Genomic DNA, 115343 nt, shown 5'->3' with positions numbered 1-115343 from the left:
GAATTGGTATAGATGAGATTTTGGAGTCGATCGTCGAATTGGTGCCGCCGCCGCAGGATACTGTTGATAAACCGCTCAGGGCGCTAATTTTTGACAGTTATTACGACCCTTATCGGGGGGTAATTGTGTATTTCCGGGTGATGGACGGAAGTGTCAAAAAGGGCGATCGAGTTTTGTTGATGGTTTCGGGTAAGGAATATGTCATCGATGAATTGGGCATCCTTTCACCGACTCAAGTTCAAGTAGACGAACTGCACGCGGGGGAAGTGGGTTATCTGGGCGCGGCAATTAAAGCAGTAGCTGATGCTCGCGTCGGCGATACGATTACTTTGGTCAAAAAGCCGGCACCGGAGCCTTGGCCGGGTTATACAGAAGCAAAACCGATGGTTTTTTGCGGCTTGTTCCCGATCGATGCTGACCAATTTCCAGATTTGCGGGAAGCTTTAGAAAAACTCGAACTCAACGATGCGGCGCTTTCTTACGAACCGGAAACTTCGAGTGCGATGGGATTTGGTTTCCGCTGCGGTTTCTTGGGTTTGCTGCACATGGAAATTGTGCAAGAAAGACTGGAGAGAGAATACAATTTGGATTTGATTGTTACGGCTCCTTCTGTGGTTTATCAAATCACAACAATTAAAGGAGAAGTGTTAACAATTGACAATCCCAGCCACTTGCCCGATCCTCAGTATCGCGAGAAAATTGAGGAACCTTATGTGCGGGTAGAAATGCTGTCGCCGGAAACTTATGTGGGCGCGCTGATGGAACTGTCTCAAAGTCGGCGGGGCATTTTTATGGATATGAAGTATCTGAGTCAAGGCCGAACTACGCTGGTTTACGAGTTGCCTTTGGCGGAGGTGGTGACGGACTTTTTCGACCAGATGAAATCGCGATCGCGCGGTTATGCGAGCATGGAGTATCACATAATTGGCTACCGCGAAAATCCGTTAGTGAAAATGGACATTTTAATTAATGGCGATCCGGTTGACGCTTTGGCGATGATCGTACACCGGGATAAGGCTTATAATGTGGGTCGCGGGTTGACGGAAAAACTCAAGGAGTTGATTCCTCGCCATCAATTTAAGGTGCCGATTCAAGCGACAATTGGCGCGAAGGTGATTGCTTCGGAGCACATTCCGGCTTTGCGGAAGGATGTGTTGGCGAAGTGTTACGGCGGTGATATTTCGCGGAAGAAGAAGTTGCTGCAAAAGCAGGCGAAGGGTAAGAAGCGGATGAAGTCTGTGGGTACTGTGGATGTGCCGCAGGAGGCTTTTATGGCTGTGCTGAAGCTCGATCGGGATTCGTAATCTGTGTGGCATTTTGTCAGGAACAGGCAAGATGCCTGTTCCACAATGAGTCATTTTTATTGTAGTTATTTGCGATTACCTAGAACAGGCAAGATGCCTGTTCCACAAAGAGTCTGTTTTCTTGTAGGATGGGCATCTTGCCCGTCCCTGTGGAAGCCCAGAATATGGCTGCAGCGTCAGTGGCGATCGCCCGCTCGTATCACAGCTTACTACAACTTAAACAAGAATGCTTTGTTGAAACTCGCGCCGAATTTCATCTACAACTTTGCGATCGCTCAAATCGCGATGCCACCAGTGGCTACAGCCATCTTGACAATATTTGCAGTACCTGCGCGCATCGGCAATTGCCAATAAACTCATTAACAGGAAAAAGGTTTTGATAGATTCTGAGGGCGGCAGTTTCAAAAGCTTTGCCATTTGTTCTTTTAATCGCCCTCTACTCAGTAACACACAAGGGGTGTAAGTTGGGCGAAGTTTTGATTTGGCAATTGCTAGGGAAACATCTTCTTCTCGCGCCCCTGCTTGGAGGGTCATGTAGGATAGCCGCTGCAATATTTCCTGCTGGTATTCGGTTGGGAACCTTAAAAACCACTTTTTTGCATCTTCTTGGCTAATTAATTCTTGTTGAATTTGATTGAGTGTAATTTCATCCGCTAGATTCATTTGCCTCTCCTAAGTCTGGCTCAAATATAACGTGAGGTTCTCCTGAGAGGAGGGAGCCAGTAAAAATATCGATTCCCGTTTCTCGACCTGAACTATTAATTTCGCCGCCACTTGTACCCCGAGGGACGGAACTGCGAGCGGAATGCCGCTGGCGAGAGTTACCTAACATTATATAGTCCCAGTCAGAAGTTGGCGTACTTGTCCCGTTTGCTCGACTGCCCACAACTATGATGGTTTGTTTTGTGCGATCGGCTGCATTCTGAATTCTCCTGGCATCTTCTGGAGATATGCCTGCTTCTTGCCATGTTTTTACACCTCTCATTTAATGAATATTAGCATTGCAGTAGGCGAGTTTTTTCGCACTTCTCGATTTAAAAATTAAGCACGATAAATCAAGTTTTAGTTTCAGTCATCTGTTGATTTGAGCTTGCCGGATGCTTTTGCTTGGTCGATCGCATCTTGAATCAGAAGGTAGACAAAGTTGGAGATCGATCGCTTTTCGATATCGCACAACTTTTCGAGATCCTTTTTAGCCTGTGTTGGCAAAACCACTGAAATCCGCTCGCTGTCGCTCATACCCTGCAATCTGTTGGAAGTTTCCCCTATTGTGCCACCTCGGCAGTCCAGCTTGCAATGGGCGATCGTCGATCGCTATCGCAGCCGATCGGATGCGGAGGGACATCTTCAGTTGTTTCGGGAACGAGTGCCCAACATCAGATTTGAAGTGGTGTTTGATTTACCCTCTCGCCGAGGATAACTTTTTTGAGGGACTGTTTTTGATAAGTTAACTGTCAAATTATCGAGGGCGATCGCACTTTTGGACATTAAGGGCGATCGCCCTTTTGCAAATAAACTATCAGAGATTACTCATCATCATCATCATCATTATCTTGAACTACCTTACTACTTAAAAGTCCGAAAATCGCACCCACACCCATATTCCAAGTGCTATTGCAAGTCTCAAAAATGCGCTCTCGTTGGGGAGATGGCCGATCTTCCGTACTAATCCAGAAAGAGACTCCTCCAGAAAACAAGGTAATACAGACAACAGTGACGAAGACGTACTGGAAAGGAGAGGGAGATTGAGGAGGAGTGTTTTTACGAGTCATTTTAGTAGATTTGGGTTTAGCAGGTGTCATATTTGGTTTAGCTTTCATGATTGCTACTTTCTTATTGGATATGTCTTAATCTTAAAGAGGAAAAGCTTGAAAGTCAGCCTGTGTATAGGTTTCGCTTAGTATGAGTTTGGTATGCGTTTAGGATGCGTTTGGTTGGCGATCGCTGGCTATAATACTTAAAAGGTTTGTAATTTGCCTATGCCACAACCAACGCTCAAAGCATCTGACGCAGGAATCGAAAAAGGAGAAATAGCTCTCACAGACAAAGGCTGGAGTCGCCAAGACTTAGCCGATCGTGTTGTGATAGGGGAGGGCAAAAAGTCAAAGACAGGCATCGATATTCAAGCAATTCATAAGTTTTTCACCCAGAAGTCTTTGAGTCGCCAGTATTTTGTGGCAATTTGCAAGGCTTTAGGATTGGATTGGCAAGAAATTCGAGAACCCAATGGAACGCCATCGCCCCAAAAATCATTACCAAATGACAATCCAATAGCAGAATTAGAACAGCTAAATATCAACCACAATAATCCCTTTATTCCCCAGCATGGCAAGATAGACGATCCGCGATTTTTCTTTGGCAGAGAAAGGGAAATTCGGCGGGTATTCGAGACGCTAAATAGTGGCAGTAGCGTAGCAATCATTGGCGAAAGAGCGATCGGCAAAAGTTCTCTGCTGCAAGCTATTTACCGAGAAGCACCACATCGACTGCGTTATGTACGCCAACCCATTTACATCGATTTGCAAATTGTTTGCGATGAAGATGACTTTTATGGCGATTTATGCCATAAAGCAGGTATCGAGAAAGCGAAAGGAGGTAATCTGTCACGGGCTTTAGAATCGAACCCGCTGCTGTTACTTTTAGATGAAGTTGAGAATATGAGATGGGATGGGTTTACTAATCCAACACGCAGCTTATTGCGGGGTTTGACTGAGGGATATAACCCACCTTTGCGTCTAGTTATCGCCGCCCGCACCTCTCTAGATATCCTATTTCCTGGAACAAATATGACATCTCCTTTCAAAGGACATGAGGAAAATCTGAAGCAATGGGATGAAAAAAATTGCCGCGAATTTATTGTTAGTCGCCTCCAGGCTTCCTGGTTAACACCTGTTGCTCAGCCCGTGAATTTTACTGAGGCAGAAATTGCGGGGTTAATTGCTGAAAGTGGCGGCTATCCTCAGAAATTAATGCAGTTGTGCTATCAAACTTATGCTCGTTATATCAACTAGGACTTACACATGGGGGCCCAGAAACCGGGTTTTTTACGAAAATATTTCGTTAGAGAATCGCAGATTCGGTAAAAAACCCGGTTTCTCACCACCCGTGCGTAAGTCCTGTTTATTCATCCCCACCTATTTATGAGTCAAAACGATCGCCCTGTTCCTCGGTTAGATTTAGCTCCCAAACTGAAGCGTTCTCTTTCTTTGTGGAATCCTTTAGATTACCTGCGATTGTTATATTGGGTGTTTTTCTTTCCTCAAGCTGTGCGGTGGTATGAGTCTACCTTTGGGGGTAAACCTAATTTACAAGACGCCAAAACCAGGCGAGAAAAGTGGGAGTGGTGGCGTCAAAATTCCGTCCAGTATCAGTTAATTCTACAAGCCTTGATCTTAATCATTGTTATCCCCGTAGGCTTGAGTAGAATTTTCGAGGAAATAGGCGTTTCTAGAGATTTGTTACCCGTGGCGTTGGGCCCGGCGTTGGGCGCGGCGTTGGGCGTGGCGTTGGGCGCGGCGTTGGGCGTGGGGTCCGGCGTGGCGCGGGGCGTGGCGTGGGGCGTGGCGTGGGGCATAGGGTCGGGCGTGGCGTCGGGCATAGGGTCGGGCGTGCCCTTGGGCGTGGGGGTGGGCATAGCGTCGGGCATAGCGTCGGGCATAGCGTCGGGCGTGGCGTGGGGCGTGGCGTCGGGCGTGTCCAACGGCGTGGCGTCGGGCGTGGCGTCGGGCGTGGCGTCGGGCGTGGCGTCGGGCATAGGGTCGGGCGTGGCGTTCGGCGTGGCGTTCGGCGTGATGTGCGTCGTGCTCTTCGGCGTGGCGTTCGGCTTGGCGTCGGTCGAGGCGTTGGGCGCGGCGCCCGGCGCGGCGTCCGCCTTGGCGTCCGCCTTGGCGTTTTTCGTGCCGTTTTTCGTGGCGTTGGGCGTGGCGTTGGGCGTGGCGATCGCACGTCCTGAAAATTGGCTTTTGGCTTTACTGTTTACCCTACTCCAGCGTCAACAGCAAAATAGACAATTTGCTCACATTACCCCACTTCCCCTTCCCTACCTGTCTTCTCAAATAGCTAATTGGCTGAGGCGGGATTGGGAAACAGGATTGCACAACATTAACCAACTACTAGGATTTACCCTTCAGTTTATCCCTGTTGTTAAAGCTGTAAATCGTGTACTGGCAGAAACACCAAAAGAACAACTTATCTATCGCGTCGCTCAATTATCAAAAAATCCTTATGATTGGGATTTGGTGCATTTTGCCTCAGCTTCTCTAAGTCAAGTAATGAAGTCACAAGCAGTAGAAGCTTTTTTCATCATCGCACCTTGGCGACAACAAATTCAAGCTCGTTTTCAAACAGAAATTCGTTTAAATACTCCTGCCCGTGCCTCGGCCGCTGGTTTCTGGTATCTCCACGAGCAAAAACCAGACAAAGCCACAGAAGCTTTCGCTGTAGTGCGAGATCTGCTTTATGGAGACGAGATGTTTACCTTAGCGCAGATTCTCACAGATTTTCACCAAACAGCAGAACTAGCCGAAATTGCTTCCCTGAAGCTGCCTGCTTCCCCAAATCCACCTCTGCTGCGTGAGACTACTTGGAAAGCAATTGCCTCTCTAGGGCGGGTAATTGCCGATGTTCAAGTCGTCCAGAATAGCGTATCTCGTTCTGCCCGTTCCCTTGCCCTCAACCGAGCATTAGGTGAGCTTGAAACTATCCTCCATAGCCCATATATTATACCACAATCTGAACGAAATTTAATTATTCAAACTGCCAAAAAATGGCAAGAAATATTACTGCAAGTGACCGGGAAAATCGGAGATATTTCGATTACTCAACCTGTTACTATCCCCTATATAATTGGCGATCCAGTCCAAGGCAATCTATTTGTCGGCCGGGAAGACATCATCAGACAGCTAGAGGAGTTGTGGTTAAAAGGCCATCCGCTTCAATCTGTGGCTCTCTACGGTCATCGGCGGATGGGAAAAACTTCGATTTTGTTGAATGCTAGCAATTGCTTAGGCTCAAAAGTACAGGTAGCTTATGTCAATTTGCTGCGGGTAGGAGATTGCTCTCAAGGAGTCGGCGAACTGCTAATATTCATCACCGATGCCATTGCCAAAACAGTCAAGATTGCACCTCCTGCCGATCGCGATTTACTCGATTTACCCTATCTCACTTTTGGACGCTACCTCGAACAAGTAATAGCAAATCTAGAAAGTGGATTAATCGTTGCTTTAGACGAGTTTGAAAAAATTGAAGAATTGATAGACGCTGGGAACATCAATCAAGATTTTATCGGTTTTTTGCGAGGAATGGTGCAAATGAGTTCTAAAGTAGCCTTTGCTTTTGCCGGATTGCACACCTTGGATGAAATGACCCAGGATTATTTCAATCCTTTTTTTGCTAGCATTATCCCCATCCGAGTAGGTTTCCTGAGTCTTGGTGCAACTCGCCAAGTTTTAGCCAATCCCGATGATGATTTTCTCCTCGACTACAAACCAGAAGCACTCGATCGCATTTACGAACTAACTCACGGCCAACCCTACCTCACGCAATTGGTAGGATTTCTGTTAGTCCGCCTCTACAACGACCAAGTATTTGAAATCGGACGCCCCCGCGATCCAATGTTTACACTAGAAGACGTAGCAACTGTCATCAATGACCCGGAATTCTTCAGCAGAGGTCGCTACTATTTTACAGGAGTTTGGGGTCAAGCAACGCAAGGCGCATCGGGACAACAGGAGATTTTAAAAGCCTTAGCACCTCACTTAGAAGGAATGAATCTCGACAGGCTGAGTCAAGAAACAGGGATGGATGAGACAAGTTTACTGGAAGCACTAAAAACTCTCGAACGCCACGATGTGGTTCGAGAAATTGATGGTTGCTACTGTATTACTGTCGAACTATTCCGCCGCTGGGTTCAGATGTCATTGGGAGGGAAGGGATAGTTAGTTATCCCTTTGAGTATTCGGCTGTTGAAACCAATCCTACACAAACTCTCGTCTCAGCCGAGGGGGACTAAGAGACAAGCGATTAAATTAATATTACTCTTATGCCAAATATTTACATGGTTGGCGGCCCTAACGGTTCAAGTAAAACTACAGTTTTCCTGAAATTATTACCTAATTTTTTATAGGGACATAATTTCTCTCATATTGCTTTTGAGATAAATCGACCCGGGTTTTTTCAAATAAGCCCGTGAAGCGCAGCTATCCCCTAGCGCATCGCCCAACCTCAGACCGAAGTCATCAAATAACCAATAACCAATAACAAATAACAGAACTAATGTCAAGAGGGTTTTTTCGGAAATATTAAAGCTTAAATAAAAATAGCTACCGACATTTGCGAATTATAGCACTTTGTTCCAAGTATATGAAAATGCTAAGTTAATTAAAGATTTTATAAAAGTGACGCATAAGTCTTTACATTGTCGATCGCAATTTTGTTATTCTATTAGTAAGTTTCATTCACTCAACTGAATTTTTGTACCCCAGTCCTACCCCTAAACAGAACGGCAGTTTCCACAATGAGAATTTTAGTCACAGGCGGTGCGGGTTTCCTCGGTTCCCACCTAATCGATCGCTTAATGGCCCAAGGACATGAGGTAGTCTGCCTGGATAATTTTTACACCGGGACTAAACGCAATATCCTTAAGTGGCTGGACAACCCGTATTTTGAGCTAATCCGCCACGACATCACGGAACCGATTCGGTTAGAGGTAGATCAGATTTACCATCTGGCCTGTCCCGCTTCCCCGATACACTATCAGTACAACCCTGTCAAGACAATTAAAACCAACGTCATCGGCACGATGAATATGTTGGGATTGGCAAAACGGGTAAAAGCAAGATTCTTTCTGGCTTCCACTTCCGAAGTGTACGGAGATCCTGATGTCCACCCGCAAACAGAAGATTATCGCGGCAACGTTAATTGTATCGGAATTCGCAGTTGCTATGACGAAGGGAAGCGAGTAGCTGAAACCTTATCTTTTGATTACCACCGCCAAAATGGGGTAGACATTCGAGTTGTGCGAATTTTTAATACCTACGGCCCCCGGATGTTGGAAAATGACGGCAGAGTAGTCAGCAATTTTATTGCTCAAGCTTTGCGGAATCAACCGCTGACTGTATACGGCGACGGTTCCCAAACGCGGAGCTTTTGCTACGTTTCTGATTTGGTGGAAGGATTTATTCGCTTGATGAATAGCGACCAAATCGGGCCGATGAATTTGGGGAATCCCGGCGAATACACTATTTTGGAACTGGCAGAAAAAATTCAAAATATGATTAATCCAGGGGCAGAAATTATCTTTAAACCGCTGCCGGAAGACGATCCAAAACAGCGACAACCGGATATTACTCGTGCTAAAACTTGGTTGGGGTGGGAGCCAACTGTGCCGCTGGATCAAGGTTTAGAGTTGACTGTGAAAGATTTTCGCGATCGCATTGAGGGAAACAAAGAGTAGAGATGACCGATTTGTAGGGGCAAACCCCCCGTGGTTGCCCTCTAGGGGTAGGCACGGGGGCGCTACCCCTACAAGATATTTTTCCTTCTTCCTTCTTCCTTATTCCTTCGTTTTCATCTGATTTATTTACTAGCTTTGAGGAGATTTCTATGCAAGTTTGCGTCATCGGTACAGGATATGTTGGCTTAGTCACCGGCACTTGTTTGGCCCACATCGGCCACCACGTGATTTGCGTAGACAACAACGAAGAAAAAGTTAAATTAATGAAGTCGGGACAGTCGCCTATTTTTGAACCCGGACTGTCTGAATTAATGTCTTCTGCATCTGCGTCGGGCAATTTAGAATTTACTTCGGATTTAGCAGCAGGAGTGGCTCACGGGGACATTTTGTTTATTGCCGTGGGGACGCCTCCTTTGCCTACTGGGGAAAGCGATACTCGCTACGTGGAAGCGGTTGCTCGTGGAATAGGAGCTCACCTCGAGGGCGATTACAAAGTCATTGTCAATAAATCTACGGTGCCCATCGGTTCCGGGGACTGGGTGCGGAGGATTGTCCTCGACGGTTTGGCGGAACGTCAAAAAGCTCACACCAATGATGTGGCTACGGGTGAGGAAGTAGCCGCAAAAAAAGGTGTGGTATTTGATGTGGTTAGCAACCCGGAGTTTTTGCGGGAGGGCTGTGCTGTTTTCGATACTTTTAATCCCGATCGCATAGTTCTCGGCAGCAACTCTCGGCGGGCTATGGATATGATGCTACAGTTATACCGGCCGATTGTCGATCGCAAGTTTGCAGAAAATCCGTCTTTGCCAGAGGTTCCTGTGGTGATGACTGATATCAGTTCAGCGGAGATGATTAAGTACGCAGCTAATGCTTTTTTGGCTACGAAGATTAGCTTTATTAATGAAGTTGCTAATATTTGCGATCGCGTCGGTGCAGATATTACCCAAATATCGAAAGGAATCGGTTTAGATTCGCGGATTGGTAGCAAGTTTCTGCAAGCTGGCATTGGTTGGGGCGGTTCTTGTTTCCCGAAAGATGTCTCAGCTTTAGTTCATACTGCCGAGGATTACGGTTACGAGGCGCATTTGCTGAAAGCGGCAGTGGAAGTAAACGAACGCCAGCGGTTGATTGCTATTGAAAAGTTGCAGCAAGTTTTGAAGATTCTCAAAGGAAAAACTGTCGGACTTTTGGGTTTGACTTTCAAGCCGGATACTGACGATTTGCGGGATGCTCCAGCGCTGAATTTAATCGACAATTTGAATCGGTTGGGAGCGAAAGTTAAAGCTTACGATCCGATTGTTTCTCAAACTGGGATGCGTCACGGTTTGTCGGGAGTTTTGGTAGAAACCGACCCGGAAAGGTTGGCCGACGGTTGCGATGCTTTGGTGTTGGTGACTGACTGGGAACAGTTTCGTAATTTAGATTACGATAAAATGGCCAAGTTGATGAATCATCCGGTGATGATTGATGGCCGCAATTTCTTAGACAAGAAGGCTTTAGAAGCGGCTGGTTTCCAATATCTGGGTATTGGAAGGTAAAGGATGAGCATGAAGTTGCGATCGCGATTATATCTTGAGGATAGCGATCGCAACTTATCAGTTAGAGGGAATAAGTGCGATCGACTGCACCCATTACCTATAATTATACTCGCTTAGCTTTGTCTTTTTGCTGCTTTAGATAAGAGTTAGCCCAAGCATACCGTCGGGAATCTTTCTTCAGCAGATAGTTTATAACTTCCCGCCGTTTATTTTCATCCTTGGCATTTTTGACAACCCGTTTCATTTCCGCATCCTGATCTTTGGGAGAAGCACCGCGTTTAATTGCCTCATTAAACCAACGCTCACCCTCTAACAATTCGCCCCGCTCAAAACCAATAGCTCCCATTAAAGTGTAAGGATGATGACTCTGAGGCTGATACTCAATCGCTTTTAGAGCGCACTCTTCAGCATCATCTAGTTGATCGATATCTCGGAAAGCACCGCCCCTAGTTGTTAGTAATGCTGACTTGAGTTTATTTTCTTTTATTTGGTTGAAGTCGAAATTTTCTGTCAGCTTCAATGCTCTTCTAGGTTTATCCGCCTTGCGCCAATGACTGCTGGCATTAGGCAAGTTCCATTTATTTCCAGTGCGCTGGTACTCCTGTTCGTAGAAAGTTGCTTCGTTTTTGTGGTAAGCAGTCCAAATCTTGCCAGAGAAAAGTTTCTGCCCTTGATATCGTCGCTCTTCCTGCCACCCATAATGGCTATAGCTAGGTTGAGATGCTTCAAGTTTATTCTCCTCCAGCCAAGCTACATCTATCTCCTCAAGTCGCTCTCCTTTATCCAGCTTTTGCAGAATTGCGTACAACGGACTCGACGGTGATTTATCTTTATAGTTAGAGACATCATATTTCGACTTCAGAGCAGCAAATTCATTTTCTTGGGGAAAAGTAATGATATCCTCACGTCCATTCTGTTTCGCCCAATCAATATCAGCCTCACTCAACTGCTCTCCCGATTTGATTTTGGACTTCAGACTAGCAGCATATTTGTCAATAGCGAGCGCCATCGTCTCAGTCAGTTTACGCTTTTTCAGAAAGTTAATATCTGGCTCACCTAGCTGACTTGCTGAATCAATTTTCTTAAGAACTTTATACAGATGGCTAGAGAGGGATGAATCCTCATATTGGGTAGCTTTATACTTAATCTTCAGTTCAGCAAAGTGCCGATTATTTTCAATTTCTACAACAATGCCAAGCGTTTCGCTCAGTTGATGCTCTTCTAGCCAATTAATATCTAATAAGCTCACCTGCTTATCCGCATCCAGCTTTTTCAGAATTTGATAGAGCGGACTAGATAGAGATGAATCCTGGTGTTTGGTTGCTTGATACTTATTCTTTAGTTGAGAAAATACTGTTTGTTTTAAGGTTTCTTGTTCCTCAAAAATAGCAAGTGTTTCTGATAGTTTTTCCTGTTTTAACTATTGAATATCTTTAGTGCTCAGTGGCTGCTTTTCGTCAATTCGTTTCAGGATTTTATAGAGATTGCTTGAGGGTGATGAATCCTGATTTTTAGTAGCTTTGTACATAAACTTCAGTCCAGCAAAGTGCTGCATTTTGCGAGAAATTTCTATCGGTTCATAAAACCGATTCAATTTCATCCATTCCATCTCCATACTACTCAGTTGATTTCCTCTGTCAATTTGGCAAAGAAGGTCATACAGACGATTAGAGATAGATGAATACGAGCTACTGACTCGGTATTTTATCGCTAGTTCAGCCAAGTGCCTCTCTTTATTTATTTTTTCTTCTTGCTCTCGTTCCCTTTGTTGTTGCTCTCGTTCCTGCTCTCGTTTCCAAATAAGCTTTACTTCTTGTTGCGCTTTTTCCAAAGCCAAACTTCCTTCTTTCAAAGCCAAACTTTCTTCTTTACTCAGTTTCTGACCTGAGTCAACCTTCTTAAGAATTTTATAAAGAGGATTGGAGGGAGAAAGCTTCATTATCCATCCCCATTCTTTTATAAAAAGATGTTCGTCTGAAGTCAGGTTTACTCCTTCAGTACGCATATTCAGAAGTCCTCTCAACGTCCAACATATACTAGAAAGAGGGACGCCCCGATATTTATTGGCTTTATTAGTTGCTTGATACTTAACCAGGAGAAATGCAAATTCTTCAAAAAAACTTTCATCCTTCATAACAGGTCTCACATCAATATTTTTACTCAAAAGTTACAAAAATTAACACCTAAAGCCTTCCCTGATTCCATCAAATCATCCGCAGCCAATTCACCCGGATAAAAACGATCGCTCAAAATCTCTTTTTTTTAACCAGTGATTATGAATAAATCTTGTTTATTGTCGATCGCCAACGTCTACAATGAGACAAATCCGTCGTTAGCGCAGCCCTCGAAGAGGATCGCATTCCTGGGCGTAAGGTGCTCCGTGCTCACCTTACGCTTGAAAACTGTTTAAAAATTCTCCATCAATGCTTTTTCTTGAGCGTAAACATCTCGTAGCTGTTGCAGCGCTGAGGCAGAAATTACCGATTTAACTGTAGCTACTAATTTACCCCACTCAAGCAAGCTGTCAACTGAAACAGCCGTTTTGAAGTTGTATGTATAGAATTTAGTCCAAAAATCTGGTGCTTGTGTCCGTTTCCAGCGTTTGTACCATCCGAGAAAATCTCCAGCACAGGGCTGTTTTACTTCTAAGATTGGGGGGAAATCGGCGTAGCTGACAAACCTGCTGATTCCTTGGGCGTGAACGTATACCATGCAGTGGCAGCATTCGATCCGGTATATCTGTTCTGGTGATATGTTGAATAGGAGTGCCACTGTTTCTTCGGTGACAAATCTCGATCGCGGATTGACGATCGACGATTTGTGAATAATTTTTGATGCGCCGATCTCTGACGATCTTAGCTGATTTTCTGATATCATTGTAGTTGCATCTGGTGGTGGTAGCTAAATCTATCTCTGCTAAGTGCGATCGACAGAAATAATCTGTCGGGATTAATTTTAACTGGCGATCGTCTTTAGTTTGCCGACCGGGGGCGATCGCTTTTTGATATATTATACTAAATCCAAAATTTTGTAAATAGTGAATATGAGCAAAGGCTTAGTCAGATTGCGGGTTCGAGAGTTGGCTGCCGAGAAGGGATGGACGCTCAAGGAAGTTGCGGAGCGATCGGGCGTGGGCTACAGTACCATTAGCAATTATGCCCGTTCTCAGGGGATGGCAATGGTTGACTTTGCAGCAGTCCACAAGCTGGCTCGAACTTTTGATGTGATGATTGAGGATTTCGTGGTAATCCTGGAAAAATAGTTGAAAGTTTTGCCTCTATTCAATGTTTGAGCGATCGACTAAAAGCAGATGCGAACAAATAGTTTAACCTGCGATACTAATTCACAGATGCGATCAACCGAGCCTCCCAAAGACTCCCTCAAACCATGCCCAAGCCAAAAAAGACCCCCGCCAAAACCTACACTGAAATCAACCTCAGCGATCCTCAATATTACTTCAACCGAGAACAAAGCTGGCTAGAATTCAACAACCGCGTGCTCCACGAAGCCCTCGACCCCCGCACGCCCCTCCTAGAAAGACTTAAATTTCTCGCTATTTTTAGCTCCAACCTAGACGAATATTTTATGGTGCGCGTGGGCGCCCTCAAACAGCAAGTACACGCAAAAGTCAGCAAATTGACCTCCGACGGCAGCACGCCTCAACAACAGCTAGATGCCATTAACAAGCGGCTTTTGCCGATGGTTACTCAGCAGCACTCGTATTTTGAGCAAACCCTGCGGCCGAAACTAGCAGCAAGCGAAATCTACATTCTCGACTACATTGACCTCAATCAAGAACAGCGCAATTACTTGCACCGCTACTTCAAAGAACAAGTATTTCCCGTACTCACTCCCCTAGCAGTTGACCCCAGCCACCCATTCCCCTACCTTTCCAATCTCAGCCTCAATTTAGCAGTAGTAGTCAGAGACCCCGACACGCGCGAAGAATTATTTGCCCGCGTTAAAGTACCGCAGGTTTTGCCGAGGTTTTTGCCACTACCGGGGGATTTGCAGTGGCAGCAGAGGGGCAAATCTCCTGTTTGGACTGGCGTGCCCCTAGAACAGGTGATTGCCCACAATTTAGAAGCTTTGTTTCCGGGGATGGACGTTGAGGAATATCACCCGTTCCGCATTACTCGCAATTCCGATTTGACGGTGGAGGAAGATGAGGCAGAGGATTTGCTGCTGGCAATAGAACAGGAGCTCCGCAAGCGCCGGTTTGGAGGTTCTGCGGTGCGGATGGAAATTCAAGCGATTATGCCGCCTGCGCTGCGAGATATGCTGATGGAGGAGCTGGATCTCGGTGAGCAAGATGTTTACGTCGTAGAGGGGCTGCTAGGCCTCAAGGATTTGATGTCTTTTGTGGGGTTGCCGGTGCCGGAACTGAAAGACCCGCCTTGGACTCCGGTTGTGCCGCCGCGCTTGCGGAACTCGGAATCGGCAAGGATTTTAGACAAATCGAGGTTGGATGCTGAAGATGGTGAGGATATTTTCACGACCATCCGGCAGGGGGATTTGATGTTGCACCATCCCTATCACTCGTTTGCGGCGACGGTACAGCGGTTTATTACTGAGGCGGCGAACGATCGCTCCGTGTTAGCGATTAAGATGACTTTATACCGCACTTCTGGAGATTCGCCGATCGTCAGCGCCTTAATTCAAGCAGCGGAAAACGGCAAGCAGGTAGCCGTTTTAGTAGAGCTCAAAGCTAGGTTTGACGAAGAAAATAATATTAATTGGGCTCGCAAGTTAGAACAAGCTGGAGTCCACGTAGTTTACGGTTTGGTGGGACTCAAAACCCACACCAAGATTGTGATGGTAGTGCGTCGCGAGGACAGCTACATCCGCCGCTACGTCCACATCGGCACCGGCAATTACAATCCCAAAACAGCCGGACTGTATACCGATGTGGGTTTGTTGAGTTGTCGCGAGGATTTGGGATCGGATTTGGCGGATTTGTTTAATTATTTGACTGGTTATTCGCGGCAGGTATCTTATCGCAAATTATTGGTCGCACCTGTCAATATGCGCGATCGATTTTTAGCTTTAATCCGCCGCGAGGCAGAATTCTGCCGCTTGCAGGCCGAAGGCGGCATCGGTAGCTGCGGCCGCATTGTCGCTAAAATGAACGCTTTAGTTGACCCTCAAATCATTGTTGCTTTGTACGAAGCTTCGCAAGCGGGAGTTAAAATTGATTTGATTATCCGGGGGATTTGCTGTTTGCGTCCCGGCGTTGAGGGTGTTAGCGAAAATATCCGAGTTATCAGTATTATCGGTCGCTTTTTAGAGCATTCTCGGATGTTTTATTTTTTCAACGGTGGCAACGAAGAGGTGTATATTGGTTCTGCTGACTGGATGCAGCGCAATCTCACCAGACGGGTTGAGGCCATAGTTCAGGTGGAAGACCCGACAATTGCCATGGAATTGCAAGAAATTTTGGGAGTAATGCTGGCTGACAACCGCCAAGCTTGGGATTTGCAGTCTGGGGGAAACTACTCTCAGCGGCGGCCGCCTGCTAATTGCCCAGAAGTGAGCTCTCAGCAAATTTTGATGGATATGGTGATGAATTAGTCAGTTTTCAGTTGTCAGTTGTCAGTTGTCAGTTGTCAAATTTGCAGTTAGCAGTGGTCGGTTCTTGTTAGCTATTAAGCTGTACTGCATTTAATTTTCACTTTTTGGGCGGGCAAGATGCCCACCCCACAAGATTTTCACTAACATAACTATCCAAATTAAATGCCCGACAACAACTGACAACTGACAACTGACAACTGACAACTGACTACTAACTACTTAACTGTTAAAAGTACGCTTAAATTCTTCTAAGAGATCGTCAATTTCTTCGATCGCCTGACTCACATCTATTCTCAGGGCTCCCAAGTCCGATCGATCTAACAGCCGCACGAGGGATTCCCGCTTGCTCTCGATCTGTGCTACGCGCTCTTTGATTGTTTGTGCATCCATGGTTTTTTGCCTTTGCTACTATTAACAAAAATATTTGACATTCCCCCCTGCGAACAGACGGAGATTCTTAATCCACCGACATACCTTTATGGGCAAATCCTTCACTGTTTTTATATGAGAAGTGATGAACCTGCTCAGGATTTTTGGGTCTGTGTTATAGTTTGATTGTACATCAAAACTTCCCCCAAACTTCAGCCAAATTTTAGCGCAAAAAAGGCGGACGTTTGGTATCTGCGGGTTTATTTTTCATCATTCCAGCTAAAAATCGCTTCAGGGCCTTCTCCCGGTTTTTCATAAAAGCAGCCCAAAATCCCGGTTGGTATTCATCCATTGTCTTGGCTAGGGCCCAGACATCGATCGCTAAGATATTATAAAGCCTTTCATCTTCGCGTTTGAGCGAGTTAATCTGCTCCAAAACCGCCTTGTTTGCTCCAGCAGTTTGTTTGTCTTCGTCTTTAATCATGTCCGAAAAATGGTTGAAAGGGCAAGAGTGTCGATCGCGATCGCCACTCTGTATACTTTGATGATACTGCCGATCTCGATTGCCTTCTGGAACCAACGCCGCGCAATTAACACGGATATTTACCGATGGCGTGCCCGGGCGAGTCCGGCAGGATAAGCTTCTGAACCTAGAGACAAGACTGTGGATGCACACCGCTCCCGCGCTCATAGATGCTAGCAGTTTTTGCAGGTCTTTTGGCAAAAAAACTAAATTTATTCAAGACTTTTTGACAGATAATAATTAAAGTATATTATTTCTGTCCGACTACTTACCTCATTAATATGTTACGCAAAATTTCTTTAGCAAACCTAGCCTTAGTTGTGGGCGGTATTATAGCAGCAGTCGGTTTCGGAGCCTACTTCACAGACAGACCTACCCTGAACCTAGCCGGTTTTTTTTATGGAATTCCGCTGTTGCTGGGAGGTTTGGCCCTGAAAGCGGCCGAACTCGAACCAGTGGAGTTCACCGAACCGACTTCTCCCGAAGTTCTTCTCCTGCGAGAAAGTCAGGCCACCGATACTCAAAACCAAGTCCGCAAAGATATCACCCGATTTCGCTACGGCCAACCAGCGCACTTAGATGATGCTTTGGAGCGCTTGGGCCTGGCCCCGACAGACGAGGAACGACCACTCCTGCAAGGGTTGCGGGAAGTTAATGTTGACGGTGCTTATGGGTTAATTTTAGAGTTTTATTCGCCGCTAATGCCGATCGAAGTCTGGGAAGAAAAGCAAGACAAAATAGCTACTTTTTTTGGGCCAGGTTTGCGCGCACAAGTGAGTCAAAAGCCTGATGACAAAATTGAAGTGGCTCTCATTAAAAATACTCAAGCTTAAAGTAGTCTTAAGTTTTGAGTGCGTGAATTTTGAAGTCATCAATTAAACATTAATCTTGCATCAGCTTAGATACTGATTTTAGCGGCAGCTTGAAACCTGTCGCTATCCACATAAACTAAATCCGCAATTGGGCGATCGCGCAAATTAGATTTTCCTTAATTACAATAATAGTTGAGAACCGATCGGCAATCTTAAATCGGGAGAAGCACAGATGGTTTCGTCCCAAAGCAGGATAGGTATTATCGGCGCCGGACAGGGTTTGTCAGTTGCAGTTAAACAAGCGTCGAAGTGGATGATAGCAGTCTCAGTTGCAAATAATCCTGGCTCAGTCTGGAGTAGAATAAATGAGCAGGTTGAATCCGCCAAACTACATTATTGACCACAATGTATAGGGAAGAGAGGGATACGCCAATGTCAGAAAACAGAGTGTCCATCACCGCCAAAGTACCTTTAACTGCTCAACAGCAGTGGGAGACTCTCATGGCTCATCACTGCGGACGTTGGCAAGGGGTATTGGTTAGATATGATGCCACAGGGCAGGTTCTCGATATTCTTGATTCTGTACGGAGCTTCATTCCTTCTGACGATCGGCAAACAGTCACCCATTCCATCGACTTCAGGAGTCGGATGACAGAAACAGTAACGCAGAAACAATGGGTTTTGACCTAGGGTAATCCGCTGATTATCCATCCGTTTGATCCAGAAGCTTATCTGCTTTTTAATCCCCATTCTTCTGACACAATGATGGGGCCGGATCGAACGGGTTCAAGCTTCTATTTTGAGCATTACCTCCTGGCATCAGGAAAAAGAACAAGTGTGGCGGCGATATACCCATCTACGGCAAATAGCCCTCAGCCTAACCTGTTTTCCTTGTTTCGAGAGAGCAAAGAAGAGGCCGCGGAACCTTGGTGGTCTGAACAAACTCACTGTAGGCTCGATCGAGTAAACGGCCTCAAACTTCCTGCTCAAACGACAGGCGGGACGTATGTTTCATTAGATGAGATGGCTCAACTGCCAGTTCCTCCTCAACCCAGTGAAATACAAGGCGATTTTCTACAAATCCAATTTCCAGATGCAATAGAGGTTGTTCTTTCGAGCGCTCGATTCAAGACTCCATATTATGCCTCCATGCGTTGGACACCAGATACCACTGATACACAGCGAAGCTGTACTTTAATCTACGAACAACCGGATCAAAAGGCTGATGTATTCGCCATTTAACAGCCTCAAATTTCCACTTCTGGATGAATGAGCTGGTATCCTTCTGCTTTGAGCTTCTGATTCGATATGCGCCGACTATTCGATCGCTCGGTTGTATCTGACCCATCCCATTCTACTTCAGGTAATTCGTAGCGATCGCAGAGTTGTTTAAACAATTCACGAGCAGTAATTGGAACATCATTCACTAGGTTATAAACTCCTTGTAATTGACGAGCGAGCGCCAACTCACTTGCTGATACAATGTCGTCCAGATGAATCCAGTTCGTGAAATGATTGCCTGTGCCTGGGCGAGTTGTGCCTGCAAGCTTACTTAACCGTTTCTTGAACTCGCGATCGGGTCCATAAATGGCTGCTAGGCGAAAGATACATACTTTCAAATCTTGGCTGGATGCTGACAGCAAAACTTGCTCTGTCTCATGTAAAATCTCTCCATGTCTGTTAGCTGGTGCCACAGGTGAAAGTTCACTCACCCAGGCTCCATTACTATTGCCATACACCGCCGAACTACTGGTATATATGAGGTGTTTTATGTTGGGAAAATGCTTCAAGGCAAGAACAAGGTTGTTGGCCGTATGCAGGTATGTCTCCTCGTACATATCGGAATCTACTTGGTGGTTTGCTGTAGGAGCGAGACTCAGGAAGACCACTTCTTGATTTTGCAGGATCGTCTGTAATGTCTCTTCATCGCAGCGCTTCAGGACGATCGCCTCGTTGGCCACTTTCTGTAACTCCCCAATCCGGTCTTGCGTTGTCGTCGTTGCAGTAATTACGTGACCCAGCTTCCGCCAATGCTGGGCAACGGCACTTCCAACATAGCCACAACCAATAATTATAGCGTTCATCCGTTTTTTCAACTTCTGATATAGAAGGCTCTAGATTGCATCCAAGATAACAATATATCAAAGTTACAAAACTTTACGCACTATTTTATTGGATTTGCATTCTGGGCATTTCCTGCTACTTTTTCTCCAGATCATCCCTCTATTAGGGAACGCCGAGTTAATCAGCATTAACAAACAACCGGGAACGAGTAATAAAACGCTCTCCATCCGGCCCTTCCAGGGAAAAATCGCTGCCTCCGGGTCCCGATGCCACGTCTATAATTAACTGCGTGTGCTGCCAATATTTGTATTGCTGCGCTGCAATATAAAAGGGACAACCCCCTATTTCCCCCAGCAATACGTCACCATCACCGATTATCAATTCGCCATTGGGAAAGCACATGGGGGAACTACCGTCGCAGCAGCCGCCGGATTGGTGAAACATCAATTCTCCATGTTGAGTTTTGAGATAGTTGATTAATTTTAAAGCCGCTTCTGTTGCGGTGACTTTCGCGATGGTTTCCATTGCAGTCTCTTTGTGTAGCAATTTTATTTCGTTTTTGAATGAGATTTTTTTTTATGAACCGCAGAGGGCGCAGAGGGCGCAGAGGGCGCAGAGAAGGAGAGGAAAGAGAGAAAGAAGGAGTTCGCGAATCATTGAAGTTTGTCCTTCTTCCTTTTTCCTTCCCAATGACTAAAACCTTAGAAGAAACCTAATGCTTTGGGGCTGTAGCTGATTAACAAATTCTTAGTTTGCTGGTAGTGATCTAACATCATTTTGTGATTTTCGCGGCCGATTCCCGATGATTTGTAGCCGCCGAATGCTGCGTGAGCGGGATAGAGGTGATAGCAGTTTGTCCACACGCGGCCTGCTTGAACAGCGCGACCCATGCGGTAGGCGGTGTTGATGTCGCGAGTCCAAACTCCTGCACCTAAACCGTAGAGAGTATCGTTGGCAATTTCTAATGCTTCGGCTTCGTCTTTGAAGGTAGTGACTGCTAATACTGGGCCGAAGATTTCTTCTTGGAAAATTCGCATTTTGTTGTTTCCTTTGAAGACTGTCGGCTGGAAATAATAGCCGTCTTGCAAGTCGCCGGATAAGATGTTTCTTTCGCCACCAATCAGACATTCTGCGCCTTCGGCGTGACCGATTTTGACGTATTCGGCGATTTTTTCCATCTGGTTGATGGAGACTTGGGCGCCGAGGGCGGTTGTCGGATCTAAGGGGTTGTCTTGTTTGATTTTGCGGATGCGATCGATCGCCCTTTCCATGAATCGATCGTAGATTGACTCCTGAATTAAGGCGCGGGAGGGACAGGTGCACACTTCGCCCTGGTTGAAGGCAAACATGACTAATCCTTCGACTGCTTTGTCGAGAAATTCGTCGTCTTGGGCGCAGATATCTTCAAAGAAAATGTTGGGGGATTTGCCGCCTAATTCTAGGGTGACGGGGATGACATTTTGGGAGGCATATTGCATGATTAGCCTGCCGGTGGTGGTTTCGCCGGTGAAGGCGACTTTGGCAATCCGGGGACTGGTGGCGAGGGTTTTGCCGATTTCGGCGCCGGGCCCGTTAATGACGTTGATTGCGCCGTCTGGTACTAAGTCGGCGATGATTTCCATCAGTACCAAGATTGAGGCGGGGGTGGGGCCTGCTGGTTTGAGGACGACGCAGTTTCCGGCGGCGAGGGCTGGGGCGAGTTTCCAAGCGGCCATTAATATCGGGAAGTTCCAGGGGATGATTTGTCCGATGACGCCTAGGGGTTCGTGGAAGTGGTAGGCGACGGTGGTTCCGTCGAGTTCGCCGATCGACCCTTCTTGAGCTCGGATGCAGCTTGCGAAGTAGCGGAAATGGTCGATCGCCAGTGGTATGTCTGCGAGGCGGGTTTCGCGAATTGGTTTACCGTTGTCCCAGGTTTCGGCGATGGCGAGGCGATCGAGATTTTCTTCGATGCGATCGGCTATTTTGTGTAAAACTCGCGCCCTATCGGCTGGGGAAGTCTTACCCCACTTGTCTTTCGCAGCGTGGGCGGCATCTAGTGCCAATTCTACATCCTCCGCGCTCGATCGAGGAACTTGACAAATTGATTTTCCTGTAATTGGAGACAGGTTTTCCGAGTATTTCCCTTTCACCGGTGGCACCCACTTGCCGCCGATAAAGTTGTCGTAGCGAGTTTGAAAAATCGACTGACTGCCGGATTGAACAGGTGCTGCTACTACCATTTTATTACCTGATTAAAATTTGTTTTTGCGGAGGCTTGAAATCTCTTGAGCATCAACTATCGTCTATTTTCCGCAACTTCGGTCAGTTCATATACAAAATTTTACATTTGTTAAATATTTTGCAGTCACTGTATGGGCGGGTTCACCCACAATCTCAGGCTAAAACCAACAATCTCAAAAACCCGCTCCCACCCAACGGTAAATACTATTAAGTAACTGTGAGGCAGCGGAATTTATATCCGAAATTTAGTACCTTTACCAGGTAGCAAAAAACACTTTAACTCTCCTTTGTGCTGCTCTACAATTATCCGATAGCTGAGACTAAATCTTGACAAAATGGCTGGTTATGCCAACCAACAATGGAGCAGAAACTGGCGCTGTGAGATATTTGCTAATTCCCATATCCTTATCAGCAACCTCAAGATAAATCCCCTGAAAATCGACCACATCAGTGCCAATCCAAATCATCGGCTTAAATTTGATTGATTGCAACTATTACAACTCTTGAGCCGACTCTTCTAAAACATCGATCGCGTGATTGAGGCTATTCACACAAGCTTGATTGAGCGGAGCTTTCTACCGCTCAATCTGTGGTAAATTGCCGAATTGTTTCATCAGATTGATGTCTAGCCGTCCGTCGCAAAGGGTCACGTTTTTTAAATTTGCACCCCGAAATTTAAACCTTCGCAGCGTTTTATTGCTAAAATTGAAAAAATAGTAAATAAGTGCATTCATCATTATAAATGTGACGATATTGCATAATATTTATTAGCACCATAAGCAATAAGGGTTAAAACACTCAATGTCTGCTCAAGGGTTTTATCGTCGTTCACTCCCCGATTCTGCTATTGCCTTTTCCTCCGTAGAGGGAAAGCAAATATTTCGAGAAGCGTTGGCATTGGGAGGTATGGAAGGGTATTTTGCTCTAGCGGAACAGTTTCATACTCAAGCAGAACCCGCTTTTTGTGGATTGGGTAGTTTAGTTGTTGTTCTTAATGCCTTATCCATCGATCCGGGTCGCATTTGGAAAGGGGTGTGGAGATGGTATGGAGAGGAATTTTTAGACTGTTGCTTACCTCTTTCAGTCATTAAAGAAAACGGTATCACCTTTGATGAGTTTGTCTGTATCGCACGTTGCAACGGTGCTGTTGTAAAACCTAACCGTTACCACCAAAGCAGCTTGGAAAAGTTTCGGCAAGCAGTTGAGGAGGTGACTACAGCGTCAGGTGATATTCATCTAGTTGTTTCCTACAGCCGAAAGGCCTTGGGACAAACGGGTGATGGTCACTTTTCACCAATTGGTGGCTATCATCGACAGCGGGATCTAGTTCTTCTGCTGGATGTTGCCCGTTTCAAATATCCACCTCACTGGGTTTCTCTGCCTTTGTTATGGCAAGCCTTTGAACCTCTCGATCCCGTCACTAATCAATGTCGAGGTTATATTTTATTGCAGAAGAGTGAAAGGTTGCCAGAAACCTTATTTCATATTGCTTGTGATTTACATCAGTGGCGTAGTGTTGCTCCTTACTTTGCAGAAATACTCCCCGACATTGTGAGAAAAGAGCAACCTGATTCAATTGCTTCATTTGTCAGTACCATCCTGCACCATTTGCCTGTTGAATTCACAACTATGCTGCATACCTCGTCAGAGACGGCAGAGACACTTGAGAAATTACGGGCAACTCTTGAGTTAAATTCACTGTTTGATATTGTTCACCAATGCTTGTCAAGCGATGACTGGGATGCAATGTCTGTTGTAGGCAAGTGGTCGCAACAGCCATTCGTAGCAGAGATAATAACAGCAATATTACTCTCCTGTCCCGAAACGCTCTATGCAACTCTCAAACCCGAGTTACGACTGTGGTTTAGTGAGGTTCGCCACCTTGAGAAACTACTTCCTCCCTGGGATGTAGAGATATCTAGATTGAGAGAACAAATGTCAGCACTCCAGGAGTTTTACACTTTATATTCAAAGGGACATCAGTGTAATATCCCTCAGAGTTAGCACCTACCGCCTTTTGAGATCCTTAAACTCGACTAGCTACAAAAGTGAAAATTAAATAGCAAGATTTAATAATCCGATGTTGGCGGCAGTTGTGGAGGAAGATTCGCGGCAGGGAAATATTAGGCTTGTGACTGATGCGAGTGAGGAATGGACAACGGAAAAAGTGGAAGTGGTGGTAAAAAAATGTAGTGCGAACATCTGGCTGGTTGGCTGTTTTTGCCTAAATCCTATTTGATTGACTGTTGACTGAGGTAATCAGCAGACATCTGTTTATCCTCTGCTGTCACTTTCGGGTTTTTTCTGAGATAATCGTCGATCCAATTGCAACCTAATGCCATTAGTTTATCGAAATCCCAAACCCACAGTTTGATGGTGTTGTCACTGCTTCCAGAAGCCAAAGCCAAGCCATCTGGACTAAAGGCGACACTCCAGACCAAACCTTGATGCCCGGTGAGGGTAGCGAGGGGTTTTTGGCTTTGCAAATCCCACAGTTTGATGGTGTTGTCACCACTTGCAGAAGCCAAAGTCAAGCCATCTGGACTAAAAGCGACGCTATTGACCCAACTACTATGCCCGGTGAGGGTAGCGAGGGGTTTTTGGCTTTGCAAATCCCACAGTTTGATGGTGTTGTCACCGCTTGCAGAAGCCAAAGTCAAGCCATCTGGACTAAAAGCGACGCTCCAGACTGAACCTTGATGGTCGGTGAGGGTAGCGATGGGTTTTTGGCTTTCCAGGTGCCACAGTTTGATGGTGTTGTCACTGCTTGCAGAAGACAAAATCAAGCCATCGGGACTAAAGGCGACGCTTCTGACATAACTGCTATGCCCGGTGAGGGGAGCGATGGGTTTTTGGGTTTGCAGGTGCCACAGTTTGATGGTGTTGTCACCGCTTGCAGAAGCCAATGTCTTGCCATCAGGACTAAAGACGACGCTATTGACCGGATTGCTATTCCCGGTGAGTGTAGCAATGGGTTTTTGGGTTTCCAGGTGCCACAGTTTGATGGTGTTGTCATCGCTTGCAGAAGCCAAAATCAAGCCATCGGGACTAAAAGCGACGCTATTGACCAAATCGCTATGCCCGGTGAGGGTGGCGATGGGTTTTTGGCTTTCCAGGTTCCACAGTTTGATGGTGTTGTCATAGCTTGCAGAAGCCAATGTCTTGCCATCGGGACTAAAGGCCACGCTTCTGATATAACTGCTATGCCCGGTGAGGGTAGCGATGGGTTTTTGGCTTTCGAGATGCCACAGTTTGATGGTGTTGTCATCGCTTGCAGAAGCCAAAATCAAGCCATCGGGACTAAAAGCGACGCTTCTGACATAACTGCTATGCCCGGTAAGGGTTGTGAGTTCTTTTTGGCTTTCGAGATGCCACAGTTTGATGGTTTTGTCAAAGCTTGCAGAAGCCAAAGTTTTGCCATCGGGACTAAAGGCGACGCTATTGACCAAACTGCTATGCCCGGTGAGGGTTGTGAGTTCTTTTTGGCTTTCGAGATGCCACAGTTTGATGGTCTTGTCATGGCTTGCAGAAGCCAATGTCTTGCCATCGGGACTAAAAGCGACGCTATTGACCAAATCGCAATGGCCAGCGAGGGTGGCGATGAGTTTTTGGCTTTCCAGGTTCCACAGTTTGATGGTGTTGTCATAGCTTGCAGAAGCCAATGTCTTGCCATCGGGACTAAAGGCCACGCTTCTGATATAACTGCTATGCCCGGTGAGGGTTGTGAGTTCTTTTTGGCTTTCCAGGTTCCACAGTTTGATGGTTTTGTCACCGCTTGCAGAAGCCAAAATCAAGCCATCGGGACTAAAAGCGACGCTCCAGACCGAACGGCTATGCCCGGTGAGGGTTGTGAGTTCTTTTTGGCTTTCCATGTGCCACAGTTTGATGGTTTTGTCACTGCTTGCAGAAGCCAATGTCTTGCCATCGGGACTAAAGGCAACGCTATAGACCGGATTGCTATGCCCGGTGAGGGTAGCGATGGGTTTTTGGCTTTGCAGGTTCCACAGTTTGATGGTGTTGTCAAAGCTTGCAGAAGCCAATGTCTTGCCATCTGGACTAACGGCGACGCTAATGACCACATTGTTATGCCCTTCCAAATAATTGCGCTCTTTTACTGCGGACACTGCTTGTTGCAGCGCAGCTATCACTCGTCCTCTAATATGTTTTGTCGTCTCGGCTGAAGAATCTAGTTGTTTGAATGCTTGCCCTGCCTTTAATGCTTCTAACAGTGCTTGGACTGTCTGTCCTGAACGAAATGATTCATTAGAAAAAGCCGTTTCCTGGATGACATTTGCTAAATTCTGGGCTTGAGTAACTTTATAGGTAGCCAATTGCTCTGCTTTAATTAGCGTCTGATTTGCCTGAGTCAAAATTTTATTCGCTTGTCTCTGGGCTTCTAACTCTCGTTCAACTTCCCGTTGTTGGACTTCCCGACTGGCATTTAAAAACTGATAATCCAAATCGCTCAAACTTTTATCTGCGGCCCAAGTTTGAGCATCTTGCAAGGCTTGACCCCGCAACAGCCGCGATTCATCTTGGCAATCAGACTCTATCCAAGCTTTAAAACTTTCGCTGTAAGGGCGGAGATTCGCTAATTGTTTTTCCACCCAATCAAGGTTAAAAACCGATTGATAAATCCGGTTATAAACTTTAAGTTTGCCAGACTGCTTAACCACCAACCCAGTTAATCTCAGTTCCCTTTGTTCGGGAGTATCATCAGCCGCTATTTCATTATTTTGTAAAATTTGCTGATAAATTCCCAGCAACCGACTTGCCCGTTGTTCGCTGCGTAAAATGCGTCCTCGAATCGTCTTTAAATGTTCGGGTTCATCCTGTCCTTCCCAATTGTCAATCACCTTTTCTCGCACTAAAGTTTCTACCCACTCAGCAGGATGTTGAATGGGTGTAGAGTTGGCACTGTCAAGCAGTATTTTACAAATTTTTTGGGTTAAAAATGGCTGTCCACCCGTCCAATATAAGACTGCTTCTAATAAAGCTTGAGAATTTTCTGCTTGAGTTCCTAACCCTACTGCCAAAGGCTGGGCTTCTGCTAATTGAAACCCCGTTAACTCTATCCCTCGACCAATATTAAAAGGAGTGCGTCGCTTGTCTTGAATTAAATCTGATGGAGTCGCCACCCCTAACATCGTAAATGTTAATCGACGATAGTCGGGTTTATCAGCTCGATTATTATAGCAATCACGAATTACAGCAAAAAAGTCTTCTATTTTAAAACTTAAACTGAGTAAACTGTCCGACTCATCGACAAAAATTACTATATTTTGTGAGATATTCTTGAGTAATACTTCTTCAATAAATTTACTAAATCGTTTAACATTGGATAGTAAGCTGTTCTGCTCCCACCATTCATCTAAATCAAAAACATCATACAAATTTAATCGGCTAATGATGCTATCGATCACGCCTGCATACCACTCTTCTGGTGTAATATCTGAGGTGCCAATTTCTGTGATATCAATGCTACTACAGGCGATTCCCTCTGCTTTTAACCGCTGCATTGTCCGCACTCGCAGGGATGATTTTCCCATTTGTCGGGAATTAAGAACATAGCAGAATTCTCCGGCTTTTAAAGCTTGATAAAGTTCTTCATCCGCCTTTCGAGTGACATAAGTTGGGGCGTTTGCAGGCAGGCTCCCTCCAACTTGATATTGATAATCTTTCATAGGTCATTGTTAATTCATAGGTGGAAATTCAGAAAATTAAGCAATCAATTTGTACAGTCGTACAGGTTCAGAAATTCCCTTTAACTGTTGCATTCCTAAGTCAATCACATTTAAAGATAAATGGGTTTTAACGACTTGATAAACTGTCTCAGAAATACAAATTCCACCTGAATCTGCTTTCCCTTCTAAACGAGCCGCTAAATTTACACCAGCCCCTCTGATATCATTATTAAAAGAGAATATTTCCCCCAAGTGAATACCAATGCGATGTTGGAGGACATGACTCGGAGGTAAGGTTGTAGCAGCTTCGGCAAAACTTCGTTGTATTTCTAACGCACAGGCGACTGCTTTTACGGCACTTTCGGGAAAGCAAATTAATAAACCATCGCCCATTTCTTTAAGGACTTTGCCTTGATGTTTAGCGCAGATGCCTCGGATGATGTTGAAATCTCGATTCACTAATTCTAGTGTCAGCTTTTGGTTGGCAACGGATAAAGCGGTAGAATTAACTACATCAGAAAAAATAATAGCTGCTAAATTACTCTCTACGTGCAAGCTAGATTTGTTATTAGTTTGTTGCACAGCAGTCATATTCGCTTGGGGAGAGGCTAGGCGATGCTGAAAATATTGACGATACAAACCACACAATGGCATTACAGCATTTCCCTGAAATTTTATCAACCCCATGCTTCGCAATTTAAAAGCCTCTCCGGTGTGAATCTCTACAGGTTGTTCGCTGTTAATCACTTGTCTAATTGTTGCTGCTAGTTCTGCATCTGTTTCCAAGTTAACTAAATGCCGCCGTAAATGATCGTAGTAAGGGCCTTCTTCAGTAGGAGCGACTTTTAGCAAGCGATCTAAGGTAATTCTCCCCCTGGCAACTTGGTAGAGAGCAACTCGCACTAAATAAGGATGACCGCCCACTATTTCCATCAGACCACAAATCTCTTGATTTGACCAATTTAATCGGTGTCGATTCACTAAATCTGTTACCTGTCTCTGATTGAGTTCAGGTAACTCTATGGGCAATCCCACGTTAAATGGCGACTGATTAATATTGAGAGGAATATAAACTTCTTGAGAGTGAGAAATGACTAACCTTAGCTTTTTCCAAATTTCCTCATTTTTCCCCCGCTCGTGCCAAGCTCGTAATAATCCAAAGAAGTCGGTGGCTATTTCCGAATGCTGAAAAATCCGATCAACTTCATCTAACCCTAAAACAAGAGGCTGAACACTGTTAGATAATAGATAGCGTTGGAAATACTTGGTGCTTTTATTTTTACTGCCGAGAACGCCTTTCCAATATTCTCCTAACCTATCTTCTAAATTTAATTCATTGGTAATCTCACCACAAAACCACTGCAATAACTCATCAAGATGGGTGAGAAAACTGCCATCAGCCCATTGAAAGTTTAAATAAGCCGTTTGATATCCCTGTTGCTTGGCGTGGTATAAAATTCGCTGCACTAAGGAAGTTTTTCCCATTTGCCGGGGGGCTTTGATTCGGATTAAAGCTCCGGGCTTAACAATAGTTTGGTAGCAGTCCGATTCAATGGGAGGCCGATCGATATATAGGGGTGAATCTAAACTCACAGAACCTTCTGGGTTGTCTAAGTTGAGAAGAGAAAGCGGAGGTGCGGCGATCGCTCGCGCATTTTCCACCACAGGCGACGACTCCTCCACGATATCGCTAACAGAAGCATCGCGCGATCGCTCTTCTGCATCCAACTCAGAAAAATCCGACTTCTTCTTTAATACCGGAGTAAGTTCTTCTGGAATGCCTGCCATGCTGATGCTAACGCAACCCAACTTATAGGCACGTTCGATCGACTCCCCCGCCGCCAACGTATCGTAAAAACCTACAGCAAATTCTCGTGCTGCGTTATCTCCCACCGTTTGCTTCATGCCGATCACGTAGGGAATGTGACGTGCGATCGCCTCAGCTTGCACTTCTGAATAGCAAGCGTTGAGTATCACGCACTCCACGTACTCATTAAACGCCTCAAACAAAGCTGCCAAAGCTTTGGCATTTACCAGCTTAATCTGCCCCATGCCATCTTCTAGGGCTAAACCCCCTTCTCCTGCACCATGCCCTGAGAAATGCACAATCTCTGGTTTATAATCTAATACGGCTCGCTGCATTTCTCTTGGCGTCACCGCCCACTGTTGCTCCAGTTGAAAATTGTCGCCCTTTGTAGAGCGTTGCAACCCCTCTGCAATTTCCTTCGCCTCTTTCTGTAAGTCCACATGGGTGGTATTTTTGGGGTTGGCTGCCAAAAACAGGATCGTTTTTTTCTTTCTTGGGGTACTACTCATCAATGGAACCTTCACGCTTAGGAGATACAGGCGCTTAACGACACTACCTCAGTCAGGGCGAGATATTTCTTGCCTTGACGGTATTTAAGCACAAACATCTTTATTTTTGTTGGTCAGTAAACTGACAGAAACGATCGCCCTGACTCAAGCATAACCAATCGACAAGGCGATCGCTACTCTCCAGTAATCATTTGAGCAACCTATTCCAGAAGTGCGATCGGCTTCCCCTTTTGCAGTCCTATTTCATAAATATCGAGATTCTTTATAGTTTTATTCTCATGCCAGATCCAGGATTTTTTGATGATTATTATTGCCTAAATTAGTACATAAAATCTTCTATACTTCCGCATTTATTTAATCCACGCACTCAGAAAAAAAACGGGTTTTTCATCAAATCTGTGGATGACAACAATGATTTATTTTAGTTTACTTAAACAATCACTCAATTCCCCTACCAACCATTCTTTCTCAGCTTGCGGCAAAAATAAGCCAAAACAATAGTTACGCGACTTGGCGCGAATCCGGCAAAAAGTCATCGATTTTTTGAGCAATGGCAGATGAATTTTGCTCAACTTTACCCGCTGGATATCTTGAGGACTGATTTGAATTGGTCTAGTAAATAGACAAGAAGCAATCCTACACAAGCACCTACACAAGAACATCAAAGCATAAAATACGGTAAATATTATTACAGGTTTGCTTGATATAAATACAAACAGATGAAATGATTTACCTAGCGAGTCGGCTAAAGTGTATTTAAACAAGCTAACTGTCCCGTATATCAGTCCGGGAATTAACCATAGGATTAAATCAAAAAATAACAGAATCAAAGAGAAGGAAAGTAAAATTTTATAACTCTGATGAATGAACTGGAAAAACCCTGTGAGTTTACTAGGGAAACGATCGGGGTATATATTGATGAATAACCACCGTTTAGCGTCAATTAAAGTAATTCGGGACTGGGGCGATCGCTTAAACATTTTTTCGCGATTAATCCCGCTTGGCTGTTCCCCTCGCAACGCTGATAAAGCATCTTTTGCTGAGTCAAATCTATCTTCAATTGCGGGTTCAATTATCTTCTCTAACCAGTTGGCAAACTCTGGAGAAATAGAGACGCGATCGCGGAATTTTATCTTCTGCTTTTGTCTGGGTAGATCGGATGGAAATTTCTGGGTTAACAGGAAAAGCAGCGTTGTGCCTAATCCATACAAATCTGTCGATAATACAGCTTTTCCTCTGAATTGTTCTGGTGCCATGTAACCGTAGGTTCCGACAACGGTACTGCCTCCTGTAACGGTATGATGGTAAGTATTTTGAACTGCACCAAAATCAACTAGGAAGACTCGCCCATTTTTTTGCAGAATTATATTTTGAGGTTTAATATCTCGGTGGATAGTAGCAGGTAACAGCGATTGCAGATAAACTAGAATTTCTAGCAATTGATAGGCGATATGACGAACTTGTGCTTCATTTGGTTTCCAGCCATTTTCTATTAACTGTGCGAGAGATTTTCCCGGTGCGAGTTGTTGGGCGATATAAAAACAACGATCTTGGGAAGTATCAACTTGAAAGTAGTCAATGTAGCGAGGAATTCCCGGATGATTCAATCCCGATAAAGTTTTTGCTTCTCGTTCAAATAACTCGACTTTCTTCCATTCAGTTGTCAGACGCAGGGATAAAGCTTTGAGTGCAACTTTTTGATTGCTGTTTAAATCTACAGCAGCATAGGTGATTCCAACTCCGCCCTGTCCTAATTTGCCGAGAATGCGATATCTTTCAGCAAGGATTTTTTCCGATTGTTGTAGTGTTTTCATATTTTTGTGCCTGGGTTGATTTTGGATAATTAGTCTGTTGCGCCGCGATCTCTGAGTATTTTGGCTGCTGCTTCTCGGTCGGGGTTCCAGTTGGTTTCTGCTATCTTTAGCGGCGTCTCGCCATAGCAGTTGGTAGTGTTAATTTTTGCACCTTTAGCAAGTAGCAATTTTAAGATTTCTACCGTGCCATAATGTGCTGCTTTATGCAGTGGAGTTGTGTCACATATATCTCTGTTATTGACATCTGCACCGTTTTTAATTAGCAGTGCAGCAATATCATTGTGTCCGATCGCGATCGCTTGATACAATGGAGTTTGACCGTTCTCATTTCTAACGTTAACCCTTGCGCCATTAGCAATTAGCAGTTCAGCGATATCTTGAGATCCTTGAGCAACAGCAAGATGCAGGGGAGTTTGAAGCAAGTTATTTTTGGCATTAACGAATGCACCTTTGGCAATGAGTTGTTTGGCTACATCCTCAAGTTTGAAATCGACAGCGATATGCAGTAAAGTTCGGCCTTCTTTGTCTTCACTATTAACATCTGGGTTTTTACGAATTAGCAGCGCCACTGTATCCTGAAGTTTCAGGTCTACGGCGATATCCAGTGGAGTTTTTCTTTGATTATCCTGGATATTAATTTCTGCACCTTTAGCAATCAGCAATTTTAAGATTTTTACAGTGCCATAATGTGCGGCTTTGTGCAGTGGAGTTGTGCCAGATCCATCTATATTATTGACATCTGTACCGTTGTTAATTAGCAGTGCAGCAATCTCATTGTGTCCGATCGCGATCGCTCGATACAATGGAGTTTGACCGTTCTCATTTCTAGCGTTAACCCTTGCACCATTAGCAATTAGCAGTTCAGCGATATCTTGAGATCCTCGATCGACAGCTAGGTGTAACGGAGTATTTCCATATTCGTCCATAGCGTTGATATCCAGCATTAGCAAAGCAGCAACTTCTTTTGTGGTTGCATAGTGCAGTGGAGTTCTTTTTTCACTATCCAGAATCGCCACATTTGCACCGTCTTTAATTAGCTGTTCTACCAACTCCTTAAAACCTATTTTGGCTGCATTATGTAATAAAGTTGTACCCTTGCCATTTCGGGCATTGTCTTCTTTGATGTTAATTTTTGCGCCTGCGGCGAGTAGTATCTTTGCGATCGCCTTCGATCGCGCCTTATGTAGAGGAGTCCAGCCATTTTTGTTTTTGGCATTGACATCCGCACCTTTAGCAATCAGCAACTTAGCCATTTCAGGCGATCGGGCCAAGAACAGAGGAGTTGTACATATAGTATAACACGGCTCTTGAGTTTCTCCCCAGGCGTTAATATCTGCACCTTTAGCAATTAGCGTCTGTGCCACTTTTATGCGATCGTACACCGCAGCGATGTGTAATGGGGTCCAGCCATATGCACCCTTAGCGTTGACATCTGCACCTTTGGCAATTAACAATTCTGCCACCTCTTTTGAGCCAGCAAAGTGTAGTAAATTCTGATTATTTACCCTGCTATTAGCATTAATGCCAAGATCCAGATAATGCCTAACAGTTTGAGTATCTCCCTGTTCGACAGCCTCGACAACTGCATTGGGTGTAAATCCAATCCGGTTAAGGATCGGATATTTAAAGTGATTTAAAACAGCAACACTAACAATAGCAGCAATTCCTATTTTGAGGCGTTTTTCCCATTGCGTCGATGAGCGATCGGATTTAACGCTAACTATTCGAGGATGGCGCAGCAATTCAAGCGCTTCTTTTGCCGAGTTAAAGCGGTTTTCTAAATCGGACGCGATCGCTTCTTCTAACCAATCGGCAAATGCTGCTGAAATCTGAATTTGAGAGCGAAAATCTTTCTCTAGTATATTTGTTGGTAATTCGGCGGGGGAACGGTGGGTTAGTAAATACAACAAGGTCGCTCCTAAACCATATAAATCTGTTGCAGGTACGGCTTGTCCGAGAAATTGTTCTGGAGCCATATAACCATAGGTTCCCACTACGGTACTTCCTCGCATTAAAGTATTGTAATAAGTGTTTTGCACTGCTCCAAAATCTACTAAGCAGACTGCCCAGTCTTTTTCTTTGTGGGAATCGATCGGCGATTTGAAAACAATATTTTCTGGTTTAATATCCCGGTGGATAACTGGTGGTGTCTGTGAATGGAGATAAACTAAAATATCCAAAATTTGTGTGGCAATGCGTTGAATTTCAGGTTCACTAGCGTGCCAGCCATTTTCGACTAAACTGGCTAGAGATTGCCCTTGGGCCAGTTCTTGTACTATATAAAAACAACGGTTATCGGGAGTATCGACATAAAAATAATCCAAATAACGCGGAATTCCCGGATGATTCAATTTTGATAAAACATTGGCTTCTCGTTCAAATAGTTCCAGGACTTTCCAGTCATTCATCTTCTGTAAAGACAAAGCTTTGAGTGCGACTCGCTGGTTTGTTTTGAGGTCAACGGCTTCGTAAGTTGTGCTACTACCGCCTTCTCCAAGCAGATTTTTAATCTGATAGTGGTTGACTAAGTTATGGGGAATTTGTGAAATAATATCCATAGCATTATCCTGGGTTGATGAGTACCAAAAAACATTTTCTATTGGAATTTTTGTAATTCAAATTTTGAAAAATTTATGCAATGTAAATTGAGTGTTTGGGTATATTTCAAACAAGTCAATAGAAAAGTCAATGACTGACTCTGTATATTTGCTTAAATTTCAATTACCGTATTTCTATGGATAGCTTACCCAGGATTTTGGAGTGTCATATCACCTTTGGCGAAAAATTACGTACGGGATCTCGATCGTAATCGATCCGATAATCATAGCCGGCGCGATCGTAAATGCCTGCAAGCAATTCCGGCAAATTAACAATAGGTTCTACATCTTCTTCGCGCAAAGGAGGTTGTCGCTCTTTTTGAGATGCTAGCCAACGTTGGTAGGCTTCTCTATCGCCACTTTTTCTCTCAGCGCCCTCTGCGTCCTCTGCGGTTAATCAAAAAAATTAGTGATTTTGAATACAATTCCCGACTAAACAGTCGATCGAACTCCTCAATTTTCGATGCGGATCTAAAATTCACCTAAAGTTCGACGCCCTTTGGCAAAACCCTTCCTAAGATAGAAGTTGGGGGACGATCGGTCTCGTAGCCGATTCAGGAGCAAGTGTCAAGGACTCCATCGAACCCAAATCTAGAGCCGCAAGACAGGGAGGACATCAAAATCATGGTAAACGCGCCGACAGGGGAAACCCGCCTGGGCCCGACCGATCAGGTGCAAGCCTTAGACCGCGATTGCACAACCCTATCTCGTCACGTACTCCAGCAACTTCACAGCTTTTCAACAGATGCTCAGGATCTCAGCGCGCTGATGAATCGCATCGGACTAGCTGCCAAGCTGATCGCGAGGCGGCTCAGCAGAGCCGGATTAATGGCAGATGCCTTGGGGTTTACAGGGGCTACGAACGTGCAGGGAGAATCCGTCAAAAAGATGGATATCTATGCCAATGAAGTGTTTATCTCGGTATTCCAGCAAAGCGGACTTGTGTGCCGCTTGGCTTCGGAGGAAATGGAAAAACCCTACTACATTCCCGAAAACTGTCCGATCGGGCGTTACAGTCTGCTCTACGACCCCATAGACGGTTCTTCCAATCTTGACATCAATCTCAATGTAGGTTCCATATTCAGCATCCGCAAGCAAGAGGGGGACGATGAAGACGGTTCTGCTTCCGACTTGCTGCAACACGGACACAAACAAATAGCGGCCGGCTACGTACTCTACGGCCCGAGTACCATGCTGGTTTATTCGATCGGTCAGGGTGTTCATTCCTTTACCCTCGATCCCAGTTTGGGCGAGTTTATTCTAGCTAACGAAAACATTAAGGTTCCCGATCGCGGCCCGATTTACAGCGTTAATGAAGGCAACTTCTGGCAGTGGGAGGAATCTTTGAGAGACTACATTCGCTACGTACACCGCAGCGAAGGCTACAGCGCCCGGTACGGCGGGGCTTTGGTGGGAGATTTCCACCGGATTTTATTTCAGGGAGGCGTGTTTTTGTACCCGGGAACGGTGAAAAACCCCGAGGGCAAATTGCGCTTGCTCTACGAATCGGCTCCTTTGGCGTTTTTGATGGAGCAAGCCGGCGGGCGCGCCAGTACAGGTATTCAAGACATCTTGGATGTAGTGCCGACCAAGCTGCACGAGCGATCGCCCTTGATTATCGGCAGTAAAGAAAATGTAGCGATGGTCGAGTCTTTTATTCAAGATCGAGCGCGCAATCCTAGAACAGTCCAAAAGTGAAGGAAGAAGGAAGAGGGAAGAAGGAAGAAGGAAGAAGGAAGAGGGAAGAAGGAAGAGGGTTTTAACTTATAACTTTCGACTCCCAATTACCAATTCCCCATTGCCAATTTTCAATTTTCAATTTCCAATTTTCAATTTCCAATTTCCAAGTCCCAATTAACAGCTATCAAATTGTAGGAGTTACAGTAATGACAGCAACACAAACGAATCACCTGTTAGAAATCAAAGAAATTGGCCAAAGTATCTGGATGGACAATTTGACTCGCGATCTGATCGAGTCCGGCGAACTAAAACAGATGATTGAAAGTCGGGGACTGCGCGGGATTACATCTAATCCGGCTATTTTTGAGAAAGCGATCGCGGGTAATGTGATTTACGACGCGGATATCGAAGCGGGCATCCGGGCGGGTAAATCTGTAATGGAGATTTACGAATCTCTGGTATTTGAAGATATCCGCAACGCTTGCGACATCTTCGCCCCCGTTTACGCAGAGTCGAAGGGTTTGGACGGTTACATCAGTATCGAAGTGCCACCGACGATCGCCAACGACACAGAAAGCACGATTAGCGAAGCCATACGCTATTACCAAGCCCTCGGCAAAGAAAACGTGATGATTAAGATTCCGGGAACCGCTGAAGGTTTGCCCGCAGTCGAGCGAGTCATCAGCGAAGGCATTAACGTTAACGTGACTTTGCTGTTCTCGGTTGACAGCTACGTCGAAACCTTCTGGGCTTACATTCGCGGTTTGGAAGCGCGGGTGGCTAAAGGTTTGGATGTGAGCAATATTGCTTCTGTTGCCAGTTTCTTCTTGAGCCGGATCGACATCAATGTCGATGGCAAGATTGACGAGAAACTCAAAAATGTCACAGATATTTCCACAAAAGCCAAACTGGAAGCGGTGAAGGGGAAAATTGCGATCGCCAATGCGAAGGTAGCTTACCAGAAGTATAAAGAGATCGTAGCGAGCGATCGCTGGCAAGCTTTAGCGGCCAAGGGAGCGAAAGTACAGCGCTTGCTGTGGGCTTCCACCAGCACCAAAAACCCCAACTACAGCGATGTCATGTACGTCGATGAACTAATCGGCCCCGAAACCGTTAACACTTTGCCGCCGAACACCGTTGAAGCTTGTTTCGATCACTGCGATGTCGCACCCCGGATTGAGAACAACGTTGCAGAAGCTTACACCCTGATCGAAAGTCTCAAAGATCCCGACATCGACATCAACTTGGACAAAGTGATGGAAGACTTGCTCCTCGACGGGATTGCAAAATTTGTCGGGCCGTTCCAATCCCTGATGGATTCCTTGCAAGAGAAAGTCCAGAAGTTGTCACCCGTCGCTTAGGCAGATATCTGTATCCTGAAAGGCAGAAGCATTTAGGAATCGGAATAGATAATTATTTGGGTTCTTAAATGCCGAGTTTTAAATCCTCTCTAGGGATTTTGAGATTAATGGCTCTCTGAGTTCCTAGAGAGCCAAATCATCTGCCTCCTCTAGCAGTATGAAGAACCGATTAATTCTCTCACCCAGCAACTAGCAGAAATGACCGCAAACTATCATGGTGTCTTGGCAGGGTTAACACCACTAGAACAAGGAAAATAAATAATGGTAACGCTACTTGAAAATCCACTGCGGGTCGGTTTGCGAAAAGAACGGGTGCCGGAACCACAAATTCTGGTAATCTTCGGAGCTTCTGGGGATCTCACCCAGCGCAAACTGGTACCTGCAATTTATCAGATGAAGCGCGATCGGCGCTTGCCACCGGAAACTACAGTCGTGGGAGTAGCCCGTCGCCCTTGGAGTCACGATTACTTCCGAGAGCAAATGCGCGAAGGTATTGAAGAATTTGGTGGCGGCATTGGCAATGAAGAATTTTGGCAAGATTTCGCTCAAGGTTTGTACTACTGTCCCGGCGACATTGACAACCCGGAAAGCTATCAAAAACTCAAAGCTTTCTTAGCGGAACTCGACGAAGAAAGGAGAACTCGCGGCAATCACATATTTTATCTCTCAGTTTCCCCCAACTTTTTCCCAGAAGCAATTAGGCAACTGGGCGCGGCTCAAATGCTGGTCGATCCAGCAAAACACCGCTTGGTAATTGAAAAACCCTTCGGCCGCGACTTGAGTTCGGCAAAAGCTCTCAACCGAGTCGTGCAGCAGGTTTGCCAAGAACAGCAAGTTTACCGGATCGACCACTATTTGGGTAAAGAAACTGTTCAGAATTTAATGGTATTCCGGTTTGCTAACGCGATTTTTGAACCCCTGTGGAATCGGCAATTTGTCGATCACGTACAAATTACAGTTGCAGAAACAGTAGGCGTAGAAGACCGGGCCGGTTACTACGAATCATCTGGGGCGTTGCGGGATATGCTGCAAAACCACTTGATGCAGATTTTCTGTCTGACGGCGATGGAACCGCCGAATTCCTTGGACGCTGACAGCATCCGCACCGAAAAGATGAAAGTTCTGCAAGCAACTCGCTTGGCAGATTTGAATAACTTGGACTTCTCAGCGATTCGGGGTCAATATTCCGCAGGTTGGATGAAGGGCAAACAGGTGCCGGGATATCACGAAGAACCGGGGGTTGCTCCCAACTCGACAACCCCGACTTTTGTGGCGATGAAGTTTATGATTGACAACTGGCGCTGGCAGGGAGTGCCTTTTTACCTGCGAACCGGCAAACGGTTGCCGAAAAAAGTTAGCGAAATTGCGATTCAGTTCCGCGAAGTTCCGCTGCTAATCTTTCAGTCCGCGGCCCAACAAACTACTCCTAACGTTTTGACTATGCGCGTGCATCCGAACGAGGGGATTTCGCTGAGGTTTGAGGCGAAAATGCCGGGGCCGGATTTGCGGACGCGGACGGTGGATATGGATTTCAGTTACGGTTCTTCCTTTGGGGTGACATCTTCGGATGCTTACGATCGACTGTTAATTGACTGTATGCTGGGCGACCAAACTTTGTTTACCCGTTCTGATGAAGTGGAAGAAGCTTGGCGGGTGGTAACACCGGCGCTGATGGAGTGGGAATCGTCCAACGACCAAGATTTGGTTCCTAAATACGAAGCGGGTACTTGGGAACCTGCGGAAGCAGAACTGCTAATTAACAGAGACGGCCGCAAGTGGCGCAGACTTTAAGAGTAATTAGTCAGCAGTTATTAGTCATTAGTTATTGGTCAGCATTAGTATTAGTGATTAGCTAATAACTACTAACTAATAACTACTAACTAATAACTAATGACTAATGACCCATGACTAATAACCAATGACTAATGACTGATCACAAGGGAGAGAAGATTTATGACGATGACACCTATGAAAGCTCCGCCTCTGGTTTCGCTGCAAAATCCTAAAGATGTGTCGCTCGACCAGATAGAGGCAGAATTGAGTCAAATTTGGGAAAGTTACAGAGAATCTGGGTCAAAGGGGGATGTTCCGATCGCTAGTAGGGCAACAACTTTTACTTTTGTAGTCTACGAACCCGAAGAAACTCAGCGGTTATTAGCGGATCTGGGGTTTTACGACGGGCCGGTGGACGGTATTACCGGGCCGATGACGGCATCTAGCATCAGGGCGGCTCAAAAAGCTTACGGGCTGCCGAGAACTGGCAAACCTAACGCTGAATTGCTGGCGACTTTGCGGGAAGAAGTGGCTCGCAAAAATTCCAATGGCGAGGAGATGGGATCGAGTGGTTTGGGTTCCGGGGGTTCGGGGGTGGCTGACGCGATCGTGGCTGCCAATCCCTGCCGGATTATTGCTCTGTGTCCGACGGCGGGGGAAGATACGGGCGTGCAGGCTCAAGTGGCTGCTTATTGTCCGGTTCACAAGCGCACCACCGGCAATCTGATCTGCTGCGAGTACATTACGCTCCGGGGTACGGAAGCGGCGCTGGAACGGGTGAGCGGCATCGTGACGGCGTTGACGATCCCGGATTTGCCGACGCTGCTGTGGTGGAAAGCGAATCCTGATGCCGATCGAGGTTTGTTCCAGCGACTGGCGACAATTAGCAGTTCTGTGATTGTTGACTCTAGCAGCTTTGCCGAGTCTGAAGCTGAATTGCTGTTGATGCACAGTCTGATTGAGGAGGGAATTCCGATCGCGGATCTCAATTGGCGCCGGCTGGCTGCGTGGCAGGAGTTGGCTGCTGAGGCTTTTGACGCCCCGGAACGTCGCGCTGCGATTCGGGAAATCGATCGGGTGACGATCGATTACGAACAGGACAATTCTACGCAAGCGCTGATGTATTTGGGTTGGCTGGCGAGCCGGCTTCAGTGGCGTCCGGTTGCTTTCAAACAAGAAGAGGGCGATTACCAAATCAAGCGAATTAAATTCGCGGGGCCGGACGAACGGGTTGTCGAAGCCGAGTTGGCTGCTATTCCTACTGCGGATACGGGTGATGTCCCGGGCGATTTGATTGCTCTGCGTTTGAATTCTACGAACGAAAAGGCTGACTGCGGTACAGTTCTATGTTCGGAAGTGGGTGGCTGTATGCGGATGGAAACGAAGGGCGGCGCTCAAACCGATCGGTTTAACCAGGTGAGTCCTCTATTCGATCAGGTGACGGAACACTTGCTGGGCCAGCACTTGCAGAGTTGGGGCCGAGATGTGCTTTACGAAGAAAGTTTGGCAGTGACGGCTCAAATGCTGAAGTTAGCTAAGCGGTAAAAAGAAGTTCGGCAACGGATTCTGTAACGGATGTAACGGATGTAACGGATGTAACGGATGTCAGGAAGAAGCAAGAAGGATTGAGTTAATATTCAGTGGGGCAGGCAATGTCTGCCCTACTTTTTTAGGGGTTGTGAGTTAGAAGTTATGAGTTTGAATTAATCATATTCTTTGATTCAAAACGTTAAATTACTTCCAAAAAGCCACAAAATTACCTCTCTTCTTCTCCTTCTTCCTTCGCGGTCTTCGCGTCTTCGCGGTTCGTTAAATAGGTATTATTTGAAAAGTTCGATACCAATACTCATAACTTTATCAGTTGTCTGCTTTCTGTATTTTTTGTAGCTAATCTAGAACTATGACTTTAGTAATTGCTGGCGAACGCAGCGGGGCGGGAAAGACTACTGTAACGATCGCCCTTTTAGCTTATTTAATCCGCCGCGGCTTGAATGTTCAGTCTTTTAAGGTAGGCCCGGATTACATTGACCCCATGTTTCATGCTTTTGTTACTGGTCGCCCCTGTCGGAATTTAGACCCGGTATTAACGTCTGAATCTTATGTAAAAAAGTGTTTTTCTCGTCATATTCAAGATGTCGATTATGCCTTAGTTGAAGGGGTGATGGGACTATTTGATGGAGTGAGTCGAAGGAATCAGGAATCACGAAGGCACGACACGGATTTTGACACGGATACACGGATTAATTATCGAAAAGAAGAAGGCAATTATGATTTTTCCTTTGCTTCTACGGCTCATGTGGCTTATTTGCTGAATTTGCCGGTATTGTTTGTGATAGATTGCAGCAGGCTGTCTGGCTCTGTGGCTGCGATCGCTCACGGTTTTCGTTCTTTTAACCCTGACCTTAAATTCGCTGGTTTGGTGCTGAATCGGGTGGCGAGCGATCGACATTTGGAACTGCTTCAAGATGCTCTCAAACCGCTCAATTTACCGATTTTAGGCGTTTTGCGTAGGGACGAGGCTGTTACTATTCCCGATCGACATTTGGGTTTGATTCCGGCTGAGGAGTTGCCGAATCTTCATGCTGCGATCGATAAGTTAGCGGATTTGGCTGCTGTTAGTTTTGACTGGGAGCAACTTTTGCCTTTGTTGGCTGCAACTCGAAATGAGGGGGGTGAGGGGTCAGAGCAACTTTCGGGTAGGCACGGTCTCCCTTCGGGGATTATAACTCAAAAAGATGATGTTGTCAACTGTTTGGGAAAACAATTTGGAGTGAGGATTGCGGTTGCGCGCGATCGGGCTTTTAATTTTTACTATCAGGACAATCTTGATTTGTTGGAAGAGTTGGGTGCGGAGTTGGTGTTTTGGAGCCCGCTTGATGACTCGGTTTTTCCTAACAATGTGCAGGGGTTGTATTTTGGCGGCGGTTTTCCCGAAGTGTTTGCTCAAAAATTGAGCGGTAATGTTTTAATTCGGGATGCGGTAAGAAGTGCGATTTTTTCGGGAATGCCGACTTATGCGGAGTGCGGCGGTTTGATGTATTTGTGTGATTCTATTGTAGACTTCGATGGCAATTCTTGGCCAGGGGTGGGAGTGCTGAAAACTGCTGCTGCGATGGGAAAGCGTTTGACGCTGGGATACCGAGAAGCTGTGGCGGTGAGGGATAGTTCGGTGTTAACTGCTCTTGATGAGGTTTGGGGACATGAGTTTCATCGATCGCATTTAACTGTGCAACCGAGTAATCCAGTTTATCACAGTTGGAGGTATGGGAAGCGGGGGGAGGTTGAGGCGGTTGCTGAAGGTTGGGGAGTTTGTCAAGTGCACGCTTCTTATTTGCATTTGCATTGGGGTGCTCGTCCTGATATTCCGGCTCGTTTTTTGCAGCAGTGTGCTGAGTTTGATTGTAAGGGTAATTTGGGCGATCGAGAAAGCAAACTAGATTTTTTTATTTAATTAATTAACCGCAGAGGCCACAAAGGACACACAGAAGAGAAAAGAGACGAGTTACTGTATTAGAATATTCGTGACGGATCAAGCTAGAGATGTTGGGATTTATGAGCGAATCAATTTCGACTAAGCAGTTATCCGCACAATGGGTGACACCGGAGAATTTTCGGAGTTACGGTCAAGTTATCTTTCCGGCTGTTGATGGCAAGTCTTTCGATGCTGAGGATGCTCAGTTAAAATTGCAAAATGGCATTCCTAGATTTTACATTATGCGGCTGCACCATAAAGGTCGCAAGTTTGGCAAAATTACACGACACGTTCAATGTACTCAGTGTTTGGGTTCGTTGGAGGGGAAGGATTGGTTGATGGCGGTTGCGCCTCCTGGGGATAGCTATAAACCGAGTTTAGAGGATATGGCTGCTTTTCGGATTCCGGGCAATTGTTTTATTAAGTTAGATGTGGGAACTTGGCACGCTGGGCCGTATTTTGATGCGGATTTTGTTGATTTTTACAATCTGGAGTTGAGCAATACTAATGTGGTTGACCATTTTAGCTTTGATTTGGTGAAAAATCACAATCTGGAGTTTGAGATTGTGTGATGTTGGCGATTTGTAGTTGCGCTTTTTTGTGGGTGATCATGGTTATAGGCGGGTTTTTTGAGTAAGATTTTTTAACCGCAGAGGGCGCAGAGGACGCAGAGGAGGAGAAGGAGGGGGTTCGCAAGTGATTGGGAAATTCTTTTGGTCTCACTAGGCTGAGTAGCAACTAGGAAGGATCGCGTTTACAAGTGTTAAATTTAGGTGCAATTGTCATGCCTGAGCAAAAGTATAGCATTGTTCTGCGCCAATGTCGTTTGTTAGGTGCGATCGACGATCGCCCAACGGTTGATATTGCTATTGAGAATGAGCAAATAGTCGCCGTTTCGCCGCACATCTCAGAACTTGGGGAACGCGAAATCGACATTCAAGGCAATTTAGTTAGTCCTCCTTTTGTCGAGTCGCACATTCATCTCGATTCGGCTTTGACTGCGGGGGAACCGCGATGGAATCAAAGCGGCACTTTGTTCGAGGGAATTCAAATCTGGGGGGAACGCAAGCAAAGTTTAACTCTGGATGATGTCAAAAAACGGGCTGTAGAAAGTTTAAGGCTGCAAGCGTCTCAAGGGATTTTGTTTGTCAGGAGTCACGCTGATGTTAGCGAACCGACGCTGACTGCTTTGCAAGGACTTTTGGAAGTTCGAGAACAAGTCAAAGATTGGATGACTCTGCAAGTTGTGGCTTTTCCCCAAGACGGGATTTACGGAAGTCCAGAAAATGACAAACTTTTAGAGAAATCTCTGGATATGGGTGCGGATGCTGTGGGCGGGATTCCGCATTATGAGTTGACGCGGGAAGATGGGGTGAAGTCGGTTGAGCGAATATTTGAACTTGCTGAAAAATACAATAGATTAATAGATGTTCACTGCGATGAAATCGATGATGAACAGTCGAGGTTTTTGGAAGTTGTAGCAGCTTGTGCGATTAGAAGCGGGGCGGGCTCGCGGGTGACAGCTAGCCACACGACGGCCTTCGGTTCTTACAACAATGCTTATGCTTTTAAGCTGATGGGAAGTTTGGCAAAATCGGGAATTAATTTTATTGCCAATCCTTTAATTAATATCACCCTACAAGGCCGCGCTGATACTTATCCCAAACGCCGTGGAGTTACGCGGGTTAAGGAGTTGTGGCAGCAGGGATTGAATGTGAGTTTTGGCCACGACTGCGTGCAAGATCCTTGGTATAGTTTAGGTACGGGAAATATGTTGGATGTCGCTCATATGGCGGTTCATGTTTGTCAGATGACGGGAATGGCTGAGATTGCAGCTTGTTTTAATATGGTCACTGTGAACGGTGCTAAAACTCTCAATCTGGGAGATGATAATTATGGGATAGATGCGGGGAAACCTGCAAATTTGATTGTGTTGGATGCTGAGGATTGTTACGAGGCAATTAGGAGGCGCGCTGCAGTTCGGTATGTGATTTCGCGGGGAAAGTTGCTGGCGGAAACTGAACCTGCTAAAATTAGTTTTTATCCGGTTTGAAAAACAATATTTGAAGCTGTTAAATTGTGAATCAAGGTGCTATTCCCGATGAGAGTCCCAGAAATTTACCAGAGCAATTGCTCCGGCAAGATGCTAAGGCTGGTAATTGCATAGTAATTCATTGCGGTACAGATAGATTGTTGGGGGATGCACCGAGACTTATTGCTGTTTATGGCGGGAATTCTGAAGATTGGGATAAAATGACAAGTATTGAGGCTTTTGAAATTAATGGAGCTTTTGTACAAGTCCATTGGTTTCGGAACAGTCAGACTCTTCAAGATGTGGAGTTTAAGTTCAAGCGACAGTATCCCAAAACAGCCCCTAAAAATCTGTAGGTAATCAAGTTATGAAAATTCGTTGTATTGCTAATACGGGTGAATCTCTGCCTGAAACATATATAGATGCGCCACGCGGTTATACTAGAAAAGTTGAGTTGCCACTAACTATAGGCAAGGAATATGTTGTTTATGCTATCCGAGAATGGAAAGGCACTATTTGGTACTACATCTGTAATGATAATTACAGCTATTATCCTATCCATAATGCGGCACCGCTGTTTGAAGTGGTTGACAGTAGGGTTTCTAAGTATTGGCGGTTTGAACTTTCGCCCAATGGTTTGTTAATGATAGCGTTTGAGCAGTGGTTTACTGACCCTTATTTTTATGATAAGCTGACGGATCAGGAAGAGGCGGAGGTTGAGATTTTTGAGAAGGTTAAGGAATTGATGGATGCTGAGGATTTTACTTTGCCTCCGCTGAATGTTGCCGTTGATAAGTTGCGGGAAACTGTCAGTGTTTGAGTTGGGAAAGTGCGCTAGTCAATTTATTTCTTTACCAGCTTGACTCAGATAGCTTGAAATGGTATCAAAGAGGAATAACCAGAATTGGGGAATAAAAATGAACGAAAAAAATGAACTAAAGAGAAGCTATGAGATACTAAACGGCGAGGATGATGTTTTGTTATTGGGTAAAGCTACTTTTACGGTGCGCCGATTGAAAGAGCTAGCGGCTAGCCAGTTTAGGAAGATACTTGATATTAGGATTAAGGATGGCCTGGTTGATTTTTCTGACATGATGAGAGAGCTACAGATTAATGAAGAAACCCAAATTATGGGAGGGAATATAAACTGGAAAACCTCTCAACAAGGAATCGATTGTCAACTTCTCAAAATTGGTTCTAAAGGTTGGCAAAAAGGAAAGATTCAAATAGAAATTAATGGAGGTTTAGAATTTTCTGGGAAAACGCAGACATCTATAAAGTTTTTCCCAGATGAACCACCAAAGCAAAAATCGCCTTTAGATGATATCAGACAATCCGAGGAATACAAAAAACTCAGCAATAACAACTGACAGCCCGATCGCGCTTACAATACAATAATCGATCGCACTTATATCTGAACCTGAGATTTTAAACCGCAGATGAGGGCGGATGTACGCGGATGAACGCTGATGTTTTTTTGAGAGGGACTCATGGTAAATATAGAAGAATATGTCGATCGCACCGCTGAACTGATAAACTTACCGTTAGACCCGGAACATCGTCCAGGCGTTGTGGTAAACTTCGAGAGGATAGCTGCGATCGCCCGACTCGTTACTGAGTTTCCTTTACCCCCAGAAATAGAAGTCGCGCCGGTGTTTGAACCTTAGATTTTTAACCGCAGATGAGGGCCGATGAACGCAGATGAACGCAGATGTTTTTTAGATAAGGCTGATGCGGTTGCTACGGCAGCGGCGGTTAAATCGGGTAAGGTTACGGCTACAGTGGCGGTAAATGCTGCTTTGGAACGGATTGCTGTTAAGGATAAAGCTTTTAATTGCTTTACTGCAATCACTGCATCAAGCGCACTCGCAGCAGCCGAAAAAATAGATAATTCCATCGCAAATAACGAAAACCCAGGCCCTTTAGCAGGCGTTCCCTTCGCAGTCAAAAACCTGTTCGACATCGGCGGAATTACCACCCTAGCGGGGTCAAAAATCAACGCTGACAATCCTCCGGCTACCCAGGACGCGGCGGTGGTCGCCAGACTAAAACAAGCCGGGGCTGTGCTTGTAGGTACTCTCAACATGGATGAGTACGCCTACGGTTTCGTCACGGAAAACAGCCACTACGGCCCGACTCGCAATCCCCACGATACTACCCGCATCGCCGGCGGTTCCAGCGGCGGTTCCGCAGCAGCAGTCGCCGCCGGTTTAGTACCTTTTACTTTGGGTTCTGATACTAATGGTTCCATCCGCGTACCGGCTGCTTTGTGTGGTGTCTTTGGGTTTAAGCCTACTTACGGCCGTTTGTCTAGGGCTGGCGCTTATTTATTTTCGAGTAGTTTGGATTGTGTGGGGCCGTTTGGGCGATCGATCAGAGATATGGCGCTGCTGTACGATATCCTGCAAGGCCCGGATTCTCGTGACCCAGTTTGCACTCAACGCCCGCCTGAACTTTGTTCGCCACAATTAAATCAAGGCATCGAAGGATTGCGAATTGCTGTTGCTGACGGGTATTTCGCTACAGGAACTCAACCGGAAGCAATGGATGCTGTAGAAATAGTTGCTAAAGCCTTGACAAATGTTTTGGATTGTGGTGTGGACACCGAAAAAACAACAAACCCCCCAAAAATAGGGGGGCTTGCAACTGTCAGCATACCGGAATCCGATCGCGCCAGGGCTGCGGCATTTATCATTACCGCTTGCGAGGGGGGAAACTTGCATTTAGACAATTTGCGATCGCGCCCTCAAGACTTCGATCCTGCCACGCGCGATCGCTTTTTAGCGGGAACCCTGATCCCTGCGACTTGGTACTTGCAAGCGCAGAGATTCAGACAGTGGTACCGCGATCGAATTCGCGAAATATTCCAACACACAGACATCATCCTCGCACCCGCAACCCCGATAGCTGCCCCTGAAATTGGCGTCGAGAAAATGGTAATAGCCGGACAAGAAATCTTAGTGCGTCCCAATCTCGGACTGTTCACCCAACCCCTATCATTTATTGGCTTGCCCGTTCTTTGCGTGCCCGTACAGCGGCCCGGGGCTTTGCCCTTGGGGGTACAAATTATTGGTGCTCCCTACAGCGAAGCGGTGATTCTCCGAGTCGCTGCGGTACTAGAATCGCAAGGCATTATATCTGCCGAATCAATTTAGTGCTAATAATTCTAGGGTTTGTTGTTGCGGTGAAAGCGTCTCTTAGTCCTTCTGGCAATAGCTTTGCGCTTCTGCTTTTCCAACGGGGTTTCAAAGTGGCGGTGCTTTCTCATGTCGGGGAAAATACCCGCTTTAGAAACTTGTCGCTTAAACCGTCGCAGGGCTGACTCAATCCCTTCATTTTCGCCTATTACAACTTGGGTCATTATTTCTCCTTTTGTTCGTTAGATCAATTTTTATCATATCAAGGTTTTTGGCCGCGCAACCTGTTGAAGGTCGGGCGATCGCCAAAAACCCCAAAATTATAGCAAATCCGCTGCCATTACCGCTCTTGATTATTTAGTCCGCGCCAGCGGACTTTGTATGTGGACGCGCGAATTATATTCCCCCGGCTCCGTCGGTTTGGGCTATCAACTGATTTTCCTGCCGCAGGTAAGCTTGAATAAACGGGTCTAATTCGCCGTTCATCACATCTGCGATGGCGGTTGTTTCCACCCCAGTACGCAAATCCTTGACCATTTGGTATGGGTGAAAAACATAATTGCGAATTTGGTTGCCCCAAGCCGCCTCTACCATGTCGCCGCGAATCTCGGCAATTTCCGAAGCCCGCTGTTCCTTAGCAACCACCAACAGTCTAGCCTTGAGTAATGCCAAAGCTTTTTCCTTATTTTGCAACTGACTGCGTTCTTCCGTGCAGCGGACGGCCAAACCACTAGGAATGTGAACGATGCGGACTGCGGTTTCTACCTTGTTAACGTTTTGCCCGCCCTTGCCGCCAGCGCGGGAAGTCGTGATTTCCAAATCTTTTTCTGGAATGTCCAACTTGACGGATCGATCGAGAATTGGCATCACTTCGACGCCAGCAAAACTGGTTTGACGCTTGTCGTTAGCGTTAAAAGGCGAAATTCTGACCAAGCGGTGAGTGCCTTTTTCCGATCGCATATAACCGTAAGCGTAACGGCCGACAATTTCCAAAGAAGCCGATTTAACACCTGCTTCCTCTCCCTCGGAAATTTCCATTAAATGTACTTTGTAACCTTGACTTTCACCCCAGCGGGTGTACATCCGCAGCAGCATTTCGGCCCAATCTTGAGCATCTGTGCCGCCGGCCCCGGCGTTAATTGTCAAAACGGCGCCGCCTTCGTCGTAGGGCCCCGATAGTAATTGTTGCAGTTCCCACTGGTCGAGTTCGCGGGTTAACTGAGAAAGACTCGATGAGGCTTCTTGGAACAGGGACTCGTCGGCTTCTAACTCCAGCAGTTCTAAAATAGCTTTAGCATCTTCCAAGCTCGTTTGCCAGCCGCGATATTGGTCTAAATGAGATTTGAAGTCATTAAGTTCTTGGAGGGTTTCTTGAGCTCGATCTTGGTCGTCCCAAAATGCTGGTTGGGCGCAGATTTGCTCTAAGTCTTGAATTTTGGCTGTAAGTGCGGGGATGTCAAAGATAGTCCTGGGTTGTACCCAGTCGATCGGACAAAGTTGCGATATTGTGTTTGATGTCTAGAACTTCCACTGTTAGTTCTCCGGCGTTGTGGGGTGTATTTTTGATTTTAGCTGAAATTGGAATCTTTCAACAAAATGTTATTGCTTCTTCCTGATTAGATATAGTGCGAATCCGAACCCATTGAATTAAAAACTTTACCGCATTCAAAATTCAAAATTAAAAAAAAGTTGCTATAATCTAAAATCAGGTTAACGATCTAGATGGGAGTTAACTGCCATGATTTCCCCAGAACTAAAATTCAGCTTGCCGTCCACCGAAGACCTGCCCTGTTCGGACGATACGCCTGTGGATAACGAAGACCAGAATCTGCTGCCAAACCTATTGTTGTTTGTCCTGACCAGCATTTGGTCGGCTCGCATGGATTGGTACTTTGGGGTGGATATGGCGGTGTATCACACGACGGGAATCAGTCCCAAAGTGCCTGTCGTCCCCGACGGGTTTCTCAGTTTGGGGGTGGAGCGCCGAAAAGGAGGCAAATCTCGCCGCAGCTATGCTGTCTGGGAAGAAAACGAGGTTGTGCCGATCTTAGCATTGGAAATGGTGTCTCACAAACCCGGCGGGGAGTACGACGAGAAGATGTCGATTTATGCCGGTTTAGGAGTTTTGTACTACATTATTTACAACCCCGAATTTTGGCGGCGCGATCGGCATCAACCGTTTGAAGCCTACAAGCTGATTGACGGGCAGTACCGGCAGCAGATTGGCGAACCCTATTGGATGCCAGAAGTGGGATTGGGCATGGGGCGCTCTGGGCAAGTTATTGGGGGCATCGAGCAAGAAATTCTGGTTTGGTACGACGAGTCAGGAAATGTCTATCCCCTGCCGGATGCAGCGGCGGGGCAGATGCGCGAAGAGTTGAGGGTAGAACGACAGCGAGCCGAGGGTCTACAACAGCGAGCCGAACGCCTAGCTGAGTATTTGCGATCGCAAGGGATCGATCCCGATAACCTGCCTGAATCGTGACGTGAAATTCGATCGGCTTCACCGCATTCTTCCTTCTATTTTGTGACAACAGTCCACAGTCAACAGTCAACAGTCAACTCACTTCTTATATATACTGCGAACCTGTTGAATTGAAAGTTTTACCGCATTCGTGAGCGCATACGTCCAACCTTTTAGAACAGGAAAAACTTTTTGTGAGGTCTTCGCGAAACCAATCTCTGGCGATCGCATCTTTCACCGATTGAGTTCTCAGAGAATTAAAGCCATTTCCGTACTTTTCAATTAAAGCCAGCATTTGCGGTCTGTAAGTGTGGTTATAAATAGCGTATTTAGTATGGCTTACCCAACAGCAAGGCCAGAGTTCCGCTTCAAAACTGATGAAAATCTCTTTGGTGGCTTGAGTTTGACAGCTAATTTCTACATTGCGGTAGTAATTATTTAGGCTACCAAATTTTTCTACAGCTTGGATAAATTGGTCTCCCTGTGGATTTTTATATTGTTCCAATGATGGGGGTTGGAGTTCTTCGCTGGCTGGCTTTGATGGGATAGGCTGAGTTTGAGCGGGTGCTTGAGAGGTTTCGATAGCTATAGCTTGATACCAAGCATAATTTGCTTTTTCTGGTTGGCCCAACTGCGTCAACACTTTAGCTAAATTGCGATAAGCTCCGGCAAAATTGGGTTTAAGCTCGATCGCCTTTTGGTAATAAGCACTAGCTGGCTGCCACTGTTGCTGTTGAGCATAAAGACTGCCGACATTAGCATAAACTTCGGAAAAATTAGGCTGAATTTTGAGGGCCTTGGCGTAACAATCTGCTGCTGCTTGCATCTTCCCCAAACCTTGAACAGCATTGCCTAAAGTTTTCCAGGCTGCTGCAAAATTAGGCTGAATTTTTAGGGCTTGTTGGCTGGCTGCGATCGCCTCTGAGAGCTGTCCTTGTTTCAAACAATCCTCAGCTTGTTGGTGCAACCCAACAGCCGTCTGTGTTTGATTTTGAGGGGCTGACGCATTAGTTGTTGCTGGTTGGTTGGGGCGATCGCTCTTAGCATCTACCTGAGAGTTTTCTGCCTTCTGAGGCTGTTGATTGGCGGACTCTTTGTCATAAATCTCTTTCGCCACAAAACGAGAGGTAGCTTTCGGTACAAACTCGACAAATCCTAGTTGTTGGGCTAAATCCCGCGCTGCTTCTACTTGGTGCTGGTTGTGTTCAAATATCAAGTAGTGCCATACAGCTTTTCCGCCAGCTTGGATAAAGGCATTAACAGATTGCATTATCCTGTCCCAGTTGGTATTTTGGCGGTAGATGCTGTTAGTATCTGCCAACCCGTCGATACTAAAAATTACGCGATCGTGTTCTCCTGTCATCGCCTGTGCCAGCCTGTGCCACCACTCAGGGTTGCGTCCGCTACCGTTGGTATACAGGCTGATATGAGGAACTCCCATGCGGTGCAAATACTCGATCGCGGGAATTGTGGTATTGCTAGTCATAGCATCCCCGTAGTTGCCACACATATACACCAAATCCAACTGAGAGCAAAACTCTTGTGGGAAAATTCTCTCAATATCCTCCATCTTTAATTCCGCCCCCGGCAAAATCGGGTTGTCGGTGCGGGGACACTGGGGACAAGCTGCATTGCACCTGGAGGTAATTTCTACGCTGACTATCCTAATATCTTCATATTTTAAGTACATGAGTTTTCTCCGATTAATTTGTGATTAATATTGAAATCGCGATCGACACAATTAGATAACAAGAGCTTTGATTAAGTGATTAAAAAGTAAAATTATACCTTATGCCTGCCGGCTCTGAACATGATATAAGTTTTTTGTATGAGGGACAGAGGAGGCGATGACGACTATCTTGATTCCAAATCTTAATTAAAAAAAAAACCGCGGCTGGATGTCGATCGAGCCGCGGTTTTTTTTAATAAGCTAAAGTTTCCATTAATCGCGGCTGTTGATAGCAATCAGCAGGCGCAGAATGAAAATGAACAAGTTGATGTAGGTCAAGTACATCGACAGAGCAGCGGGCAAATACTGGTCGTCGCGGTAGCTGCGGGGTAATATGTAAAAATCGACGATCGCAGCGCCGGCAAATATAAACACGCCGATGCCAGAAATGCCAATTTCCAACCAGGTTGGGGTGTAGACGCCAAATAGTGAGAGCAGAAACTGACCGCCAACGACGACTAACAAAGCAATCACACCTAAACTGATAGTTTTGGTGAGGGCCATGCCGTCTTGTTCAGAAAGGTTGGAGCCAATTTGGCGGGCGGCGATAAAGGTAATGCCGCATCCGAGAGCTGCAAAAGCGATGCCGGAGATGCCGACGCCTTGGGTTCTGAGGGCTGTAAATACCAATCCGCTGAGAGTGTAGCCGGAAAGCAGGCTGTAGGTTGCCAGCAGGGGCAAAGCGGTGTTTTTATTGCCTTGTTCGGCGGCGCCGCGGGCGATGAAGAAGAGAATTAATTCTACGACGATCGCGGCGATGAATGTGGGAAAGAAGATCCCGGGATAGTTACGGATCACTCCGAGGCCGCCGTAGGTGCCGACAGCAGTTAAGACAAGTCCGCCGCCCACGAAGGGGAGAGCGTTGGAGATGACGTTCGGGCCTACCAGCGCGTGGTTTTTGGCCTCGCGCACGGCTTCGCGGAAATTGCTAGTGTTACTCACGAGGATTTACCTAATTTTGGCTGAGAATTGCTATCTATCATTTTGACAGCTTTACACTTTGTTTGCAAAATCTGAAAGAGTTTAAAGATTTGATAAAGAAGGGGAGTGAAATCACTCCAAACCAGGGATCGATTGTTTATAATCGACTGCGTACAGGTCTGTGCCGTGTTGCTGTGTGGCACCGTTGCGCCTCGCTGCAAAGCTATAGAGTTTAAAGGACCGGCGCTATCTGCAGCCAAGGGCTAGCTTAAAGTCGATCGAATCACAGATAGCTGAAGTCAATCTATTTGGGAGGGGGGATTTACGATTGGGGATTAAGGAGTATATGCTAGAGGCAGGGGCCACAGTTGATTTTAGGTTGTTGATTTGCGACTTAGTTGAAACTAGGGACCAGAAACTTCAATAATCTAAAATATAAAATATAAAATATAAATAAAATCTAAAATCTAAAATCGGTTCCGTTAATTGCTAAGGTAGCTCAGACAGTAGCTCAGGCAGAGGATACCGATAAAATTAATGAAAAGATTGAGTTCTATCGACAAACTGCTAAATAGGTAATGTCCAATGCCCACCTTTTTTGAACGCAAATTATTGCCCCCTACAGCCGGGATTTTATTGGCTGTCGCCGCCGTTATTTCCAGCGGTCAAGCTGCAGTTGCAGCTAATGTCCGAGCCGTTTCTACCGCTGCTTCATGGCAGGGTTCAGAAAATTTGCTGCTGGCTCAGACCGGTCAAGCCCCCCAAGGTACAACTTTTTCAACCCAGAACCGGGCAACGGTAAGGCGGGAGCCTCTGCGGGTAAGAATTCCTGAGCCTTCGACGGTGGTAGGGTTGGGTTTAGTTGCGGGTTCGCTGGCGCTGAGTCGCCGGAGAGTGAGAGTTAAAAATTAGACTTTTTTTGGCAAAAAGTCTAATTTTTTGATTTTTAACCGCAGATAAACCGAGATAAATCCGGGTATCAGGATTTTAGCCGATCGCGTCGCGCAGAGCATTTTTAGTCATAGCTGCGATCGACTGTTCGGTAGCTTTCGGCAAGTGATAGTATTTCCCTCCAGAAGTCTTGGCCAATTCCTTCGCAAAGCCAGTCGAAATAAACTTGCTCTCGGTATCAATCACCAGCAACTGCATTCCCAACCCGCGAATTTTGGCAGCAATTTCTAACAATTCCTGCTTAATATCAGGCTTTTCTCCATCTACAATCGGTTCGCCCAAAGAACGAGCCAAAGGAATATTGCCGCGTCCGTCAGTAATGGCGACAATCGCAACTTGACCGATATCTCCAGACTGCCGCGCGTTGACTCCCACCCGCACTGCTTGAGTCAAACCGTGGGCCAGGGGGGAACCGCCTCCGCAGGGCAACCGTTCCAAACGCTTGCGGGCCAAGGCTATCGAGCGAGTCGGCGGTAGCAGCACTTCTGCTTGTTCTCCGCGAAAGGGAATGAGAGCAACTTGGTCGCGGCTTTGATAAGCTTCTGTGAGTAGCTGCATGACTGCACCTTTGGCCGACTGCATCCGGTTGAGCGCCATCGAACCGGAGGCATCGACGACAAATACGACTAAAGCTCCAGCTTTTCTGGCCAAGCGCTTCGCCCGAATGTCTCCCTGTTCCACAAATACACGGCGCTCAACCCCCCCTTGCCCCCCCTTGCTAAGGGGGGGTTGACTCGCCTGTTGCCCCCCCTTGCTGGAGGGTTGGGGGGCGTTAGAATTCCTGTCGCGGCGGGCTTTTTGGTAGGGTGCGGCGGCTCTGAGGGTGGCGTCAACGGCGATGCGGCGGACGGGGCCTTTGGGTAATACTGGCTTGACGTAACGGCCTCTATCTTCCGAGAAAATGGTGCTGCGGCTGCCCGATTTGCCTTGGCGGCTGGCGGCTTGGGCGAAGAAAAGCACGCTGGGGTCGAGAATTACGCCTTCGGGGTCGAAGAGAAATTCTTCGGGAATGGTATCTTTTTCTGGTTCTTCTTCAGGTTCCGGGTTGTCTTCATCCTCTTGGTCTTCTTCGTCTTCTTGCTCGTTTTCTGGTTCGTCTTGTTCTTGTTCTGACTGCTTTTGGGGAGGCGGTGGGGGGGGAGGAGGAGGAGAGTTTTCGTCTGGGGGAGTTTGGATGATGGTGGCGCGGGGTACGATGACTAATTCTACGGCGCGGCGCAGGTCTTCGGCGTTAACTTCTGTGCGTCCCTCCATGGCGGCGGCGGCTTTGGCGACGCGGACTGCGAAGATTTCGGCGCGGTGTCCTTGAACGCCACCCCGGATGGCTTCTTCTACTAGGTAGGCAATTTGTTCGCGTTTAATGCTGACATCTTTGAGCCATTCTCTGGCTAGGATGATTTGGGTTTTGAGGTTGTCGGTGTCTTCGCTGTATTGATTGAGAAAGTCTTGGGGGGAACGGGAGTAGGATAAAGCTTGTTCTACTGCATAGACTCTTTCTTCTATTTCGAGTGCTGCATCGGCTGAAAGTACGATCGCGATGCGATCGAGCAAATGTTCTCTGAGCGGCCCTTCTTCGGGGTTGTAGGTGGCGATAAATAGAGGTTTGCAGGGGTGTTGGAAGCTAATGCCTTCGCGCTCTATTTGGTTGCGCCCTTCGGTTAATACTGTTAGCAATTGGTTGGAAATGTTGTCATCGAGGAGGTTAATTTCGTCTACATATAGTACGCCTCGATTTGCTTGGGCTAGGAGTCCGGGTTGAAATACGGTTTGACCGAATTTTACTGATTGTTCGACATCGACTGAACCTAAGAGTCTGTCTTCCGTGACACCCAAAGGAATTTGAATGAATGGTGTGGGAATTATTTCAGTAGTTAAGGAATTACTATCGGTGGTGTGGGTATCTTGCCCGCCATTTTCTGGTAACAAGCCTGATGCCTGTTCTGCAAGAATATCATTAGGTTCGGCGTTGCAAAAAGAATCTTTAACAATTTCAATGGGTGGCAGTAATGAGTGCAAGGCGCGGGCCATTACTGATTTTGCTGTGCCGCGGCGGCCTGCGATCGCAACTCCTCCCAATCCGGGATCGACTGCTGCTAACAGCAGAGCTAATTTGATTGCTTCTTGCCCGACTACGGCGGTGAGGGGAAAGGCTGTGGTGGAAGGGCTAAGGTTGGCTGCGGGCATAGGATTTTCGGATGTAAAAATTTGAACTTAATGTTTAGCTTACTTCTTGGAGTATTTTAACTTCTTGCGGCAGAATCACGGTAAAAGTTGAGCCGACTCCTATTTCTGATACTAACTCGATTTTGCCTTGCAGCAGCGTGACGAGCCGCGATACTATTGCTAATCCCAGGCCAGTGCTTTCGGTGGGAAAGAGCTGTTTGCCTGCTTCTCCTGCTTGAAAGAAGGGGTCAAAGATGCGCTTTGTATCTTCGGGGGCGATGCCAATGCCGGTATCTGTAATTGCGATCGCCCACTTTCCGTCTCCAGCAGGGTGGCAACTTAATTCGATGCTACCAGATTCTGTATAGCGAATGGCATTGCTCACCAGGTTGATCAGAATTTGTTGCAGCCGCTGTGGGTCGGCGATTACTTGTGTTGGGGCGCAGTCGCTGGTAACAGCGAGCTTTAATCCTTTAGCATCAGCAATTGGCTGCATCATTTCTACTACGGTGTTAATTACAGATTGTACATTAGTGGGCCGCAGGTTAAGTTTAATTTTTCCGGCATTGGCGCGAGAAAGTTCTAGTGTGTCATTAATCATGCGAAGCAAGTGTCTGCCGTTGCGTAATACTCGCTCGATGTGTTCGATGCCGGGGAGGGTATCTTTGACTTCAGATTGCCATTTTTCTTTTCGCAGGAATAGTTCGGAATAACCAATAATTGAGTTGAGAGGAGTTTTCAGTTCGTGAGCCAAATGGTAGACGTTTTCTTGATGGACGCTGACAAGGCGAGAGAGTTCTTGATTGGTGAGTTGTAACTGAGTTTGGATTTGTTGAAGTTCCCGCAGCCTCTGAGCGACGTAGCTGTTGAAACACTGGGCAATTGCTTCGTCTACTACGGCATCTATCAGCCTAAAAGCTCTGAATACGTCGGCAGTGGTTCCTGCTAGCAATTCTGATTCTAACTGCGAGAATATTACTTGACGCAATAAGTGGTATTCCCGCGCTACTTCTGCAGCATCGTAGCCTTGTTCTGCTCTGAGAAATCCGTGATCTAAACTGGCTTCAATTAATAGTTTTATTTCGCTGTTTTGATATTGGGAAAGCACTGTGACCATCGCCGCCAGCAGGTGAGGTATGTGATTTTCGATTGCTGAGTGCGTTAAGGCGTCAGCGCTTTCAATGTTCCGATCCTGACGAACTGCTTCAATCCAGTTTTGGACGATAATATCGGTTTTTTCGGCGAGCACTTGGCTGTAGTCCATAATGTGTGCGTGGGGGTTGAGTGTGGCAGAGATTGCCCATGCTTCATTGTAGTTGAGCGATCGCCAGATCGCCATATCAAACTTTGGGCGCTCGCGACCCTGCCGAAAGAAGTAGTTTTGAGGTGATTTTTTCCCTGTGCTGGAGAGCTCTTGATGACTCGTTCCCAGCTTGTTGCTGCCAAAATCAGCGCTTAAATTTATTGACAGAAGAGCCAGAAAGTAGTATAGTCACTCGAACCGAGACTTTTTAATTTTTAAGTTCTATTATTTTCAGGGGACTAAATGGAAAACGTGCAAGCTGTGATTGCTGCAACAACATTTATATGTGTAGTTTTCTTAATAATTACAGAATGGATACACCTCACAGTTGCGGCATTTCTGGGAGCAGTGATTCTGGTTTTTACCCACGTAATGACGTTAAACAACGCGATCGAATATATCGGTCGTAGTCACGCCACGCTGGGCTTATTTTTCGGAGTCATGGTAATGGTAAGAGCCTTTGAGCCTACCAAAGTATTTGAATACTTGGCAACTCAAATTGTGCTTTTGGCTAAAGGCAAAGGCAAAAATCTCTTGCTGGGTATTGTCGCAATTACTACGCCAATTTGTGCAGTTTTGCCCAATGCTACGACAGTCATGCTGCTAGCACCATTAATTCCGCCAATGGCAGAAGAAGTGGGTGTAGATTTTGTGCCATTACTGATTTTAATGGTATTTGTAGCTAACAGTTCGGGACTGCTGACCATCGTGGGCGATCCGGCGACATTCATTGTCGGCGATGCTATTAACATGAGCTTTGCAGATTACCTGGTAAAGTTAAGTTTGGGCGGGGCAATTGCCGTAGGAGTGATAGTAGTTATGTTGCCTTGGCTGTTCCGCGATATTTGGCACAAGAACTTAGACGATTTGGAACATTTGCCGCGCCCAACAATTAATCACCCGCGAATCTTAGCAGTGGGGGGTGTAATTATAGCTTTCGTGCTGACATTTTTTGTAATAGGAGAGTCTCTGCCCGTGCCTATTTCACCGGCAGCGGTTGCTTTGTTGGGGGCTGCTTTGGCAATGCTTTTAGCTCACCATTCCAAAATTGATTCTGTTAATAATATTTTGCGGGATTTAGATTGGAGTACGCTGCTATTTTTTATGTCTATCTTTGTCTTGATTGGCGGTTTGGAAAAAACCGGAGTTATCGCCAGTATATCTGGAATATTAGCAGTGATTTTAGGTAAGAATATTTTTCTGGGTTCTTTAGTTTTGTTATTTTTTGTGGGTTTGATGTCGAGCGTGGTGCCAAATATTCCGTTGGTAGTGGCGATGGTGCCACTGCTAAAACAGTATGTTGTCAATACCGGGCTCGCACCTGCAGAGGTGCTGGCTCCGGATTTTGCAGGGCAGTTTCCACCTGCTGTGCTGCCGCTGTTTTATGCGATGATGTACGGAGCAACTTTAGGCGGAAACGGCACTTTGGTAGGAGCTTCTTCTAATATAGTGGCGGCGGGAATTTCTGAACTGCACGGGCGCCGGATTTCTTTTCAAACTTTTCTGCGTTACGGGCTGCCTGTGATGGCGGTGCAATTAATAACTGCGGCTATTTATGTAACTCTTCGGTTTCTGATTTGAAGAAGTCATTAGTCATTAGTCATTGGGCATTGGGCATTGGGCATTGGGCATTGGGCATTGGGCATTGGGCATTAGTTATTGGTCATTAGTCATTAGTTGGCAGTCAACAGTCAACAGTCAACAGTCAACAGTCAACAGTCAACAGTCAACAGTAATCTAAACTCCATCCAATTCTAAGGGAAAAATTACAGTGAAGGAGGAGCCAACTCCTACTTCAGAAACTAATTCGATTTTACCTTGCAAGAGATTGACTAATCGAGCGACAATTGCTAGCCCTAAGCCGGTACTGTCAGGAATGCCAGAGCTCAGGGAGTTGTCGGCTCGAAAGTAGGGTTGAAAAATCCGATCGCAGTCTTCAGGAGCAATACCAATTCCTGTATCTGAGACCGTTACTGTCCAATATTTATCTGGCAAAAGTTCGCTTTTTATTGTAACAGTACCGGCTGTGGTGTAGCGAATGGCGTTGCTGGTTAAGTTTGTGATAATTTGCTGCAAGCGCAAGCAATCTGTCACCACTTGATCGTCTGAGAGATGGCACTCCACAGCTATCTCTAAACCTTTGGCTTTCGCTAAAGGCTCGATTATTTCAACAACCGTGGCGAGTACATCTGGCAGTCTGATTGGAGCTAGCTGTAACTTTATTTGTCCGGCTCCGTACCGCGAAATTTCCAGAGTATCGTTGATCAATCTCAGCAACAGTCTGCCACTGTTGAGGACTCTATCAATATGCCCTATATTGGGAACAGAACCTTTAATTTCGGAATAGTTTTGTTGCTGGCGCAAAAACAAATCTGAGTAGCCGATAATAGAGGTGAGGGGAGTTTTTAATTCGTGAGCTAAGTGAGATAAGTTCTCTTGATTGGCGCGAACTAAGCGAGTCAGTTCTTGATTTGTAAGTTGCAATTGGTTTTGCAAATCCTTTAGTTCTTGGAATCTTTCCTGGGTAAAGGTTTGGAAACATTTAGCAATTACTTCGTCGAGCGCTGTGTCAATTAAGCGGTAAGCTCTGCTGACTTCTATGCCAGAGGCTTTGAACAATTCTGGCTCTAAAGCCTCGAAAATTACCCAGCGCAGCAAGCGGTATTCCCGCGCAATTTCTTCGGCGTCGTAGCCTTGTTTTGCCCTGAGAGTTCCGTGTTCTAAACTTTTTTCTACGAGTGTGCGAATGTCGCTCTCTTGGGATTGGGAAAGCATCGTTACGATCGCTTGCAGTACGATGGGAACGCTGTCGCGCACGCCATTGTAGGTGAGTTCTTTAGCGGTTTCGAGTTGGTCGTCGGAGCGTACAGCTTCGATCCAGTTTTGTATAATTATGTCGATTCGATCTTGCAGCGCAAGGCTAAAGTCTCTCATGGCTCAAGTAGAGAAATAAGTGGGCGATCGCATTTTATATCTCTAGGTGAGTTTAATAATTAACTTTTTGAATTGTTTGTCAACTTTTGGGCTTTGCCGAGCAAAAATAGCTACTTCTAAAGATATATTGACAAAATAAAATGCTCGTGGTATAGAATATAAATTGGCTTAAAAAGTCAAGCCTAATCCAGCACTGCGCGATCGAACCAAGCGTGTGGCTGGAGCGGAGGAACCAATTTTCGGGGCGAATCTCTACAGAATTAAAAAGCAAAGTTAAAAAGTGCCAAATTTGAGTGTAGTTTTTGATTTTGAAATCTAAGGAGAAGGACATCTCTCAGTCCTAGCCCGTCAGCTAACTTCGCAGGCATTGAGAAGAGACTGAAAAGTCAAATTTCTGAAAAAGATAGTTTGGCTTCGTCAGTGTCTCAGGTTGGTATTGTTCAAGATTCTTGTACCTGCCCTGACTCTGAAGGAGATTGAAATGTTCATACAGCTTAATTTATCTGCGATCGCACTTGCAGGAATTGCAACGTGGAAGCGGGTCAAACCCGTTGTCATCCGAGATGCAGTTTTGTTGCCGACGGCTGGTTTTGACTGCACGGGCGCCGGATTTGTTTTCAAACTTTTCTGCGTTACGGGCTGCCTTTGATGGCGCTGCAATTAATAAGTGCGGCTGTTTATGTAACTCTTCGGTTTCTGATTTGAAGAAGTCATTAGTCATTAGTTGGCAGTCAACAGTCAACAGTCAACAGTCAACAGTCAACAGTAATCTAAACTCCATCCAATTTTAAGGGAAAAATTACAGTGAAGGAGGAGCCAACTCCTACTTCAGAAACTAATTCGATTTTACCTTGCAAGAGGTTGACTAATCGAGCGACAATAGCTAGCCCTAAGCCGGTACTGTCAGGCATCACAGAACCCAGGGAGTTGTTGCTCCGAAAAAATGGCTGAAAAATCCGATCGCAGTCTTCTGAAGCAATGCCAATTCCTGTATCGGTGATGCAGATACTCCAATGTTGGTCGGGCAATAATTCGGTTTTTATGGTAATAGTACCAGCTTGGGTGTAGCGAATGGCGTTGCTCACCAAGTTGCTGATAATTTGCTGCAAGCGCAAGTAATCTGTCATAACTTGATCGAGAACTGGATCGCAGTCAACTGCGATCTCTAAATTTTTTGCTTGGGCCAAAGGCTCGATTATTTCGACAACAGTGCCGATCGCCGATCGCACATTTGTCGCAGTTAGCTGCAATTCTATGCGTCCCGCGTCGTACCGCGAGATTTCGAGAGTATCGTTAATTAATCTAAGTAATAGTCTGCCGTTGTTGAGGACTTTATCAATATGTGCCAAATTGGGAGCCGAATCTTTAACTCTAGGATTGTCTCTTTGGCGCAATAACAATTCTGAGTAGCCAATAATAGAGGTAAGGGGGGTTTTCAATTCGTGAGCTAAGTGAGATATATTCTCTTGACTGGTGCGAAGTAAGCGAGTCAGCTCTTGATTTGTAAGTTGCAATTGGTTTTGCAACTCCTGTAGTTCTTGGAATCTTGCCTGGGTATAGGTTTGGAAACAGTCAGCAATTGCTTCGTCAAGGGCAGTGTCAATTAAGCGATAAGCTCGGTTCACTTCAGCCGCTGAGCCTTTTAGCAATTCTGGCTCTAAAGCATCGAAAATTACCCTCCGCAGCAAGCGGTATTCCCGCGCAATTTCTTGGGCATCGTAGCCTTGTTGTGCCCTGACATTCCCGTGGTCTAAACTTTCTTGTATGACTGTCCGAAGGTCGCTGTCTTCTGATTGGGACAGCATAGTTACGATCGCATGCAGTACGATAGGAAGGCTGTCGCGCACGGAATCGTAGGTGAGTTGTTTGGCGGTTTGGATTTGTTCCTCGCCGCGAACAGCTTCGATCCAGTTGTCGGTAATTATGTCAATTTTATCTTGTAGCGCTTGGCTAAAATCAATCATGGCCCTTAATATAAATCAAGTCAGCCATCGCATTTTATCTCTCTAGGTTAGTTTAATAATTAATTTTTTGAAGAGTTTGTCAACTTTTTTTGGGCTTCCCCGATCGCCAATAGCTACTCCTAAAGACATATTGACAAAATTAAATGGTCGTGCTAGCTTATGTTAAATTGGCTTAAAACGTCAAGCCTAATCCACCAATGCGCGATCGAACCAAGCGTGTGGCTGGAGCGGAGGAACCACTTTTCGGGGCGAATCTCTACAGAATTAAAAAGCAAAGTTAAAAATTGCCAAATTCGAGTGTAATTTTTGATTTTGGAATCTAAGGAGAAGGACATCTCTCAGTCCTAGCCCGTCAGCTAACTTCGCAGGCATTGAGAAGAGACTGAAAAGCCAAATGTTCTGAAAAAGATTGTTTGGCTTCGTCAGTGTCTCAGGTTGGTATTGTTCAAGATTCTTGTACCTGCCCTGACTCTGAAGGAGATTGAAATGTTCATACAGCTTAATTTATCTGCGATCGCACTTGCAGGAGTTGCAACGTGGAAGCGTGTAAAACCCGTTGTCATCCGAGATGCAGTTTTGTTGCCGGCGGCTGGTTTTTTGGGAATTCTTGGCTTGTGGTGGATTGTTGCCAGCTTCAACAGCGATTTGATTCCCACTCCGTATCAGGCGTTTATAGCTAATTTAGATTACATATTGCATCCATTTTACCAGCGCGGGCCTGGAGATTTAGGCATTGGCTGGCTGCTGCTAGCGAGTTTGCGACGGGTGTTGGTGGGATTTTTTCTGGGTGCAGCAGTTGCGATTCCCGTGGGATTTCTCATCGGGATGTCGAAACCGGCAATGATGGCGCTCAATCCGCTGATTCAAATCTTCAAACCGGTGTCGCCGCTAGCTTGGCTGCCGATAGCTCTATCGATTTTTAATTTAGCAGAGCCGTCGGCAATTTTTGTCATATTCATCACGTCTTTGTGGCCGACAATTATCAACACAGCTTTGGGAGTTTCTAGCGTTTCCCAGGATTATCTCGATGTGGCGCGAGTGTTGGAAATGCCGCGCTGGAGGCGGATTACCAAGATAATTTGGCCGGCGAGTTTGCCATACATTTTTACAGGTTTGCGGATTAGTTTGGGGATTGCTTGGCTGGTGATTGTGGCGGTGGAAATGCTGACAGGCGGTGTGGGAATTGGCTTTTTTGTGTGGGATGAGTGGAGCCGTTTGAATCTGAGTTCGGTATTTTTAGCGGTGTTGGTAATTGGCATAACTGGATTGTTGCTCGACGCTGCTGTTGACAAAGTTCAGGAATTGGTAACGCATCGACCGATCATTAATCATTAGTCATTAGTCAGTTGGCAGTTGTTAGGCAAGCAGTTGTCTGTTGTCAACAGTCAACAGTCAACAGTTAACAGTCAACAGTCAACAGTCAACAGTTAACAGTCATTAGTCAAATTAAATATGAGTGACAAGTTTTCCAATGAATGGAAGCGCCGAGAGTTTTTGCAAGGAATGGGCTCGGTGGCGGCGGGAATGGCTTTATCTGCTTGTGGAATTAGCGCGGATCGATCGGCAAAAGGACTGACTGAAGAAGCCTCAGCCGTAAAGCCGATCGTCGATTCCCGAACCTTAGAAAAACCCAATTTAACCGTAGGATACGTGCCGGTTAACGATTGTGCACCATTTGCGATCGCCTGGAAAAAAGGCTTTTTCCGCAAATACGGTTTAAACGTCCAACTCAACCGCGAAGCAAGCTGGGCAACCTCCCGCGACGGCGTAATCTTCGGCCGCCTCGACGCCTCCCCAGTCGTATCCGGCGCCGTCACAAACGCCCGAATTGGCGCCGAAGGAGCGCGCCACGCACCCCTGTGCGCGGCAATGACAATTCACCGCCACGGCAACGCCATGACGATGAACAAAGCTATGTGGGATTCCGGTTTGCGCCCGTGGCACGAATATAACGGCAATTTGGAAGAATTTGGCAAACAATTTCGAGCCTTTTTTGACAGTCAGCCGTCGGAAAAAAGAGTTTGGGCAGTGGTTCTGAGTTCTGCGATTTACGAATACTTTGTCCGCTACATATCGGCGGCTGCAGGTGTCGATCCGTTCAAAGAATTTCGGGTAATTATTGTGCCGCCGCCGCAGATGGTAACTAATATCAGGATTGGCGCGATGCAGGCTTACATGGTGGCCGAACCTTGGAATACGCGGGCAATTCAAGGCAATTTGGGCGTGGGTTTTACCTTCGTGCAAGGCAAGGAAGTTTGGCTGGGACATCCCGATCGCCTTTTGGGAGTAATGCAATCATTCATTGAGGAAAATCCGAAGACTTATTACTCGCTGGTTAAGGCAATGGTGGAAGCTTGTCAGTATTGCAGCAAGCCGGAAAATCGCAGTGAAATATCGGCGCTGCTGACTGAGCGATCGTTTACGGGGGCGAAACCTAAAAAAGGGGCGATCGACAAATTTACGCGACCGGCAATAGTTGGCGACTACAACTATGGAGGGTTTGACGAAAAAGACCGCACCATACAATCGGAAGATGCAACTATTTTCTATGACATTCCTAAGAACTTGCCTCAAATACCCGGAAATCATTCAACATTTATGTGGCAGTCTCAGAGTATTTGGTTGATGACTCAAGCCGCTCGCTGGGGACAGATTAAGGAGGTGCCAAAAAATGCTGAGGAATTAGCTAAAAAAGCTTGGAGAACCGACCTTTACCGCAAGATTGTTGCCGAAATGGGGATCGATTGTCCCCAGGAGGATTACCAAGTCGAACCTGCGGAACTTTTCATTGATAAAAAGGCATTTGATCCTAGCGATCCGGTGGGTTATTTGAATAGTTTTGAAATTCGAGCAAACCGCCCTCAGTCTTTTTTTCAGTCTTAATGTTTGATATCTGCTATCTTCCTTCTACATTCCTCGCGTTCCCCCGTAGCTCCTCGATCCCCCCTAGCCCCCCTTAATAAGGGGGGAACCGGAGCGTTCAAAGTCCCCCTTATTAAGGGGGATTTAGGGGGATCGAGACTCAGCTACAAGCGAGATATACAATAACCAATAAACAATTACCAGGAACGTCAGATGACTCAATATACTGCTGCTTCAATCAACACCAATAGCCAAGGTTCCACCTCCTATGAGTTTCTGGAAATTAACAACTTGTTCAAGTCGTATAAAAGTGCTGACGGTAGCGAATTTAGCGTTTTGGAAAATATCAATTTAAGTATTGGAGAAAACGAATATATTTCGGTAATCGGTCACTCGGGTTGCGGCAAATCAACGCTGCTAAAAATAGTGGCAGGTTTGGAAAAACAGAGCGCGGGAATGGTGACACTGGAAGGAAAAGAAATTCGCAAACCGGGAGCCGATCGCATGATGGTATTTCAGCACTACGGATTGCTGCCTTGGCTGACGGTGCGGGAAAATATTCGGCTGGCAGTTGATGAAGTTTTGCAAACTCTTAGCCGTTCTGAGAAGATTAGTCTTGTCAACGAACACCTAGCAATGGTAAACTTAAATGCAGCAGCCGATAAATATCCAGACGAAATTTCCGGAGGCATGAAACAGCGGGTTGGGATTGCGCGAGCTTTGGCGATTCGACCGAAAATGTTATTAATGGACGAACCGTTTGGAGCGCTGGATGCTCTAACTCGCGGCAAGTTGCAGAAACAGGTGCTGGATATCTGGGAAAATCACAGACAAGCTGCAATGATGATTACTCACGATGTTGATGAAGCTATCTATATGTCCGATCGCATTGTACTGATGACAAACGGCCCGGCTGCGACGATAGGTGAAATTTTGTCAGTGCCGTTTGCGCGCCCGCGCGATCGCCAAGAGTTGCGCGAATCGAAGGAGTATTACGAAATCCGCAACTATGCTTTGAATTTTCTCGATCGCTACTTTACTCAAGACGAATAACACCCGACGGATCGACATAACAATTCACTTAAGAGAGGTTAAGCCTGTGAATCTCAAAACAATGTTAGCGCGTTTTGAAAGTGCATTGGGATACCAAAATTTAGCAGAAGAAATGGTGTTGCTGCCGGAGCCAACATTACCAGTTTCTAAGAAATCAAAATCCTCAAAACAGGCCAAAACCATCAATTTTATTGTCGGTTACAACAGTTCTCCCCAAAGTCAAGTAGCTCTGGATATGACCCTGTGGATGGCGCATCAAACTCGTTTAGTAACAACTAAAGAAGTCACGGTTCAAGTCGTCTACGTAATCGACGAATCGTCAAAAAGTTACCGCGAAGATACTTGCAAATTTGCTGTAGCAAATGCCTTGGCTGCACAGCAGAAAGTGTCGGATTTAGAGGAAACATTCGCCCTTAGTTGTGCCGCGCCTGCGATCGCTTTACCAACAGAAATCGAATCGGTATCCCAGCAAAAAACTTGGATCGATCCGCATTATTTTCAAGAAATTTTTGGTCAAAAGAATGAGTATGAGATAGCAGATAAGTTGCTGTGGCAAGCGCGCTGTTTGGCTGAGGAATGGCGCGGTTTATTCAAAGCTCATTTACGCATCGGGCGGGTTGCTACAGAACTGAGAAACGTGGTTGAATTAGAATCAGCAAATTTACTATTCTTGGGCTGCGATTCGGGCAACCATCGGCTGGTTAGGGAACTAGGAAATAATTTTCCCTGCTGCGTGCTCGGGATTCCTGCGGCACTCAGCTATCAGATGGATGTTCAGCCTGAAGAAAGTTTGAGCAAGTTACAGTTGGCTACAGTTATGTCTGCACATTAAACTTGTTCAGCACTTACGCAAAACTATATGTAAGGTTCGCAGTGCAAATCCTACCGCTATAAATTAGTGCGCTAAACCTTTTTTTGCGTAAGTTCTATGTCGATAAAAAATTAACAATAGTTTTCTCGCTCTAAGTCCCAACTACCAGAGAATTGGGACTTTTTTTAATTATTGAGATGTTTAAAATTACTCTTAAGTAAAATTATCCTCACTTACCTGATCATAGACAATTCGTTAACTAATTTGATCTTTCCTCGACACACAGAGCGCAGGAGTCGATCGATCGAGCGTTTGTCTTCCTCCGTCAAATTTTCGTCAAAAATAGCAGCCATCAAACCGTACCTATCGGCTAGGGTAATGTAGCCATTATGATTCACTTCGGCAAACAGCTCGGCCAAAGCAGATGGAATCAGGTGAATAGGAGTTAGCATAGGGATTAAGTCTGAATTTGACGATTGCGCGATCGGGCGTTTTTGCGGTAACAAAAGGCGATCGCACTATAAAAATTTAGAGCTGTATTGCCTTTAAAAGTGTGACAATAAACAGCCAATTTTGTGATAGTAAACAGCCAATTTTGTGAAGTAAATCACATTTAAAATTTGCGAATTAGGATAAAGCTTGCAGGTGCGTTTTAGGGAAGACCGAGCAACTGCAAACTTAAGGTTTTCTAAAGATTGAAAATCACCACTTCCTCCACAGGTTCAGCTAACTCAAACTTAAACACCCGCGAATAGAAATAGAATTCGCCGTCAAGAGTTCTTTTGATATTTTCAGCGCGGCGAAAACCGTGGTGTTCCCCTTCATAAGCAACATAAGCAACCGGCAAACCTTTAGCTTTCAATATCTCTACCATCATTTCCGCTTGATTGGGCGGAACCACTTTATCTTCTAATCCTTGAAAAAAGATAACGGGACAAGATAAACGTTCGGCGGAATGAATAGGCGAACGAGCTACATACAAATCTTTTCTTTCAGGATAAGGCCCGATTAATCCATCCAGGTAGCGCGCTTCAAATTTGTGAGTATCGGTTGCCAAAGCTTCCAAATCGCTAACTCCATAATAGCTCGCACCGGCCTTAAACACATCGCGGAAAGTAAGAGCGCACAGAGTGGTGTACCCCCCTGCACTGCCTCCGGCGATCGCCATTCTTTCGCCATCAACTAAACCCTTTTGAGCTAAATATTTAGCACCGTTAGCGCAGTCGTCAACATCGACAATTCCCCAACTATCTTGCAGTCTTTTTCTGTATTCTCGGCCGTAACCAGTGCTGCCGCCGTAATTAACATCGAGCACGGCAAAACCGCGACTCGTCCAATATTGAATTTTCAAATTCATGCTGCTAGAAGTAGCAGCAGTTGGGCCGCCGTGACTTTTGACGACAAGCGGCGGTTTTTCACCCGCAGGTGCTGCAAAATCTTGATTTTTCGGGGGATAGAAGAAACCGAAAGCAGTCAAATTGTTTTCCGTGGGAAACTCGATAGGTTCCGGTACTGAAAGATAACCGCAATCGATGCTTAAATCGCTGGATTCCCGCAATATTTCTAGTTGACTGGTTTCTAAATTTAGTTGTACAATAGCAGTCGATTCAGTCGGCGAACTTGCCAGAAAAATAACTATTTCTCCCTGCGCTTTCACCGACGAAATATCAGTGTACGGCGTCTCAATTGTTGTCAAATGCTTAGTCGTTAAATCGAGACTCGCTAAATACCACAGGCCTTGCTGAGTGTAGGTGCAAATAATTTTGCTTTCCGAGACAACGGCATAAGTAGACATTCCAAAAACCCACTGAGGAAGTCCGAATTCAGCCGCCATTTCGCACAGAGGTTCGACCTCTTGCTGTTCCCTCGGCAAGCGGGGATTGACGGTTCTATAGAAATTCCACCAGTTAGACTTGTCAGAAACAAAGTACAAAACTCCATCGGGCGACCATTCCGGTTGAAAAATCGACTCCTCAACCCCGCCAGCAACTAAGTATTTTTCACCTAAAGAACCGTCAGCATTAATTTCTGCCACCCACAATTCTGTGCCATCCCACGGCATATTTGGATGGTTCCAACAAATCCAGGAAAGTTGAGAACCGTCTGGACTTAAACGAGGGGAAGCATAAAAATCATTGCCCTGAGTTAAGATTTGAATATCTTCGCCGTTATCTAAATTAATGCTAACAATAGTATTGACAGGTTCGCCCTCACCTGCATGGTCTTCGCGCACGCAAATCAGGCGATTTCTTTGCTTGTCAACTATCGCATCTGCATAGCGACAATTAGCAGCAGGAGTCAGAGGTTCGGGTTGAGAATTTAATGTTTGAACATAAATACGTTGGTCGGCAAAATGAGAAAAATAGACAACACCGCCAGCAACTGCAAAAGCAGCGCCGCCGTATTCGTTAACCCGAGTGCGAACATTAAAAGGATGCGGTGTCACGTCGCTGATTGTACCGTCAGGAGTGCGCCGCACGAGGACACTTCTTCCCGCTTCCGAAGGCCTTCCCTCAACCCAGTAAATATCATCGCCGTCAATAGCAATTTGTCCGAGTCCGACAGTTCCTGAAACAATTAAATCGGAAGAAATAGGTGATTTCCAAGACCCGTAAGGTGATAGTGTATTCATATAGTTGAGGCAGTTGTGTTTCTCGCACAAAAAAATTAATATTTGTACTTTACACTAATTCAGTCACCGGGGAAGCAAAATGTCCAAAAAACTCGTACTAATGGATCACGACGGTGCAGTTGACGACTATCTCTCAGTCGTGTTGCTGATGACAATGGAGGAAGTCGAAACTCTGGGAGTAATTGTAACTCCTGCGGACTGCTACATTCAACCGGCGGTGAGTGCAACGCGCAAAATCCTCGATTTGATGGGGCGTTCAGAAGTTCCGGTGGCGGCGAGTACCGTGCGGGGACTCAATCCATTTCCGGTGTTATTTCGGCGAGATTCCTTTGCAGTCGATCGACTTCCCATTCTAAATGAAAAAGGAACCATTGACACGCCGTTAATATCAGAACCCGGACAAAACTTTATGGTACGAGTTTTGCAAGATGCAGCCGAACCTGTCACATTAATGGTAACAGGGCCGTTAACAACAGTAGCGCAAGCTTTAGATATCGCGCCAGAAATTGAAAGCAAAATTCAAGAAATTGTCTGGATGGGAGGAGCACTCAATGTTATCGGCAATGTTAGCAAAGATATGGAACCCGGACAAGATATGTCGGCGGAATGGAATGCTTACTGGGACCCGATAGCAATCGATAGAATTTGGCAAACCCAAATTCCCGTTGTCATGTGTCCTTTAGATATCACTAATAATGTACCGCTGACTGTAGAATTTTCCAATCTCTTAGCAAAACAGCGCAAATATCCTATTTCCGACTTAGCAGGACAGTGTTATGCCCTCGCAATATCTCAAGATTACTATTTTTGGGACATTTTGGCAACCGCTTATTTAGCGCATCCCGAATTTTACCAACTGCGAGAATGGGAAACAGAAGTTATTGCCCAAGGCATCAGCCAAGGACGCACAAAAGTTAAAACGGGAGGGCGAAAAATTCAAGCAATGGATAAAGTAGACACAGCCAAATTTTACAACTACATATTAGAACAGTGGGCGAGGTAAAAAACACAATATCGGCTAGAAGTGAGCAAATTCTCAGTACAAAACTCGCCCTGACGCGAATATTTACGGGCGCTTCTCTTCCCTCTCTTCCTCTGCGCCCTCTGCGCCCTCTGCGGTAAAAAAAACTCCTCTCAAAAATGCTGCCAATTCTATCAATTATCCCCTTAGCCCAAACCCCTCCCGCACCTCAAGAAATCCTCCAAATCCAAGAAGTGCGCCCTCTCCCCGGAGAGTTAGACAACATACCAGTATTTAACAGCAACAGTCCAGAAGTAGTGCTGCAAGAAGGAATTTTGCTTTCGACATTTCCCCCCGATGGTAAAAGATTTCCGGCGGCACATTTAAACTTTCCATTTCAAGGACGTTTCGACATATTTGCCCACCACATAGCCCGCGCACCTTCGCCGGAAGATTTGCGAAGCTTGTATCAAGGAATAATTGTTTACAATCCGGGCAATAAACCAGTAAAATTAGATATATTGCAAGCTGCGAGTTATCTCAGTCAACCCGATGCACCTTTTATTGAATTGCCGCCGCAAGTCGATAATTCAAACAGCAATATTTACGCGGGGCCGGGAAGCCGCGCTGTGAATGATATTCTCAGAGGAAGGAGACAGTCAGACTTTGGGCCTGAGTTAATTATTCCACCGGGAAAAAGCCAATTGTTGATGAATCATCCGATACCGGTGCGGGGATTGGTACCGCCGCTAAACGGTCGATCGACCTTGATGCGGTTGCGGAGCGATGGTATAGTCTATGTTGCCAGTCTGGCGATGTTTGCCCGAGTTGACCCAGAGGGAAACGGACAGGGAAACGAGCGATCGCCCAATTTAGCAGAATGGCAAAACTTATTAGACAATGGTAATATAGCCGGGCCGCGCGATCGAACTCCCACACCGCCAGAAATCACCGAAGGTCAAATAATTTACGGCAGAGTTGCCGGTGTAGCATTAGGTTCAGAATGGCGAGCACTTCTCTCAGACAACCAAGCCACATCAAACCTAGCAATTCCCCAACCCGGAACAGCATTTTCCTATCCATTAAGCAGCCTCCCGCGCGGAATGCTGGGCACAAATCAAGTGCAAAGTGCGAGAATGTTAGTTCGCTACCCAGATACAGCATACCGCGCCCACGGCAATTACGGAATTCAATACAGTCTCAGCTTGCCACTGTACAATTCTACCAGCAAAAATCAAACTGTAACTGTCGCGATTCAAACTCCAATTAAGACAGACAAATTAACTTCAGGAGGACTTAGTTTTTTAGAACCTCCGGCACCTCAAACTTTTTTTAGGGGAACGGTCAGAGTGCGCTATACTGATGACAATAAAGTGCCTCAAACTCGGTACGTGCATTTAGTGCAGCGGCGCGGACAGCAGGGGGAACCTTTGGTAAAATTAGAGATGAAATCAGGAGAAAAGCGACTTGTAGAAGTGGATTTTATTTATCCGCCCGATGCGTCGCCTCCGCAAGTTTTGACAGTGAAAACAAATTAAATTTTAGCGGCTGCTACGGGTAGGCAGACGCCTACAAAGACAATGCGTAATTAACCAGATGTGTTTTTATTTTTGCGCTGCGCGGAATTGATTTGTCCCTACTTGCTCTCGGCCAAAAAAAGATGAACTTATCTAAAAAAATCTGGATTATTGCTTGTTTTGTGTACGTTTTAATTCTTCTCAGTATCATGCTTTTAGCCGATACGGGGAACTTAGTCAACTTTCCTCTCGCTCATCCGCCTTATGACAAACTCGGCCACTTTATTTTGTACGGAATAGCATCTTTTCTGTGCCATAGAGCAACTGGAAAAAAAAATATCAATTTGTTTAATTATTCAATTCCTTTCGGACCCGCAATTTTTACTCTGTTCACTGCTGCGGAAGAAATGCTGCAAGCAATTTTACCAAATCGTAGCGCTAGTATTGAAGATTTTTTATTTAGTTTTGGCGGGATTGCAGTTTTTTATTGGATTGGAGAAGTTTGGGATAGAAAAAAAGGGCATTGATGATATAGAAGGAAGAAGGAAGAAGGAAGAAGGAAGAAGGAAGAAGGAAGAAGGAAGAAGGAAGAAGGAAGAAGGAAGAAGGAAGTTTGTAGGGTTCACAATGCGAACCGGTTGACAAGTGTCAGCAACTTTTGTCAATGGTGACTCTGCCCGCACTGGTAAAGAGATATTTGCAGCACAAACTGGAGCAACTGTCAATACGCTGGCTGCTGCGACCGCAGTTAAAATTTGATTTTTTTTTGAACTTGTTTAAGATTAGCAATTAACCGGGATTTCCCATCTCGACAATGTGTTTGAGAGCGTTTAATCACTCTCTTCCAAAAAGGTTTGTACTCGACCGTTCGGTCGCAAAACAACTCGAATTTTCGGGTTTTTGCCATTAGAAACGGCAGAAACAAACGGCTCGCCGACTAATGGCATATTAATTTGCTCGATATAATCTGCTGCTGCTTTTCCCATCGGCACAATAGTTTGAACTGACCCATTTTCATCGATCAGCACGCTGTATTCCAAAGTTTGTTCCATTCCTTCTGGAGGCTTCCAGCGTTCCTCAAAGTAAGTTCTAGCTTCTGAAACTTGAGGAATTGTATCAAATAAAGTGCGGTTTTTTTGACTCGCCGCGGCCTGGTTGTTGTCCTCGGGATCGGCTGGGGGTTGAGCATCCTCAAGAGGTGGGAGTTCGGTACTGGCGGGGGGGACAATCGGCTCGATGGGGCGGGGCGAGGGCTGCGGCGGGGGAACGGGAAATCGGGAAGCAGACAGGGAGGGCGGCAGGGGGGGCGGTACGGCGGGAGCTAGTCTCGGCGGTAGGGGGGGCAGCACGTAGGGTACTGGTGCGGGTGCTTGGCGGGCAGAAATGGGCGGTTCTTCGGGGGCGGGAATTGTGATTGTTTGCCCTTGAGGGAAAGCTGGGGCGCTCTGTGGGGCGCTGGCTGCGCTGCCGTTGGCGGGAAATAGCAGGGGTGGCTGCTGGATGGGGCTGGGTCTGTTGCTGGGGGGATTTGGGGCGAGGGCGATGGGAGGTAAGCTGGGGCTGGGCGAGGCGGCGGTGTTGATGGGCGGGGGCGGCAGGGGCGGTAAACCGGGTGTGGCTGAGGGTGTTGGTGCTGGAGGTGTCGGTAGGGCGGGAACTGGACTGGGGGAGACGCCGGCAGCTAGCTGGGGGTTTCCGGGAGCGGGGGCGAGTTGTGGATTGGCGGGGGCGGGAGCGGGGGCTGTGGCGGTTGGCGGGGAGGTGGCGGCCCGATCGAGCATTTTGATAATTCCTGTCGTCAGACCCGCGCTGGCGACCATCATTGCTGCCACCTTAAGCCAGGGTGAGGACAGCGGCCGTCGGGGCTCGCGGTTGAGGTTGGGAAGCGCCATCACTTCGGCGGCGCAGTCATCTAGTGCTGTGGCCAAGTCAAACAGTTGCAGGGTGCTCAATTTTACTACCGGCCCGGATTCTGCGGCGCTCAAGGAGCCTAAAAACAAGTTGTGGGCGAGCAAACCGCGGGGTTCTAAGCGGGGGGGAACCGGGAGGTAGGAGGTGTTCGGGGCGGAAGTTGCTAGTTCGGAGGTGTTGACGGCTCGATCGAATAGGACGGCGTTAGGCGCGGCTTGTGGCGAGTCTGGCCCTGCAGCGGTACGAGCGGTTTGAGAGTTAAGGTTGCTTTCCCAATCGCGGGATGCGCCGAGCAAGTTTTGGACGTAGGTGCTAACAGCTTCGTGGAGGGTTTCGAGTTGAATTCGATCGCCCCTGAGGGTAACGTGTTCGGTATCTGGCAGCCTGGGGTCGTCGAGTCGCAGCTCGAAACTTAAAGATTTAAACACCGGTTGGCCCGCCCAGCGAGATAGAGGCGAACTTTTGGCTGTAATTTCCAGCGTGCAAGTGGGGGGCGTGTACCGTTTGAGAACCATAGCGAAGAAGGAAGAAGGAAGAAGGAAGAAGGAAGAGGGAAGAGGAAATAACTATGTTTTATCTAATATTTTCCAGCATTCTTAACAAGCTTTTTTAGCAACAGGCTTTCCGGCCTGTTCCACAATAAATAAATTTTCTGGTGGAACAGGCCGGAAAGCCTGTTCCTGATGTTTGTCATTCTCGTTATTCTCGTCCGAGCGCAATTTCATAAATTTCTAATTTTTAGCGCGGTCTAGAAGAGCCAGCCAGAGGCGGCGGTGCCCGCCGGGACTGCTGTAAAACAGCAAATCGATCAGGAGTTTGAGGGCCAAATCAGTCAACTCTCGGGCCGATAAATTTTCTGCATCTTCCATGCGCGAGCCATAAGTGTTGCTGAACCTGTCAATATAATCTCCCAGCAAAGCGATTGTGTGAGGTTCGCGGTTTTGCTCTGCCATTTGTTCGAGCAAAGCAACAGCGCGGCGGATTAAAGCTTGGTGCTGTTTTGCCAAATGACAGCTTATCAAAACGAGCGATCGAGCTTCCTCCACATCGAGTTTTTTGCGCCCTCCGTGGCCTTTCCGCAGCGGGTTAGATTGGCGCAGCCGCCACAAAGCTACCCGATCGGCTACCATTGGCTCTAAATTCAGTTCGGCTGCTACCTTGAGCATCGCCTCTGAGCCAATTTCTGCCAGTGCTTCTAGGGCTAACAGCACTAAATCCAGTTGGGCTTTAATGTTGTCCAACTGGGTAGGTTCTGGTGCTTTTTGGGTCAATTCTTCCCAGTTGGGAGATGGGCCCGTTTCGTTTGTGGGAGCGGAGGGCTTTACGGTCGAGCGCATGGCTTCAGCACGGGAAATTAAGACAGATTGAGGCTGGATATCAAACAGTATGCCGTGATTCAAGCTTTGCGGCCTGTGGGCAACAGCATATCTGTTAATTTGTCTCCATAGCTCGTTGCTTTGATTCCGGCAATCCTAACTGCTGGACGGAGTTGCGGGTTAAAAGTTGCGGCTTCAAGTTCGATCGATCGCAATCCGCAAAACCCATAAATTTTTACTTCTCACCATGCTACGCCACCGGCTGCCACAAATCAATGTAAATAAACCACCGTCACACCTGCACCTCCTTCTTTTTGACTGGCGAGCTCAAAGCGGGAAACCTGCGGATGAGTCGCGAGGAACTCGTGAACGCCGCGCCGCAACTGTCCCGTACCTTTGCCGTGAATTATCCACAGCACTCCATATTCCACGGCCTTGGAAAGAGCTCTGTCTATTTCGATTTCTGCGTCTGAGACTCTCGCACCCCGTAGGTCGATCGAATTATTAGCAGTGCGAATGGCGATTTCGGGATTGGGTTTTGCAGGTTCCGACGCTGCTTGCTTAGCTTTAGCGGTAGCGAGTGCTTGTGCTTGGGCGGCCGCCTTGGCTAATTGAGCTTTTGTTTCCGGTTTTTGACCGTCGAGGGATTCAATTTCTCCCAGTTTCACAGTCATTTTCATAATCCCAAACCGAACGCTCAACTCTTCGTTAGCGTCGGGGCCGCTGAGGACTTCGGCGGTTTGGCCCAAGCTGGGAATGCGGATGCGATCGCCCACTTTCGGCATAAAACTCGGTTTGGGTTTAGCCGGTTGTTGGCGAGAAGGCAGGTGTTTTTCAGAAATTTGATTTAAGGTTTCTGTCGCTTGTTGGGCATTTTGAGCCGTCTGGTTGCCCGACTGCAAGCGACGAATGATTTGAGCAATTTCTGATTTTGCCGACCCTATCGCCTCATTTACTGCAACTTCCTGAGCTATTTTTAGTTCTCGCTCCCGCTCTTGCAAAGCCGCTGCTTTTTGAGAAACTTCTCTGTGCAGTTTTTCTGTTTGGTGTAGCAGTTGAGTTGCTTCTCTGGCCTTGGTTTCCTGTTTCCGGCGCTGTGCTTCGAGTCCAGCAATCACTTGATTGACATCTTGAGATGCTCCCCCGACATAGGTTTGAGCTTCTTCGACTATGGATGCTAGCAAACCGAGTCTTTGGGCAATGGTGAGAGCGTTGGAACGTCCGGGTATTCCCCACAGCAAGCGATAGGTTGGCTGCATCGAATTGTCGTCAAATTCTACTGAGGCATTTTCAAAGCGGGAGTCTTGATATTTGAGGGCTTTGAGTTCGCCAAAGTGGGTAGTTGCAACTGTTAATAGGGAATGTTGGGCGAGATATTGCAACAGGGCGATCGCCAATGCACTGCCTTCTGAGGGGTCTGTACCAGCTCCTACTTCGTCTAACAAAACTAAAGATTTGGGAATTGGTAATTGGGAATTAGTATTTGGGATTTGGGGTTTGGGAATTTGTAATTTAGGTTTGAGAATTGGGAGAGCAGAAACAGTGTTCTGTGTATCTGTGACTTCTTCGTCTTGCTGTTGGGAATTAGTAATTGTGAGGTTTGAATTTTCTTCCCCTTCCTCTTCCCCAAGCGATTTATTGCCTAAAACTTCTAAAATGCGGCTGATGCGGCGGATATGGCCGGAGAAAGTAGACAAACTTTGCTGCAAAGATTGTTCGTCACCAATATCGGCCAAAATATTGTCGAACCAAGGCAATTCTACAGGTTCGCGGGCGGCAACAAACATTCCTGCTTTCGCCATTAAAGCTGCCAATCCCAAGGTTTTGAGGGTGACAGTTTTGCCGCCAGTGTTGGGGCCGGTGATGGCGACGACGCGGATGTGCGGCCCGATCGTTAAATCGACCGGCACGACTGGAAAGCCTTGCTCGTGCTGTTGCTGCCAAACTAATAAAGGATGGCGCAACTGGCGCAGGGTAATTTGCGATCGCAGGTTGCGAATTAATAATTGACTGTTTTCTTCTTTTTCCTCATCTTCTTTTTCTTCTTTTTCCTCATCTTCTTTTTCGGGATTTTTTGGTGCTAATTCTGGCTCTCCCAATTCGATAAATTTCGGCGGATTTGCTTGCAACCAAAAACTATAACGCGCTTTAGCTGCTGCTAAATCTAAAGTTGTAACTACCACCACCAATCGGTCTAAATCTGGTTTTACTGCTGCGACTTGCTCCGTGAGCGCGCGGCGGACTGCTTCTTCTTCAGCTTGTTCTTGCCTGAGAAACTGCCGCATTTGGTTGTTAAGATTGACTGTGCTGTGGGGTTCTACGTACAGTGTCGCGCCGCTGGCCGAGGAGTCGTGAACGATGCCCGGTATGGCATCTTTTTGGGGAGCTTTGACGGGAATGACAAAGCGTCCGCTTCTTTGGGTAATTAGCTGTTCTTGTACGGCGTTGGATTGGCGCTGCAAAATCCCCTGCAATATTTGATAAATGCGATCGCGCAACTGTCGCATTTGAACTCTAATTCCTGCTAACTTAGGAGTTGCTCTGTCTGCTACTTGAGCGCGATCGTCTATACAGCGGTGGATTTCTTGCTCTAGTTCGGGATAAGTCCGCAATTGAGCTACCAGTTCTTTAAGCGTCGGCACATCTGCCTGAGAGTCAATTATCCGGCGCAATTGCCTTGCTCCGGCGAGGGTGGTAGCAATTGCCAGCAATTCTTCGCCGCTGAGCAAACCTTGCAGTTCGGCTCGCTGCAGCGAAGTGCCGATGTCTTGGATTCCTTCAAAACTCAAAGCACCGCCAGCGCGGCTCTCTAACTGATAAGCTTCCTGAGTTTGGGCTAGCAGTTCTGCTGTTTGAGCTTGAGTTGCCGGGATTTCGAGGTCGAGGGCGGCGGCGACGCCGAGTTTGGTGGCCGCGAAGGTAGCCAAGTGCTGACACAGGCGCGGCCATTCTAATAGTTCTAGTGTTTCGGCTTGAATCAAAGTTGAGGTGGTGTTGGTAATTGGCATTCTCAGGCGCTGACCGAGAAGGTGAATTTGACGATACTATTAATTGATTTTAAAGTTTTTTATTGTTTCCTGGCGCAACTTGAGAAAGTATCTGCGATCGCCCTCAGCAGTCTTTCGGCAGAAAGCTCTGATGTACCATTAATTACGAAGGAGAAAATTTGCATTTTTGCATTGCCCGTCTAAAATTATACCTTCTAGTGATGCCAGTCCCCAAAAAATATGCAACTGTAGGCAAGCTCCCAACTATTATTATACAGTAAGTCATTCCCAATTTTTTACTCTAAAATATAAAATCTAAAATGGTATGAGCTATTTTCGGTTTTGAGGGAGCGGGCATCGGTTGTTTTTTGATGTAATTGAACTATTTTGGAATTTTAAATCTGTCAGCGCAATTCTGGCGGTTGTATCCTAAAAAGTAATTTGTGGAGATTATAGAAGTATGGCAAAGATTCTGGCGATCGTCGCGGATACTGTGACTTTTCAAGTGGTGCAAGAGTTACTCGGCCAAGAGGGACATCAGGTAAGAGTCGTTTCCGACGACAAAGAGGGTTTAGACTTGGCGAGGGAAGTGTCCCCCGATGCGATAATTTGCGACGGGACTTCGCCTCAAATCAACTTTTTGGAGGTGTGCCGGCTGCTGAAGGCCGATTCCCTACGGGATAGCTTCGCTTCACGAGAATTGGCGGCAGCCTATTTTATTCTGCTGACAACACCCGAGCAATTTGATGAAGTTCAAGAATTGGATGCGCCATTTGACGATTTTCTGTTTAAACCGATAGTTAAGCAGGAATTATTGGCGCGGGTGCGCGCTTCTAAGCGATCGCGCGAGTTGAGGGCGCAGTTGGCTCTCACCCAGCAAGAATTGCAACTGTCGCGCGAGCGAATGCTGCAAACTGAAAAAATGTCTAGTTTGGGCGAATTGGTATCAGGTATCGCCCACGAAATTAACAACCCAATTACTTTTATTTACAGCAATCTAACTCACGTCCAAAGTTACGCTACCGATTTAATTGAACTGCTGCGATTGTATCAACAAGAGCTAGTAGTTCCCGGAGCTGAAATTCAGCAAAAACAACAAGATATGGATGTCGAATTCGTACTCGACGATTTATTAAAAATTGTGAGTTCCATGCGTACCGGGAGCGATCGCATCCGCCAAATAATTTTGTCCCTACAGGATTTTTCCCGCAGCGATCGATCGGGCTGGCAGTTATTCGATGTTTCCGACGGTTTAGAAAATACTCTGTTGTTGTTGCAGCACCGCTTGCCGGCTCGCGAGGGAAGGCGAGACATCAAGGTGATGAAAGAATTCGGCAATTTGCCACAAATTGAGTGTTATGCAGGTCTGCTCAATCAAGCTTTTCTGAATATCATCAATCACGCGATCGATGTTTTGGAAGAGTCTGCTCAAGAGTTGGCAGAGTTGGAATCAATCAAATTTAAGCCTGTGATTTTGATTACCACTCAGGTGGTCGATGCTGAGCGAATTTCTATTGAGATTGCTGATAACGACATGGCAATTAGCAAAGATATCACAGCGCAACTTTCTGAGCCATTTTTGGTGGCCCCCCCTGCGGAACCACCCATCTACTCGGGACTTGCTCTCAGCTATCAGATAATTGTAGAGCAGCACAAAGGAGAGTTAAAGTGTTTTTCGGAACCCGGTAAAGGTACTAAAATTTACATAGAAATTCCCCTGCGTCACAGCTAATTAATAGTATTTACATTCATTGTAGGGGCTGGTTTTTGAGATTGTTGGTTTTAGCCTGAGATTATGGTGAGTCCGCCCCTACAATGACTGCACTTTTTTTAATGTAAAATTTTGGATAGGGAATGGCAGAAGTTATCGAAAAGAGACTTGAGTTGATATGCAAGAGATTTGAAGGAGAGAGGAAGAGAATAGAAATATGAATAATTCCATGGAGAGGGGCAACCACGGGAGATTGCCCCTACAAAACACGGTTATGTAGACGTTGCGTGTCTAAGAGTGGAATAACTAAAGGGAGACTTGCGCGCCTTGAGTATCAAGGCCGATCGCCCTTACATCTGCCTTCACCCCCAATTCCCCCCAAGCAGCCGCCATTTCCCTCACAACCGCATCAGCATTAGTAGCATCCGTTAAAGCCAAAAGCGTCGGCCCGGCACCGCTAATTACCATTCCACAAGCCCCTGCATTCACGGCGGCTTGTTGCACCGCTTCATATCCCTTAATCAGAGATTGTCGGTAAGGTTGGTGAATTTTGTCTTGGAGGGCGCAGCGCAGCCAGTTTTCATTCCCAGTTTCCAAAGCCCGCACTAGCAAACCGAGGTGTGCGGCATTAAAAATCGCGTCAGCCTTACTGTAATCTGCTGGCAAAACTCGGCGCGCTTCGGCTGTAGACAGTTCAAAATCGGGGATGGCTACCACCGGCACAATATTCGGATGCCAGGGAATATCGCAAATTTGCCAAGCACCCCCCCCCTGCCCCCCCTTGCTAAGGGGGGGTGATGGTAGAATTTCCGCATCTAAGGGTGATTGTTCTGTTAGCCCCACTTCGGTAAGGGGGAATCCTTCTCTTAGCCCCCCCTTACTAAGGGGGGGTTGGGGGGGTGCATTGCTAGCAGCGAGGCGACATCCTCCGAGTAAAGCGGGGACAACGTTGTCGGGATGGCCTTCAAGTTCGATCGCCAATTGCATCACTTCCACTTGACTCAAAGGCGCACCGGCTAACTCATTTGCACCGACTAACCCACCGACAATAGCTGTGGCGGAACTTCCTAAACCTCTAGCCAGCGGCACTGGCATATCTATATTTATCGCTACAGGGGGCGGCGATTGCTTGAGGCGATCGTATAACTTGAGAAAAGCTTGATAAGCGAGATTGCTGTCATCTGTCTTGACTTTGGCGGCTTCTTGGCCTGTAACAGTAATTTTTACTTTCTCTGTTGCTGAGGGTTCGAGTCGGGAGAATTGGAAGCGGTTGTAGAGGCTTAAAGCGGCGCCGATGCAGTCGAATCCGGGGCCGAGGTTGGCGGTTGTGGCGGGTACGGTGACGGTGACGGTGGAAGTTTCGGGCATTTTTTGAATGGTGGATTTGGAATGTTTAACCGCAGATGAATGCGGATGAACGCCGATCGCAGGTATTATACTATGTTTTCAAAAGCCATTTATTCTTGCAGCATTTGAAGATGCTTGATGGCATCTTGATAATCGTCGGTATTGCCATCTTTTTGATAGAGCTCGGCTGCTTTTTGATAATCGGCGATCGCCCCCGGTTTGTCTTCTAAGAACTCGCGCACTCGGGCGCGGTTGTAGTAGGCGTCGCCGTAGTTGGGGTTGATTTCAATTGCGCGATCGAAATCCGCTTTAGCTGCTGGATAGTCTTTGAGATGGCGGCCGTGGATGATGCCGCGTTTGTTGTAGGCTTTGGCGTAGTTGGGGTTGAGGCGGATGGCTTCGGTGTAATCGGCGATCGCCCCTTGAATGTCTCCTGCTTCTGATTTGGCTAAAGCACTATTGAATAAATCTTCAGCAGGATTTTGAACAATCGTTTTTTGAGCTATTAAGATTGCGGAGGATTTAGCACAGATAGCAGGGGATATATTACCAAAGATAGTAAATATTACTAGAGTAGCGATTAAATTGTAAAATGATGATTTCATAATTTAGGCAAAAATTTGAGCTACAGAACAACTAAAACCTGGCAACAAAGGCGAAGTTAGTTCATCATTGCTCAACAGCGTAGCAATGAGCTTTAAACTTGCTTGTTCCCTGCGATAAACTTCTATTTGCCGCAACCGCCAATTCACAATCCAGTATTCCTGTACTCCTCGTACCGAATAGAGTCGGAGTTTCAAATCTCTATCCCGTCTTTCATTGTCTGCACCGGGGGACAATACTTCAACAATTAACTCGGGTGCGGCGGTTAAATGGCCGGCTTCGTCTAGCAAGATAGCCAAGCGTTCATTGCTCGCCCAAACTAGATCGGGAATGACGTTATCAGCGTCCGTGAAAATAAGACCAGGATTTATTCCTGGTTCTCCTAAATTAGTCTCTCGCGACCAAGTATTAAGTTCTTGGTAGAGGTTGCCTATAGCCTTTTGATGCCCCCAATGCGGTGCTCTAGTCATAAATAGCTCCCCATCAATAATTTCATAACGATCGCCGTTATCGGGCAATAGTTCTAAATCGGCGGTAGTCCAGCGTACTTTATCAGATATTGTCTGGTTCATACAAGCACTCTTGATAGGTGATAGAAACATTCTAAACGATCGAGCTTCTACACGATCCACAGCTTGAAACAATCGGCATACACTGACTTTCGCTTTTTGCAAGCGAGACTCAGAATATTGAAACCCGCGCCCAGGCGGGTTTCGTTTTTGTAGAGGCGATTTCGCATCACCAAATTGTCCGATCGCCCAATTTAAAATTATTTAAAATTTTAAATCATCGGATTACTTCAAAATAGTTTTAGAAGCAATGCGAGTTTTCTTGCGATCGGCTTCACTCAATTGTTCACCCGACTGCAAGCGAGTAGCAGAGGTTTGCAGGACAGTTGCGGCACTTTTATCACCCATTTGCAAAGCAGTTTTAGCAGCAGTTTGCAGCATCGTAGCCGCACCGGCTCGATCGCCCTGTTGCAATCTAGTTTCTGCGAGTTGAGTTTGGCGGTATTTAGCCAAAGCTAAAATGTGCTGCTGCACAGTCGGGTTAAGTGCCGGCTGATAAACTTTCAGGACATTAGTGGAAATTGCAACGGGATCGGAAAGCAAACCTTGACCGACACTCGGATCGTCGTAGCGAATTTGCAATTGCCCGATCGCCTGTGTACCTTCGGGCAACTGTCCAATATAAATATTAGCCAAAACTACTCGCTCTATATCCTTCATTAAATCTCCCAGGCGCACCATAAAGCGATCGCCCTCTTGCTGTACCGGTAATTCGATCGTATCCGGGGCAACTTGGGCGATCGGTTTGAGTTCGGCTAACCGCACTTTTGGCATCAGGGAAAATAGCAAATAAGCATTAGTCAAACCTACACCTTGGACGCGGCTAAACAGTTTACCAAACTCGTCAACCGCATCTTCGGGACGCTGAATGTGAGCCAGAGCACCGCCGCCGGCATCAGCAATTTTTTCCAAAATATCTTGATTCCAGTTATCGCCAAATCCCAAAGAATTTAAAGTCATGTTGTAGTCGGCAGCCAGTTTCGCCAACTTCAAACAGCGGCCGTCGTCGCCGTGTTCGTTTTCGCCGTCAGTCAGCAGAAACGCCTGAGATATAGCTTCTTTTTTGCCTTTGCCCAACTCTTCAATACCTAACTTAATGCCCTCATCAATTGCTGTGCCACCGGCCGAGCGCAATTGCTCAATTTGCCGTTTAATGCTACTGGGGTCTCCCACAATTTGATTGGGGACGAGGACTTTGGCTTTGTGGTCGAAAGCCACCGCGCAAAAGCGATCCCCGGGCTTCAACCTGTCTAGCAACCGTCCCGCGGCTTGTTTGACGGTTTCCAAGGGGCGTCCGCCCATCGAACCGCTGTGGTCGAGAATCAGGCACAGGTTTAAGGGTACGCTGGAGTCGATCGAGCTTGCCATCGCAGACACTGAAATCGCTAGCTGGCGCTGGGTCGAGGGCGCGGCAGCGTCAAGGTTAGGGTCGTTTAAAATCGGGAGCAAACTAACTTTCATGCGGGATACCTAAAGATTGCGTTACTATTTCTTTAAGAATAGCTCCATCAGTTCAGGCAACATTTCGGTTATATGAACACACCAATTAAAGCTGTGCAATCGCCATACTACGGGGAAGGGAACTCTCGGACGCCACCTCCCGATTTGCCATCCCTGTTGCTGAAGGAGCGGATCGTTTATCTGGGGATGCCTCTAGTGCCTGCGGTAACAGAACTGATTATCGCTGAACTGTTGTTCTTGCAGTACGAAGACCCGGATAAGCCGATCAAAATCTACATCAACTCGACCGGCACTTCTGGTTACAGTGGCGAACCCGTCGGCTTTGAAACAGAAGCCTTCGCTATCTGCGATACGATCAGGTATATTAAGCCGCCCGTGCACACTATTTGCCTCGGTTCGGCAATGGGGATGTCTGCGATGCTTTTAGCGGCTGGTACAAAAGGCTTTCGGGCGAGTTTGCCACACGCTTCTATTGTGTTGCACCAACCCAAGGCTTACACGCGGGGTCAAGCAAGCGACATTCAAATTCGGGCTAAGGAAGTGCTGGCAAATAAAGCGACGATGCTTGAGATTTTTGCAAGCTGTACTGGCCAACCGATCGAAAAGATTACTAAAGATATGGATCGGTTGCTGTACCTGACGCCCCAGGAAGCTAAAGAATACGGTTTGATCGATCGCGTTCTTGAAAGTTCGGAAGAATTGCCGAAACCGCTGCCTGCCGGAGTCATCTAATTCGGTTATTGCTTATTAGTTATTAGTTATTAGTTATTGTTTATGGTTTATTGGTCATTATAGCCAAAAACTAAAAAACCTGAAATAACAAGTAACAAATAACTAATAAACCCTAACCAATTGCCAGATTACCAATTACCAACTAAACGGAGTTCCGAATTATGCCTATAGGTGTGCCAAAAGTTCCCTACAAAATGCCGGGTGGTTATGATACTCAGTGGATTAATATCTACGATCGCCTCTACCGGGAACGGATTATTTTCTTGGGCAGGGACGTTGACGATGAAATTGCCAATCAAATCATCGCTGTGATGCTCTATCTCGATTCGGAAGATTCAGGTAAGGATATTATTTTGTACATCAATTCCCCAGGCGGGATGGTGTCGGCAGGCATGGCTATTTTTGATACCATGCAGCACATTAAATCGGACGTGGTGACGATTTGTGTGGGCTTGGCTGCTTCGATGGGTTCTTTCCTGTTAGCTGCCGGTGCGAAGGGAAAACGCTTAGCTTTGCCTCACTCGCGAATCATGATTCACCAGCCTTCTGGGGGCACGCGGGGACAAGCAACGGATATTCAGATTGAGGCGAAAGAGATTCTGCGGCTGCGCCACGAACTCAATAATATCTATGCTAAGAATACTGGCAAGCCGATCGAGAAAATCGAGAAGGACATGGATCGCGACTATTTCATGTCCGCTGAGGAAGCCAAGGAATACGGCTTGATTGACAGAGTGATCGAAGATCGTCCGTAAGTTATTTTTGCGCTTCAGTAGTGCGGGCAACCCTCGCACTACAACCTAGTTCGCAGTAAATTTTGGCAGAATCTTTACATTTAAGGATTCTGCCATATTTAATGGTATTATCAACGCTCATTCATGCTAGATGGATATTGCAGATTATTACCGACAGTTAGGACTGAGGTCTGGCGCGAGTTTATCGCAAGTTAAGGCCTCTTATCGGCAGTTAGCCAGACAGTATCACCCGGATGTGAATCCGGGAAACGAACAGGCTAAGAATAAGTTTATTGCTATTACTGAGGCTTATAAGTTCCTGGTGAATGTTGCCCCCCACCATGTTGCGGAGTCGAAAGTTGCCCATTCAACTGTGCCGCCTACTTGGACACCGCCGGATCGGGGGGTGAAAGCTCAACCGCAGGCAGTTAAAGTGACTCGAAAAGAGGCTGCGGTTCAATCTAATGCGGATCTGTCGGCGGTGGAGCAAAAGTTAAAGCAAGATGCTTATTTTGAGCTGCAGCAGTTGCTGAAATATCAGAGGTTCCCGCGGGCGATCGCCTTGATTGAGGGTTTGGCCCAGCGGGTTCCCGAAGATTTGGAGGTGCGTCAGTGGCAGGCGATCGCCTATCAGCGCTGGGGACGGCATTTGATCGGAGAAAAGCAGGTTGATAAGGCGAGAATTTATTTGAAAAAGGCTGTGAAAACTGACCCTCACAATCGGGCTTTGTGGGCAGAAGTTGAGCGGGACTTTCGCCGGCTGGAAGAGATTTATTGAAGCGATGTTGTGTCCCCCTTTTGCAGGGGGTCTCCCTCATAAATTTTTAATTTTTCTAAAATAACTTGGGTATTTTCAGGTCGATTTTCTGGTAGCGGTTCGATCAATTCGTCGATCGAGTCGAGGAGTAACGGGTCAATATCTACAGCCTGGTTCCTCCAATTAATTTTACCAGTTTTCTCATTAACGGGAAAGTGACTTGGCTGTATGCCTGTTAATAAATGTACAAAAGTACGCCCTAGGGCAAAAAAGTCCGAGCGCACGCCTGCTTTACCTAGAATTTGTTCCGGTGCGGCGTATCCAGCAGAACCTATGGGTGCGGTCTCTATATCTGCTTCTGTGGCGGCGCCGAAGTCAATTAATCTCAATTTGCCATTGGCTTCAACCATCAGGTTGGATGGCTTAATATCCCGATGTACTACATGATATTTGTGGATTTCCTGCAAAATATGAAGCATTTGTTGCAGCCAATCTAGAGCGAGATTTTGAGAAACAAACTGTTTTTTAGTTAAGAATTCTGCCAAGTTTTCTCCGGTAATTTTTTCCATCACCAAACAAGACAATTTCTGGAAGTTATGGGGGAGTTTAATTGGGAAATAACCGTCAGGTTCGACGTGGGGAACTGAACTCTTTCCTGCCAGCCAAATCAAAACTCGCGCTTCTTGCTTGAAAAAGCGAACTAAATCGTGATTGTGGGTCTGTTTCAAGAGTTTTAAAATTTTGACAGTTCCCCATTCGTTTTCCCCGGTTCCCAAATCTTCGACTTCAAAGATGTCTGTGGGGCGTGCGGGATTGGGCGATCGCACTGGTTTAAGGATACGATAGCGATCGCCAATTAACAAATCCGTGCCGCAAGCCTGACAATTTTGAGCAGCAGCAGGATTTTCGCGTTGTTCGCAGTGAGGATTGATGCAATAAATCATCTGTCTTGATACGTCCAGGACTGACGGATTTAACGAATTGAATCAATTATTAGCATAAAACCCAGCAGTTCTGACCTTACTACTGGGTTTATATTTACCGCCCATTTGGGCACGCTATCACATTTAAGTCAAGGATTTAAGATTAATAGCATCGCGCTCTACCGATTGAGCTACCCCCCTGCGTTTGGTAGAGGGGGCTGGATATGAGCCAGCAACCTCGATGATGTGATTTTCCTGACATTCGTTTTAGCGATCGGCGGTGAATGCTGAGTTTAGAGTAATAGCTTGCTGTTGAATTTGTACGCAATGCTGCCTCTGCCAATTGGGCTACCCCCCCTATTTTGGGCCCTATTTTGGGTAGGAGGGACAGGAGTCGAACCTGCACTATCACATTTGTACGGTTTAAGTTGAAGTTTGAGTTTTAACTTGTACTCTGTTTAGATATTAAACCATAACTATCAAAAAAGCAAGCAATCAGCGAAAAATAAACTGAAAAATTCGCTCTCCCACTCTCTGTTCCTCAACTTCAGAATTGTTAGCTTCTTCGCGGGCGAACATAACAGCTTGCTGCAAGATTTCCACCCTTTGCAGCAACTCATTGAGCCGCCGCGCCAGCATTGCTCCAGAAAACTTGACAGTCCGCCAATAGCCGATCGTAATATCTTCGTAATAAACATCGACTTGAGCCGGATGGTGTTCGGTAGCTTCAGCTTTAACGTGATTGCGCGGAGTTTTAAAAGTCTTGAGAGTTTGCACCGGTTCTGTCGCCCAACAGTCTGCCGAAGCATCGAAGTTCCAACTCTCGGAAGCATCTAAGACTGGAAGTTTTTTGATAAATGCTTGCAAATCTGCTAACTGCTTTTCAATGAATAGCAAATAGCTGACGGGAACTTGGCTCAAAAGCACGTTTCCGTCTACAGTTACGTCCGCGCGGGCGCTACAATTTGTCCAATCTTTGGTTGCGGTTACGTCGAAGAGTTTGGTCAAAACTTCAGTCGTTTTGCGGATAATCTCTTCTGCTTTGACTTCAACTTTTTTGGACTCGGGCGGCAGTTGTTCGCCTTCTTCGTCTTTGGGACGGTAAGTGCGGGAGATTCCAGAAAGCACAGCGGGCTTCTGGAGAGCTTTTTGAGCTTCTGCCAGTTCTTGAACCGAGCGGCTTTTGATGCTTTTTTCGATCGCAATAATCTGATTTAAGCGTGCCATTGTTCGATTTTATTGACGCTGAACTCACATCAAGGCCGGTTGATTTTGATAATCAAATTGTTTGTCCTGTGGCTTTTAGGGCTTTGAGGACTTCAGTCCTCAGTACAAACCTCACGATCGTTCTTTAACCAAACTTGCTCATTTTGTAGTATTACATACTTCAAACTAAATTACAAGCTTTCTTTTCTAGGCGCGGTGCCAAGAGATCCCGCCGCTACCGTGCTCAGCAATTTATCTCTCAAAAACTCGGCAAAATCTCTAGCGTCGCTGCGGATCAAGTGAACGCCGTCATTGGTACGCCATTCTCGCTCTTTCGGGGGTGGCAGCCACTCAAAACGCTCAGGCGGAAACAGCTTTTTAGCCAATTCTTGGACTTGTTTTTTCCTGATTGCAGCGTTAACTCGTGACTCTTGCGGTATGTCAAATAAAACTACTTTGGCCGCGCTATTCTTGTTAATTTCTGCGATTTGACTTTTAATAAACTCAGCTTCTTTTTTTATATTTTCTGCATCTTGTTCCGACAAAGGTTGGCTTTGAATATCAACTACAGTTTGGATAGCTTTTTGCGATAATTCAGGAGTAAGATTTCGACCTTCTAATCTGTCTAGAGCCTCTCGCGTCATTTTTTGATTCTGCTTCGAGCGGCTTTTAAAAAAATCAACAAAAATGCTAATCGGACGGTATTCCTCTCTCATCATCGGTAGATACTGGCGTAACCAATAAAAAATAGGATGATACAAAGAATCTATTAATTCTGTATCTATTTTGCGGACAATAGTATCGTTAATTTCTACCAAAACGATAGGAGGCTTGCTTTTACTTCTTTTAACTATTTCTAAACCTGTCTGGCTCGCTCCTCCGCCTAAAGCTATGCTCTTTACGCCCTCTCCAATGTCTTTAATATTAAGGTTTGCAGCTAGAGAACTACCTACCATTACCATTTTCAGATCGGAATCATCCTGATATACATACCTTTGAGCTTTGACAATATTATTTTGAATCAGGCTAACTCCCTCGGAAGCTGGCAAAACTCCGCCGCTGACTAGCACTTGATAAAAACTCATGAGAAACAGAAAAATTAGTAGCGGGCGCAAAATCGGTCGCAACTGGAATTTGACAAACATAGAACACCTTCTAGAATTGGAAATAAATAAATTGTTTCGAGCTGCCACTGTTGAGGAATATCATTGCTAGCATAATTCCTAAAGCTAAATCTTGATAAAGGCTCCAGACTTTTTGACCGTTTTTATTTGAATCCTGTTTCATCCGATTTTGCCAAGTGGGAAAATGGGGAATGTGATAAATCACTACTGGTAGCGAAAAAATTAGCGTCGGAATAATGTGACTCCAACCGGGCTTGACTTTATAGTTGCGAACTAAAGTAACTGCGAAGTCAACCGCTTCTTCAAATCGAGGCAGTTTGAACAGCAGCCATCCCACGGAAACAAAAGAGAAAATTCCTAAAACGCTAAGGCTGTCCAATAATAATTGCTGCCAGAGTGGTTTGGTTTCTGCTTGATTTGTTTCTGGCGATTTGTTTTTAGATTTGTCAAAGCCAAAAAAGCGTTCTACGGCTAAACCCAAGCCGTGATAAATTCCCCAAACTGCATAACTCCAAGCAGCCCCATGCCATAATCCTCCTAAAGTCATTACTATCATTAAGTTAACATAAGTTCTGATTTTTCCTTTGCGGTTTCCGCCGAGGGGAAAATATAGATAATCTCTGAGCCAAGTTGATAGGGAAATGTGCCACCTTCTCCAGAATTCGGAGAGGGAACGGGAGATGTAGGGAAAGTCGAAGTTGTCGGGAATTTTGTAACCCAAAGCAGCAGCAAAACCGATCGCAATTAAGGAGTAACCGGCAAAATCGGCGAAAATTTGTATTGAGTATCCAAACAGCAGTGTCAGGTTGGTAATAGTTCCAAATCCTTGGTAGTAGGGAAAGCTGATCCAGAAGGTATAGTCTTTTAAGTTGTCGGCGATGACCATTTTTAGGAAGTAGCCGACAACGAGCGAGCGAAAAATGAAATTCCAAGGAATGTCTTTAAAGTATTTAGGAACAATCTGGGGATAAAAAGTCTTGGATTTTAAAATCGGGCCTGACAGTAAATTGGGGAAAAAGCTAATAAAAAATGAAGTATTTAGCAGGTGTTGGCTAAAGTTGGGCGAGACGTAAGCGTTTGATTCTGTTTCGCTTTTGTTTTTTTGAGTCAGTACGTCTACGATTAAACTTATGCCTTCAAATGTGTAGAAAGAAATGCCGATAGGCAGAGGCAATTTTAAGAATAAATAAGCAATGCTGCCTTCGGAGCGAGCAATATTAAAAACATCGGTAACAAAGTTAGTTAGCAAACCAGCGTATTTAAACAAGCTCAAAATTAATACATTGAGAACGACTCCCGATAAAGCCCAAAAAAATCGCTGTTTCTTGTCAGAAATTCGGGCAACTTGAAAGCTGACTGTAGCGTTGATAATAATGGACAGTAGCAGGATCAGCAACAGTGCGGGGGCGCTCCAACTGTAAAAAATAAAGCTGGCAATTATCAGAATGGGAACCTGCACTTTTTGCAACGGAGGGAAATAATATATGGCGAAAACAATCGCAAAAAATACTAAAAATTCAATACTGTTAAATAACATAATTTGTGATTTCGCTCTTTTACGTAGCCTGTGACCCACTATATCAAGCGCCTGGGACTCATGGCAAGAGTGGCCAAGAACCCGATCGCGATCGCGCATCCTACCAAAGTGTAGCAAATATCACTCTTTGTTGGCGCTGCGACTACCTCTTGAGATAGATGCGGAAATCCCTCTCAGGGCGCGTTGTCATATCGGGAAATATTTCTTAACATATAGATAACAAAGGGAATCCGAGGAGACACCAAAAATCCTTAAGCCCTTGGGGTGCCCCGGTTAATCAGACTTTTCGCAAACAAGGGCTAAATCAATGAACAAGCAGCAAAACTCCGAAGTTTCAGCATTTTTGCCCATGCTCCAAAAAGGCATTTGGCTGTTTGGGATTCTCTCTTGGATATTCGGGCTGACAGATAGAACTATTGCACTATTATCTGACGGATATTTGTCGGCGATAGATATTGTCCAGCTATTTACAGCATCCTTTTTCTTCATTAGCTGGCTGTTGTTAAGCCCGTTTTTGGGTCTTAACTCCCAGAGTCGGCCGAAGGAAGAAGCATCTTCCTAGTTTTTAATTGGTAATGTTAGTTTCTCGATCGCTCTTTGTTTCTTCTGGGGCAAAACGGGCCGGCCAAATGCGATCGCAAAAAAACAAAGTTCCCGCCGTCACGCACAGCGGAATCGCCAACAGATTCAACAGGGGAATACTCACCAAACCCAAACAAACCACACCAAAACTCCCGCTGGCCGGCAAACTCGCCCAAATTATCTTCAATTTCTCCTGAAAAGGTCGCCTCCGCCTCTCCAAAGGTGCATCTAAAAAGTCCAAACAGACAATAGTCGCGCCCAAAGCTACGCCACCCAAACTGCTAAGAATAGAGCCGACACCCGGCACCAAATGCAGCAGCAGCAGCGGTATGCCGACGCTCAACAAAATTTGTAGTTTTCGCAGTTCAAAGGCGATCGCCCTTTGAATATCCCCAAAACTACTCGCCAAATTCATTGGTGCTTCTGCGGGCAATTGACCGTTCCGCAGCAGTTCCAATTGTTCGGAAAGTTTGCCGTACCAGGGCGAACCTAAAATTACGCCAAACTGCACTAACAAAAATCCAATTATCAGCAAAAGTCCTGACACTAGGAGTACGCGCAGCAGCCAGCCGAAAGCGACTGTTAACACGCCAAGAAAGCTCAGCCAAGCTGGAAAACTCGCAATTAGAGCATTAAATCGGACGGACAAATCGGCAACTAAAACGTCTATCCCTGCCAAACTGGGAAATAGCAAGCTTAAATAAAGACCAATACCAATTATAAAATTTAGCACCACGGGAACTAATACATAAGTCCACAGCTTGGGAGTTTGCAAAATTAGCGTGAAAGCTCGCAAAGGATAGGTGAAACCTGCGAGGAGTCCAATTGGTGCGGTAATGGCGGCGTGGGCGGGGTTTGAATTTAGCTGTTTTGACATATTTTCTGCTTTTGAGGACTCGACTCTATTTTCTATCATCCACTTTCCATTATTATTGCTGATGAGGATTTATCGCAGGTAGCCCAAAAGTGAAGCTTTTTATTTACCATACCCCGGAACTTACGCCAGCCGACAAAATGCCGGCTTGCGCGATCGCAGTTGATGTGCTGCGGGCGACTACGACAATGGCAACGGCCCTGAATAATGGGGCGGAAGCTGTCCAAGTTTTCAGCAACTTAGATAAGCTAATGGCCGAGAGCGAAAAATGGCCTGCAGATAAGCGGATTCGCGCCGGAGAGCGCGGCGGCGGCAAAGTTGAGGGATTTGACATGGGGAATTCCCCCTTCGACTGCACGCCAGAAAAGGTGGCTGGGAAGCGAATTTTTATCAGCACAACTAACGGTACTCGGGCTCTGGAGCGAGTGCAAGCTGCTGCAACTGTGTTAACGGCTGCTTTGATTAACCGCAAATCTGTGGTGCAGTTTTTGTTAAATAAACAGCCGGAAACTATTTGGATTGTGGGTTCTGGTTGGGAAGGGAGTTATTCGTTGGAAGATACGGTTTGTGCTGGTGCGATCGCCCAAAGTCTGCTAGCAGAAAGCGGTATTCCTGCGAGCGATTTTGCTGGTAACGATGAAGTATTTGGGGCTATTGCTCTTTACCTGCACTGGCAAGATCGGTTGCACGAATTGTTGGAAAGAGCCAGTCACGGCCAGCGCCTTCTCGGTTTAGGTGTTATTGAAGATTTAAAATATTGCGCGCAAACGGATACTTTAGATGTGCTGCCGGTGCAGCGAGAACCGGGAGTTTTGGTTAAGTCGGATTTTAAAATTCCTCAGGCTGATTTCTGGGTTCAATCTTCAGAAAAAACGGCGAATTGAATTTTTCTGCGAATGCAGTATTAGTAAGGTGCGCCTAGGCGCACCCTACGGAAATTAGTAGTTAGCGAACAAGATTTTTTTTAAGGAAGTAGAATTAAACATACTCGGTAGGGACAAAACATTGTTTTGTCCCTAGTCTATTCCCGGCAATTTAGAATTGGTGCATTCACCGCCGAAGCGCTGAATTAAACACTCGGCAATTCTGGCTGCTGCACCGGGTTCTCCCATGCGGCGCAAGCCATTTTCAGCGATTAACTGCAACCTGTCGGGGTCGCGGAGCAAAGACTGCACGGCGCCGGCAACTTCGGCGGGATGTTTGACTAAAATTAATGACGGGCCTAACAGGCGACTTTGAGCTTCTGCAAAAGCTGGAGTAAATTGCGGGCCGTTTCCGGGAATGGCGATCGCGGGTTTTCCTAAACCTACAAATTGTTCTGTAGCCGTTCCTGCCATTGCTATTGCTAAATCTGCTTCGTACAAACAATCGTTAAAACTTTGCTGAGTTAAAATCATCGTGGCGTTTCTCTGGACAAATGTTAAGGGCAATAGCAAATTAGGAGATTCTTTCTGCATTTCTTGACCGCTAGAAAGAGGAGGTCGCAAAATACTTCCTTCTCGCCGCTGCGTTCGAGTTTCGCCTTCTTGTCGCCAGCCAAAAAATTCTAAACTAGGTCGCAAAGCTTCTAAGTTTAACTCTGGAGAAATGGCTCCGAAAAATAACAATTTGCGATCGGCAAACAGCGACAAAATTCCGGCTACAGCCTCTATTATTAGCAGCCAATTAGCATAGGCTTCCGGCGCTCTAGAACCGGGCAGTAAGGTGATGACGAGCGATCGCGACCTTTCCCGCAACTCTGCGTCAGGGCCGTAAAAACCGGCTGGATTTTCCGGTTCGAGTCCGTCCATCATCGGGTTTCCGAGATTGTAAGCGGGAATTCCCAGCTTTTGTAAAGTCTCGGCGGTTAGCGCGTCCCTGGCAAAAACGGCTCGACAGCGCGATCGAGTCATCAACCAGCGCTCCCAAGGCAAATAAACCGAGCGCGGGCAACCCCACCAACCAAAGACCCTGGATTTGCGAGCCAGAGGCCCGTTCTCGTCGCGCAAATAATACTCTGACTTGGCAGTACCGACAAAGGCGTAGGGCGCGCCGCCGAGCCAAGCAAACAGTAGCGGTACAATATCCCCGCAGGCTAAAATAACGCCGTCTTGATTCCCAGACTGTTGTTGCGATCGCACCCAAGCGCGGATGGCTTTAAACTGAGCGATGGTCAACTGAAGCAGGCCGCCTTTGACATCGCGCAAAAATTCCCTCCCGTCCATGTAAATAAAGCCGCCCGAAGGCATCCGCTGCACCGGGCCGATGATGCGGGCGTTTTCTAGTTGAGCGAAAGCTTGCCCTTCACCCACTAGCGGAAACACGGCTAATTCTGGCGGATGCGGGTGCTGTTGCAGTTCCTGCAAGATGCGAAGGGCGATCGCGTCTTCTCCGTGGCCGTTACTGAGGCAAAGTAATTTCAATCCCAACTCTCTCAAAAACTCTATTGTCAAAAAATAGCCTGCAAACCCTGGGACTTCAGTCTAGGGATGGAAAGCAACTTTCCACTTTAGTTTACCAGAAAATTGTTGTTTGAAATAGTACAAAACACGGTAAGAGCGAACCATATCCGGCGCCGATCAAAATCTCTGCTGTACCCAAAAATATCTGGCATTTAACAGCAGTTGATCGGACTCGGCGAGGGCAACTTCTGAAGCGGGAAAACAACTTGTTTAATGTTGGGACTTACGGCCGCCTGCACTGACAATTGCGCGATCGACAATTGCCAGTGCCTGCGGCTAAATAACGCGGCGGTAAGTTGCTGCACATCTAAATTATCTGTATGCAGCCAAGCTCTCCACCATGAGATTCATACTATTTTCCCTCGATATATTGCTTTAAAGTATTCCGAATTTGTTTGAGCTGAAATCCCTTAGCAAGTTGGCGCAGCTTCGAGACAAACGGCACTAAATTAGGTTGTAAACTCTCCAGCTTAGCACTCTCCTCAAAAATTTCTTCAATGTCGCCCATAGCTGCGAGTCTCAAAAGTTTTGCTACTGACTCAGAAGCCGCAGGTAATAGAGAAGAATAAGCAGGAAAATCAGAGGCTGGTGACAAACTGGGAGTTTTGCGCTTGTTGTTTTCCGAAGATTCCCCATAAATCCATTCTAGTCCCAAATGCACGCGCAACTGTTCCAAAAAGTGATTTGCTTCGATCGGTTTGGGAAGAAAAGCATCGTACCCTGCGAGGATGCTATCTTGTTGCGTAGCCTCGAAAACGCTAGCTGACATAGCGATTAACACAACATCTTTGACTTCCGGCAACTGCCGCAGTTTCCTTGCACTTTCTAAGCCATCCATTACAGGCATCCGCAAGTCCATTAAAATCACATCCGGGTGAAATTCAACTGTTTTGCAGAGGCATTCTTGACCGTTTTGGGCCTCTGCAACCTCAAATCCCAAACGCCGCAGCAGCCTGCACAACAAATCGCGATCCAGTTGATTGTCATCGACGATTAGCACTTTCCGCTTGTTGCCGATAAAACCGACAAGCCAGCGTTTTTCCTGCAAAGGAGACACCTCCAAGTACCGTTTAGCTGCTGGCACTTCTAAATCTACCCAAAAAGTGCTGCCTTTTCCCAAAGTGCTGTGAACGCGAATTTCGGTACCCATTAGTTTCGCTAATTTCTGGCTAATCGAGAGTCCGAGACCTGTACCTTCAACAAACGTATTGCCTCCTACTTGGTGGAAAGGCAAAAATATTTCTTCTAACTTGCTTTGCTCTATTCCGGTGCCGGTATCCTCGACTTGAAAGCGGATTTTTAAAGCGTGTTTGGCGGCGATCGCATTGTGGGCGAAGCGCATATAATTTTCTTTCAGTTCCGAACTCAAAGTCGAGAACTCATAATTTTCTCCTTGCCCTCGACTCCAGGCCCCTGTGCCGACATAGCCGACTTTGAAAGTAACACCGCCGCTGTTCGTAAATTTAACGGCATTGCTGAGTAAATTTATGAGAATTTGGCGCAATCTTTTTGGATCGACACGAACGCAGCTAGGCAGGGGAGAGACTTGTTCGTAATGGAATAAAATTTCTTTTTGAGAGGCCCGCATCTGAAACAGATCGGCAATGTTTTTCGTGAAATTTAGAAAATTCAACTCTTCTGGGTAGAGTTCCATTTTTCTAGCTTCAATTTTGGAAAGATCTAAAACATCGTCGATTAACATCAGCAGGTGTTGACCGCACTGTTGAATATTGCTGAGACTTTCTTGGTGATCTGAGTTTAAGTCTTTGTCGGTTTTGAGGATTTGAGCGTAACCTAAAACGCCGTTTAAAGGCGTGCGTAGTTCGTGGCTCATATTGGCAAGAAATTCGCTTTTGGCGCGGTTGGCGCTTTCTGCGGCTAGTGCAGCTTGTTGGAGGGCAGATTCTGCAAGTTTGCGATCGGCAATTTCGGTTTGTGCTTGTTGAAATAGCGTGGATTGCTGGATCGCGATCGCCAATTGCACGCACAATTGCCGGAGGGATTCTATTTCTGAGGAATCCCAGGGACGGGGGCCGCTGCAATCCTGGGCGATTAGCAGTCCCCAGAGCTGATTTCCTGCGGTCTGTTCGGTTTGGGAAATGCTTTCTCGTGCTTGTAAAATCGGCACTATTAAGTTAGCTTTTACTTCAATTCCTTCGAGAAACTTTATGTGGCATTCCGTCAAATTTTCCCGGGAAATATCTTCCATAGATCTAATACCGCCTTGCTGATAAACCTCAACAAATTTCTCTTTAAAACAGCCATCAAGATTGTTAAAGTTTCGCAGCGAAATTCTATCTTTTGCCACGGATTCCACAACTACAAAGCCGCTCCAGTCGGGATTAAAGCGGTAAATAACTGTGCGGTCAGTTTGCAAAAAGTGCCGCACTTCTTCGACAGCAGTGCTGAGGACTTCTTCTAAATTGAGGGAAGAGCGAATGCGATCGAGCATGGCAACTACCAGCCGTTCTCGCCTTAATTGCTGCTGCAGGGCCATCTCCGCTTGTTTGCGTTCGGTGATGTCGGTAATTACTCCCACTAACCCGATTAAATGACCAGTTTCATCTTTAATGCCGTCGGCGCGAAATAAAGTTGTTACCAGTTTGTTGTTTTTAGTGTTGATTTTGAGTTCGCCTTGCCAAGATTTGCCTTTACGGAGCGTTTTTAACATTTCTAGCAGCACATTACTTTGGGGGTAAATTGCTGTTAATCCGCCTGCTGTGTTTAGTTCTTCTGCTGTGTAGCCGTACTGTTGAACAAAGGCTTGATTGTGGTAGATCGATCGCCCTGTCAAGTCAGCAATGCCGATCGCATCGCTGGTGCTTTCCACCGCTTGAGTAACTCGCAGCAAATCTAATTCTGCTTGTTTGCGATCGCTAATATCAGTAATAGTGCCGATATAGCCTTTAATCTCCTGCTTGTCTCCGATTTCTGCAATTGCCTGACCTATCACCCAAATTACCCGACCGTCGGGACGCTGAAAGCGGTATTCTGATTTAAAAGGAGTTTTCTCAAAAATTGCTCGATGCCATTCATTTTTTACCCGCTCGACATCATCGGGATGTATGGCATTCATCCAGCCAATTTCTGCCGCTAATTCTGCGTTTAGTCCCGTAATTTCGCTCCACCTTTGATTCACATAAAGGCAATTTCCCAAGGTGTCGGTATGGAATATACAAACTGGCGATGCTTCTGCTAAAGTTTGGTAGCGACGCTGGCTCGACCGCAGGGCTGATTCTACCTGTTTTCTATTAGTTATATCGCGGACTATAGAAATTATTTCGCCACCTCCAAGCATTGTCAGCGACAATTCTTGAGGGAACTTAGTACCGTCCGGGCGCTGACCGGTCGCTTCTATATTGCAGTACCCTTTTTGCAGGAGAATCGGCATTATTTGTAGTTCAAATAATAGATTTTCTGCTTTGCTGTAGAGCATATTCCATTTCTTCCCATACAGTTCGCTAGGGCTTGACCAACCGTACATTTTGAGATAAGCTTCGTTTGAATAAATACATTCTTTATTCTTATTAAAAATGGCGATGCCGTCATAAGCAGCGGCCATTGCTACTGCTTGTCGCTGGAGTTGGGACTCTACTTGTTTACGAGAGGTAATGTCGTGACCGACTGAGTAGATTAAACCTTCTTCGGTAAATGGCGATGCCGTCCACAGGAAGCATTTGTAAGAACCGTCTTTGCAGATGTAGCGGTTTTCAAACGAGATACTGGACTTACCAGCTATTAGTTTTGCCCCTTCGGCTGCGGTGGCTTTTCGATCGTCTGGATGAACAAATTCGATCATTGGCTTGCCCAACATTTCACTAATACTGTAGCCTAAAGCTGTTGACCAAGCTGGGTTTAAACGTTTAAAATGACCGTCAAAACCTACAATGCAAAGCAAGTCTAAGGAGATGGTAAAAAAACGATCGCGCTCTGTTTGTGCCTGCTTTAATTCAGTAATATCCATCACTAAACCGTCCCAGAGAATATCGCCTTCGCTGCCAGATTTGCTCTCATTAGTGAGCCTTTCTGGTCTCGCAGCTCCTTGCAGCCACTTAACTTTTCCAGATGGTAAAGTCTGCCGCCACTGCTGCTGCCAAGGTTCCAGCGTAGTGGCTGAAATTGCGATCGATGCTTTTAAATCTAAGAGATCGTCAGGGTGAATTCCCTGGGAAATGAGTTCCGCATTTTGTTCTATTGCTTCTGCCTCTAATTCGTAGAGTTGGCGGCTGCCTGAAGAGATGTAGGGAAAAGACATTTTTCCAGTTGATGACATTCGTAATTGATAAATAATTCCCGGTAGGTTAGCTACCAATTTTTGAAAGCGAGCTTCGCTTTTTTCCAGGGCTTTTTGTTGCTGTCTGTATTCGGTAAAATCTCTAATTATACCCACTATTACTTTACTGCCGTCTGCTATTTGGAAGACGCTTTTTTTCGTAGAAATTATGTGTTTTTTCCCCGCAGAGTCTGTGAATTTTTCTTCTGTTTCCAAGCAGACACCCGTTGTCAATACTTCTTCATCTTTTGTCCAAAAAACAGCAGCTTCTGATTCGGGGAAAAAATCATAATCTGATTTGCCGAGCAGTTCTTGTCGCGATTTGCCGACCAACTGACAAAAAGCATCATTTAATATCATCCAGCGGTGTTGCTCGTCTTTGACAAAAATTGGGTCTGGCGTAGCATTTATGGTGTGGTTTAAAAATTCTTCTGACGCTTTCAGTTTGGCTTCGTAGCGGTAGCGATCGCTCACGTCCAACACTACTTCGATTATCCGGTCAATAGACCCGTCCAGGCGGCGGATGCAGCGCAGGGAAACTCGCGTGTGAACTATTTCGCCGTTTTTTCTGAGCCACCTTTTGTCTAAGATGTAACCGTCGAGCCTACCTGCTAACATCTGAGAAAAATTTTCACAGTTAGCCTCCAAATCATCTGGATGAGTCAACTCTAGCCAATTCTTTTGCACGAGTTCGTAGCGCTCATAGCCCAGCAAATTGCACAGGGCATCGTTAACTTCTATCCAGTGGCAATTGAGAGGAATTTCGCTGTCAATAATTGGAGCGGTGATGGCAATGCCGATCAGGGAATTTTCCACCACCGAGCGATATTTTTCTTCACTTTTTCGCAAAGCATCTTGACTGTTCTGGCGTTCTATGGCGTAACGGAGCGATCGAATTAACAGTTCGCTGTCGATTTTTCTTTTTACCAAATAATCCTGGACGCCGACCGAAATCAACCGCAGGGCAAGTTCTTCGTCGTTTTGGGCGGTCAGAACTACGATCGGCACATTTACCCCGTATTCTTGTACCCGAGCCACCGTCTCGATTCCCAGACTATCTGGCAGTGAAAGGTCTAATAAAATTATGTCAAAAGTTTCTTGATTCAATCGCTGCTGCGCTTCGCTGAGGCGCTCTACTTTCGTCAGCACTATACGCTGCGCGCCACCAATTTCTGACAGCAAATCTTCAATCAGCTCAGCTTCCTGAGGGTTGTCTTCTACTAAGAGAACTTTAAAGCAGATAGGAGGCAAAGCTAAGTTAAAAACTGCTTTCATAATATTTATTAATCAAGAAAATGTTAAACTAACTTGAATTTGACTTTTTATTTTCAGGGCAGTCATTCAATTGCACGTACACATACATCGACCGTAAGATTGACCGTAAGATTGCGGGGTGAGCAAGCGCTACAAAAAATGTCTTTAATAATTAAAATTATATCACGCACTAACTAGACTGTCAACGGAAAACATTTTTTTTCTGACTTGCCATTTATATCGGTTGAAAAAGAATGCAAGTGTAGTTAATATTCCAACCCTGATAGTCACAAGAAATTTCCCTTTTTTACTTATTTTTTCCTATAAAATGGTGTTAATTTGTCAATTGTAATTTTCAGCTTCTGACTTACAATATAGAAATAAATTGAGTTTTCCTACCTTAGAGCTTTTACCTTTTTACGAAAAAAAACCTCAATTAAGGGAGAGTAAAGTGAAACGTAGAACCTTGCTCCGGTTCCGATTCCACCCAGATAAATCCCCCGTGAAGTTCCACAATCTTTTGACAAATTGCTAAACCAATACCTGTCCCCGAATATTCTCTTTGAGTATGCAAGCGCTGGAAAATTTGAAATATACGCTTTTGATGCTGGGGAGCAATCCCAATTCCATTATCTGAGACAGAAATTAACCAGTTTTCCTCCTGTCTGCAAGCGGTAATATGAACCACAGGCGGTGCATCGTGGCGATATTTAATCGCATTGCTGACTAAATTTTGAAAGAGCTGTATGAGTTGAGAAATATCCCCCATTACCGCGGGTAATTCGCTGTAGGTGACAACGGCTTTAGTCTCGCGGATCGCCCCTTGCAGGTTCGCGAGTGCTTGCTCGACTGCGTGATTGCAATCTGTCAGTTCAAAAGGTTTCCGACTCCGGCCAACGCGCGAATATTCCAGTAAATCGTCAATTAAAGTTTGCATTCTGGTGCAGCCGTGAACGATATTGCCGATAAACTTACTACCTTGGGTGTCGAGTTGGTCTTTGTAGCGTTTTTCTAAAAGTTGAGCGTAACTGGCAATGGTTGCTAAAGGCGCTTGCAAGTCGTGAGAAGCCACATAAGCAAATTGTTCTAGTTCCGCATTTGAACGCGCCAATTCTTGGTTAGATTTTAATAGAGCAGATTCGGCGCGCTGGCGGTTTGATATCTCTTGTTGGAGTACCAAATTTTGCTCTTGCAGAGCTTTTTCAACGGCGCGACGGGTGCTGATTTCTTGTTGCAAAATGTGATTTTTTTCTTGAAGAGTTTTTTCGACTGCTAAGCGGCTCGTGATTTCTTCTTGCAGCAGCATATTTTGTTCTTTTAGCTGCTTTTGTAAATTCCGCAGGCTGAGGTGACTTTCGATGCGGGCGAGCACTTCTTCAAACTGAAAGGGCTTGCTGATATAGTCCACAGCTCCCACAGCAAATGCGTTTACTTTGTCGAAAATTTCATCTTTAGCACTGATAAAAATTACCGGAATTTCGCGAGTTTTAGGCTCTAATTTCAAGTGCTGACAAACTTCGTAACCGTTCATTTCCGGCATCATTATGTCGAGCAAAATCAAATCGGGTGGATTAGAATTGCAGGCTCTCAGAGCCATTTTTCCGTTAATCACGCAGCGGGGGGTGTACCCCCTCTGAGTCAACATCGTAGACAACAGACGCAGGTTTTCTGCTGTATCGTCTACTACTAAAATGTTTCCTAACGGCGTCCCTGGTTGGTGATCGTTCATTGATTATTTCCCTGTTCCTGTTTTCTTCACAAAAGATGTTGGCAGCTATTTTATTTAGGACTTACGGAAAACACCCGGTTTTTAGTAGGAATATGGGAAAAAAAACGAGAAATCCGCTCATAAACCGGGTGTTTAGCCGTTTGTGCACAAGCAAGTCCTGTTATTGCTCGTTTACCAATCCTCAAATCCCCAGCAGGAGAGTCAAAGCATTATTTCCCCAAGTCAATGCTTTGTCTAACACTTTAAATCCCGCCACTTTGCACATACATTCTAAAGCAGTAGCTGTAGGTAGCCACCACCACCCCGCAAAGTCGTTGATGTCAAAAACTGCTTTCTCAGTTATCCCTAACATGGGTGCGCCGTCGGTGTGCTTCTGCCAGTAAGCTGTTAAAATAGCTCGTTCTACGTCGCCTAAAGCGGGAAGGAAAATTACCCCAGAAGCTGGAATTTCGTAGCGTCCCCGCTCGTTTTCTATAACTTCTTGAGTAATAGCTGAAGTTAAGATTAAATACTCCCCACTTATTTGACGCAAGTTAGTTAAAATTTGCAAAGGGTGAGGGTGGTGGTACAAAACTCCTGCACAGTGAACTACATCGTAAGGCTCGCCAATTTCTGCAAGCTGAATGTGACTTATATCTCGATTTATACAATTATAATTAGCAATCTTTAAACTTGTCATCCGATCGCGAAAATCTTGCCACCCGTGGAGGAATTCGGGCATGGCATCAATCATTGTAAGAGAAACTGCACCGTATTTGCTAGCTACAGATACTTTTTCGTTGACAGTTGCCGACAAGCCGCCGACTTGTGCAAAACTCTTACCTTTGACGACTCGGGCAATGTAGCGATCGGGAATATCGTGATTCTCCAACTCTAATAATATCCTGCGCTCGCCCGACGAGTCCTTTTTCTCCAAAACTTCCGCCAATTTCCCGGATATTGCGGGATCTTCGGGCCGGATTTCTAAGGCCATCAAGTACAAAACTGTCGCTGCGTCAATCCGATCGATGTCGGAAAATTTTTGGGCTATTTTACAGTAAAATTCCGGAGGGTGCAGGGGCAGCAACTCGTGGTGATAGTAGCTGGTTGCTGTGTCTAAATCGCTCGGACTTCTTTTGATGAGAGCATCGCCTAATTTGGTGTAAATTTTAGGTAGTTCAGGCTCTATTTCCAGCGCGCAAAGGTAAGCTGAAACCACATCGTTCCATTCGTGCATTTCAGTCAAAGCATCGCCTAAGTTGTAATAAGACCAAGAAAGATGGGGATTTAGTTCAATAGCGCGCTTGTAGGCGACAGATGCTGCTTTCCACTGCTGGGTTTTCAACAGCGCTTCTCCTAAATTGTGATAACTCCAAGAAAAGTTGGGATTGAGTTCGATCGCCCGCTGGTAGGCGCTGATTGCTGCTACCCAATCCTGGAGTTTAACTTTAGTTAAAGCTAAATTATAATGAGACCAAAAGAATTCTGAATCGAGTGCGATCGCCCTTTCGTATGCAGCCTCAGCTTTCCACCATTTTTGGAGCTGAAAAAAAGCATCTCCCAAGTTATGAAAAGAGCCGGAATAATTAGGATCTAAGTCAATAGCTCGCTGGTAAGCAGCGGCGGCGTCCGACCATTTTTCTAATTTGCTGCAAGCTTCCCCCATGCTGTAGTAACACCAAGAAAAATCTGGGTTAATTTCAACAGCCGTGCGGTAGGCAACAACGGCTTCTGGCCATTGTTCTAACTTGAGCAGCACACTACCTAAATTATAGTAAGACCAAAAAGAGTTGGGATTTAATTCAATACTTTCCCGGTAAGCGGCGACTGCTTCAGGTAATTGTCCGCTGTTTTGAAAAACCTTGCCTAATTTGTAATAAAGCTCAGAAATATCTGGCTGAAGTTGAATAGCTTTGCGGTAGTGGACAATAGCTTCATCCCACTTTTTTAGTTCGCTAGCAGCTTCTGCTAATTTGCAGTAAGCTTCGCAAAAACTCGGGTTTAAATAAATCGTGCGGTGGTAACAAGTCAGCGCTTTTTCTGGCTTGTTTTGCGCCAACAAAGTATTACCTAAATCGAGATATTCTTCCGCTATCTCTATCGGTTCCACCATGAGTGCTTGATACGAACACTCTGCTGCTTCTTCAGCTTGACCGACTTGGGTAAATATCCGGCTCAAATTACGGTAAAATCCTGCAAAGTTTGGTTGCAGGGAGATGGCTTTTTGGTAACAGGCGATCGCCTCTTGCCACTGTTCCAATGTAGCGCAGAGAGTCCCGAGGTTAGCAAAAGCTTCGGCAAAATCTGGTTGCAGGGCGATCGCAACTTTATACCAATACCTTGCGTCTTCTAGTTTACCCTGAGCTTGCAGCGCCTTTCCCAAGGTCTTGCAAGTCTCAGCCGAATTGGGTTCAGATGCCAAAACTTGTTGGCAAAGTGCGATCGCCTCATCCAACTTCCCTAAAGCCAAATAGACTTCTGCCTGTTGTTGTAAATCAACCGCTGCTGTTTCTGAATTCACTTCTTGCGTTCCTGCTTAGTAATAATTGCCTGTATAATTGTATGGTAAAACTTGTCTACTTTTCAACTCATGCACAGACATCTCCCTACCTGTAAATACCGGCTCGCCTGCATAGCATTTGTGCGCTCGCACTTTAAGTTAATTTGCACAACAAGAGTTGAATAAAAACTAATTTGGATTAAACTAAGAGAGCCACAGGTTAACAGCGAGGTAAAGAATGTCAGCAGCGACTCAGATACCGCAAGTCAGCGTAATTATACCAGCATACAACGGCGATCGCTACATTGCGCAAGCGGTAGAAAGCGCCCTAAACCAAACTTTTACTGATTTGGAAATTATCGTCATAGACGACGCTTCGACAGATCGGACACATGAGGTATTACAGCCTTATTTTGACAAAATTCGCTATGTATATCAAGAAAATCGAGGAGTAGCAGCCGCCCGCAACCGAGGAATTCAGGAAGCCAAAGGCGAAGTCATTGCTTTTTTAGATCAAGATGACTTCTTTCTGCCAGATAAATTAGCAGCACAAGTAGCGCTGTTTCGCCAGCAACCCTCATTAGGAATTGTTAACAGTGGCTGGCGTTTAGTTAACGAACAAGGCGACGCTATTTCTGACATCAAACCTTGGGAGTATTTCCCCAAGTTAGACTTAGAAACTTGGATAGTACAAATGCCCGTACTTCCCAGTGCCATGATGTTTTCGCGCCAGTGGCTGGAAATTGCAGGCGGGTTTAATTCTGAGTTTGATTCAGTAGACGATTCAGATTTAGTTTTACGTTTAGCAGTGTTTGGTTGCGAAGCAGCTTGGCTGCCTCAAGTGACAGTATGCTACCGCCAGCACGACCAAAATGTCTCAATAAAAAAAGCCCAGAAACAAGCAAATCTTTTTATTACATTAAAACAAAAATTTTTCGCTCGGCCTGATTTGCCGCAGCACATCCGCGAGTTAGAAAATTCGGCTTTCTACGAAGCATTGACTTGGATGGCATGGCAATTGTACTATAGTAGGTATCCAGTAGAGGCAGTTGAATTTTTCCAAAAATCTCTCACCTACAGTCCTTATTCTCCCGAAAAAACTGTAATAGATTGGGTCAAACGTCTAGCTAATATTTCTCAAGCTTACGGGCTTACAATCAATTTTCAATCATTAAGAAACTTATCAGAATGGAAAAAGTTAATGGCTAGCATATTTTCGGAAAAAACACCGCGAGTCAGCGTAATTATCCCAGTATACAACTGTGAGCGCTACATTACTAGAGCCGTAGAAAGCGTTATCGATCAAACTTACCAAGACTGGGAAATTATTGTCATAGATGACGGTTCTACAGACAGCACAAGCCTAGTCTTAAATGCTTACCGCGATATAATTCAGTACGTCTATCAGGAAAATCAAGGAGCAGCAATAGCTCGGAATCGCGGCTGCGAACTAGCCAAAGGCGAATTTTTAGCTTTTCTAGATGCCGACGACTTCTTCCTGCCAGAAAAACTTGCAAAACAGATTGCTTGTTTTGACGCAGACGCTTCTTTAGATATGGTTCAAACCGGTTGGTTGATAGTCGATGAAAAAGGCAAAGATATTTCCCCAGTCCTGCCTTGGGAATACGCACCACAATTAAATTTAGAAGCATTTGTTATGTATAAATACGCGCGCCCCAGCGCGATGATGTTGCGGCGGGAGTGGTGGGAACGATTGGGGGGATTTGACCCTCGCTTTCCGCCAACTGAAGATTTAGATTTTGTCTTGCGTTTAGCTTTAAAAGGCTGCAAATGTGTTTGGTTAAAAGAAATACTAACCTGCTACCGCCAGCACGATAGCAATCTCATGTCCGGCGGCTCCAAAGTAATGAAAAATATGGAAGTTGTGATGGAGCAATTCTTTGCGCGATCGGACTTGCCCAAGTACATCCGCGACTTGAGACTCCAAGAACGTTACAGGTCTTTAGTGTGGACGGGATGGCGAATGTATCGTGACGGCTATTTTGCCGAGATGGCTGAGTGTCTCGAAAAAGCTCTCTACTACACTCCTTTTTCTGGGACGCAAACTATTTTTAAGTGGGTGGAAGATTTCAAGGCATATTCGGCATCATACGGCTACAAATTTGATATTTGTGACTTGACTAATTTAAAGGAATGGCAAAGTATAGCATTCACGGCTGTCAACAATATCTCTCAATTTCAATCCGTCGCACCGAGTTTGATTGCTTCCCAGAAAGCAAGGCACGTACTCATGTACACAGAAGACCACGGAGTAGGGGGTTTAGCTCAATTCAACCATTCACTTTTATGCAAATTAGTAGCCGACGGCTACCGAGTTAGTAGTGTTCAAACTCAAGCTTCTAACCCTTTAATTGCCGAACAGCAGCAGCTAGGTATAGAGCATATTTGGCTGGAGTTCGATACGATGAAAGAGTTTGCGCGAATTGCTTATAATTTAGGGGATGCTGAAAAAATTTACGCGCAAGCTCAACCCGATTTAATTATATTTAGCGACGGCTGGGCTATGGCCAATTTTGCAGCCAAACAAGTTGCTATTAAGCAGAATATACCGTACATAATTGCTCTTGGTTATGTCGATAGCTATTCTAAAACATTCGATCGTGGCGATGGAATTTCTTATTTGGAGGCAGTGTCGTACCAGTACAGTTTATCTCGCTCGGTAATAGCAGTTTCTCACAATAATTTAAACTTATTTAAGAGGATATTCAAAAATCCTTTGGAACAGGGAAAAGTTATTTATTACGGCAGGCCGAACAGTTATTTTGAACCGCCAAATCTTTCAAACCGCCAACGCCTGCGCCAAGAACAAGGAATCCCCGAAGAAGCTGTGGTTTGTTTCACGGCGGCGAGACTGACTCCCATTAAAGGATATCAGTATCAATTGCACGCGATCGCCCAAATGAAAAATCGTCCGATTTGGTCACAGCTATACTTTGTTTGGGCCGGGCCCGGTTCTACCACTCACGACAATATGGAGCCTGAATTGAGAGCAAGTGTCAGCCAATTAGGAGTCACCGAACAGGTTAAATTCATAGGTCAGCGATGGGATATTGCCGATTGGTTAGACGCCAGCGACATCTTTATTTTATCTTCCGAAGCTGAGGGAATGCCGCTAGCAGTCATGGAAGCAATGGCGAAAGGATTGCCCGTAATTGCCACAGCAGTTAGCGGTATTCCCGAAGAGTTGGAAGAGACGGGAAAGTTGATACCCGATCCTAAAATTGACCCGCAAAAGACAGCACAAGAGTTAGCCGAAACCGTAGAACTATGGGCCCAAAATCCTGAATTGCGGAGGCTTGCAGGACAAGCTTGCAAACTCCGGGCCCAAGAACTATTCAAGGAAGAACGGATGCTTTTGGAATACGCAGAGGTCATCGAACAAGCCTTATCCGCTAGCAGCAATCAAGAACAATCACCGAGCGCCCCCAAATTCCAAAAGCAGATCCAACAAGTTGACAGTATGCTCAATTACTACTATCTAGTATGGAAAGCATGGGAAGCTTGGGAGCGCGGGGATGTGTCCGGGATGGTTGACAATTTGCATTCATCTTGGAAATGCACGCCACTGTTGACAACAGAAACTATCTTGAGTTGGATCGAAAATTTTGTGGTGTTCTCTTCAGAAAAGGGCGTTAAACTCGATACTTACTCGCTAATTCATTCCGAAGCTTGGCAACAATTGATAGAATCAATACAGGGTTTTGAAGCTGCCTTGTCTGTTCGTTAGGACTTTGGATAGCAGAATATCATTTCGCCTCGGAATGGCAATCTTAAAATTAAAAGCCTAACGCCGATAGATCCGATTTATGCAGGGCGGTGCATTCGCCAAAGTCTCGCGTTCAAGCCCCCGTGCCCGCCCTTCTGGGTTTCTGAATACCCTAACAGTTTTGGTGAAAAACTCACCCCATACAATATGCAATTCTCCTTCAAGTTCAAACCTATTAATAAGCTGCTGCCAATTTGCTTAGCTGCGCTAACTGTCTTGTTAATAACATATTGGGGGCAGCAACCAACTGTTGCCCAACTTCGATCGAACGTAACAGTGGATTTTGGACAGCCCGCCACGGGTACAATTTCCATGAGTGGCATCCTGCACGGAATCGACACTGCCAAACCGCCGGATAGCTCGATCAAACCCTTGCAGCCCAAACTTTGGCGGGCAGGGAGACTCGATATTTACGATCGAGTAATCGCCAGCGGAGCCGAGTTTCAGTTAATAGTCAGCGACTTGTGGGGCTACGGTAGCAATCCCAATGGCTGGCCCTATCAAAACTACCCCGCATGGGAATCCTTCATCCGACAGTTAGCCCAGCAAAATAAAGGCAAAAAAATTATTTGGGATGTATGGAATGAGCCAGATTGGACAGATCCATTTTGGAAGGGAAGCAGAGAACAATTCTTTGAAACTTACAAAAGAGCTTACAGAATCTTGCGGGAAGAATTGGGGCCGTCAGCAATTATTGGCGGGCCGAGCATCGCCATCTACAGCAAAGAATATCTCGCCGCTTTTTTGGATTACTGCAAGGCTAACAAACTTGAAGTAAACTTTCTCTCATGGCACGAACTTAACGACACGAGGATTTTATTTGTTGACGATCATGTCATCGATGCTAAACGCAATTTTCAGCAAAGTCCATCTTACAAGGAAGTGAAATTGCAAAAAATTTACGTCAACGAAATTGTGGGGAACTTAGCGCAGTACCAGCCGGGGGAAATCTTAGGTTATTTGTATAACTTAGAGTATGCAAAAGCTGACGGTGCTTGCAGAGCTTGCTGGGAGAGTAAAGGGCCAAATAAAGTTAGCAATTGCTTCAACAATACGCTTAGTGGGATGGTCACGCCTAATAATTTTGAACCGAGAGCAGCTTGGTGGACATACAAAGCTTATGCTGAGGGAGTTAATTCGCGGGTGCGGAGCTGGTCAAATAACAATCGCCTTGTCGCCTTAGCCAGCAAGTCAAATCCTGAAGGTAAAGCACAGATACTTTTAGGTTATTTCGATCCCAATTTTTCCTCAGCAACAACGGTAACATTAAGCCTCGGAAATTTGGAGCAGCTAGGTATTCAAAGAGGTCAGAAAATAACTCTAAAATTAGAAAAAATTCCCAACAATCAAGAAGGAGCCGTGCCACAGCTTGTCACTGTTAAAGAAGAAAGTTTGTCGGTAACTAGCGGCAGCTTGGCTTATGTTATCCCTAATTTCAACGTCCACGAAGGCTACTTATTGACGCTTAGCAAGTGATATCGTTTTCGGTTGCTTCGGCATTATAGAGAGGACACGGCAGTGCCGTGTCCCTACAAATATATAGATTTTAGCTGGGAGTATTCAAAGATTTTTGCACCGATTCCAACCACTCTCGGACTGTTTGATTTTCGGATTGTGGGTCGTAGTAACACCCTAATTCATCGAGGATGAATGCTTCTAAATCGGCTGGGGCGATCGGCATTTCTAACAGTTTGCTGAGTTCTTGCGATGCAGCTTCAACAGTTGCGGGCGGTTCGCTGCTGCGGTAGTTGTTCACTACATCGCTGGGAGTGTCAGCTTCTAATGGCCAGTCTTGGTGAAAGTAGGAACTGAAAAATTGGGTTAAATGAGGAAATTGATTGATCATTGGGGATAGGCTGTGAGAATAAAGTATCCGGGAGGTAATTTGGCGCTGCGCTGGAGGACGATTCTCAGGCGAGATGTTGAAGTTGCTTTGGATGCGCGGCGACGCAGAGTAATGCCAATGATTCTGTTGGCATTGTAGTCGATCGTATAACGATTGCCTCGACTTTTCACCCAGGAGTCGATCGCACTTTGATTTCTGTTTATTGCTTCTGAAATAGCCGCCTCGGCGACGGAACGGTCAGTAAAGGAAGATGCGGCAGAAATTCTCGTTTCGCTTGCGAGTCGCTGTGCTAGTTCTGCTTCTGTTTTGCCAACGTGTCTCTCTAAAGTGTGTCCTCCTGCTGATTCGTGAAAGTCTAATCCGCCGCCCGGTATGTTGGGTACAAAAGCTACGGTCGTTTGTGGTAGGGTTGAGATTTTAGGTGCAACAACCGTGGCGTAAACACCAGGTATAGCCGATTGGAATAATATAATTATTGAGGCGATCGCACAGAGGATACCTAAAAAGTTTTTTAGGCGAGCGAGTTGATTTTTCATTTCTGTTGAAGGTCTTTCTTATATTTAGTATAGGTATTTGCTGTTTTTTTGTCTATTTCTTAATCGACTCTTAATAAGTTAGAAATTGCGCTGTATTCAAATATACTGTCCGCAGAACCCACCCTACTGTTAGTTAGAAATTGCACGCAGCATTTAAATACATGGTGTGCACGGAACACCCTAGGATTATTCCTAAATACACGGTGTCCACGGATCACCCTACGATTATTTATAATAATTCGTGATTTCTGGGGTTTACAAAGCTTTACTCACTATGAGAAAATGTTAATAATTCTTTGAAATAATCCCTGATGATTGATGATAAATTAATTTATCATCTTTAAAAATGTGACAAAATGCAACTAGTTATCCTAGCTGGCGGTCTCGGTACTCGTCTCAGAGAAGAAACAGAATTTCGTCCCAAACCCTTAGTTGAGGTGGGGGGGCATCCAATTATTTGGCACATCATGAAAATCTATGCACACTACGGTTTCCAAAACTTTATTGTGTGCTTGGGCTATCGCGGCAACATGATTAAAGAATATTTCCTCAATTATGAAGCCATGAACAATGACTTTACTATCTGTCTGGGACGCCAAAATGCCATCACTTATCACGAGGAACATCTGGAACAAGATTTTAATGTTACCCTGGCTGAAACTGGCGCGGCAAGCATGACAGGAGGGCGGGTAAAACGGATCGAAAAATATATCGATCGCGAGAATTTCATGGTGACATACGGCGATGGAGTAGCTGATGTCAATATTGACGCCTTGCTCGAATTTCACAAGTCTCACGGGAAGCTGGCCACTGTCACCACATTTCGTCCGATTTCTCGCTTTGGAATTTTGGATGTAGACAGCGATAGCCGCGTAGTTCAATTTTCTGAAAAACCTCAAGTTGACGGCTGGATCAGTATTGGATATATGATATTCAACCGCCGGGTCTTTGAGTATTTGGGGGGAGATGATTGTATTTTAGAACAAGAGCCGATGCAGCGTTTGGCGGCAGACGGACAATTGATGGCTTACCGTCATGAGGGCTTCTTCTTTGCAATGGATACTTTTCGAGAATACAAGTATTTAAACGAACTTTGGGATGAAGGAAAGGCTCCTTGGAAAGTTTGGTAATGAGTTAGTTTTGAGGCGGGCTTTTAGGCTCGCTTCATAAAAATTTGAATAAATATAAAGCAGATTATACGTTTATAAAGTACACCCCGCGAGCGAGCGAGTAGTAGTGACATGGCAGTGCCGTGTCCCTACCTCTGCTATAAAATAATTATAAAAAATGGATTCCCAAGAAATTCTCAACAGCACAGAAACTTACCTACAAAAGTGCGTTGCACCCCAGGCGGAAATTATCGACAGCGACTCGGAAGCGCTGAAAACAGCAGTTGCTGGATTAGACAATCGATCGCTCTTAGCATTGCGAGTTCCCCAAAAATGGGGCGGCGGTGAAATTGCACCGGAGATTTTTTACCAATATCAGGAATTGACGGCTCGATATTCCGGCGCTTTGTCTTTCCTGCAAACTCAGCACCACAGCGCAACTGGGATGCTTGCCAACAGCGACAATGAAATGCTAAAAAGCAGATATTTGCCCGCGATCGCCCAAAAAGAGTTACGCTTGGGTATTGGGTTTTCGCATTTGAGGCGAGCGGGCGATCCAGCCGTCACCGCAACTCCCGTAAAAGCGGCCTATTTACTGTCAGGAAAAGTTCCTTGGGTAACAGGTTTTGGCTTGTTTCAAAAGTTTATTGTAGCGGCGGTACTTCCTGACGAACGTGCTGTTTTCGGTTTAGTGCCTTTTACCAATAGTGAACGCGAATCGGGTAAAATAGCTTTTAGCGAAATCATGCAGTTAATCGCCATGAACTCGACTAATACTGTGACAGCCACTCTCGATAATTGGTTGTTGCATGAATCGGAAATAATTTCAGTTAAACCTGTCGGCTGGATTTCGGAAAACGACAGCAAAAATATACTGAATTTTGTTCCGGGTACTTTTGGCTGTATTCGAGCGGGATTGGATGTAATTGCAGCAGCGGCGGCTGCTAAGAATTCACCTTTTATAACGGCAGCTTGCCAAAAACTAGAGCAAAAGCTCGATCGGCTAAAACAGAATTTCTCACAATCTCAACATAGCTCGAAAGCAGAACAATTAGCGCTGCGAGCTCAAGCCATTGATTTAGCGGTGCGTTGCGGGCACGCTGCGGTTGCAGTTTCTAGCGGTGCTGCTAACGGTGTGCTACACCCAGCCGGGAGAGTTTATCGAGAAGCTTTGGTGTATACTGTTTCCGGGCAAACAAAGGATGTGATGGAAGCAACGCTCGATCGACTAATCGAATTTTAGATTGTAGATTTTATATTTTATATTGAACTTGCAAAAGGTCAAAAACTAAACTGTGTTTAATAAATAATAGATATATTTAACCTGATGACCAACAACTTCAACTCAAATAACTTAAAAACGATCGCCTACAGCCAAATTATAGACTTAACCCATGCAATTCATCCAAATATTCCCATTTGGCCAGGAGATCCAGCCACAGAAATTGCCACAGTATCTCAAATAGCAACAGACGGGTATTTCCTGCGAAAATTCTCAATGGGAGAACACAGCGGCACTCACATCAACGCACCCAACAGCTTTTATGCAGGAGGCGCCAGCATTGATAGTTATTCCCCGCAGTCGTTAGTTTCCCCCGCAATTGCGATCGACATCCGAGAGCAAAGTCTTGCCAATCCCGACTACACTTTAACAATTGATGATATATTGACTTGGGAACGGCAGCACAAACTTATAGAACCGGGAAATATAGTTTTATTGTATACTGGTTGGCAAAAAAAATGGGATAACGAGGGAGCATTTTTCAACCGAGACGATCGCGGAATTTGCCACTTTCCCGGATTTGGCAAAGCAGCCACTCAATTTTTGCTAGAAGAACGCTCTATCGCGGGGATAGGGACTGACACCCACGGAGTCGATACCGGGCAAGATGAAAGTTTTGCGGTTAACAAATTGGTATTGGAAAAAAAGCGAATAGTCCTGGAAAATCTAGCAAATCTCGACTTGTTACCTGCGGCTGACATCACTTTAGTTATCGGAATATTGCGCCTTTTAGGAGGTTCCGGCTCGCCTGTGTCAGTGTTAGCTTTTGTGGCTTAGTGCGGTCAAACTTACATCTTGTATCATTCTCAAGAACAGGCAAGATGCCTGTGCCACAAAGAGTGAATTTTCTTGTGGAACGGGCATCTTGTCTGTTCCTAAATAGGTAATTGAGAATGGTGCAATATCTCAGGTAAAATTATATTGAGAGAAGTCGAGTAAAAACAATAATAAGATTAATGACAGAACTGCCCAAGGATCTCAACGAGGCGATCGCCCAATCCCGCATGGCCACCGCCGCTGCCCTCTCGGACGGCAAAACTCTACTGCAAGTCGAATTAGTATTTCCAGAAATCGCCCTGCAAGCACAGTCTATCACCGAACAATTCCTCCCAGAATTTGAAGAAATCTACCCCGGAGTAAAAGTCTTTTTTCCCGACGCCGGTGCGGCAGCCCTCGCGCGCCGCGACTGGGGAGAAACACCGTTTAAAGTCAGTGATTTGGGTAGCAGTCGCAGCCCTGTTGAAGATAAAATAGCACCGGAAGATCAACTTTTCCTTTTGATCAATCCAGCAGCCGTAGAAGTGGCCCAAGTCGAACAACTTTACATAGCTGCGGCCGGTCGCCCAGTAATTCTACTCAACCCGCGCCTGGAAGATGTTGCCACTATAGGTATAGGCTATGCGGGTCGCCAATTGCGCGATCGATTCCTCAGCAAAATTGAATCCTGCTACTACATCAGACCCCTAGACGCTGCTGCTTTATTCCGCTGCTACCCCCAATCGTGGCAAGTGTGGCTGGAAACAAACAACCAATACGAACTAATTTCTGAAACCGCCCAAAAACCAGTCGGAGACGATTTAGAGCGGATTTTAGCCAAAGCTCTCGGAACCGACGATCCTGACTCCACCACACCTGCCAAACCCTTAAAAAAGAAAGGTTTTTTGGCAGAACTCCAGACATTCCTCAAAGCTTTGACTCAGTGACAATCGTTAAGGCTCGATCGTATTTTAGGGTGTGTCATATCAAATCCGTTAGCATCGGAATAGTAAATTCGAGTTCACTGTTGACTGTTGACGGTTCACGGCGTCAACAGTCAACCGTCAACCGTCAACATCATGTATGAGTGTAGTTAGAGAGTCGATGGCAGAGTGTCCCCTACCATCTCTCCTACAAAACCGTGCTTGCGACTTTCACCGCACACGGCTCCTGAGTGGTGTAATCCTGGTTATGGATACAGTAAGATCGCATCATGATCTGATTGCTACGGCTTGATAGTTTTCCTTTTACCCCTACATCCCACCATCAGATTTTTCTGTGGCCGACGGCTTTTAAAGGGCTACTTGGTCTCTATCTTTTACACCACCCGGTGCTGTCAGCATATCTCTGTCATTACAACAAAGCATTGGCTTCTGCGACCATCCCTCACACTCACAGCTTACGGCTAGCAGCCTACTTATTTTTAAGGGCTGTGAGAGCTTTACTTCGTTCCGATTACACATTGGTTGAACATGACAGCGTAATGCTT

96 protein-coding genes and 2 riboswitches (1 of these 98 running past the window's edge) are annotated in these 115343 nt (G+C 45.9%); of the genes, 49 read left to right on the top strand and 47 right to left on the bottom strand.

The window, feature by feature from the left end; translation table 11 throughout:
* Positions 1-1304: the 3' portion of a translation elongation factor 4 gene (lepA, locus tag QUB14_RS02980; RefSeq protein ID WP_333188357.1), read on the top strand. Its footprint begins 511 nt before the window's first position; only the last 1304 of its 1815 coding nucleotides appear in the window; its start codon lies off the left edge, out of view; the stop codon is at positions 1302-1304.
* A gap of 216 nt (positions 1305-1520) precedes the next feature.
* Here lepA and QUB14_RS02975 read toward each other — a convergent pair whose 3' ends face one another.
* From QUB14_RS02975 to QUB14_RS02965, 3 genes are all read right to left on the bottom strand, one after another.
* Positions 1521-1967, bottom strand: coding sequence for a DUF5958 family protein (locus QUB14_RS02975; RefSeq protein WP_333214930.1), 447 nt, complete (start codon positions 1965-1967; stop codon positions 1521-1523).
* Positions 1951-2289, bottom strand: a complete 339-nt coding sequence (locus QUB14_RS02970) for a nucleotidyltransferase domain-containing protein (RefSeq protein WP_333214932.1) — start codon at positions 2287-2289, stop codon at positions 1951-1953. The genes QUB14_RS02975 and QUB14_RS02970 overlap by 17 nt, the downstream gene beginning before the upstream one ends.
* A gap of 83 nt (positions 2290-2372) precedes the next feature.
* Positions 2373-2543, bottom strand: a complete 171-nt coding sequence (locus QUB14_RS02965) for a ribbon-helix-helix domain-containing protein (protein WP_333214934.1) — start codon at positions 2541-2543, stop codon at positions 2373-2375.
* Between the two features lie 31 nt (positions 2544-2574).
* Here QUB14_RS02965 and QUB14_RS02960 point away from each other — a divergent pair, with 31 nt between their 5' ends.
* On the top strand, positions 2575-2724 hold the full coding sequence (locus tag QUB14_RS02960) for a hypothetical protein (protein ID WP_333214936.1): 150 nt from the start codon (positions 2575-2577) through the stop codon (positions 2722-2724).
* 106 nt (positions 2725-2830) lie between these two features.
* On the opposite strand, the gene QUB14_RS02955 is transcribed toward QUB14_RS02960, so the two are convergent.
* Positions 2831-3106 carry a hypothetical protein gene (locus QUB14_RS02955; protein WP_333214938.1) on the bottom strand — a complete coding sequence of 92 codons (276 nt, stop codon included), beginning with the start codon at positions 3104-3106 and terminating at the stop codon, positions 2831-2833.
* 177 nt (positions 3107-3283) lie between these two features.
* Between QUB14_RS02955 and QUB14_RS02950 the strand changes: the two genes are divergently transcribed.
* From QUB14_RS02950 to QUB14_RS02935, 4 genes are all read left to right on the top strand, one after another.
* Positions 3284-4315, top strand: coding sequence for an ATP-binding protein (locus QUB14_RS02950; RefSeq protein ID WP_333214940.1), 1032 nt, complete (start codon positions 3284-3286; stop codon positions 4313-4315).
* Positions 4316-4444: 129 nt separating this feature from the next.
* Entirely contained in the window at positions 4445-7240 is a 2796-nt protein-coding gene (locus tag QUB14_RS02945; RefSeq protein ID WP_333214942.1) for a helix-turn-helix domain-containing protein, read from the top strand.
* Positions 7241-7818: 578 nt separating this feature from the next.
* The gene (locus tag QUB14_RS02940; protein ID WP_333214944.1) at positions 7819-8757 is read left to right on the top strand and encodes a UDP-glucuronic acid decarboxylase family protein; all 939 of its coding nucleotides are present in this window, start codon (positions 7819-7821) and stop codon (positions 8755-8757) included.
* Between the two features lie 149 nt (positions 8758-8906).
* Positions 8907-10295 carry a UDP-glucose/GDP-mannose dehydrogenase family protein gene (locus QUB14_RS02935; RefSeq protein ID WP_333214946.1) on the top strand — a complete coding sequence of 463 codons (1389 nt, stop codon included), beginning with the start codon at positions 8907-8909 and terminating at the stop codon, positions 10293-10295.
* A 103-nt stretch (positions 10296-10398) separates the two neighbouring features.
* Here the strand turns inward: QUB14_RS02935 and QUB14_RS02930 are convergent, their stop codons facing one another.
* The 3 genes from QUB14_RS02930 to QUB14_RS02920 all read right to left on the bottom strand — a co-directional run bounded on the left by QUB14_RS02930 (position 10399) and on the right by QUB14_RS02920 (position 13172).
* Positions 10399-11544, bottom strand: coding sequence for a hypothetical protein (locus QUB14_RS02930; protein ID WP_333214948.1), 1146 nt, complete (start codon positions 11542-11544; stop codon positions 10399-10401).
* 171 nt (positions 11545-11715) lie between these two features.
* Complete coding sequence (locus QUB14_RS02925) at positions 11716-12429, bottom strand: hypothetical protein (RefSeq protein ID WP_333214950.1); 714 nt, start codon at positions 12427-12429, stop codon at positions 11716-11718.
* Between the two features lie 272 nt (positions 12430-12701).
* Positions 12702-13172, bottom strand: coding sequence for a hypothetical protein (locus QUB14_RS02920; RefSeq protein WP_333214952.1), 471 nt, complete (start codon positions 13170-13172; stop codon positions 12702-12704).
* Between the two features lie 166 nt (positions 13173-13338).
* Here QUB14_RS02920 and QUB14_RS02915 point away from each other — a divergent pair, with 166 nt between their 5' ends.
* Positions 13339-13557 (top strand): helix-turn-helix domain-containing protein, encoded by a 219-nt coding sequence (locus QUB14_RS02915; protein WP_006632503.1) that lies wholly within the window; start codon positions 13339-13341, stop codon positions 13555-13557.
* Positions 13558-13682: 125 nt separating this feature from the next.
* Positions 13683-15866 (top strand): polyphosphate kinase 1, encoded by a 2184-nt coding sequence (gene ppk1 / locus QUB14_RS02910; RefSeq protein WP_333214954.1) that lies wholly within the window; start codon positions 13683-13685, stop codon positions 15864-15866.
* A 219-nt stretch (positions 15867-16085) separates the two neighbouring features.
* Here the strand turns inward: ppk1 and QUB14_RS02905 are convergent, their stop codons facing one another.
* Positions 16086-16256, bottom strand: a complete 171-nt coding sequence (locus QUB14_RS02905) for a hypothetical protein (RefSeq protein WP_333046052.1) — start codon at positions 16254-16256, stop codon at positions 16086-16088.
* A gap of 202 nt (positions 16257-16458) precedes the next feature.
* A complete protein-coding gene (locus QUB14_RS02900) occupies positions 16459-16959 on the bottom strand; it encodes a hypothetical protein (protein WP_333093762.1) in 501 nt (166 codons plus the stop codon).
* 80 nt (positions 16960-17039) lie between these two features.
* Here QUB14_RS02900 and QUB14_RS02895 point away from each other — a divergent pair, with 80 nt between their 5' ends.
* The 3 genes from QUB14_RS02895 (at position 17040) to QUB14_RS02885 (ending at position 18812) form a co-directional block, all read left to right on the top strand.
* A complete protein-coding gene (locus tag QUB14_RS02895) occupies positions 17040-17591 on the top strand; it encodes a DUF2854 domain-containing protein (RefSeq protein WP_333214956.1) in 552 nt (183 codons plus the stop codon).
* A gap of 411 nt (positions 17592-18002) precedes the next feature.
* A complete protein-coding gene (locus QUB14_RS02890) occupies positions 18003-18260 on the top strand; it encodes a DUF3598 family protein (RefSeq protein WP_333214958.1) in 258 nt (85 codons plus the stop codon).
* Between the two features lie 147 nt (positions 18261-18407).
* Positions 18408-18812 carry a hypothetical protein gene (locus tag QUB14_RS02885; protein ID WP_333214960.1) on the top strand — a complete coding sequence of 135 codons (405 nt, stop codon included), beginning with the start codon at positions 18408-18410 and terminating at the stop codon, positions 18810-18812.
* A 5-nt stretch (positions 18813-18817) separates the two neighbouring features.
* Here the strand turns inward: QUB14_RS02885 and QUB14_RS02880 are convergent, their stop codons facing one another.
* The 4 genes from QUB14_RS02880 to QUB14_RS02865 all read right to left on the bottom strand — a co-directional run bounded on the left by QUB14_RS02880 (position 18818) and on the right by QUB14_RS02865 (position 22348).
* Positions 18818-19654: an SDR family oxidoreductase gene (locus QUB14_RS02880; protein WP_333214961.1), complete on the bottom strand. Its 837-nt coding sequence runs from the start codon at positions 19652-19654 to the stop codon at positions 18818-18820.
* A 157-nt stretch (positions 19655-19811) separates the two neighbouring features.
* Complete coding sequence (locus QUB14_RS02875) at positions 19812-20159, bottom strand: DUF779 domain-containing protein (RefSeq protein WP_333214963.1); 348 nt, start codon at positions 20157-20159, stop codon at positions 19812-19814.
* A 176-nt stretch (positions 20160-20335) separates the two neighbouring features.
* Positions 20336-21856 carry an acetaldehyde dehydrogenase ExaC gene (exaC, locus tag QUB14_RS02870; protein ID WP_333214965.1) on the bottom strand — a complete coding sequence of 507 codons (1521 nt, stop codon included), beginning with the start codon at positions 21854-21856 and terminating at the stop codon, positions 20336-20338.
* Positions 21857-22177: 321 nt separating this feature from the next.
* Positions 22178-22348 carry a hypothetical protein gene (locus QUB14_RS02865; protein WP_333214967.1) on the bottom strand — a complete coding sequence of 57 codons (171 nt, stop codon included), beginning with the start codon at positions 22346-22348 and terminating at the stop codon, positions 22178-22180.
* Positions 22349-22658: 310 nt separating this feature from the next.
* Between QUB14_RS02865 and QUB14_RS02860 the strand changes: the two genes are divergently transcribed.
* On the top strand, positions 22659-23861 hold the full coding sequence (locus tag QUB14_RS02860) for a phytochelatin synthase family protein (protein WP_333214969.1): 1203 nt from the start codon (positions 22659-22661) through the stop codon (positions 23859-23861).
* Between the two features lie 227 nt (positions 23862-24088).
* Here the strand turns inward: QUB14_RS02860 and QUB14_RS02855 are convergent, their stop codons facing one another.
* The 5 genes from QUB14_RS02855 to QUB14_RS02835 all read right to left on the bottom strand — a co-directional run bounded on the left by QUB14_RS02855 (position 24089) and on the right by QUB14_RS02835 (position 34569).
* A complete protein-coding gene (locus tag QUB14_RS02855) occupies positions 24089-27541 on the bottom strand; it encodes a WD40 domain-containing protein (protein WP_333214971.1) in 3453 nt (1150 codons plus the stop codon).
* A 36-nt stretch (positions 27542-27577) separates the two neighbouring features.
* The gene (locus QUB14_RS02850) at positions 27578-29857 is read right to left on the bottom strand and encodes an AAA-like domain-containing protein (RefSeq protein WP_333214973.1); all 2280 of its coding nucleotides are present in this window, start codon (positions 29855-29857) and stop codon (positions 27578-27580) included.
* A gap of 416 nt (positions 29858-30273) precedes the next feature.
* Entirely contained in the window at positions 30274-31671 is a 1398-nt protein-coding gene (locus QUB14_RS02845; protein WP_333214975.1) for a serine/threonine-protein kinase, read from the bottom strand.
* 29 nt (positions 31672-31700) lie between these two features.
* Positions 31701-34229, bottom strand: coding sequence for an ankyrin repeat domain-containing protein (locus QUB14_RS02840; RefSeq protein WP_333214977.1), 2529 nt, complete (start codon positions 34227-34229; stop codon positions 31701-31703).
* Positions 34230-34434: 205 nt separating this feature from the next.
* Complete coding sequence (locus QUB14_RS02835) at positions 34435-34569, bottom strand: DUF4058 family protein (protein ID WP_333214979.1); 135 nt, start codon at positions 34567-34569, stop codon at positions 34435-34437.
* A 323-nt stretch (positions 34570-34892) separates the two neighbouring features.
* On the opposite strand from QUB14_RS02835, the gene fbp reads away from it, so the two are divergent.
* The 12 genes from fbp (at position 34893) to QUB14_RS02775 (ending at position 47741) form a co-directional block, all read left to right on the top strand.
* Complete coding sequence (gene fbp, locus QUB14_RS02830) at positions 34893-35966, top strand: class 1 fructose-bisphosphatase (RefSeq protein ID WP_333214981.1); 1074 nt, start codon at positions 34893-34895, stop codon at positions 35964-35966.
* Between the two features lie 188 nt (positions 35967-36154).
* The gene (gene tal / locus QUB14_RS02825; protein WP_333214983.1) at positions 36155-37309 is read left to right on the top strand and encodes a transaldolase; all 1155 of its coding nucleotides are present in this window, start codon (positions 36155-36157) and stop codon (positions 37307-37309) included.
* Positions 37310-37570: 261 nt separating this feature from the next.
* Positions 37571-39100, top strand: coding sequence for a glucose-6-phosphate dehydrogenase (zwf, locus tag QUB14_RS02820; RefSeq protein WP_333214985.1), 1530 nt, complete (start codon positions 37571-37573; stop codon positions 39098-39100).
* 162 nt (positions 39101-39262) lie between these two features.
* Positions 39263-40627: a glucose-6-phosphate dehydrogenase assembly protein OpcA gene (gene opcA / locus QUB14_RS02815; RefSeq protein WP_333214987.1), complete on the top strand. Its 1365-nt coding sequence runs from the start codon at positions 39263-39265 to the stop codon at positions 40625-40627.
* Between the two features lie 355 nt (positions 40628-40982).
* Positions 40983-42533: a cobyrinate a,c-diamide synthase gene (locus tag QUB14_RS02810; protein ID WP_333214989.1), complete on the top strand. Its 1551-nt coding sequence runs from the start codon at positions 40983-40985 to the stop codon at positions 42531-42533.
* A gap of 101 nt (positions 42534-42634) precedes the next feature.
* Positions 42635-43126: an ureidoglycolate lyase gene (locus tag QUB14_RS02805; protein WP_333214991.1), complete on the top strand. Its 492-nt coding sequence runs from the start codon at positions 42635-42637 to the stop codon at positions 43124-43126.
* 212 nt (positions 43127-43338) lie between these two features.
* A complete protein-coding gene (gene codA, locus QUB14_RS02800; protein ID WP_333214993.1) occupies positions 43339-44607 on the top strand; it encodes a cytosine deaminase in 1269 nt (422 codons plus the stop codon).
* Positions 44608-44633: 26 nt separating this feature from the next.
* Positions 44634-44942: a hypothetical protein gene (locus QUB14_RS02795; protein WP_333214995.1), complete on the top strand. Its 309-nt coding sequence runs from the start codon at positions 44634-44636 to the stop codon at positions 44940-44942.
* A gap of 11 nt (positions 44943-44953) precedes the next feature.
* Complete coding sequence (locus tag QUB14_RS02790) at positions 44954-45406, top strand: hypothetical protein (RefSeq protein ID WP_333214997.1); 453 nt, start codon at positions 44954-44956, stop codon at positions 45404-45406.
* Between the two features lie 97 nt (positions 45407-45503).
* A complete protein-coding gene (locus tag QUB14_RS02785) occupies positions 45504-45956 on the top strand; it encodes a KGK domain-containing protein (RefSeq protein ID WP_333214998.1) in 453 nt (150 codons plus the stop codon).
* Positions 45957-46076: 120 nt separating this feature from the next.
* Positions 46077-46253 (top strand): DUF4089 domain-containing protein, encoded by a 177-nt coding sequence (locus QUB14_RS02780; RefSeq protein WP_333215000.1) that lies wholly within the window; start codon positions 46077-46079, stop codon positions 46251-46253.
* Between the two features lie 24 nt (positions 46254-46277).
* Positions 46278-47741 (top strand): AtzE family amidohydrolase, encoded by a 1464-nt coding sequence (locus QUB14_RS02775; protein ID WP_333215002.1) that lies wholly within the window; start codon positions 46278-46280, stop codon positions 47739-47741.
* Positions 47742-47752: 11 nt separating this feature from the next.
* On the opposite strand, the gene rpsU is transcribed toward QUB14_RS02775, so the two are convergent.
* Positions 47753-47947: a 30S ribosomal protein S21 gene (gene rpsU / locus QUB14_RS02770; protein ID WP_006632476.1), complete on the bottom strand. Its 195-nt coding sequence runs from the start codon at positions 47945-47947 to the stop codon at positions 47753-47755.
* Between the two features lie 172 nt (positions 47948-48119).
* Positions 48120-49254 (bottom strand): peptide chain release factor 2 gene (gene prfB / locus QUB14_RS02765; RefSeq protein WP_333215004.1). Its coding sequence is split into 2 segments (ribosomal slippage): positions 48120-49181 and positions 49183-49254, totalling 1134 coding nucleotides; the frame shifts between segments, so codons are not numbered across the junction.
* A 207-nt stretch (positions 49255-49461) separates the two neighbouring features.
* On the opposite strand from prfB, the gene QUB14_RS02760 reads away from it, so the two are divergent.
* The gene (locus QUB14_RS02760; protein ID WP_333215006.1) at positions 49462-50208 is read left to right on the top strand and encodes a Uma2 family endonuclease; all 747 of its coding nucleotides are present in this window, start codon (positions 49462-49464) and stop codon (positions 50206-50208) included.
* An 85-nt stretch (positions 50209-50293) separates the two neighbouring features.
* Here QUB14_RS02760 and QUB14_RS02755 read toward each other — a convergent pair whose 3' ends face one another.
* Positions 50294-51877: a tetratricopeptide repeat protein gene (locus tag QUB14_RS02755; protein WP_333215008.1), complete on the bottom strand. Its 1584-nt coding sequence runs from the start codon at positions 51875-51877 to the stop codon at positions 50294-50296.
* Between the two features lie 252 nt (positions 51878-52129).
* A complete protein-coding gene (locus tag QUB14_RS02750; RefSeq protein WP_333215010.1) occupies positions 52130-52858 on the bottom strand; it encodes a Bax inhibitor-1 family protein in 729 nt (242 codons plus the stop codon).
* Between the two features lie 564 nt (positions 52859-53422).
* On the opposite strand from QUB14_RS02750, the gene QUB14_RS02745 reads away from it, so the two are divergent.
* Entirely contained in the window at positions 53423-53749 is a 327-nt protein-coding gene (locus QUB14_RS02745; RefSeq protein WP_190657859.1) for a PEP-CTERM sorting domain-containing protein, read from the top strand.
* A 75-nt stretch (positions 53750-53824) separates the two neighbouring features.
* On the opposite strand, the gene bchD is transcribed toward QUB14_RS02745, so the two are convergent.
* Positions 53825-55972, bottom strand: a complete 2148-nt coding sequence (gene bchD, locus QUB14_RS02740) for a magnesium chelatase ATPase subunit D (protein WP_333215013.1) — start codon at positions 55970-55972, stop codon at positions 53825-53827.
* Between the two features lie 34 nt (positions 55973-56006).
* Complete coding sequence (locus QUB14_RS02735) at positions 56007-57290, bottom strand: HAMP domain-containing sensor histidine kinase (protein WP_333215015.1); 1284 nt, start codon at positions 57288-57290, stop codon at positions 56007-56009.
* 207 nt (positions 57291-57497) lie between these two features.
* On the opposite strand from QUB14_RS02735, the gene QUB14_RS02730 reads away from it, so the two are divergent.
* A complete protein-coding gene (locus QUB14_RS02730) occupies positions 57498-58835 on the top strand; it encodes an ArsB/NhaD family transporter (protein WP_333215017.1) in 1338 nt (445 codons plus the stop codon).
* A 156-nt stretch (positions 58836-58991) separates the two neighbouring features.
* Here the strand turns inward: QUB14_RS02730 and QUB14_RS02725 are convergent, their stop codons facing one another.
* The gene (locus QUB14_RS02725; protein ID WP_333215019.1) at positions 58992-60188 is read right to left on the bottom strand and encodes a sensor histidine kinase; all 1197 of its coding nucleotides are present in this window, start codon (positions 60186-60188) and stop codon (positions 58992-58994) included.
* Between the two features lie 169 nt (positions 60189-60357).
* Positions 60358-60570, top strand: a riboswitch (cyclic di-AMP (ydaO/yuaA leader).
* 99 nt (positions 60571-60669) lie between these two features.
* On the opposite strand from QUB14_RS02725, the gene QUB14_RS02720 reads away from it, so the two are divergent.
* A complete protein-coding gene (locus tag QUB14_RS02720; RefSeq protein WP_333215021.1) occupies positions 60670-60837 on the top strand; it encodes a hypothetical protein in 168 nt (55 codons plus the stop codon).
* Between the two features lie 121 nt (positions 60838-60958).
* Here the strand turns inward: QUB14_RS02720 and QUB14_RS02715 are convergent, their stop codons facing one another.
* The gene (locus tag QUB14_RS02715; RefSeq protein WP_333215023.1) at positions 60959-62152 is read right to left on the bottom strand and encodes a sensor histidine kinase; all 1194 of its coding nucleotides are present in this window, start codon (positions 62150-62152) and stop codon (positions 60959-60961) included.
* Positions 62153-62325: 173 nt separating this feature from the next.
* Positions 62326-62538, top strand: a riboswitch (cyclic di-AMP (ydaO/yuaA leader).
* Positions 62539-62638: 100 nt separating this feature from the next.
* Between QUB14_RS02715 and ntrB the strand changes: the two genes are divergently transcribed.
* The 4 genes from ntrB to QUB14_RS02695 all read left to right on the top strand — a co-directional run bounded on the left by ntrB (position 62639) and on the right by QUB14_RS02695 (position 66899).
* Positions 62639-63487 carry a nitrate ABC transporter permease gene (gene ntrB, locus QUB14_RS02710; protein WP_333215025.1) on the top strand — a complete coding sequence of 283 codons (849 nt, stop codon included), beginning with the start codon at positions 62639-62641 and terminating at the stop codon, positions 63485-63487.
* A 117-nt stretch (positions 63488-63604) separates the two neighbouring features.
* Positions 63605-65035: an ABC transporter substrate-binding protein gene (locus tag QUB14_RS02705; protein ID WP_333215027.1), complete on the top strand. Its 1431-nt coding sequence runs from the start codon at positions 63605-63607 to the stop codon at positions 65033-65035.
* A gap of 192 nt (positions 65036-65227) precedes the next feature.
* Positions 65228-66067 (top strand): nitrate ABC transporter ATP-binding protein, encoded by an 840-nt coding sequence (locus QUB14_RS02700; RefSeq protein ID WP_333215029.1) that lies wholly within the window; start codon positions 65228-65230, stop codon positions 66065-66067.
* Positions 66068-66113: 46 nt separating this feature from the next.
* Positions 66114-66899: a universal stress protein gene (locus tag QUB14_RS02695; RefSeq protein WP_333215031.1), complete on the top strand. Its 786-nt coding sequence runs from the start codon at positions 66114-66116 to the stop codon at positions 66897-66899.
* Positions 66900-67111: 212 nt separating this feature from the next.
* On the opposite strand, the gene QUB14_RS02690 is transcribed toward QUB14_RS02695, so the two are convergent.
* Together QUB14_RS02690 and QUB14_RS02685 are read right to left on the bottom strand one after the other, a co-directional pair.
* Positions 67112-67330 carry a hypothetical protein gene (locus QUB14_RS02690; RefSeq protein WP_333123847.1) on the bottom strand — a complete coding sequence of 73 codons (219 nt, stop codon included), beginning with the start codon at positions 67328-67330 and terminating at the stop codon, positions 67112-67114.
* 236 nt (positions 67331-67566) lie between these two features.
* On the bottom strand, positions 67567-69510 hold the full coding sequence (locus QUB14_RS02685) for a S9 family peptidase (RefSeq protein WP_333215033.1): 1944 nt from the start codon (positions 69508-69510) through the stop codon (positions 67567-67569).
* A gap of 79 nt (positions 69511-69589) precedes the next feature.
* Here QUB14_RS02685 and QUB14_RS02680 point away from each other — a divergent pair, with 79 nt between their 5' ends.
* The 4 genes from QUB14_RS02680 (at position 69590) to QUB14_RS02665 (ending at position 72630) form a co-directional block, all read left to right on the top strand.
* The gene (locus QUB14_RS02680) at positions 69590-70513 is read left to right on the top strand and encodes a nucleoside hydrolase (RefSeq protein ID WP_333215035.1); all 924 of its coding nucleotides are present in this window, start codon (positions 69590-69592) and stop codon (positions 70511-70513) included.
* Positions 70514-70650: 137 nt separating this feature from the next.
* Positions 70651-72009 (top strand): DUF3370 domain-containing protein, encoded by a 1359-nt coding sequence (locus tag QUB14_RS02675; RefSeq protein WP_333215037.1) that lies wholly within the window; start codon positions 70651-70653, stop codon positions 72007-72009.
* Positions 72010-72131: 122 nt separating this feature from the next.
* A complete protein-coding gene (locus tag QUB14_RS02670) occupies positions 72132-72515 on the top strand; it encodes a VanZ family protein (RefSeq protein WP_333297065.1) in 384 nt (127 codons plus the stop codon).
* Positions 72433-72630, top strand: a complete 198-nt coding sequence (locus tag QUB14_RS02665) for a hypothetical protein (protein ID WP_333215094.1) — start codon at positions 72433-72435, stop codon at positions 72628-72630. Before QUB14_RS02670 ends, QUB14_RS02665 begins: the two co-directional genes overlap by 83 nt.
* Positions 72631-72818: 188 nt before the next feature.
* Here the strand turns inward: QUB14_RS02665 and QUB14_RS02660 are convergent, their stop codons facing one another.
* Complete coding sequence (locus QUB14_RS02660) at positions 72819-74414, bottom strand: DUF4335 domain-containing protein (RefSeq protein WP_333215039.1); 1596 nt, start codon at positions 74412-74414, stop codon at positions 72819-72821.
* Between QUB14_RS02660 and QUB14_RS02655 the strand changes: the two genes are divergently transcribed.
* Complete coding sequence (locus tag QUB14_RS02655) at positions 74362-74499, top strand: hypothetical protein (protein WP_333215096.1); 138 nt, start codon at positions 74362-74364, stop codon at positions 74497-74499. The genes QUB14_RS02660 and QUB14_RS02655 overlap by 53 nt on opposite strands.
* On the opposite strand, the gene QUB14_RS02650 is transcribed toward QUB14_RS02655, so the two are convergent.
* The 3 genes from QUB14_RS02650 to QUB14_RS02640 all read right to left on the bottom strand — a co-directional run bounded on the left by QUB14_RS02650 (position 74496) and on the right by QUB14_RS02640 (position 78196).
* Positions 74496-74624: a hypothetical protein gene (locus tag QUB14_RS02650; RefSeq protein WP_333215041.1), complete on the bottom strand. Its 129-nt coding sequence runs from the start codon at positions 74622-74624 to the stop codon at positions 74496-74498. The genes QUB14_RS02655 and QUB14_RS02650 overlap by 4 nt on opposite strands.
* Positions 74625-74630: 6 nt before the next feature.
* On the bottom strand, positions 74631-75236 hold the full coding sequence (locus QUB14_RS02645; RefSeq protein WP_333215091.1) for a DUF3038 domain-containing protein: 606 nt from the start codon (positions 75234-75236) through the stop codon (positions 74631-74633).
* 251 nt (positions 75237-75487) lie between these two features.
* A complete protein-coding gene (locus QUB14_RS02640) occupies positions 75488-78196 on the bottom strand; it encodes an endonuclease MutS2 (RefSeq protein WP_333215093.1) in 2709 nt (902 codons plus the stop codon).
* A gap of 466 nt (positions 78197-78662) precedes the next feature.
* Between QUB14_RS02640 and QUB14_RS02635 the strand changes: the two genes are divergently transcribed.
* The gene (locus QUB14_RS02635; protein ID WP_333215043.1) at positions 78663-79934 is read left to right on the top strand and encodes a response regulator; all 1272 of its coding nucleotides are present in this window, start codon (positions 78663-78665) and stop codon (positions 79932-79934) included.
* A gap of 285 nt (positions 79935-80219) precedes the next feature.
* On the opposite strand, the gene thrB is transcribed toward QUB14_RS02635, so the two are convergent.
* The 4 genes from thrB to QUB14_RS02615 form a co-directional block, all read right to left on the bottom strand.
* Complete coding sequence (gene thrB / locus QUB14_RS02630; RefSeq protein WP_333215045.1) at positions 80220-81281, bottom strand: homoserine kinase; 1062 nt, start codon at positions 81279-81281, stop codon at positions 80220-80222.
* 89 nt (positions 81282-81370) lie between these two features.
* The gene (locus QUB14_RS02625; RefSeq protein ID WP_333215047.1) at positions 81371-81865 is read right to left on the bottom strand and encodes a tetratricopeptide repeat protein; all 495 of its coding nucleotides are present in this window, start codon (positions 81863-81865) and stop codon (positions 81371-81373) included.
* Between the two features lie 3 nt (positions 81866-81868).
* Positions 81869-82435, bottom strand: a complete 567-nt coding sequence (locus QUB14_RS02620; RefSeq protein ID WP_333215049.1) for a Uma2 family endonuclease — start codon at positions 82433-82435, stop codon at positions 81869-81871.
* A gap of 222 nt (positions 82436-82657) precedes the next feature.
* Positions 82658-83893, bottom strand: a complete 1236-nt coding sequence (locus QUB14_RS02615) for a VWA domain-containing protein (protein ID WP_333215051.1) — start codon at positions 83891-83893, stop codon at positions 82658-82660.
* 72 nt (positions 83894-83965) lie between these two features.
* Between QUB14_RS02615 and QUB14_RS02610 the strand changes: the two genes are divergently transcribed.
* The 3 genes from QUB14_RS02610 (at position 83966) to QUB14_RS02600 (ending at position 86137) form a co-directional block, all read left to right on the top strand.
* Complete coding sequence (locus QUB14_RS02610; RefSeq protein ID WP_006632447.1) at positions 83966-84625, top strand: ATP-dependent Clp protease proteolytic subunit; 660 nt, start codon at positions 83966-83968, stop codon at positions 84623-84625.
* A gap of 161 nt (positions 84626-84786) precedes the next feature.
* Complete coding sequence (locus QUB14_RS02605; protein ID WP_190657906.1) at positions 84787-85380, top strand: ATP-dependent Clp protease proteolytic subunit; 594 nt, start codon at positions 84787-84789, stop codon at positions 85378-85380.
* A 130-nt stretch (positions 85381-85510) separates the two neighbouring features.
* Complete coding sequence (locus QUB14_RS02600) at positions 85511-86137, top strand: J domain-containing protein (protein WP_333215053.1); 627 nt, start codon at positions 85511-85513, stop codon at positions 86135-86137.
* Here the strand turns inward: QUB14_RS02600 and QUB14_RS02595 are convergent.
* From QUB14_RS02595 to QUB14_RS02580, 4 genes are all read right to left on the bottom strand, one after another.
* Positions 86131-87060 (bottom strand): serine/threonine-protein kinase, encoded by a 930-nt coding sequence (locus QUB14_RS02595; protein WP_333215055.1) that lies wholly within the window; start codon positions 87058-87060, stop codon positions 86131-86133. The genes QUB14_RS02600 and QUB14_RS02595 overlap by 7 nt on opposite strands.
* 474 nt (positions 87061-87534) lie before the next feature.
* Positions 87535-88266: a DUF7873 family protein gene (locus tag QUB14_RS02590; protein WP_333215057.1), complete on the bottom strand. Its 732-nt coding sequence runs from the start codon at positions 88264-88266 to the stop codon at positions 87535-87537.
* 170 nt (positions 88267-88436) lie between these two features.
* The gene (locus tag QUB14_RS02585; RefSeq protein WP_333215059.1) at positions 88437-89390 is read right to left on the bottom strand and encodes a hypothetical protein; all 954 of its coding nucleotides are present in this window, start codon (positions 89388-89390) and stop codon (positions 88437-88439) included.
* Between the two features lie 10 nt (positions 89391-89400).
* Positions 89401-90906: an MBOAT family protein gene (locus QUB14_RS02580; protein WP_190657913.1), complete on the bottom strand. Its 1506-nt coding sequence runs from the start codon at positions 90904-90906 to the stop codon at positions 89401-89403.
* 307 nt (positions 90907-91213) lie between these two features.
* On the opposite strand from QUB14_RS02580, the gene QUB14_RS02575 reads away from it, so the two are divergent.
* Positions 91214-91468 carry a hypothetical protein gene (locus QUB14_RS02575; protein WP_190736500.1) on the top strand — a complete coding sequence of 85 codons (255 nt, stop codon included), beginning with the start codon at positions 91214-91216 and terminating at the stop codon, positions 91466-91468.
* A gap of 3 nt (positions 91469-91471) precedes the next feature.
* Here the strand turns inward: QUB14_RS02575 and QUB14_RS02570 are convergent, their stop codons facing one another.
* Positions 91472-92365, bottom strand: a complete 894-nt coding sequence (locus QUB14_RS02570; RefSeq protein WP_190657917.1) for an EI24 domain-containing protein — start codon at positions 92363-92365, stop codon at positions 91472-91474.
* An 89-nt stretch (positions 92366-92454) separates the two neighbouring features.
* On the opposite strand from QUB14_RS02570, the gene QUB14_RS02565 reads away from it, so the two are divergent.
* Entirely contained in the window at positions 92455-93246 is a 792-nt protein-coding gene (locus tag QUB14_RS02565; RefSeq protein ID WP_333215064.1) for a 2-phosphosulfolactate phosphatase family protein, read from the top strand.
* A gap of 132 nt (positions 93247-93378) precedes the next feature.
* On the opposite strand, the gene QUB14_RS02560 is transcribed toward QUB14_RS02565, so the two are convergent.
* From QUB14_RS02560 to QUB14_RS02545, 4 genes are all read right to left on the bottom strand, one after another.
* Positions 93379-94794: a lipid-A-disaccharide synthase-related protein gene (locus QUB14_RS02560; RefSeq protein ID WP_333215066.1), complete on the bottom strand. Its 1416-nt coding sequence runs from the start codon at positions 94792-94794 to the stop codon at positions 93379-93381.
* Between the two features lie 361 nt (positions 94795-95155).
* Complete coding sequence (locus QUB14_RS02555; protein WP_333215068.1) at positions 95156-100351, bottom strand: PAS domain S-box protein; 5196 nt, start codon at positions 100349-100351, stop codon at positions 95156-95158.
* Positions 100352-100766: 415 nt separating this feature from the next.
* A complete protein-coding gene (locus tag QUB14_RS02550) occupies positions 100767-102059 on the bottom strand; it encodes an ATP-binding protein (protein WP_333215070.1) in 1293 nt (430 codons plus the stop codon).
* A gap of 181 nt (positions 102060-102240) precedes the next feature.
* Positions 102241-104559, bottom strand: a complete 2319-nt coding sequence (locus QUB14_RS02545; protein WP_333215072.1) for a tetratricopeptide repeat protein — start codon at positions 104557-104559, stop codon at positions 102241-102243.
* A 217-nt stretch (positions 104560-104776) separates the two neighbouring features.
* Between QUB14_RS02545 and QUB14_RS02540 the strand changes: the two genes are divergently transcribed.
* Positions 104777-108286 carry a glycosyltransferase gene (locus tag QUB14_RS02540; RefSeq protein WP_333215074.1) on the top strand — a complete coding sequence of 1170 codons (3510 nt, stop codon included), beginning with the start codon at positions 104777-104779 and terminating at the stop codon, positions 108284-108286.
* 255 nt (positions 108287-108541) lie between these two features.
* A complete protein-coding gene (locus QUB14_RS02535; protein ID WP_333215076.1) occupies positions 108542-109801 on the top strand; it encodes a GH39 family glycosyl hydrolase in 1260 nt (419 codons plus the stop codon).
* 70 nt (positions 109802-109871) lie between these two features.
* On the opposite strand, the gene QUB14_RS02530 is transcribed toward QUB14_RS02535, so the two are convergent.
* A complete protein-coding gene (locus QUB14_RS02530) occupies positions 109872-110171 on the bottom strand; it encodes a contact-dependent growth inhibition system immunity protein (RefSeq protein ID WP_333215078.1) in 300 nt (99 codons plus the stop codon).
* Positions 110168-110707, bottom strand: coding sequence for an RNase A-like domain-containing protein (locus QUB14_RS02525; protein WP_333215080.1), 540 nt, complete (start codon positions 110705-110707; stop codon positions 110168-110170). Before QUB14_RS02525 ends, QUB14_RS02530 begins: the two co-directional genes overlap by 4 nt.
* A gap of 356 nt (positions 110708-111063) precedes the next feature.
* Between QUB14_RS02525 and rfbF the strand changes: the two genes are divergently transcribed.
* The 4 genes from rfbF to QUB14_RS02505 all read left to right on the top strand — a co-directional run bounded on the left by rfbF (position 111064) and on the right by QUB14_RS02505 (position 114801).
* Complete coding sequence (gene rfbF / locus QUB14_RS02520) at positions 111064-111837, top strand: glucose-1-phosphate cytidylyltransferase (RefSeq protein WP_190657938.1); 774 nt, start codon at positions 111064-111066, stop codon at positions 111835-111837.
* Positions 111838-111994: 157 nt separating this feature from the next.
* The gene (locus tag QUB14_RS02515; RefSeq protein ID WP_333215083.1) at positions 111995-113059 is read left to right on the top strand and encodes an acyl-CoA dehydrogenase family protein; all 1065 of its coding nucleotides are present in this window, start codon (positions 111995-111997) and stop codon (positions 113057-113059) included.
* 84 nt (positions 113060-113143) lie between these two features.
* A complete protein-coding gene (locus QUB14_RS02510) occupies positions 113144-113875 on the top strand; it encodes a cyclase family protein (RefSeq protein ID WP_333215085.1) in 732 nt (243 codons plus the stop codon).
* A 179-nt stretch (positions 113876-114054) separates the two neighbouring features.
* Positions 114055-114801: a DUF1995 family protein gene (locus QUB14_RS02505; protein WP_333215087.1), complete on the top strand. Its 747-nt coding sequence runs from the start codon at positions 114055-114057 to the stop codon at positions 114799-114801.
* The last annotated feature ends 542 nt before the right edge of the window (positions 114802-115343 follow it).

It is taken from the genome of Microcoleus sp. B3-D2, assembly GCF_036705345.1.
GTDB lineage: Bacteria > Cyanobacteriota > Cyanobacteriia > Cyanobacteriales > Microcoleaceae > Microcoleus.
This window is presented reverse-complemented; position numbering and strand designations above follow the sequence as displayed.

Bases quoted from the DNA above. Each gene is read 5' to 3' on its own strand.
- QUB14_RS02975 (WP_333214930.1), bottom strand. From the start codon at position 1,967: ATGAATCTAGCGGATGAAATTACACTCAATCAAATTCAACAAGAATTA.
- QUB14_RS02970 (WP_333214932.1), bottom strand. From the start codon at position 2,289: ATGAGAGGTGTAAAAACATGGCAAGAAGCAGGCATATCTCCAGAAGAT.
- QUB14_RS02965 (WP_333214934.1), bottom strand. From the start codon at position 2,543: ATGAGCGACAGCGAGCGGATTTCAGTGGTTTTGCCAACACAGGCTAAA.
- QUB14_RS02955 (WP_333214938.1), bottom strand. From the start codon at position 3,106: ATGACACCTGCTAAACCCAAATCTACTAAAATGACTCGTAAAAACACT.
- QUB14_RS02950 (WP_333214940.1), top strand. From the start codon at position 3,284: ATGCCACAACCAACGCTCAAAGCATCTGACGCAGGAATCGAAAAAGGA.
- QUB14_RS02945 (WP_333214942.1), top strand. From the start codon at position 4,445: ATGAGTCAAAACGATCGCCCTGTTCCTCGGTTAGATTTAGCTCCCAAA.
- QUB14_RS02940 (WP_333214944.1), top strand. From the start codon at position 7,819: ATGAGAATTTTAGTCACAGGCGGTGCGGGTTTCCTCGGTTCCCACCTA.
- QUB14_RS02935 (WP_333214946.1), top strand. From the start codon at position 8,907: ATGCAAGTTTGCGTCATCGGTACAGGATATGTTGGCTTAGTCACCGGC.
- QUB14_RS02925 (WP_333214950.1), bottom strand. From the start codon at position 12,429: ATGAAGGATGAAAGTTTTTTTGAAGAATTTGCATTTCTCCTGGTTAAG.
- QUB14_RS02920 (WP_333214952.1), bottom strand. From the start codon at position 13,172: ATGATATCAGAAAATCAGCTAAGATCGTCAGAGATCGGCGCATCAAAA.
- QUB14_RS02915 (WP_006632503.1), top strand. From the start codon at position 13,339: ATGAGCAAAGGCTTAGTCAGATTGCGGGTTCGAGAGTTGGCTGCCGAG.
- ppk1 (WP_333214954.1), top strand. From the start codon at position 13,683: ATGCCCAAGCCAAAAAAGACCCCCGCCAAAACCTACACTGAAATCAAC.
- QUB14_RS02905 (WP_333046052.1), bottom strand. From the start codon at position 16,256: ATGGATGCACAAACAATCAAAGAGCGCGTAGCACAGATCGAGAGCAAG.
- QUB14_RS02895 (WP_333214956.1), top strand. From the start codon at position 17,040: ATGTTACGCAAAATTTCTTTAGCAAACCTAGCCTTAGTTGTGGGCGGT.
- QUB14_RS02890 (WP_333214958.1), top strand. From the start codon at position 18,003: ATGTCAGAAAACAGAGTGTCCATCACCGCCAAAGTACCTTTAACTGCT.
- QUB14_RS02880 (WP_333214961.1), bottom strand. From the start codon at position 19,654: ATGAACGCTATAATTATTGGTTGTGGCTATGTTGGAAGTGCCGTTGCC.
- QUB14_RS02875 (WP_333214963.1), bottom strand. From the start codon at position 20,159: ATGGAAACCATCGCGAAAGTCACCGCAACAGAAGCGGCTTTAAAATTA.
- exaC (WP_333214965.1), bottom strand. From the start codon at position 21,856: ATGGTAGTAGCAGCACCTGTTCAATCCGGCAGTCAGTCGATTTTTCAA.
- QUB14_RS02860 (WP_333214969.1), top strand. From the start codon at position 22,659: ATGTCTGCTCAAGGGTTTTATCGTCGTTCACTCCCCGATTCTGCTATT.
- QUB14_RS02855 (WP_333214971.1), bottom strand. From the start codon at position 27,541: ATGAAAGATTATCAATATCAAGTTGGAGGGAGCCTGCCTGCAAACGCC.
- QUB14_RS02850 (WP_333214973.1), bottom strand. From the start codon at position 29,857: ATGAGTAGTACCCCAAGAAAGAAAAAAACGATCCTGTTTTTGGCAGCC.
- QUB14_RS02845 (WP_333214975.1), bottom strand. From the start codon at position 31,671: ATGAAAACACTACAACAATCGGAAAAAATCCTTGCTGAAAGATATCGC.
- QUB14_RS02840 (WP_333214977.1), bottom strand. From the start codon at position 34,229: ATGGATATTATTTCACAAATTCCCCATAACTTAGTCAACCACTATCAG.
- fbp (WP_333214981.1), top strand. From the start codon at position 34,893: ATGGTAAACGCGCCGACAGGGGAAACCCGCCTGGGCCCGACCGATCAG.
- tal (WP_333214983.1), top strand. From the start codon at position 36,155: ATGACAGCAACACAAACGAATCACCTGTTAGAAATCAAAGAAATTGGC.
- zwf (WP_333214985.1), top strand. From the start codon at position 37,571: ATGGTAACGCTACTTGAAAATCCACTGCGGGTCGGTTTGCGAAAAGAA.
- opcA (WP_333214987.1), top strand. From the start codon at position 39,263: ATGACGATGACACCTATGAAAGCTCCGCCTCTGGTTTCGCTGCAAAAT.
- QUB14_RS02810 (WP_333214989.1), top strand. From the start codon at position 40,983: ATGACTTTAGTAATTGCTGGCGAACGCAGCGGGGCGGGAAAGACTACT.
- QUB14_RS02805 (WP_333214991.1), top strand. From the start codon at position 42,635: ATGAGCGAATCAATTTCGACTAAGCAGTTATCCGCACAATGGGTGACA.
- codA (WP_333214993.1), top strand. From the start codon at position 43,339: ATGCCTGAGCAAAAGTATAGCATTGTTCTGCGCCAATGTCGTTTGTTA.
- QUB14_RS02790 (WP_333214997.1), top strand. From the start codon at position 44,954: ATGAAAATTCGTTGTATTGCTAATACGGGTGAATCTCTGCCTGAAACA.
- QUB14_RS02785 (WP_333214998.1), top strand. From the start codon at position 45,504: ATGAACGAAAAAAATGAACTAAAGAGAAGCTATGAGATACTAAACGGC.
- QUB14_RS02780 (WP_333215000.1), top strand. From the start codon at position 46,077: ATGGTAAATATAGAAGAATATGTCGATCGCACCGCTGAACTGATAAAC.
- QUB14_RS02775 (WP_333215002.1), top strand. From the start codon at position 46,278: ATGAACGCAGATGAACGCAGATGTTTTTTAGATAAGGCTGATGCGGTT.
- rpsU (WP_006632476.1), bottom strand. From the start codon at position 47,947: ATGACCCAAGTTGTAATAGGCGAAAATGAAGGGATTGAGTCAGCCCTG.
- QUB14_RS02760 (WP_333215006.1), top strand. From the start codon at position 49,462: ATGATTTCCCCAGAACTAAAATTCAGCTTGCCGTCCACCGAAGACCTG.
- QUB14_RS02755 (WP_333215008.1), bottom strand. From the start codon at position 51,877: ATGTACTTAAAATATGAAGATATTAGGATAGTCAGCGTAGAAATTACC.
- QUB14_RS02745 (WP_190657859.1), top strand. From the start codon at position 53,423: ATGCCCACCTTTTTTGAACGCAAATTATTGCCCCCTACAGCCGGGATT.
- bchD (WP_333215013.1), bottom strand. From the start codon at position 55,972: ATGCCCGCAGCCAACCTTAGCCCTTCCACCACAGCCTTTCCCCTCACC.
- QUB14_RS02735 (WP_333215015.1), bottom strand. From the start codon at position 57,290: ATGGCGATCTGGCGATCGCTCAACTACAATGAAGCATGGGCAATCTCT.
- QUB14_RS02730 (WP_333215017.1), top strand. From the start codon at position 57,498: ATGGAAAACGTGCAAGCTGTGATTGCTGCAACAACATTTATATGTGTA.
- QUB14_RS02725 (WP_333215019.1), bottom strand. From the start codon at position 60,188: ATGAGAGACTTTAGCCTTGCGCTGCAAGATCGAATCGACATAATTATA.
- QUB14_RS02720 (WP_333215021.1), top strand. From the start codon at position 60,670: ATGTTCATACAGCTTAATTTATCTGCGATCGCACTTGCAGGAATTGCA.
- QUB14_RS02715 (WP_333215023.1), bottom strand. From the start codon at position 62,152: ATGATTGATTTTAGCCAAGCGCTACAAGATAAAATTGACATAATTACC.
- ntrB (WP_333215025.1), top strand. From the start codon at position 62,639: ATGTTCATACAGCTTAATTTATCTGCGATCGCACTTGCAGGAGTTGCA.
- QUB14_RS02705 (WP_333215027.1), top strand. From the start codon at position 63,605: ATGAGTGACAAGTTTTCCAATGAATGGAAGCGCCGAGAGTTTTTGCAA.
- QUB14_RS02700 (WP_333215029.1), top strand. From the start codon at position 65,228: ATGACTCAATATACTGCTGCTTCAATCAACACCAATAGCCAAGGTTCC.
- QUB14_RS02690 (WP_333123847.1), bottom strand. From the start codon at position 67,330: ATGCTAACTCCTATTCACCTGATTCCATCTGCTTTGGCCGAGCTGTTT.
- QUB14_RS02685 (WP_333215033.1), bottom strand. From the start codon at position 69,510: ATGAATACACTATCACCTTACGGGTCTTGGAAATCACCTATTTCTTCC.
- QUB14_RS02680 (WP_333215035.1), top strand. From the start codon at position 69,590: ATGTCCAAAAAACTCGTACTAATGGATCACGACGGTGCAGTTGACGAC.
- QUB14_RS02675 (WP_333215037.1), top strand. From the start codon at position 70,651: ATGCTGCCAATTCTATCAATTATCCCCTTAGCCCAAACCCCTCCCGCA.
- QUB14_RS02670 (WP_333297065.1), top strand. From the start codon at position 72,132: ATGAACTTATCTAAAAAAATCTGGATTATTGCTTGTTTTGTGTACGTT.
- QUB14_RS02660 (WP_333215039.1), bottom strand. From the start codon at position 74,414: ATGGTTCTCAAACGGTACACGCCCCCCACTTGCACGCTGGAAATTACA.
- QUB14_RS02650 (WP_333215041.1), bottom strand. From the start codon at position 74,624: ATGAAATTGCGCTCGGACGAGAATAACGAGAATGACAAACATCAGGAA.
- QUB14_RS02645 (WP_333215091.1), bottom strand. From the start codon at position 75,236: ATGCGCTCGACCGTAAAGCCCTCCGCTCCCACAAACGAAACGGGCCCA.
- QUB14_RS02635 (WP_333215043.1), top strand. From the start codon at position 78,663: ATGGCAAAGATTCTGGCGATCGTCGCGGATACTGTGACTTTTCAAGTG.
- thrB (WP_333215045.1), bottom strand. From the start codon at position 81,281: ATGCCCGAAACTTCCACCGTCACCGTCACCGTACCCGCCACAACCGCC.
- QUB14_RS02625 (WP_333215047.1), bottom strand. From the start codon at position 81,865: ATGAAATCATCATTTTACAATTTAATCGCTACTCTAGTAATATTTACT.
- QUB14_RS02620 (WP_333215049.1), bottom strand. From the start codon at position 82,435: ATGAACCAGACAATATCTGATAAAGTACGCTGGACTACCGCCGATTTA.
- QUB14_RS02615 (WP_333215051.1), bottom strand. From the start codon at position 83,893: ATGAAAGTTAGTTTGCTCCCGATTTTAAACGACCCTAACCTTGACGCT.
- QUB14_RS02610 (WP_006632447.1), top strand. From the start codon at position 83,966: ATGAACACACCAATTAAAGCTGTGCAATCGCCATACTACGGGGAAGGG.
- QUB14_RS02605 (WP_190657906.1), top strand. From the start codon at position 84,787: ATGCCTATAGGTGTGCCAAAAGTTCCCTACAAAATGCCGGGTGGTTAT.
- QUB14_RS02600 (WP_333215053.1), top strand. From the start codon at position 85,511: ATGGATATTGCAGATTATTACCGACAGTTAGGACTGAGGTCTGGCGCG.
- QUB14_RS02595 (WP_333215055.1), bottom strand. From the start codon at position 87,060: ATGATTTATTGCATCAATCCTCACTGCGAACAACGCGAAAATCCTGCT.
- QUB14_RS02590 (WP_333215057.1), bottom strand. From the start codon at position 88,266: ATGGCACGCTTAAATCAGATTATTGCGATCGAAAAAAGCATCAAAAGC.
- QUB14_RS02585 (WP_333215059.1), bottom strand. From the start codon at position 89,390: ATGTTTGTCAAATTCCAGTTGCGACCGATTTTGCGCCCGCTACTAATT.
- QUB14_RS02580 (WP_190657913.1), bottom strand. From the start codon at position 90,906: ATGTTATTTAACAGTATTGAATTTTTAGTATTTTTTGCGATTGTTTTC.
- QUB14_RS02575 (WP_190736500.1), top strand. From the start codon at position 91,214: ATGAACAAGCAGCAAAACTCCGAAGTTTCAGCATTTTTGCCCATGCTC.
- QUB14_RS02570 (WP_190657917.1), bottom strand. From the start codon at position 92,365: ATGTCAAAACAGCTAAATTCAAACCCCGCCCACGCCGCCATTACCGCA.
- QUB14_RS02555 (WP_333215068.1), bottom strand. From the start codon at position 100,351: ATGAAAGCAGTTTTTAACTTAGCTTTGCCTCCTATCTGCTTTAAAGTT.
- QUB14_RS02550 (WP_333215070.1), bottom strand. From the start codon at position 102,059: ATGAACGATCACCAACCAGGGACGCCGTTAGGAAACATTTTAGTAGTA.
- QUB14_RS02540 (WP_333215074.1), top strand. From the start codon at position 104,777: ATGTCAGCAGCGACTCAGATACCGCAAGTCAGCGTAATTATACCAGCA.
- QUB14_RS02530 (WP_333215078.1), bottom strand. From the start codon at position 110,171: ATGATCAATCAATTTCCTCATTTAACCCAATTTTTCAGTTCCTACTTT.
- QUB14_RS02525 (WP_333215080.1), bottom strand. From the start codon at position 110,707: ATGAAAAATCAACTCGCTCGCCTAAAAAACTTTTTAGGTATCCTCTGT.
- rfbF (WP_190657938.1), top strand. From the start codon at position 111,064: ATGCAACTAGTTATCCTAGCTGGCGGTCTCGGTACTCGTCTCAGAGAA.
- QUB14_RS02515 (WP_333215083.1), top strand. From the start codon at position 111,995: ATGGATTCCCAAGAAATTCTCAACAGCACAGAAACTTACCTACAAAAG.
- QUB14_RS02510 (WP_333215085.1), top strand. From the start codon at position 113,144: ATGACCAACAACTTCAACTCAAATAACTTAAAAACGATCGCCTACAGC.
- QUB14_RS02505 (WP_333215087.1), top strand. From the start codon at position 114,055: ATGACAGAACTGCCCAAGGATCTCAACGAGGCGATCGCCCAATCCCGC.